Origin of the sequence: Nocardia amikacinitolerans NBRC 108937 (assembly GCF_001612615.1) — a bacterium.
In the GTDB taxonomy this organism is placed as follows: Bacteria; Actinomycetota; Actinomycetes; order Mycobacteriales; family Mycobacteriaceae; genus Nocardia; species Nocardia amikacinitolerans.
Genome location: NZ_BDAU01000007.1, coordinates 57,119 through 172,109, shown reverse-complemented (window position 1 = coordinate 172,109; position 114,991 = coordinate 57,119). Strand labels below are relative to the sequence as shown.

Sequence of the window (114,991 nt, the reverse complement as noted above, 5' to 3'; positions counted from 1 at the left end):
CGTCTTCACAACGATTCGGCACCGTATGCCCGGCGCACTCGGCCGGTCAGACACGGATTTCGCGCCGAGGGCCGCGGCGAAACCCGTGCGCCGAGCGGACGGCGAGCGCACAGATTCGTCGGCTCGATCGCCGCGCCGCGACAGATTTTTCGACGGGGTGCTGCCGCGTGCCCGGCAGCTGGAACTTTGCGCGGCACGATGGCGGCGCCATGCGAAAGGCCCGCGCGGGATCGCCATCGAGGCGGTCCCGCGCGGGCCTTCGTCTTCGACTACTCCGAGTCCGAGGATTCCTCGGGAAGCTCCACCACGGTGGTGGTCTTCGCCGCGCCCGCGGGCTGAAGCAGCTTCTCCAACGCGGTGTCGGAGATCCTGCGGAACGCCCGGCGCGGCCGCGACTGTTCCAGCGTGGCCACCTCGAGCGAGTTCACACCGAGCGCTCGCTTCTCCTTGTCGGCGCCCTCCGGAATCCCGGCCTGCAGCGCCTTGACCGCGACGTCGATCGCGGCGGCCAGGTCGAGACCCGGCTTGTAGGACCCCTTCAGCGCGGAGACGATGGGCTCGGTCGTGCCGCCCATCACCACGAACTCGCGCTCGTCCACGATCGAGCCGTCGAAGGTGATCCGGTACAGCACCGACTGCGGCGCCTGCTCCGGATACCCGACCTCGGCCACGCAGAGCTCCACCTCGTACGGCTTGAGCTGATCGGTGAAGATCGTGCCGAGCGCTTGGGCGTATGCGTTGGCCAGCGCCCTGCCCGTCACGTCCCGCCGGTCGAACTGGTAGCCACGCAGGTCGGCCTGCAGGATGCCGCCGCGGCGCAGGTTCTCGAACTCGTTGTACTTGCCGACGGCCGCGAACCCGACGCGGTCGTACAGCTCACTCACCTTGTGCAGCGTCGCGGAGGGATTCTCCGCCACGAACAGCACACCCTTGTCGTACGCCAGAACGATGACACTGCGACCACGAGCGATGCCTTTGCGCGCGAGCTCGGTCTTGTCGCGCATGATCTGCTCGGCCGACGCGTAGTACGGCAGTGTCATGCGTTGGCGCTCCCTTCCTGTGCCGCCGCGCGGTCGGCGACGATGCCGCGGGCGATCTCCTCGACACGCTCCTCGGGCACCTCGACGGCACCGTCCTCATCGATGGTGATGATCGTCGGGTAGATGCCGCGCGCCAGATCCGGTCCACCGGTCGCGGTGTCGTCGTCGGAGGCGTCGAACAGCGCCTCGACCGCGATGCGCAACGCCCGGTTCGCGTCGATTCCCTTGGCGTACAGCTTCTTCAGCGACGTCTTGGCGAACATCGAACCGGAACCGACTGCGGTGTAACCGAATCGCTCCTCGCTGCGCCCGCCGACCACGTCGTAGGACACGATGCGGCCGACCCGGTCCTGATCGGTGGCCTGCTGGTCGTACCCGACCAGCACCGGCACCACCGCCAGACCCTGCAGCGCGGCGGGGAGGTTGTCGCGCACCATCTTCGACAGTTTGTTGGCCTTGCCGTCGAAGGTGAGCGGAACGCCTTCGATCTTCTCGTAGTACTCCAGCTCCACCGCGAAAAGGCGGACCATCTCGACGGCCATGCCCGCGGTGCCCGCGATGCCCGCCGCCGAGAAGGTGTCGGTGATGTACACCTTCTCCATGTCCCTGCTCGCCACCAGGTTTCCCTGGGTGGCGCGCCGGTCGCCCGCGATCAGCACGCCACCGCGGTAGGTCACCGCGACGATGGTGGTGCCGTGCGGGGCGACGTCCTTCGCGACGGCGCCACCGGAGTGTCCGGTGGCGCCATCGATCGCGGCGAATCTGTTGCCCGGCAACAGCTCCGGTGCGTGTGCGCGCAGATGTTCGGTGAACGAGGAGAGGGCGTACCCCGGGTGGAGACGCATGGGGTCACCTGCTGTCACTGGCCGCCCTTCTGCACATAGGCGCGGACGAAGTCTTCCGCGTTCTCCTCGAGCACGTCATCGATCTCGTCGAGCAGGTCGTCGGTATCCTCCGCCAGCTTCTCGCGGCGCTCCTGACCGGCGGCGTCGACGCCGTCGGGACCCTCGTCCTCGTCGCCGCCCCCGGTGCGCTTGGTCTGCTCTTGTGCCATGGCAGCCGACCTCCTCTGTCCTCATCATGAACGGACCCAAAGTATGAGCACGGTTCCGATCATGAGCAATGTGCGTGCTCGTACAACAACACTACCCAGCCGAACCGACACGATGTCGGATCTGTGCCCAATTCGCCGCGCGGACAGCGCCCGATTCGCGACCTGGCGGGCGCCGTCAGGTGGTGAGTTGCTGGACCAGCTCGGCGGCGGTGTCCACGCCGTCGAGCAGCTTGCCGACATGCGATTTGGTGCCGCGGCGCGGTTCGAGGGTCGGGATGCGCACCAGCGAATCGCCGCCCAGATCGAAGATCACCGAGTCCCAGCTCGCGGCGGCGATATCAGCACCGAACCGGCGCAGGCATTCGCCGCGGAAGTAGGCGCGGGTATCGGTGGGCGGCTTGGTCATCGCGTCGAGCACCTGCTGCTCGGAGACCAGCCGCTTCATCGAGCCGCGCGCCACAAGGCGGTTGTACAGGCCCTTGTCCAGGCGCACGTCGGAGTACTGCAGGTCCATCAGGTGCAGCTTCGGCGCGGCCCAGCTCAGGCCCTCCCGCTGGCGCATGCCCTCGAGCAGCCGCAGCTTGGCGGGCCAGTCGAGCAGGTTCGCGCATTCCATCGGGTCGCGCTCGAGCAGGTCCAGGACCATCGCCCAGTTGTCCAGGATGTCCTGCACGCGGGCGTCCTCGTTGCCCTCGCGGTCCATGAACTTGGCGACCCGCTCGTGGTAGAGCCGCTGCAGCGCCAGGCCGGTCAGCTCGCGGCCGTCGGCGAGCGCGACGGTGGCGCGCAGGCTCGGGTCGTGGCTGATCTGGTGCACGGCGGTGACCGGGCGGGCCAGTTGCAGGTCGGACAGGTCCTCGCCCGCCTCGATCAGGTCGAGCACCAGCGCGGTGGTGCCGACCTTGAGGTAGGTCGACATCTCGGCCAGGTTCGCGTCGCCGATGATGACGTGCAGCCTGCGGTACTTGTCGGCGTCGGCGTGCGGCTCGTCGCGGGTGTTGATGATGCCGCGCTTGAGGGTGGTCTCCAGGCCGACCTCGACCTCGATGTAGTCCGAGCGCTGGGACAGCTGGAACCCGGCGTGGTCGCCGGACTGGCCGATGCCGACCCGGCCGGAACCGCAGATCACCTGGCGGGAGACGAAGAAGGGCGTCAGCCCGACGATGATCTGGTTGAACGGGGTGTCCCGGTTCATCAGGTAGTTCTCGTGGGTGCCGTACGAGGCGCCCTTGCCGTCGACGTTGTTCTTGTACAGCTGCAGCCGCGGTGCGCCGGGCACGCTGGAGGCGTGCCGTGCGGCGGCCTCCATCACCCGCTCGCCCGCCTTGTCCCAGATCACCGCGTCCATCGGGTCGGTGACCTCGGGCGCGGAGTACTCCGGGTGCGCGTGGTCGACGTAGAGGCGCGCGCCGTTGGTGAGGATCATGTTCGCCGCGCCGACCTCGTCGGCGTCGATCACCGGCGCCGGTCCGTTCATCCGGCTCAGGTCGAAACCGCGCGCGTCGCGCAGCGGCGACTCCACCTCGTAGTCCCAGCGCGTCCGCTTGGCCCGCGGCACGCCTTCGGCCGCCGCGTAGGCGAGGACCGCCTGGGTAGAGGTGAGGATCGGGTTGGCCGACGGCTCGGTGGGGGTGGAAATGCCGTATTCGACCTCGATACCGATGATGCGCTGCATACCTCGAGCCTAGGCGACACCGGCCAATGTCATACCGAGGGTGGTACTTCCGGAGGATCACGCTCCCCGCTCCGGGGCCGGATAGTCGACGCATGACCGAATCCATCGCCGAAACCGGGGCGCAAGCCGCCGAACGGGCCCGTACCGAGCGGCCGGAACGGCCCGCGCGGGTCGTCGCGCTCGACGTGCTGCGCGGCATCGCGATCCTCGGCACGCTCGGCACCAATATCTGGATCCTGACCAACCCCGAGGGCCTGATCGGCTACATCGACGAATTGGGCGCGGCGACCGACGGCGGCTGGATGTGGACCGAGCGGGTACTGCAACAGCTGGCGCAGGGCAAGTTCCTCGGCCTGCTGACCATCATGTTCGGCATCGGCCTCGCCATCCAGCAGGCCTCCGCCGTGCGGCGCGGCCGCGCGTGGCCGGGCAATTATCCGTGGCGGGCCGGGCTGCTGTTCCTGGACGGCCTGCTCAACTTCGTGTTGGTCGCCGAGTTCGACGTGCTGATGGGCTACGCGGTGACCGGGTTGGTCGTCGCCTTCGTGCTCGCCACCGGCGAGCGCGCGCAACGCCGCTGGCTGACGATCGCGGCGTCCGTCCACCTGGCGATGCTGACGCTCATCGCACTCGCGATGGCCTTCGCGCCGCAGCAGGATTCGGCGCCGCGTGCGCCGCTGGACCCGAATCCCTATGCGGACGGCTCGTTCTGGGACCTGGTCGTGTTCCGCTTGGACAACGCGCTCGCGTTCCGCCTCGAGGCCGTCTTCGTCTTCGCCATGTCGGTCGCGCTGTTCCTCGCGGGCGCCCGGCTCTACCGCGCGGGCCTGTTCGGTCCGGAGGGCGCGCGAATCCGCAAGCGGCTCATGGTGATCGGCGCGATCGCCGCGCCGATCGACTTTCTCGTCGGCGTGTTCGTCGGCGGTGATCTGGTGTTGCTGACCCGCTACGGCAGCGCGCCGTTCGTCGCCTTCGGCATCCTCGCGCTTGTCGCCGAGTTCTACCTGCGCCGTCCGCGGCTCGGTTTCGCGGGCCGACGACTCACCGAGGTCGGCCGGACCGCGCTGTCCTGCTACATCCTGCAGAACCTGGTGGCCTCTGCGCTGTGCTACGGCTGGGGTCTCGGCCTGGCCGCGCGGGTCTCCCCCGACGCGCGCGTCCCGTTCACCATCGCGATCTACCTGGTTGTCTCGGTGATCATCGTGACGGCCGCGCACCTGTGGCTGCGGCGCTTCGAGCGCGGGCCGGTCGAATGGGCGTGGCACGCGTCCTACCGGGTGCTGGCCCGCGAGCGCTGACCGGCGCGGCCAGTTCGGCGCCATCGCACAGAACCGCGGCGGCGAACACGAGTAGTAAGCTACTCGTGTTCGCCGCCGCTTCTCGTCCCATGCTGAAACGACACCTTTCCGCACTATCGACGAGGGGAATCGTCCATGAAGGCCGCGGTGCGCCGTGTCTGGCTGCCGTTCAACGAACCGTTGGAGGGCCGGGTGCCCTGGATGTACCTGGATTCCGAAGGCTTCGTGAGCACCGGTGTCGGCAACAAGCTCGACGTCACCGCACGGGTGCGCGCCGCTCCCACTCCGGCCGAACGGGCCGCCTCGCTCATCGCCGCCCGCAGGCTGCCGTGGCGTTACCCCGACGGCTCGCCCGCCACCGACGCGGAGATCAACGCGGCCTGGGACGCGGTGAAGAGCCGGATGGATCTCGTCGCGGGCGGCTACCGCCGTTTCGCCGACGTCACCGAGCTGCGGCTGACCGACGAGCACATCGACCGCCTCGTCTTCGCCAGGCTGGACGAGCTGGAGACGCTGCTGCGCGGCCGGATGGTGCGGCACGGCTCCGGCGCGGTGGTGATGCCGTTCGCCGCCTTCGACTCCTGGCCCGCCGACGCGCAACTCGGCGCGCTCAGCATGTGCTGGGCCATGGGTCCGAAGTTCAGCTTCCCCGCCTTCCAGGACGCGGCCTTCGCGCGCGACTGGTTGCGGTGCGCCGCCGCCTGCCGGGTCAATCCCGAGATCGGCACCGTGATCCGACGCAACGATCGCGATCAGGACTTGTTCCGCAACGCTTTTCGGGTGGAGGCCGAGGGCCTCGATCCGGAGGTGCTGCTGTTCCGACTTCCTGAACTACCGTTGGGCGAGTGAGTTTCGCCGAGCGCTATCCGCTGCTGCACACCCCCGCCCGCTGGGAGTGGGGCGGCCTGGACGTCCGCTTCTCCACCGAGCTGCCTGCCGACGAGCTGGTGACCAACGTGCACGTGGTGTGTTTCGTCGGCGAGCGGATCGTGCTGTGTCGCGACGACCGCGACTTCTGGCTGCTGCCCGGCGGGACAAGGGAGGCGGGCGAATCGGTGGACGAGCGTCTACGGCGCCTATCTGCCTGAACTGCTCACGCTGGCAAGGGAAGTGCACCGGCCCACCGCGCGCTAGAGTTTGGTCCGGTGCACAAATCGGGACGGCACAGTCTTGTCCTTTGCCCCTGGCGACGGGTCCGCGTGATGCGCTGAGCTTGAACGGACGACGAGGTCGACGCCACCGCCGGTGACGCGGAGTCGCCTCGACCATGCTCCAGCAGAAGGTTTCGGTCTTGGTTTCCTCCACGACTCCGGCGGTCGACCGGGTGCGCCCGGACACCCTGTGCGCGGCGTTCCAGGCGAACGCGGCCCGCCACGCCGACGCGGTCGCGCTGCGCACCCTCGGCGGCGGGCAGACGATCACCTGGCGCGAGTACGGCGCGCGGGTCCGCGCCATCGCGACGGGCCTTGCCGCGCTCGGTGTGCGCCCCGGCGACACCGTCGCGCTGATGCTGACCAACCGGCCGGAGTTCCACCTGTGCGACACCGCCGTGCTGCACGCGGGCGCCACGCCCTTCTCGGTCTACAACACCAATCCGGTCGAGCTGCTGGCCTACCAGTTCGGCAACGCGAGGAATCGGGCCGTCGTCTGCGAAAGCCAATTCGCGCCAAGGATTCTGGAAGCGGTCGCGGCGGCGTCCGAGCGGGGACATCGCGTCGAGCACGTGATCGTGGTGGACGACGCACCCGCGGGCACCGTGGCGCTCACCGCGATCGAATCCGCCTCGGCGCCGGAGGGTTTCGATTTCGAGGCGACATGGCGCGCGGTGCGTCCCGACGACCTGCTCACCATCGTCTACACCTCAGGAACCACCGGCCCGCCGAAGGGCGTCGAGCTCACGCACACCAATTTCCTGGAGAACGCGCGCGTCATCGACCAATTCGGCGGCGGAGGTCCGGACGACCGGGTCATCTCGTACCTGCCCGACGCGCACGCGGCCAACCGCTGGTTCGCGCACTACCTGACCATGCTCGAAGGCGGGCAGATCACCACCGTCCCGGACGTCAAACAGGTGGCCGCGGCGATGACCGAGGTACACCCGACGGTATTCCTCGGCGTTCCGCGCGTGTGGGTGAAAGTCAAAGGGGCGCTGGAGGAACGGTTCGCCGCCGAGCCGCCACCGCGCCGCGCGCTTGCCCGATGGGCGGTCGGCGTCGGCCGCGATCGTGCGCGCGCCGCGTCGGACGGACGCGCACTCGGAGTCACCGGCCGCGTCCAGCACGCCGTCGCCGAGCGCTTGATCCTCCGTCCGCTGCGCGCCAAGCTCGGCCTGGACCGAGTGCGCGTCGCGGTGACGGGATCGGTCGCCATCCCGCCGGACGTGCACGAGTTCTTCCTCGGCCTCGGCCTCCCGTTGTGCGAGGGGTACGGCATGACCGAGTGCACCGCGGGCGCGACGCTGAACGGGCCGGCGCGGATCAAGATCGGCACGGTCGGCACGCCGCTGCCCGGCGCCGAGGTCCGCCTCGCGGCGGACGGCGAGGTGCTGATCCGGGGAAAGATGGTGATGCGCGGGTACCGCGACGACCCGGTCAAGACCGCCGAGACGGTCGACGCCGACGGCTGGCTGCACACCGGCGACATCGGCTCCTTCGACGCCGACGGCTACCTGTCGATCGTGGACCGTAAGAAGGAGCTCATCATCAACGCCGCGGGCAAGAACATGTCCCCGGCCAACATCGAGAACACGATCACCGAGAACTGCCCGCTGGCGGGCACGGTCGTGGTGATCGGCGAACAGCGCCCGTACAACACCGCGCTGATCTGTCTCGACCCCGATCTGGCCGCCGCTTTCGGCAAGCGGAACGGTCTCGCGGCGACCTCGATCACCGACCTCGCCGCAAGCCGCGAGGTACTCGCCGAGATCGAGCGCGGGGTGAGGGCGGCGAACGGCAAACTCTCCCGCGTCGAGCAGATCAAGAAGTATCGGGTGCTCGGCGAGGTGTGGGAGCCGGGCGGCGACTGCCTGACGGCCACCGGCAAACTTCGACGCGCGCCGATCGCGACCCGCTACACCGATACCATCGAGGCCCTGTACTCGGCGTGAGCCGGGGCGGAGGACGGCACTGAGGCACACGGAGGCGCCGATGACCGATCAGGGCGAAACTCCCGGTGACGGCCAGCGATCCGCGCGGATCGACGGCCTGCACCGCAGCGCGGCCGCGCTGCTCGAGGGGTTCTACGGCACGCTGCCGCCCTACGCGCAGCTGCCCTTCTCGCTGGTCGAAACCGATTTCGCCCGCGGCGCGAAGCTCAACGTCGATCTGTTCTTCCAGTACCTGCGCCGCGGCGTCGAGCCGTCCGAGGCCGACACCAGGGAGCTGGTGGACCTGGCGATGGACCGGCTGCGCGACGGCACGCCGCTGGCCGAGGTGCTGGAGCGGTATCGGCTGGGCGCGGCCTTCCTCTGGGACCGGCTGCGCGATTCGGCGGGCGCCGACGATGCCCTGTTGCTGGACGCCTCCCCCGCGCTGCTGAAATACATCACGCTGGTCAGCTCGCGTATCGCGACGGCGGCCATCCAGCGCGCCCACGATCCGCGCTGGGAGTTGCTGGAGCGCCGCCGCGGTATCGCCGAGGCGCTGCTGGCCGGGCGCGATCCGGTGGAGTGGGCCGACGACCCGGTCATCCCGGTGGCCGACGCCTTCCTGGTCGCGGTGTTCCGGCTGTGCGGCAGCGGCGGTGGTCCCGCGGCGGCCCTGCGGCATCGGGTCGAGGCCATCCCCGGCGTCTTCCTGCGTTTGGACACCGGCGGCTGGACCGCGCTGGTCCCCTTGGCCTCCGGCGACGACGGTTCGGCCGCGCTGGCCGGATTGACCGCGCGCCTTCCCGCGTACGCGCCCGGCCGGGTTCCCCCGTACTGGGTGGGCGTGGGAGCGGCCTCGACCAGGGCCGAAGTCCCCGCGCTCGCCGCCGAGGCGCGCGTGCTCGCCGAGCTCGGACGATGCCTCGCGCGGCGCGAGATCGTCTGTCGCCGAACGGATCTGCACTTCGAATACACCGTGGCGGTGAGCGACGCGGCCCGGCCGGGACTTGCCGCCCTGCTCGCACCGCTGGACGCCCAGCCGATGCTGGCCGAGACACTGGAGACGTTCGTCGACACCGGCTTCAATCAGCTCGCCACGGCGCGGCAGCTGATGGTGCACCGCAACACGGTGACCTATCGCCTCTCGCGCGTGCACGAACTCACCGGGCTGGATCCGCACCGCCCCGCCGACGCCATGACGCTGTCCGCGGCGCGGCTGGCCAGACGGCTCGAAGCCGCCTCGTTCGCGCCCTAGGACCCGGTTCCACCGCTTTGGTCGGGCGCACAAATCGCCGGCTCGCGGTCTTGGGAACTGCCGGTGGTGCGGCACCGGGACCGTGCGGTCTGCTGTATCGGACAGCGAGGTCCCCGGGTGCCGCCGGACTCGGCACCGCGAGCAGAGAGTTCAGGTACTTGACGATTTCGAGCCGGGCGCGGTTCCGCCGCCGTGCCGCCACGGTCGCCCTCGCGGCGATCACCGCCCTCGGGCCGACCGTTCAGCTCGCGCCCGGTGCGAGCGCCGTCCCCGCCGCAGGCCCGGTACCGTCCGCGCCCGCCGATTTCGGCCTGCCCGCGGGCTATACGCCGACGCCGGAACGGTACGGCATCGAATATCAACTGGGACAGATCATTCCGCTCTCGGACGGCACGCAGTTGCAGGCCGAGGTGCGGTATCCGACCGACCCGGCGACCGGGCGACGGGCCGAGGGCGAGTTCCCCGTCGTCGTCAACTTCACGACCTACGGCGCGCTGTCCAGTGCGCTGACCGCCGCGGTCACCGGCGTCATCGATCAGCTGCGCATTCCGCTGCCCGACCATTTGCGCGACGCGCGCCGCATCATCAACCAGGCCACCAGCGCCCAGGACATGCTGGTGCGGCGCGGCTACATCGAGGTGATCGCCGACGTGCGCGGCACCGGCGGGTCCACCGGCGCCTGGAATCCGGCGTCCAAACAGGACGGCATGGACGGCGCGCAGGTGGTGGACTGGGCGGCCCGGCTGCCGGGTTCCAGCGGCAAGGTCGGCATGTACGGGTACTCGTTCCCTGCGCTGTCGGCCATGCGGACCGCCGAATCCGTCGGTCCCGGTTCGCCGTTGAAGGCGATCGTGCCGATGGCCATGCCCAACAACATCTTCAACGAGGTGCTCGGCCACGACGGGTTGATGAGCCCGCTGCTGCTCACCGTCATCTCGGTGATGGTGCCGTACCTGAGTCTCATCGGCCCGTTCATGACCGCGGTGGTGACACCGCAGACCTTCGTGCGGGCGCTCGGCGATCACCTCGCGGCACTGGTGTCGACCGACAGCACCCTCGTCAAGTTGGTGGAGGCGTACGCGGGCGGCCCGCTGGCCTACGACGGCGCGTGGTGGCAGGAGCGCCGGTTCGAGACCGAACTGAAAGCGTTGGTGGACAACGACATCGCCATGTACCAGGTCGGCGGCCTGTGGGATCTGTACCAGGAAGGGCCGTGGCGCAACTACTCCCAGTTGCAGAACCTGGCGGCCGGGCGCGACCAGTTCGCGCCGATGGCGCCGGGACAGCCGACCGACGGGCGGTTCCAGCTGCTGATGGGCCCCTGGTACCACGTCGGCCTCGGCTTCGGGCCCGGCTCGCGGCTGGACACCGACATGATCACGCTGGCCTGGTTCGACCGCTTCCTCAAGGGCATCGACAACGGCGTCGACGAGACCGAGCGCACGCTGCACGTCATCGACGCGAACAACAATGCCGTCGCGACCTCGCGATACCCGTTCGAGCATGCCGAGATTCAGCGCCGCTACTTCGACGGCGACCGACTCGTGGCCGAGCAGCCCACGATCGCGGACGCCGCCGACCAGCTCGACTACACCGGCTTGGACAACATCTGCAACCGGCAGACCCTGGGCCAGTACTCCGGCGGGCTGCTCGACTTCGTCTTCCGGATCTTCAACGCCTACAACCCGTGTACCGAATGGGTGCAGGGCCCGACCGCGGGGCGCGTGTACGCGATGGATCCGGTGACCGAACCGACGGTGCTGGCGGGCCCGAGCAGTCTCACCCTGTTCGCCTCGTCGACCAGTACCGACGCGGCCTTCCAGGTGTGGCTCGACGATGTGGCGCCGGACGGCACCTCGGTGAACATCACCGGCGGCTCGCAGCTGGCCAGCATGCGCGTCCTCGACGAGGCGAAGACCTGGCGGGCGGCGGACGGCGCCGTCTACGGGCCCGAGCACGTGGTGCGCAAGGAGGCCGAGCGACTGCTCGTCCCCGGCGAGGTGACCCGGATGGAGATCAAACTGCGCCCGGCGTTCCATCGGCTCGAGCCGGGACACGCGCTGCGCGTGCGGATCACCAGCGGCACCTTCCCCTCCACGATCCCGGTGCCCACCGATCTACCCCGGCTGATCGGCTCGTCGCAGCGCATCCACCGGGACGCGAACGGGCCGTCCAGCCTGGTCGTCCCGCTGGCGCCCGCCGGCGCGTTCGACTAGATCGACCCGCGAACGCCGCGCCGGGTTCCTGGCGAACCGGCGCGGCGTTCGAGCTGTGACCCCGCGACCGATCGTGGGTGAATTCCTGGATCACCTGACCGAAACGCTCACCGCCGCCGTGCGACCCGGATAGTCTCGGCGATGGATCCGAAACCCGGATCCATGCGTCACCTGCCGGGAGCGTCCGATGGAGAAGGCTCTGGTCACCGAAACGCCCGACGAATCCGACCGGCGGGCAACGGCTTTGCTGCGGCCCGGGATTCTCGCCTTCGGCGGCGCGATCCGCCCGACCGCGCTGCACGCCCACCACACCGTCCAAGTGCTCGCCGCCCGCACGCCGATCACGGTGATGGACGCGGGCGGGGTGCGCCACCGCGGCACCACGATCATCGTGCCCGCCGACGCGCCGCACCGGATCGAGACCGTCGCCGAAGGCGCCGCGCTCTACCTCGATCCAGAGACCGCGGCGGGCGCCGCCGCCGATCGTCGCGCGCACGCGGGCGGCTGGGCCGACGATCAGCAGGCGCTGCCCGCGACGCTCGCCGGTGCGCCGATCGCCGAGCAGGTCGCCGCCATCGTGCGCGAATTGCGCGGCGCCCCAACGGCTGCCAACGGTGCGCAGCGGCACGGAGCGGTGACCGAGGCACTGCGGCTGCTGCCGAGCCTGGTCCCGGATCATTCGATCCGCGGTTCCGACGTGGCGAAGCGGGTCGGGCTCTCCCCCGCCCGGCTCTCGCACCTGTTCGCCGAGCAGGTCGGAATGCCGTTGCGTCCCTACATGCTGTGGTTGCGGCTGCGGGTGGCGATCGGCCGGTTCCGTTCCGGCGACGACCTCGCCGCCGCCGCGCACGCCGCCGGTTTCGACGACAGCACCCAGCTCACTCGCACCTGTCGTCGCACCTTCGGACTGACGCCCGCCGCCCTGCACCGCGCCGAACAGTGGGATCTCGGCGACGGAGCCTGACCCGACGGCGCCAGGTACGCTCGATCCCATGTTCTCGCGGGTTCAGCTGACGGCGTTCGCGGTATTCACCTGCCTGGCGTCCGCGTTCGCGCTGCTGGCCACGCCCCTGCCCGAGCACGCCTCGCTGGCCGCGCTCGGCGTGCTCGCCGCCGCGGTGTTCGCGATGGTGGCACTCCGCGGCGCGGCGGTCGCGCCGGTCGTCGTCCCGCGCTGCGGACCGCCGCCGTCCGCGCAGCGCCGCAGGCGCGGTTCGTATCTGCGCCAGAGCAATCCCGACACGGCGGGCCGTCCGCGGCCGCGAGCTCCGGGACCGGTCACGGGCTGATCGACGGCCCGCGCCACGGCGCGGGTGTGGTCGGCCCTTCGCCGTGACCACCTCCCGTTTCCGTGCGTGCGCGCACGTCTCACCGAATCAGGTGTTCCCCCATGCTCGATGTCGTCTACTACCCTGTCTCCGCCGTGCTCTGGCTCTGGCACACCGCGTTCGCCGCACTGCTCGGGCCCGGCAGCGGTCTGGCCTGGGTGCTGGCCGTGGTGTTCCTCGTCGCCACCCTCCGCGCGGCCATGTATCCCCTCTTCCTGAAACAGGTCCGAACTCAGGCCGTCGTAAAGCGCCTGCAACCCGAGATCGAGGCGCTGCGCAAGCGCTATCCCGACGACCGGCCACGACAGGTCGCCGAAATCCAGAAACTGCAACGGCAACACGGTGTGAGTGTGCTGGCGGGCTGCCTTCCGATGCTCGGCCAGGGGCTGGTGTTCCTCGCGCTGTTCCACGTGCTGCGGTCGTTCGACCGCACCGGCACGCTGGGCCATCTGCCCTTCCAGGCGACGCCGACGCCGATGACGCCCGAACAGAACGCGCAGACACCGAACTACGTCTTCGACGCCGCCGACGTGCAGTCGTTCCTGCAGGCCAAGCTCTTCGGGGCACCGCTGTCGGCCATCCTGGCCGGGCAACCGAGCGTTTCGATCGGCGCGGTCGCCGGCACCCTGATGGTGCTGGCGGCCCTCGCGACGCATTTCACGGCGCGGGCCTCGATCGCCCGCCAGGACCCGGCCGCGGCGCAGATCCCGATGCTGAACACGTTGACGCTGTGGGTATTTCCCCTGGGCGTGCTGATCGGCGGCGCGGTGCTTCCTGTCGTGATCCTGTTGTACTGGGTGTCGAACAACGCGTGGACGCTGGCCCAGCAGTACTTCACCTACCGGTGGATCGACGCCGAAAGCCCGTCCGCCGCAATGGCCTCGGCTACGTCCGAGACGAAGAACGCCCCACGGCCGGGCGCGAAACCGAAGCCAGGCGCGAAGCCGGTGCAGACGGCGAAACCGCAGCCCGGCGGGGCATTGAAATCACGCCGCGGCCGCCGCTGACCCACGATCAGCCGACAGGACCGGCCTGCAGGTAGTACTTGGCGGCGATGCTCCGGAGCACCTGCCGGATACCGATCGGCGCCCAGCCCGCGGACCGGTCCTCCAGCACCACCGGATCCGTGAGTTCGAGGGTGCGGCCCCGCGCCTCGAGCTGGAAACCGCCCGCGGCGACGACGTTCTTCACCCACTCCGCGTCGCGACCGTAGGTCAGCGCGATGCGGTAGACGCCGTCGTCCTCGAACACCCACACCGGAGTTCGATAGGCGCGCCCGGATTTTCGCCCCTTGTGCACGACGACGCCGAACGGCGGCACCGTGCCCGCGATCAGTCCGGCCATCGGATTGGTCACGTGCCGGTTGAATCTCGCCACTGCGCGCGGAAGCACCATCGGACGGTCCTCTCTCCAGGTCGCGTGCACCACTCAGGCTACCCTCGAGCGGTGTCAGCGCAGCCGAACGAGGTGATCGCGGTCTACGACCGGCAGGGGCGAGAGGTCGGCGCGGCCGATCGGGCCGAGGTCTATCGCGAGGGGCTGTGGCACGCCAGTTCGGGGGTGTTGGTGCGGTCGATGGACGGCGAGCGGGTCTACGTGCACCGCCGCACCGACACGAAGATGGTGTTCGCCGGAATGCACGACTGCCTCGCGGGCGGTGTCGTCGCGCCGGGTGAGGATCCGGCGCGGACCGCGATCCGGGAACTCGCCGAAGAGCTCGGCATCGTGCTCGGCCCGGACGCGACGCCGCCGCTGCCGATGGCGAGCGCGTCGTGGGACGGGGAATGGGAGGGCAGGCCGATGCGCTGCCATCTGTTCGCCTACGAGCTGCGTTACGACGGACCCATCCGTCATCAGCCCGAGGAGATCGCCGAGGGCTGGTGGTGGACCGACGCGGAATTGCGCGCCCACCTCGCCGACCCGGACTGGCCGTTCGTGCCGGACACCCGGGTGCTTGTCGGCGATCTCCTGGCCTGATTCGTTTACGCCGCGCTGCCGCTGCCCAGGGCCAAGAAGGTCTGGAAGATGTTGGCGACGACTTCGAGCAGCTCCATGAAAGGCATCCTTCGTGTTGTTCATCGAATGAAGGGGCCAGCATCACGGACCCGGGTGTCCGGGAGGTTACCCCGACGTGACGGGCTCGGAGGGAAAACCTCGCCGTGCGACACTCGCCTCGGTCAGCTCGACGAGGCGCCGGTGCTGGCCCAGGACAGGAACGCGCCGGGGTTACGCGTCTGCAGCAGCACCCGCCCCGGTCCGACGAAGTCGAAGACGAATCCCTCGCCCGACTTCAGCGACTGGATGGAGCGGCCGGAGACGGCGCGGCGGATGGTGAAGTTCATGGCCAGGTCGTAGGCGACCACGTGCCCGGTGTCGATGGTGATCGGTTCGCCGGGCTGCAGGTCGATCACGTCGATCGCGCCGAAGACGCCGACCACGATCTCGCCGTCGCCGTGCGCGCGCAGACCGAAACCGCCCTCGCCGCCGAACAGGTTCGCGAAGCCGCCCCACTTGCTCTCCACCTGCACGCCGTGCGAGTTGGCGATCCAGCCGCCGCGGCTGATGAAGAACGGCCGGTCCGGGGTGATCTGCAGGTTCAGCATGTCGCCGGGCAGCGCGGGCGCGACGTCGACCCAGCCGCCCTGCTGCGGGGCGGTGAAGGTGGAGACGAAGAACGACTCCCCGGCGAGTACCGAGCGCTTGAGACCGGCCAAGATGCCGCCCTCGGCCTTGGCCTGCAACGTGATTCCCGCCGAATGGGCGACCATGGCGCCGCTCTCGACCCGCATCGGCTCGCCACCCGCGAGGAAGCACCGCGCGACGGTGGAGGCGGGGTTGTGGCGCAGTTGAACCTTCATAGTGCCGACCCTACCGCCTGCGCGCGGCGGTAGGGATCGACGAATACCGCCCGGGGAGTCCGGTTTTCGCGCGCCGGTTCAGCCGAGGGTGCGCAGGGCGTCCTCGGTGCGGGCGACCACCGCGCCGCCGTTCGCCGTCAGCACGATGGGACGCTGGATCAGCTGCGGGTTGGCGGCCAGCGCCTCGATCCACCGGTCGCGGTCGGCGGGCGTGCGGCCCCAGCCGGCCATGCCGAGGTCCTTGGCGATCTGCTCGCCGGTGCGGGTGATGTCCCACGGTTGCGCGTCGAGCCGTCGCAACACCTCGCGCAACTCGTCCGCGGTCGGCGGGTCGTCCAGGTAGCGGCGCACGGAGTAGGCAACGCCCGTCTCGTCGAGGTGCGCCGTCGCGGTGCGGCTCTTCGAGCACCGCGGGTTGTGCCAGATCTCGGTTTGCCCTGATGTCATGCCTTCAGATAACCACGCCGCGCTACAGGTGCATCAAGTCCGGCCAGGTCTCGGCCCACGGATGGCGCGACCCGGTGCACGCCCACACGGTGACGTCCTGGGTGTTGCCGGGAAAGCCGAGCCTGCTGTCCACCTTGCCGACTGGTTCCACGCTGTCGAAGTTCCAGCGCAGGAAGCTCTCGGGCACGCCGACCGCGAGCACGGTGCCCGTCCGCTCGTCCGGCCTGCCGAAGTAGCCGTAGCCGCGGCTCGGGCTGTAGATCGGCGGCAGTTCGTCGCGCGCGAACTGATCGAGTGCGCTGGCCTGCCAGTAGGTGTCGGTGAGCACGACGGTGGTCGCGCGTTCGGCCGGGGCGAGCGCGGCGTAGGCCTCGGTGACGGCGGCGGTCAGCTCGGGCCAGCCGAATTCGCCGTAGACGCCGATGTTGATCGCGGCCTCGGCGTCGTCGGCGGGTGGCGCGATGTGGTCGGGGTGCTGCCACGGCGTCGACCACAGGACGAGAGCCGTGGAACACAGCACCACCGCCACCCCGCCCGCGGCGGCCAGCCTGCGCGGCGACGGGCGCAGTCCGGCGGTCAGGTCGACCAACCCGACCGCGCCCGCGGCGAGCACCACCGCGTACATGCCCGCCATGTAGTAGATGCGCCCGCCCATCACCAGGAAGATCGCGACCAGCACAAGCAGCGTCGCGCCGAGGAAGCGATACGGGCGCAGCGCGGGATTGCGCAGCAGCGCCCACACGCCGTACACCAGCACGACCGCGCCGAGCAGACCCGCGGTGAGCAGCGCGAGCGGCACGAACATCAGTCGCCCGCCGAGAACGCCCTGCTCGCCGCTGATCACCTCCCCCATGCGCAGCTGCGGCCAGCCGTTGCCCGCCTGCCAGATCAGCGTCGGCACCGTGGCCAGCACGACGATCGCACCGCCGAGCCACAGCAGCGGTCGCCGCACCAGCTCGCGCGGACCGAGGGCCAGCGACGTCACCGCGATCGCGATCCAGAAGAACGGGATCAGCCACTTCACCTGCATGTCCACCGCCGTCACGACCGCGGCGCACAGCAGAAGTGCGTCGCGGCGGGTGCGCACCCAGCGCACCACGAGCCAGGTGACGATCACCCACAGCACGGTGTCGATCGCGTTGGTGGTGAGCATTTTGCCCTGCAACAGCAGGAACGGCGAGGTCGCGTAGGCGATGGCCGCGAGCAACTGGGCGCGGCGTTCGCCGCCGAATTCCCTGGCGAGCAGCGCGGTGAGCACCACGGCCAGCGTGGTCAGCGCGACCGAGGGCAGCCGGAGCGCGAAGAACGAGCCGGGGGCGAGGGTGTCCATCAGCCGAGCCAGCATCGGAAGCACCGGACCCTGATCGGCGTAGCCGAAGGACGGGTGGCGCCCCGCGGCGAGGAAGTACAACTCGTCGCCGAAGTAGTCGTAGCGGCTCGCCGAGAACAGCAACACCGCAAGGGAAATGCCCGCGACGACGGCGATGCCCGTGGACGCCACCGGAGGACGATCCGCCTCCGCGAGGTTCCGCTGCTGACGCTCCACCGTTTCGATCACGCCGCTCCTCGACGATTCGGACTCCGACCGGGTCGAATCTAACGGGAAACACCCGCTCGCCCATCCACCCTCGGGGCGAGTCGAGATCAACATTTCGGCGTAGTCCACGGCGAATCGGCATGAGCCGGACAGCAGGGCTCAGACCGCGGCTGTCACCTGCGCTGACTTGCGGCGGCGCGCGAGGAGGTAGGCCGCGGCGGCGGCCGGGATGTTCATCAGCACGCCGTACACCGCGCCCGGCACGGCCATCGTGTCGTTGTGCAACACGGAGACCGCCACGGCGATGGCGATCGCGCCGTTGTGGATGCCGATCTCCATCGCCGAGGCGACGGCCTGGTCCTCCTCCACGCCGAACAGCCGCGGCGCCAGGTACCCGACCGTCAGGCTGAGCACCGCGAACACCAGGCACAGCGCGGCCAGCTCGCCGAGATGCTCGGTGAGCGTCTCGAAGTTCTTCGCCACGGCGGCCGCGACCACCAGCGCGAGCACCACGATCGACAGCACCTTGACCGCCCCGCGCATCCGCCGTGCCCAGTCGGTGAATCGCCGGTGCACCCACATCCCGACCGCGACCGGCACCAGCACGATCGCGAAGACCTGCGCGAATTTGTCCGGCCGCAACCCGATCGACCCCTCGCCGTCCAGGAACACCGCGTAGGACAGCGCGACGACCAGCGGCATGGTGAACACCGCCAGCACCGAATTCACCGCCGTGAGCGCGATGTTCAGCGCGACGTGCCCACCGGCGATGTGGCTGAACAGGTTCGCCGACGGTCCGCCTGGCGAGGCGGCGAGCAACATCATCCCCACCGCGAGCGCGCCTTCCACGCCGAACAGCAGGATGAGCCCGAAGCACGCGGCGGGCAGCAGCACCATCTGGCAGACCAGCGCGATCGCCGCCGCGGCGGGATAGCGCAGCACCCTGGCGAAATCGTCGACGGTGAGGGTCAGGCCGAGCCCGAACATCACCAAGGCCAGCGCCAGCGGCAGGAAAACGGCGAAAGCCGTTGAACCCATGCGGATCTCCTCTCGAACCGTCATCCACCGGAGTCGACCGTATCGGTGGAAAGGCACGGGAGGAAAGCCCGCGCGGCGAAAGTCTCACCCGCGTGACGAGCGGCGCTACCCCGGGTGTTGGGTCTTGCGGAATTGGACTGCCCACCAGACTTCCAGCGCCGTGTGCGCGGCGCGCAGGTCCGCGCCGGTGAGTTCCTCGAAGCGGCTCAGTCGATAGCGAACGGTGTTGGGGTGCACCACGAGTCGCTCGGCGGTGGCCTCGACGCGCAGGCCGGTGTCGAGGTAGGACTCGACGGTGTCGATGATCGTGCGCGCGGATTCGCCGCCGCCGAGGGACGCCAGGTAGCGCCGGACGAGTTCCGCGCCGAGATCGGTGTCGGCGGCGATCGCGGGCAGCACGCCGACGCTGTCCAGGTCGACGGTTCCGGTGCGGCCGAACATTTGCGCCGTCGTCAGCACTCGACCGGCCAAACGGAACGAGCGCGCCAAGTCCTCGAGCCGGGTCGGCGGACCGAGCCCGACGACGCCGCCCACCACCGGGCTTCTGGACTTTTCCACAAACCCGGCGATGTCGCCGTCGACCGTGGTCACGAACCCCCTCGTGGGGAGCGACGGGGCGGAATCGAGCGGTGTTTCCGCTCTGGCGCGGTACGCGCGGTACTCGGCTTCGGGATCGACGCCGAGTTGCTGCGCGCGGATTCGCAGGTCCCCTGGACCGAGGGTGCCGAGGAGCGCGGCCCTGGTGAACTCGGCGCGGAACTGTTCGTCGTGCCGTGCCGCGGCGATCTCCACGTCGCGGTGCCCGCCGCTGTACGGGACGACGGCGGCGTCGACGAGGTCGAGCAGCGCGGGGGTCAAGCGCAGCAGCGTGCGATCCGCGACGCCGGTCACGGCGGCCGCATCGGTCAGCTCGGCGAAGATCTCGCGGACCGCGATGCGCCATCCGTTCTGGATGTCGGCCAGCGAAATACCTTGGCGGGCACGGGTTTCGCCGAACTCACGCACCGCGGCGAGATCCCCCGAGGTGAGCGGATGGCCGTCGTGCAGCGCGTCGAGCAGGCGGACGACGACCGAGGAGGTGGACGCGGCGATGGTCGCGGCGGGCAGCGACGCGTAGGCCGCCATCTCCGCCCTTGCTCGCGCGACGACGCGGTCGACGAGTTCGGGCGCGCGCTGCCGCACGCGCGCGACCACCAAGCGTTCGGCGGAGGTCGGGCGGCTGCTCATGGTGGAGCGAGCCTACGGGCGGGCGTTTGGAGAAAGCAACAAGCCGGCGACCGATAGTTCGACACGCTTTCCATGGCGCAGATCACACTCCCCGCCGAATACTCGTCGAGACCGACCACCGCCGTTCGACGAGGAATCGACGATGTATCTGACTCAGGGCCTGCACCGCGCCGCCCAGCACAATCCCGACGGCCTGATGACCATCTGCGGTTCCCGCACCCGAACCAACCGGGAGGTGCTCGACCGGGTTGCCCGACTGGCGGGCGCGCTGCGCGGTCTGGGCGTCGGCGCGGGTGACCGGGTGGCGATGCTGTCGTTGAATTCCGACCGCTACCACGAGTACCTGCTCGCGGTGCCGTGGGCGGACGCCGTCCTCAACCCGGTGAACATCCGGTGGAGTCCCGCCGAAATCGCCTACTCCCTCGCCGATTCCGATAGCCGGGTGCTCTTCGTCGACGACGCGTTCGCCCCGATGGTTCCGGCGCTGCGGGCGCAGTATCCCGAACTCCGCGCGGTGATCCACTGTGGCGACGGCCCGACTCCCGAAGGCGCGCTCGACTACGAACGGATCCTCGCGGACGCCGCACCGATCCCGGACGCGCGCCGCGGCGGCGACGCGCCCGCGGGCATCTTCTACACCGGCGGCACCACCGGATTCCCCAAGGGCGTGGTGCTCAGCCACGCCAATCTGCTGACCTCCGCGCTCGGCGGCGTCGCCACCGGGTATCTGATGGCTCCCGGCGCGGTCTTCCTGCACGCGGCGCCGATGTTCCACCTCGCCGATCTGGCCGGGTGGCAGGGCGTGCTGATGCTGGGCGGCACCCACGTGATGATCCCGGCGTTCGACCCGGTGGCAACCCTGACCGCGATTCAGCAGCACAAGGTGAGTTCTTCCGTACTGGTGCCGGTGATGATCCAGATGCTCGTCGACCATCCGCGCGCGGCCGAGTTCGACCTGTCCAGCGTCGAACACATCATGTACGGCGCGTCGCCGATCTCGCAGGCGGTGCTCGAGCGCGCGATGGCCGCCTTCGGCAACGCCGGTTTCGCCCAGGCCTACGGCATGACCGAAGTCGCGCCGATCGCCACCTTGCTCGGTCCGGCGGATCACCTGGCCGGTCGGTTGCGCTCGGCGGGACGGGCCGCGCCGCACAGCGAGATCCGGATCGTGGATGCCGACGGCGCGGAGGTGCCGCGCGGCACCGTCGGCGAGGTGACGGTGCGCGGCGGCCACGTGATGCTCGGCTACTGGAACAAGCCCGCCGAGACCGCGGAGGCCGTGCGGGACGGCTGGATGCACACCGGCGACGGCGGCTACATGGACGAGGACGGCTACGTCTACATCGTGGACCGGATCAAGGACATGATCGTCTCCGGCGGGGAGAACGTGTACTCCGCCGAGGTGGAGAACGCCGTCGCCGCGCACCCGGCGGTCGCCGCGGTGGCGGTCATCGGCGTGCCGGACGCCGAATGGGGCGAGCGGGTACACGCGGTCATCGTCTGCAAGCCGGGACAGCAGGTGACTACGGAGGAGATCCGCGGCCACGCCAAGGAGCTGATCGCCGGGTACAAGGCGCCGCGCAGTATCGAGATCGTGGACGCGCTGCCGGTGTCGGGCGCCGGGAAGATCCTCAAACGCGATCTGCGGCAGAAGTATTGGGACGCCGACGCGCGACAGGTCAACTGAGCGCTTCGCTCAGATCGGGGCGTCGCGCCACCAGCGGTCGATTCCCGCTCACACAGTCGAAGGGCCGAGCCACCAAGGCGGCTCGGCCCTTCGACGCGGCGGTTCGCTCAGCTCGCGCTGCCCGAACCGAGCAGCTGCTGGATGGTCTTGATCAGAACTTCGGCCAGGAAATCCGACGCAGATCCGGACATGGGGTGCTCCTCATCTCGATGCGGCGCGCACGGTCGGCGCTCCGTTAATCTGAAGCATGAATGATTCAGATGCTTGCCGGAGGCGTTTTCGGTCCACAAAGTACCGGCGAGGTGCGGCGCGGATACCGAAACAGGGCCTCTAGCTGGCGTTAGATTCCCAGACAAGCGTCCAGTGGGTTGCGTCACATTCCACTGAGTGGGATGCGGAGCCCGGTGGCCAGACACGGCGAGGGCCGCGCCACCCATCGGAGACGCGGCCCACACCGAACTCACACCTACAGGTACTGACCCGTATTCGACTCCGTGTCGATCGCACGGCTGGCACTGGCGTTCTTGCCCGTGCATCCAGCGCAGCCGGATGTAGACGATGCGCTCGCCCGAACACGGCGAGGGCCGCGCCACCCATCGGAGACGCGGCCCACACCGAACTCACACCTACAGGTACTGACCCGTATTCGACTCCGTGTCGATCGCACGGCTGGCGCTGGCGTTCTTGCCCGTCACCAGGGTGCGGATGTACACGATGCGCTCGCCCTTCTTACCCGAGATGCGGGCCCAGTCATCGGGATTCGTGGTGTTGGGCAGGTCCTCGTTCTCGGAGAACTCGTCCACGATCGAATCGTAGAGATGCTGGATGCGCAGACCCGGGTTGCCGGTGTCGAGCACCGCCTTGATGGCGTACTTCTTGGAGCGGTCCACGATGTTCTGGATCATGGCGCCGGAGTTGAAGTCCTTGAAGTACAGGACTTCCTTGTCACCGTTGGCGTAGGTGACCTCCAGGAAGCGGTTGTCCTCGCTCTCGGCGTACATCCGGTCGACGACCCGTTCGATCATCGCGCGGATGCAGGCGCCCTTGTCGCCGCCGAACTCCTCGAGATCGTCGGCGTGCAGCGGCAACTCCTCGGTCAGGTACTTGGAGAAGATGTCCTGCGCCGATTCGGCGTCCGGCCGCTCGATCTTGATCTTGACGTCCAGGCGGCCCGGCCGCAGGATCGCGGGGTCGATCATGTCCTCGCGGTTGGAGGCGCCGATGACGATGACGTTCTCCAGGCCCTCGACACCGTCGATCTCCGAAAGCAGCTGCGGCACAACGGTTGTCTCCACATCGGAGGAGACACCCGAGCCGCGGGTGCGGAAGATCGAGTCCATCTCGTCGAAGAACACGATCACCGGCGTGCCCTCGGAGGCCTTCTCGCGCGCCCGCTGGAAGATGATCCGGATGTGGCGCTCGGTCTCGCCGACGAACTTGTTGAGCAGCTCGGGACCCTTGATGTTCAGGAAGAACGACTTGGCTTCCTTGGCGTCCTCACCGCGCGCCTCGGCGATCTTCTTGGCCAGCGAGTTGGCCACCGCCTTGGCGATCAGCGTCTTACCGCAACCGGGCGGACCGTAGAGCAGCACGCCCTTGGGCGGGCGCAGCGCGTACTCCCGGAACAGATCCTTGTGCAGGAACGGCAATTCCACCGCGTCGCGGATCTGCTCGATCTGGCGTCCGAGACCACCGATGTCGTTGTAGTCGACGTCCGGGACTTCCTCGAGCACGAGGTCTTCCACCTCGGCCTTGGGGATCCGCTCGAAGGCGAAGCCCGCCTTGGTGTCGACCAGCAGGGAATCACCGGGCCGCAGCTTGCGAATGGGCGCATCGGGATCGTCGAGATCGTCGACCTCGGCCACCTTGGCCAGCGGACCCGCCAGCCAGACCACCCGCTCCTCGTCGGCGTGGCCGACGACCAGCGCGCGGCGACCGTCGTCGAGGATCTCGCGCAAGGTGCCGATCTCACCGACCGAATCGAACGAGCTCGCCTCGACCACCGTCAGCGCCTCGTTGAGACGCACGGTCTGGCCGTACTCGAGGGTCGAGGTGTCGATGTTCGGTGAACACGTCAACCGCATCTTGCGACCCGAAGTGAACACGTCGACCGTCTGATCGTCGTACACGCCGATCAGAACGCCGTATCCGCTCGGCGGCTGACCCAGCCGATCGACCTCCTCGCGCAGCGCGACCAGTTGCTGGCGCGCCTCCTTGAGTGTGTCCATCAGCTTCGTGTTGCGAATGGTCAGCGAATCGATGCGGGCTTCCAATTCCCGTGTGCGATCCGGCGAATCGGCGAGTTGCCTTCGGAGTGCAGCCGCCTCGGCGCGTATCGCCTCGAGCTCTCTCCAGGCCGCCGAATCCGAATTCTCGATGGGGCTCATGTGCTGCTCCTCCCAGTCCCGGTCTATCAACGCTACCGGGCGCGAACCGTTCTCGCTTTCCGACATGGTTTCGTCGTGATCACATCTGCGCTGCGATCGGCGGCCGAGCAACCATGTTAGCCTGCCCTAACCCGACAAGGCGCGAGGTTCCTCGACGCCCAAGCCGAAAGGTTGCTAGAGAATGCTCCTTCCCGCCAAGACCCTGCGTGTTTCCGTGGCTACCGCCGCGGCGGCCCTCGCCGTTACGGTCGGGCTGACCGCCTGCGGCTCGGACGACTCGTCCGACACCGCCGCGACCACCACCTCGGCGGTGGCCACCACCGCGGCCGCGACCACCGGCGCCGCGGGCGGCCACGACCACGCGGGCGCGGACGCGCCCAAGGCCGAGGAACTGCAGGCCACCCTGGCGCTGGTCGCCGACCCGAGCAAGCCGACGGCCGAGAAGACCGCGGTCATCGTGGACGGCGAGAAGCGCACCGCCAACATCGACCAGATGAACCAGCTGCTCGCGGGCTACGGCCAGCTCACCTTCGCGGTGACCGACGTCAAGACCGAGGGCGAGACCGCGACCGCGCAGGTCGTCATCACCTCGCCGCACGGCTCGGCCCCCGCGATGCCGATGACCTGGCAGCACGTCGACGGCAAGTGGAAGCTCTCGGACGCCACCGCCTGCACCCTGCTCGGCTTCGCGCAGGCGCCCTGCACGCCCTGACCGTACCGCCGCCTTCACTCCGGCCGTACGCGGTCCTTCGATGGACCGCGTACGGCAGCGCGGGCGTCGCGACGCCTCAGCCCTTCGAGGGGCGGCGTTGCGGCTTGGGGGTGACCACTCCCTCGGCCAGCCTGCGCGCGCTCACCAGGAACGCCGTGTGGCCCTGCATGCGGTGTTCGGGGCGCACGGCGAGGCCGACGACGTGCCAGCCGCGGACCATCGACTCCCAGGACCGCGGCTCGGTCCAGCATTCCTGCTCGCGTAGCGCCTCGACCACCTTGGACAACTGGGTGACGGTCGCGACGTAGACGATGAGGACGCCGCCGGGCACCAGCGCCTTGGACACCGCGGGCAGCGCGTCCCACGGCGCCAGCATGTCGAGCACCACCCGGTCCACCGGGTCGCCGGTGTAGTCGGCGACGTCGCCGACGGTGAGACTCCAGTTAGCTGGACGTTCGCCGAAGAACCGTTCGACATTGCGGACGGCGTGCTCGGCGTGGTCATCGCGGATCTCGTAGGACACGACTTCGCCCTCCGGGCCAACCGCGCGCAACAGCGAACACGTCAGCGCGCCGGAGCCAGCGCCTGCCTCCAGAACGCGCGCGCCGGGGAACACATCGCCCTCGTGCACGATCTGCGCGGCGTCCTTCGGGTAGATCACGGCGGCGCCTCGCGGCATGGACAGCACGTAGTCGACGAGCAGCGGCCGCAGCGCGAGGTACGGGGTGCCGTTGGTGGAGTGCACGAGGCTGCCTTCGTCGGCGCCGATCAGATCGTCGTGCTTGATCCCGCCCCGGTGGGTGTGGAACTCCTTGCCCGGCTCCAAGATCACCGTGTAGAGGCGTCCCTTGGCATCGGTCAGCTGCACCCGGTCCCCGGTGGTGAATGGCCCGGTCCGTCTGGCCGTCATGAATCTCCGTTCGCTGCTCGTCGTCGCGCTGTCGTCGCGGTTCGGCACCGGCGTGTCGGTGCCGCCGGATAGCCTGCCAGGTATGCCAGCGCCCGTGTCCACGCCCCCTGCCGACGCCGCCTCCGCCGGGCCGCCCGCGCCCGCCGAAGCACGCCGCAGGCCCGCGCTGTCGCCTTCGCGGGCAATGGATTTCAAGCAGTGCCCGCTGAAGTACCGCTTCCGTGCGATCGACCGGATCCCGGAGCCGCCCTCGCGCCACGCGGTGCGCGGCACGGTGGTGCACGCGGTGCTGGAGGACCTGTACGGACTGCCCGCGGCGGAGCGCGGACCCGAGCGGGCCGACGCGCTGGTGGAGCCGGCCTGGGCGCGGGTGCTCGCGGCGCAGCCGGAGGTGGCGGAGCCGATCGAGGCCGACGGGCTCGGGCCGTTCCTCGACGAGGTCCGCGCGCTGGTCGAGAGCTACTACCAGCTGGAGGACCCGACCCGGTTCGAGCCGGAGTCGCGCGAGGCGCGGGTGGAGGTCGAACTGGACGACGGGGTGCTGCTGCGCGGATACGTCGACCGGATCGACGTGGCCCCGACCGGTGAGCTGCGGGTGGTCGACTACAAGACCGGCCGCGCGCCCGGTCTCGCGCAGGAGACCAAGGCGCTGTTCCAGCTGAAGTTCTACGCGCTGGTGGTGCTGCGCACCCGCGGCGTGCTGCCCGCCCAGCTGCGCCTGATCTACCTGGCCGACCGGCAGATCCTCACCTACGCGCCCGACGCCGAGGAGCTGGGCCGCTTCGAGCGCACCCTGTCCGCGCTGTGGACGGCCGTGCGCGAGGCAGGCCGCACCGGGGAGTTCCCGCCGACCACCAGCTGGCTGTGCGACTACTGCGACTACAAACCGCTGTGCCCGGAGTTCGGCGGCACCCCGCCGCCGTACCCCGGCTGGCCGGAGAACGACGGCGAGTCGCCGGACGAGACGCTGGCCGAGGCCGTCGCCGACTGACAGTGCGGCCGGAGACCGCGCGCCCCGATCCGGACCACCGTCGGACGCGGAATCGCTTGCGGCACCGCGTTTCCGAGCACGCCGGTGGCGCGGGGTCGGCGTCCAGCCGTCAGAAGGCGCGGCAGGAGCGGATGTCGGTGGCCAGGATGGCCTTGGCGCCGAGGTCGGCCAGCTCGTCCATCACCGCGTTGCCCTTGCCGCGCGGCACCAGCGCCCGCACCGCGACCCAGTCGGCGTCGGCGAGCGGGGAGACGGTCGGCGATTCCAGGCCCGGCGTGATCCGCACGGCCTGCTCGAGCAGCTCCTTCGGGCAGTCGTAGTCCAGCATCAGGTACTGCTGAGCGAACACCACGCCCTGGACACGGGCGATGAGCTGGTTGCGGGCCCGATCGTTCTGGTCCGAGCCGACCGCCTCGATGAGCACGCCCTCCGAATCGCAGAGGGTCTCGCCAAAGGCGACCAGGTTGTGCTGGCGCAGCGTGCGCCCCGAGCCGACCACGTCGGCGATGGCGTCGGCGACGCCGAGCTGGATCGAGATCTCCACCGCGCCGTCGAGGCGGATCACCTCGGCCTCGATGCCGCGACGCCGCAGATCCGCGAGCACCAGGTTCGGGTAGGAGGTGGCGATGCGCTTGTCGTGCAGGTCCTCGACCTTCCACTCCCGGCCCGCGGGGGCGGCGTAGCGGAAGGTCGAGCGGCCGAAACCGAGCGCCAGCCGCTCCTGCACCGGCGCGCCGGAGTCCAACGCGAGATCGCGGCCGGTGATGCCGAGGTCGAGTTCACCGGAACCGACGTAGACCGCGATGTCCTTGGGACGCAGGAAGTAGAACTCGACCTGGTTCGCGGGATCGAGGACGCTCAGGTCGCGGGAATCGGTGCGCTTGCGGTATCCGGCCTCGGCCAGGATGGAGGTCGCGGATTCGGACAGGGCGCCTTTGTTGGGGACTGCGACGCGCAGCATGGGGTGGGCTTCCTTTCGGTGTTCGACTTGGCCTGAGCGGGGGCCCTCCGTGGTCACGCTCCGCTACCGCCTCCGGGCCTGACCCGCTCCGGCGGGGAACGAAACTACGGAATGGACGCGACCGTCACAGATGTCGGTACACGTCGTCGAGCTTCAGTCCCCGGCCCACCATGAGCACCTGGACCCAGTAGAGCAGCTGCGAGATCTCCTCGGCCAGCGATTCGTCGCTCTCGTGTTCGGCGGCGAGCCAGACCTCGCCAGCCTCCTCGAGCACCTTCTTACCCTGGGCATGCACACCGGCGTCCAGCGCGGCCACGGTGCCGGAACCCTCGGGGCGGGTGATGGCACGATCCTGCAGCTCGGCGAACAGGGTTTCGAAAGTCTTCACGGCTGGTCATTCTCTCAGACGCGCGTTCCCAGCTACCGCCCCGGTCCACCACGGGACCGGGACGGCCCGCGCGCTCATCGCGCGGACGCTGGGCCTCATCGCGCGGACGCGGAGCTCAGCGCGGCCGGTCGACGCCGGTCACTCCCCCGACGCCAACAGCTCCGCCAGTTCGCGCACCGCCTCGCGCAGGTGATCGGCGAACGCGTACATCTGGTCGGCCACCGCCTTCGGAGTGGCCAGGTAGAGGTTCCAGCGGTCGGGCAGCAGCACGTAGGCGACGCCGATGCAGCGCGGGCTCGTCGAGCCGAAGCCGAAGTACTGGATGTTGACCGAGGGCGCGGAGCTGGTGCTGAGGTAGTCGTCGCGCATGATCGTCCAGCCGGGGCTGGTGTAGAGCGGAATCGGTTCGGTGACACCGAGTTCCGCGCCGCGGCGGCGCTGGATCCACTCCAGCTCCCACAGGTGCTGTTCCGGCGCTTCACCGGCCTGGCACTGCTTGGCCCGTTCGACGTGCTTGGCCGCGGCGGTGCGCGCGGCCGCGAGCCGGGCGGCGGTGTCGGCGGCCGGATCCTGCATGGTGTCGACGAAGGCGATCATCTCCGGGGTCACCACCCGCATGGCCTCGGTGCGGCCGTTGCGGTACTGGCGGGTCGCGATGGATTCGTAGGTGGCGCCGGTGATGCCCTTGCTTCGCCGGTGCGCGAGCTGGTAGCTCAACTGGGCGAAGGCGTCCGGCGAGATGCCGAGCTGCTTGGCCCGCGCAGTGCCGAAGTCCTCGAAAGAGACCGTCTGCGTGGCGTTTTCGGCCGCGTAGCCGGCGAAGGCCGCGCCCGCCGCCGCGATGTCGGTGCGCAGGGCGGCGTCGAGGGTGAACTCGATCGGCTCCACGGCGGGCAGCCCCTGCGCCTTGGCGCCCGAGCGCCGCGCGTGTTCGGCGGCGGGCGTCTCCAGCAGCGCGTCCACGAACGACAGGATGGTGGTGCCGTCCAGTCCGCAGTGCTCGACGTTGATGCCCGCCTGGCCGTCGCCGAAGACGATGAACGAGACCGCCTTGTCGAACCAGCGATTGGCGCTGTCGCCGTGCAGCAGCTGGTCGCAGGCGTGCAGGGCGTCGCGGGGGGTGAAGTCCTCCAGGCACAGACAGAACAGAGCCGTTTCGATGGTGTCGAGCGCCGCGACGTTGGCGGGTTCGGCGCGCAGCGCGGCCCGGCTCGCCGCCCATTCGGCGCGCGCCTTGGTGGTGAGGTGCCCGACGGCGGTGTCGGTGCGCGCCGAGCGCGATCCGGCCTTGAGCACCGCGCGCAGACCGTCGGCGAGATCGTCGAGGGAGTACGGCGCGCCGCCCGTGCCGATCACGTCCATCCGGAACATGCTGCCGCGGTAGAACACCACGATGTGCCGCTCCTGCGAGGGGCCTGGCCACTCGGGGCTGTACGGCACCCGCACCGTGTCCTGCTGTTCGCCGGGAATCCTGGTCTCGGAGAACAGGTACTTGTTCTGCCACATGGACAGTTGCTGCCCGCGCTGGGTGACCGGCGGGATGGCTTCCTCGTCGAGGGCCAGCTTGTAGTCCACGGCCGCCGAGACGATGGCCGCCGCGCGCTCGACCTGATCGGCCGCGGTGGACGCGGCCAGCGGCGTGTCGTCGCGGAAGAGGAAGAAGAAGTTGGCGTTCAACGCGATTCGATCACGTCGGCCGAGGTAGCGCGACGGCCAGAACAGGTCGAGCCAGCTGCCCACACCGGGGGTGGCGTCGTACTCCGCCAGTGCCGCGTGCAGTGTCCGGCCGGGACCGTCCGGCCGGAGCAGGTCGGCGACCGCCGCCTCGGTGGTGGCGAGTTCGTCGTCGCTGAGCAGCGGGGTGCACCATTCCAGGAACCTGGCGCAGCTGTCCTCCAGTGTCGGCAGCGGTACCCGGGGCAGGTGGTCTTCGGCGGCGAAGGTGCGGTCGGTCAAGTCGGAGTCCTCGGGGTTCGGGTGCGGTGGGTGAGACGCGCACGGCGAGACAGCGTCCGTGCGTGCGGGGGTGGAGTGCGTCGCTCCACTACAGATCCTCGGCGACGATGCCGAGTTTCGACAAGAGGCTGCCGGTGTTTTCGGGCGAAACCTTCAGGCGCGGCCCTTGGGACCGGGCCGCGACAGGTAGAGATGCGCGTACAGCCAGCCGTCGGCTTCCCGGTCTCTGGTGTCGATTCCCCTGTCGGACAGCGTGTTCAGCACGCGTTGTTGTTCGTCGGCGGAGGCGAACCTGCGCTGCTGGAACAGACCGGGCGCCCGCTCCGTGCGGTAGCCGAGCGCGGCGAGTTCCTCGGCCATCGGATCGAAGTCGAACATGCGCAGCACGAAGTGCGCCATCCACGGCCTGCGCCGCGGGTGCGCGGTGGCGATCCGCAGCAGAGTCTTCTCGGTGACGTACCCGATGCAGCCGGTCGACAGCACGATGTCGGCGGCGGCGAGCACCTCGCGCTGTCCGTCGGTGGGATCGGCGGATTCGAGGTCGGCGTGCACGGTGTCGTGCAGCAATCCCGCGGCCAGCGCGTAGTCGAGCGCAGGGCGGGCGGCGTCGATGCCCACGAAGCGCACGTCGTGGTAATGATCGTGCTCGGCGAGGCGGGCGCGATCGCGGGCGATCAGGCCGTCGCGGTCGGCGTCCGCGGCGTCGCGGTAGTGCGCGGCGAGCTCGCCGATGCCGGTGTCGAAGCGCAGCAGCGCCGCGGTCACGCCGTAGGAGCAGCCGATGTCCAGCACGGTCGGCGCCGCGACGCGGGCGGAGGCGCGATACTCCCGGATCTGCTGCTCGAAGAACGGCTTCGCCAGTTCGGGTATGCGGTAGTCCAGCTCGGACATCCGTGCGTAGTACTCGCGAGGATCGGGACGGTCGTAGATGTCGTCGAAGGAGGCTTTCCCGGTCGTGTCTAGGGGTACTGGCACGTGTGTTCCTCTCGGGTCGAGCTGGGCTCAGTCGAGTAGTCGGTCGCCGCGAACCAGGCGGTCCTCGGCGACGTGTTCGGGCAAAACGCGACCGAACAGCTGGCGGGTCCGCTCCACGGTGCCGATGACACCCGGCCGGTCGGTATAGGCGAAGATCGCCGAATGTCGTTGCCTGCCACCGGAAACCGGCGACACGCGGTGCAGCGAGAAGCGTCCTTGGAACAGTTGCAGGTCGCCGGGGCGCAGCTCGAGCTTACGGATCAGGCGCTCGCCGGACCCGGTCAGCACGTCGCGCACGTCGGCGAGGTTCTCGGCGTGCGGCGAGCGGATGCCTGGGCAGTACTCGAAGACCCCGCCCACTTCGGGCAGCTGGGTGAGCATGCTGACGGTGAACTCGTTGGTGTCGAAGTGCCACGGGTGCGACATGCCGGGGGCGACCACGTTCAGGCACAGCCCGGCCAGCGGGTCGGCGTATTCGTGCAACTCGGGCAGATCGAAGCAGTCCGCGACGAAGCGCTGGAACGCGGCACTGGTATAGAGCCGGTGGATCAGCGTGTCGGCGGGGATGCGGTCGCGCGGCACGAAGGCGTTGCCGCGTTCCAGCACGATGCGGCCCGGATGATCCTGGGGCAGTTCGGTATCCAGCGGGATGTTGTAGGCGTTGACCCGCTCGACCTCGTAGTGCGCGTGCGGCGCCATGTCTTCGCCCTGCGCGCGCAGCGTCTCGACGAGCTCGGGCCGGATGAACTCGCGCAGCACCGTGCAGCCGCTCTCGGCCAGGTCGGCCCGCGCCGCGTCGACCGCCGTCCGCCATCCCGCCGAGTCCGGCGATTCGAGCGGATACCTTGCGGTGTCGACGATTTCGTCCAACACACCCGTCGCAGCCATGGCGTCATTTTGGTGCAGCGCCCGACGACACGCCCGGGGATTCGGAAAAGTTGCCGGTGAGTGCGGTCACACTTACTATCTGCGCGCATTTGCGTTGCAGCACAGTAACTCCCGCGCGTTTTCAGGTGCTCGGAACACCATTGGACCGACCAGTCTTGTGCCGGACGACAACCCGAAAATGTGAAGGGGCGTCAGGTGCGGAGAGTCTGTTCCAGGTCGGTCAGGGTGAGGCCGACCAACGTGTCGCGGAAGACGAGGCCGGGGGCGCGCGAGACCGGGATCTCACAGGGGACGACGAGGACCGCACAGCCCGCGGCCGCGGCGGCACGGGTGCCGGTCGGCGAATCCTCGATCGCCACGCAGTCGCGCGGGTGCACGCCGAGCAGGTCGGCGGCGCGCAGGTAGACGTCCGGCTCGGGTTTGCCCTCGGGCACCTCGTCGCCACAGACGGAGACGTCGAAGAAGTCACGGCCGAGGGTGTCCAGACCGTATTCGGTCAGCGAGCGCTTGGTGTTGGTGACGAGCGCCGAGGCCAGGCCCGCGTCGCGGACCAAGCCGAGCGCGTCCTTGGCGCCGGGCCGCCACGGGATGGGGCCGGTCATCAACTCGGTGACGCGCTGCTCCAGGAAGCCCGCGGCGTCGCGCAGTGCCTCCGGCGTCGGATCGAGTCCGAGGCCGTTGAACAGGATGCGCAGGGCGTTCGGGCCGGACGCGCCGATGAGCGCGTGCCGGATCTCGTCGGTCATCGCGCTGCCGAGTCGCACCGCGAGCTCGCGAACGGCCATGTCCCAGAGCTTCTCCGAGTCCAGCAGCGTCCCGTCCATGTCCCACAGCACCGCGGCGAGTCGCGCTGTCACGTGCGGTATGTCTCCTCGTGTTCCCCGGCTCATACGCCGGAACCGGTGATGACCATCCGGCCGCCGTCCTGGCGGACCTGGATCCAGCGGTTCTCCCGGTCCACCGCGCCGTTGGTCTTCACGTAGGTCAGGGAGACGGTCGCGCCGTCGTTGCCTCGCGGCGTGATGCCGTTGACCTGGACTGAGCGGATGGTGGACCAGAACGAGGCGTAGGAGTTGTAGCCGCCGGTCTGGGCCTGGTAGCCGGGCGAGAGCTGCGACCACGCGCCGGACACGTTGCCGGGCAGCATGCCGTAGTAGCCCTGGATGAACTGGGCGACCCGGTCCGGTGTCGGCGGCCCGAACGGCGTCGTGGTGATCGTGGTCGTCGGCGGCCGCGTTGTACTGCTCGGGCTGGTCGACGGCGCGGCGCTGCTGGATGGCGTGGCGGGCACGATCGTCGGGGTCTCGGTGTTCTGCGGTGCGGCGGTGGGCACCTGGGCCTGGGGCTCCTCGGTTTGATCCCCGCCGGTGCCGGGCGGCGGCTGCAGCGCCTCGCTCGTCCCCGGCTGCGGGGCTGCGGTCTGGCCGTCCGATCCGCCTCGGTCCCCGCCGGAGGACAGCGCGAACGCCACCACAACGACCAGCACGACCACCGCGGCGGCGGCCAGCACGGCGAGGGTCTGTTTGTTCGGCCCGGCGCCGCCACCGGTCGCGCCGGGCAGCGTGCCGCCGCCGGACGGTCCCGCCGTGCCCGGCCTCGGCGGCGAAGGCGGCGCGGCGGCGAGCGCCGCGCTCGGCACGAATTCGGTGGCGTCGGAAGCGTTCCCGGTGCTCGCGGTGGCGGCGGACGTAGCGAGCACGGTGGTCGCGTCGGCCCCTGGCGCCGGCAGCACCTTGGTCACCACCGGTGCGGCCGCCAGTGCCGGAACCCGGCCCGCCGCAACGGCTTCCAGCGCCTCCTTCGCCTCGCGCATGCTCGGGCGCGCGTCGATGCTCGCGGCGAGGAGGTGCATCAGCACCGGCGCGAGCCCGTCGGCGCGACGCGGCTCGGGCACCTCGGCGCGTGCGACGGCGTGCAGCACCGCGAGCGCGTTGTCGCCCTCGCCGAACGGCGGCGCGCCCTCCACCGCGGCGTACAGCGTGGAGCCGAGCGCGAACACGTCGGACGCCGGTTCCGGGTTCTCGCCGCGCGCCACCTCCGGCGCGAGATAGGCGGGGGTGCCCGCGAGGAATCCGGTAGCGGTGACGGTCACGTCGCCGACCGCGCGGGAGATGCCGAAGTCGGTGATCTTCACGGTGCCGTCGTCGGCGACGAGCAGGTTGGCCGGTTTCACATCGCGGTGCATGATGCCCGCGTCGTGCGCGGCGGCCAGCGCGGCGGCGGCCTGCGCGCCGATCTTGGCCACCTCGATCGGCGACAGGGTGCGATGCCCGGACAGCTTGGCCGCCAGGCTCGGCGCGTTCATGTACTCCATGACGAGCCACGGCTGGCCGTCCTCTTCGGCGACGTCGAAGACGGTGATCGCGTTCGGGTGGTGCAGCCGCGCGGCGATCCGCCCCTCGCGCATCGCGCGCAGTTTCGACTCCAGCGCCTGCTCCTTGGAGAGCCCTGGGCCGAGCAGCAGCTGTTTCACCGCCACGGTGCGGCGCAGTCGCACGTCGGTCGCCCGCCACACCACACCCATCGCGCCGGTGCCGATCGGATCCGTCAGCCGATACCGTCCAGCGATCAACCGGTCCGCCGTCATGTGGTCGTGCCCCTCCTGCTGTGCGCCGAGCCGTCGAGCACTCCGGCGCGCCCAGCGGGTTTCCGGCGAAATCCCTACGCGCCGAAGTGCTTCGCACCCGTCAGCAGCGAGACGAACGGCATCCGCCGACTGCTCCGGATGCAGTTGCAACTCTTCGACAATGGCATACCCATCCGACAGACTCCAGCCGCCTCGACGTGATGGCGCGGACCGGACGGTCGAATACCCGGACAGCCTCGAACCTTAAAGCGTACCCGCCGGTACCGGGTATTCGCGCCGCAGCCGTTCGGTGGTCGGCCACTTCCCGCCGATCCGCAGGTCAGCGGCAGGAATCGCGGGCCGAGCCTGCCCACGAGCACCTTCCCACAGCCGGTGAGCACCATCACATCGCTCAGGTCACGAGGGCGCCGCCCCCAGCGGAAACGGCGGCGCCGACATCCTCGCCGGACGGATCAGGCGTTGAAGTATTTCGCCTCGGGGTGCAGCAGGACGAAGGCGTCGGTGGACTGCTCGGGGTGCAGCTGGAGTTCCTCGGAGAGCACGACGCCGATGCGGTCGGCCTCGAGCAGGTCGACGAGCTTGGCGCGGTCCTCGAGGTCGGGGCAGGCGCCGTAGCCGAAGGAGTAGCGCGCGCCGCGGTAGCCGAGCTTGAAGTAGTCCTGCACGTCCTCGGGGTCGGATTCGGCCACCGAATGCCCTTCCAGGACCAGTTCTTCGCGGACGCGGCGGTGCCAGTACTCGGCGAGCGCCTCGGTGAGCTGGACGCCGATGCCGTGCACCTCGAGGTAGTCGCGGTAGTTGTCGGCGGCGAACAGTTCGTTGGCGAAGTCGGCGATGGGCTGGCCCATGGTCACCAACTGGAACGGCAGCACGTCGACCTGGCCGGTCTCGCGGGCCTTGGCCCGCGAGCGGATGAAGTCGGCGATGCACAGGAACCGGTCGCGCTGCTGGCGCGGGAAGGTGAACCGATACCGTTCCGACGCGTCCGGCTCGGGCTCGGTCAGCACGACGACCTCGTCGCCCTCCGACACCGCGGGGAAGTAGCCGTAGACCACCGCCGCGTGCTGCAGCACGCCCTCGGTGGAGAGCCGATCCAGCCAGGCCCGCAGCCGGGGTCGGCCTTCGGTTTCCACCAGTTCCTCGTAGGAGGGTCCGTCACCGCCGCGCTGGCCGCGCAGACCCCACTGACCCAAGAACAGCGCCCGCTCGTCGAGCAGACCCGAGTAGTCGTGCAACGACAGGCCTTTGATCACCCGCGTGCCCCAGAACGGCGGCACCGGCACCGGCAGATCGGCGGCGACGTCGGAGCGCTCGGGCACCACCACGGGAGTCTCGGCGGCCTTGCGCTGGGCGGCGATCCGCTTGGACCGTTCGTGGCGGGCCTTGCGTTCGGCGGCCTTCTCGCGTTCGGCCACGGCCTCGGGGCTGTCGGGGTCCGGGCCGCCGCCGCGCTTGCGGGTCATGATGTCGTCCATCAGCCGCAGGCCCTCGAACGCGTCGCGGGCGTAGTGCACGTCGCCCTCGTAGACCTCGGTCAGGTCGTTCTCGACGTAGGCGCGGGTCAGCGCGGCCCCGCCCAACAGCACCGGGAACTGCTCGGCCACACCGCGGGCGTTGAGCTCCTCGAGGTTCTCCTTCATCACCACGGTCGACTTCACCAGCAGCCCCGACATGCCGATCACATCGGCCTTCTTGTCCACCGCGGCATCGAGGATGGTCGCGATCGGCTGCTTGATGCCGAGGTTGACCACCTCGTAGCCGTTGTTGGACAGGATGATGTCGACCAGGTTCTTGCCGATGTCGTGCACATCGCCTTTCACGGTGGCCAGCACGATCCGGCCCTTGCCGGAGTCGTCGGTGGCCTCCATGTGCGGCTCCAGGTAGGCGACCGCGGCCTTCATCACCTCCGCGGACTGCAATACGAACGGCAGCTGCATCTGACCGGAGCCGAACAGCTCGCCGACGGTCTTCATCCCCGCGAGCAGCGTCTCGTTGATGATCCGCAGCGGCGGCACCTCGGTCATCGCCGCGTCCAGGTCGGCCTCCATGCCCGCCTTCTCGCCGTCGACGATGCGCCGCTCGAGCCGCTCGAACAGCGGCAACGCCGCCAGCTCCTCGGCGCGCGACGCCTTCGACGACGACGCCGAGACACCCTCGAACAACTCCATCAACTTCTGCAACGGGTCGTAGTCTTCGGTGCGCCGGTCGTAGACCAGGTCCAGCGCGGTCTCGCGCTGCTCGTCCGGGATCCGGCTCATCGGCAGGATCTTGGAGGCGTGCACGATCGCCGAATCCAGCCCCGCCTGCACGCACTCGTGCATGAACACCGAGTTCAGCACCTGCCGCGCGGCCGCGTTCAAACCGAAGGAGATATTCGACAGACCCAGGGTCGTCTGCACCCGCGGGTGACGGCGCTTGAGTTCCCGGATGGCCTCGATGGTCTCCAGGCCGTCACGGCGGGACTCCTCCTGACCGGTGCCCAGGGTGAAGGTCAGGGTGTCGATGATGATGTCGGACTCGGCCAGACCCCAGTTGCCGGTGATGTCGGCGATCAGACGCTCGGCGATCTCCACCTTCTTCTCGGCGGTGCGAGCTTGGCCTTCCTCGTCGATGGTCAGCGCGACCACCGCGGCGCCGTGCTCGGCGACCAACCGCATGGTCTGTTGGAACCGGGACTCCGGTCCGTCACCGTCCTCGTAGTTCACCGAGTTCACCGCGCAGCGGCCGCCCAAGTGCTCGAGCCCGGCTTGCAGCACCGGGGTCTCGGTGGAGTCCAGCATGATCGGCAGGGTCGATGCGGTCGCCAGGCGCGAGGCCAGCGCCTCCATGTCCTTGCTTCCGTCGCGGCCGACATAGTCGACGCACAGATCCAGCATGTGCGCGCCGTCCCGCGTCTGGTCCTTGGCGATGTCGAGGCACTTCTGCCAGTCCTCGGCCAGCATCGCCTCGCGGAAAGCCTTGGAACCGTTGGCATTCGTGCGCTCGCCGATCATCATCACCGAAGCGTCCTGCTCGAACGGCACCGCGGTGTACATGCTCGACACGCTCGGCTCGTGCACCGGCGAGCGGCGCTGCGCGATCGGCGCCAGCGTCGGCTCGACCTCGCGCACCGCCTCGCGCATCTGACGGATGTGCTCGGGCGTGGTGCCGCAGCACCCGCCGACCAGCGCCAACCCGAACTCGCTGACGAACTGGCGCATGGAAACGGCCAGTTCCTCCGGCGTCAACGGGTACTCGGCGCCCTTGGCGCCGAGCACCGGCAGACCCGCGTTCGGCATCACCGACACCGGCACCCGCGAGTGCCGCGACAGATGCCGCAGGTGTTCGCTCATCTCGTCCGGGCCGGTCGCGCAGTTCAACCCGATCATGTCGATGCCGAGCGGCTCGATCGCGGTCAACGCCGCGCCGATCTCACTGCCGACCAGCATCGTGCCGGTCGTCTCCACCGTCACGTGGGTGATGATCGGAATCCGGCGGCCCGCCCGCTCCATCGCCCGCTTGCTGCCCGTCACCGCCGCCTTGACCTGCAACAGGTCCTGGCAGGTCTCGATCAGGATCGCGTCCGCGCCGCCCTCCAGCATGCCGAGCGCGGCCTCGACGTACGCGTCGCGCAACACCGTGTACGGCGCGTGCCCCAGCGTCGGCAACTTCGTGCCAGGGCCCATCGAGCCGAGCACGTACCGCGGCGTGCCGTCCTCGCTCGGCCCCATCTCGTCGGCCACTTCACGCGCCAGACGGGTGCCACGCTCGGACAGATCGCGAATCCGATCCGCGATGTCGTAATCGGCCAGGTTCGGCAGGTTGCAGCCGAAGGTGTTGGTCTCGACCGCGTCCGCGCCCGCCTCGAAGTACGCCCGATGGATGGCGCGCAGCACGTCGGGCCGGGTCTCGTTGAGGATCTCGTTACAGCCTTCGAGCCCACGGAAATCGTCCAGCGTCAGATCCGCCGCCTGCAACATCGTGCCCATCGCGCCGTCACCGATGACGACACGCCGGGCGAGCGTGTCGAGAAGCGTGGTATCGAACCCGGCGGAATTGGACACAGACATGGGTACAAGCGTAAAGGCCGGGTACGACCGCCAACCAACAGCCTGCGGATGGCCCTGGTGAGCGTGTGCCGCGCCACATTCGGCCGAGGGGCGTCCACCGGTCGACGGCGAGCCTCACGACGAGTCGGCGACCCTGGCGCGAACAACACCGGCATCGGCCCACCACCCCACTGGCGCGCAAGCGACACCGACGCGCCGTCCCCACCCGCCCGACCACCTCGAGGGCGAGTCTTACGAGCCCGTTCGCGGCCCGTCTCGCGGCCGAGACCGCGTGGCGCATGCGACGCAGTCGCGAGACGCGCGGTCTCGGACGCGAGACACCAGGGGGCCGCGAACACGCGCGCGCCAGCGCGCAATAGATACAGCACCGGGCGAGCGCACACCGTAGGCTGACCGGGTGAACCCCAGTGAAACTTCCGATTCGGAACTGCCGACGTTGCGGGATCCGGTGCTGGTTGCCGCCTTCGAGGGCTGGAACGACGCCGGTGACGCGGCGAGCGGCGCCGTGGAGCATCTGGAACTGATCTGGGACGCCGAGCCGCTGGCCGAACTCGATTCCGAGGACTACTACGACTATCAGGTGAATCGGCCGACGGTGCGTCAGGTCGACGGCGTGACCAGGGAAATCCAGTGGCCCGCCACCATGCTCTCGGTGTGTTCCCCGCCGGGCAGCGACCGGGATGTGGTGTTGCTGCGCGGGATCGAGCCGAACATGCGGTGGCGCAGCTTCTGCGCGGACCTGCTCGAGTTCATCGAACAGTTGGGCGTGCAGACCGTGGTGATTCTCGGCGCGCTGCTCGCCGACACCCCGCACACCAGGCCCGTCCCGGTCACCGGTTCCGCCTACAGCAAGGAAGCGGCCGAGCGTTTCAGCTTGGAACAGACCCGCTACGAGGGCCCGACCGGCATCACCGGCGTGCTGCAGGACCAGTGCGTCAAGGCCGGGGTGCCTGCCGTGTCGTTCTGGGCGGCGGTTCCGCACTACGTGTCGCAGCCGCCGAATCCCAAGGCGACGATCGCGTTGCTACATCGGGTCGAGGACGTGCTCGACATCGAGGTGCCGCTCGGCGAGTTGCCCAAGCAGGCCGAGGAGTGGGAGGCCGCGGTCAACGAGATGACGGTGGGCGACGAGGAGATCACCGAGTACGTGCGTTCGCTGGAAGAGCGCGGTGACGCGGCGGTCGATCTGAACGACGCGATGGCCAAGATCGATGGCGACGCGATCGCCGCGGAGTTCGAAAAGTACTTGCGCAGAAGGGGTCCCGGTAGTTTCGGGTTGTGATCGACTGCCCCGCGGCGCGATTCCGCGACGGCTCTTTCTCCTGTGGAGCAGTACGACAGCCCGCGAGCGAGCAGAACAACAGCTCGGTCCCCCGTGCGAGCAACACCGTCAGGTGTTGCTCGCATCCTTCGGTTCCGGGGTGGTCACGAGACGGTCGGTGGCGGGGCAGCGACGCTCGTCGCCCGCACCTCCTCGACGGTCCAGACCTGGGCCGCCGCGTCCTGGGCCAGCTTCGCGATCAGAATGTCGCGCGGAATCGTCTGGCCGGCAAAGTGATCGAGTGACGGCACCACCACGTGGTGCGCGTCGGCGCGCTTGAGTTCCTGCGTCAGTTCCGCGAACGCCGTGCCGTCACCCGCTGTCGATTCATGGAATGTTGCGGCGAAGCAAAGCCCTTCGGCTTGGGCGAGCGTGCTCATCGCCCGCTCGAGCTCTTCGCTGTGGCCGTCGGCCAGATCGTCACGCAAGTATCCATAGATCAACGCTTCCACCCGAACCTCCGTTGGATTGGGCCGCTGTTCTCTTGTTTGGATCTTCCCGTGCAGGGTACTGCCGGTGGGGCGGTCTCGGCCTTGCATCTGTACTTACAGACGCAAATCCGGCAATCCGACCGCTCCCTCCTCAGGATCGCTGACGCCAAACTGCGAATGCAGGTGTCAACCCAGTGACATCTAGATGCCCTATCCGGGCCACCGCGCGTTAACTGGTGCGATACTACAACCGTGGCCGCTGGAGACGATCGACCCGTCTGGGCTGTCCGGATGCGTTCCGAGCGCGATGCGAGGGGGTGGTCACAGGCCGACGCAGTCCGCGTGATGCGTGCGAAGTCTTCGCACAATCTGCCGACCGACAGCACGCTGCTACGCAATTGGCGGCGTTGGGAGTCGGGCGAGTCGCGACCCGACGACTTCTACGCGCCCATCATCGCCGCCGCGTTCGATACCGTCACGGCGGCGTTCTTTCCCAAGGCCAGACCGAACCGGGACGACGAACTGCTCTCGGCCACCGGGATGGACACGCTCGAGTTCATCGGCAGGCTGCGCATGTCCGACGTCTCCGCCGCGACGCTGGACGCCGTTCGGATCACCGCCGAGCGCCTGTGCTGCGAGTATTCCTACGCCGATCCGCACGAACTGCACGCCGAGGGCACGTCCTGGCTGCGCCGCATCACCTCGCTGCTGGACGGGCGGCTGACGCTGGCCCAGCACCGGGAGATCCTGGTGCTCGCCGGTTGGGTCGCGCTGCTGGTCGGCTGCGTGGACTACGACCTCGGCCGCCGCACCTCGGCGGAGGCGACCCGGCGCGCAGCGTGGTCGCTCGGCAATGAGGCCGGGCATCGCGAGATCACCGGCTGGGCCGCCGAAATGGCGGCGTGGTTCGCGCTCACCCAAGGTAACTACCGGGGCGCTGTGGAAGCGGTGGACGGCGCGTTGGAGGACAGCCGCGAGTTCGGCGTCGGCGTGCAACTCGCCGCGCAACGCGCCAAAGCGTGGGCGCGGCTTGGCGATCGGGGCGAGGTGGAGCGGGCGCTCGGCATCGGCCGGGCGATCCTGGAGCGACTCGACCATCCGGCGAACCTGGACAACCACTTCGTGGTCGATCCGCAGAAGTTCGACTTCTACGCGATGGACTGCTGCCGCGTCGCGGGCGAGGATCGGCTCGCGGAATCCTTTGCCCGCGAGGTCATCCGGAACTCCACCCGCGCCGACGGCACCCTGCGCAATCCGATGCGCGTCGCCGAGGCGCACTTGACGCTGGCCGTCGTCGCCGTGCGCAACCGCGACCTGGAACTCGCCGTGGCCGAGGGCATGCGCGCCTTCTCGGGCAAACGCCGCTCGCTGCCCTCGCTGATGTGGATCGCGGGCGAGGTGGCGCGCGAGATCATCGAACGCTACCCGGGCGATCCGCGCACCCGCTGCTACCTCGAGCAGCTGCGCGCCCTGTCCACCGAGTGAGCGGTCCCCGGCGGACGGCGGGCGAACGGCAGCGCGGCGGACCCAGCCACGCCGAACAGGGGTCGGTCTTGCCGGCGGCGACCGGCCCGCTACTACCCTGTTCCCGGTGACCGACTCCGACGACGGCCCGCCCCACGGCGATCAGCCCGGCTCAGCCCCCCTGGGTGACCAGCCTGGCCCCGCCGTGCACGGTAACCAATCCGGCACCGCCGTGCGCGGTGGTGAGGCCAGCGCGGGCCTCGGCGACAAACCCGCCTCGGCTGGTCTGGGTAACCAGCCTGACCCAGCCGTGCTCGGCACCGAGCCAGGCACTGCCGCCGCGGGTTATCAGTCCGGCTCGGTTGTCCAGGGTAACCAGCCAGGCTCCGCCGCGCGCGGTGACGAGCCCGGTTCAACCGTGCTCCGTAACCAGCCCGGCACAGCCGCGCTCGGCGGAAAGCCCCGCACGGCCGCGGCCGGTGACCAGCCCGGCACAACCGCGCTCGGCACCGAGCCCAGCACAGCCATTGCCGGTAACCCCAACACAGCCGCGTTCGGCGCGGAGCCCAGCGCAGCCACGCTCGGTAACCAGTCCGGCACAACCGTCCTCGACGCTGAGGCCGACACAGGTGCCCTCGGTAGCCAGTCCGGCTCAGCTGACCTGGGTGACCAACCACGCTCCGCCGTGCACGGTGCTGAGGCCGACACCTCAGCGCGTGGCAGCGCGCCGCAGCGCCGCAGCGATCGACGTCCGCATCGGACGGAGATCGCGGAACCCGCATGCGGCACCGGGATTCGGCACACAGCCACCGTGCGCGACCAGCTCGGCTCGGCTGAACTGGCTGACCAACCAAGCTTCGCCGTGCACGCTGCCGAGTCCGGCACCGCCGCCGTCCGCGACCAGTCCAGCTCGGCTGAACTGGCTGACCAGCTAAGCACGTCCGTGCTGTGGGACGAGCGGCTGCGGCTGTTCTCTTTCGCGACCGCGGAGAAGCGGGCCGAATATCTCTGGGTGCTGCGGGCGTTCGACAGTGCGCGCGCGGCGTACGTGGTGCTGCTGCACGCCGACGACGTGGCGGACTGGATTCGCCGCAACGGCGGGCGGGCGCGGGTCGCGGAGAGCGGACCTTCGCCGGACGCGGACGAAAGCGGTTCGGGCGAACCGCAGCCCGGCCTTTTCCGGCGCGCCGACGCCGCGCCGCTGAGCGCCGCGGAGATCGGACCGCTGCTCGACCAGTTGCACCAGTGGGGCGTGCTGGAGCGCAGTTACGACGGCACCAGGGCGGCGACGCTGGCCGAATACCGCAACCGGCATTACGTCTACCAGTTCTCCCAGGCCGGGTTCCAGGCCTATCGCGCGGTGGCGGGCGTGCTGGAGGCGCGACTGGACGAGGCGTCGCTGTCCCGGCTTGTGCTGCCCGAACTGCTCGCCGACCTGCACACCCTCGCCGAGGCGAACCGGGCGGGCGACGCCGAGCGCGTCTACCGCACGCTGCGCAGGCTGGACGCGGCGCTGTCCGACATGGCCGCGCGCGCCGCGCACTTCTACCTGTCGCTCGGCGATCTGGTGCGCACCACCGAGATCACCCCGGAATCGTTTCTCGCGCACAAGGACGCGCTGCTCGCGCACATGCGCGAGTTCAGCATGGATCTGGCGCGTTTCGTGCCGCGGCTGTCCGCCGCCATCGGCGAGATCGAGGAGACCGGCGTCGACGAGCTCATCGTCCGCGCCGCGAGCTGCGACGAACGGGTGCTGCTGAGCGCCGCCGAACGCGAGGCGGACTGGCGCGCACGCTGGCACGGTCTGCGTACCTGGTTCGTCACCTCGGGCGGCGAAGGCGAGTCCACCGAGGCGGACCGGCTGCGCGAGGCAACCATGAGCGCGATCGCGGCCGTGCTGTCGCTGCTGCGGCGGGTCACCGAGACGCGCCGCGGCGGGGTGAGCCGGGAATCGGCGCTGCGTCACCTGGCGGGCTGGTTCACCGCCGCGCCGACCGCGGACAGCGCGCACGCGCTCTTCGACGCGGTATTCGGGCTCGGCAGGCCGCGCCACCTGGCCATGGAACATCCCGACGCCGACATCGTGCCCGCGACGCGGTCCTGGTGGGAGGCGCCGCCGCTGGAGATCTCGCGCACACTGGCCGAAACCGGACGACCGCCCTCGGCGGGCGCGCCGGGCCGAATCCAGCGCAACGACGCGGGGATTCGCCGTTTGCGCGAGGCCCAGCTCGCCGCGCAGCGGGCCAGGGCGGAGGCGGCGCAGTCGTTGGCGGCCGCGGATGTCCACGAGCGGGTGCTCGACGAGCGCGAGACCGAGGTGCTGCTGCGACTGCTCGACGCCGCCTCGACAGCCTGGGTGCCGGTAAGCGGCCGGGTCGCGGGGACCACCGGGTCCGACAGCGGCGTGACGCTCACGGTCTCCGAACACCCGGAACCGACCGTGGTGCGGACCTCGCGCGGCCTGCTGCACCTGAACAACCGCAAGCTCGACGTCCGCGCGACCAAGTCCCGCGGCGGGCATCCGGGGCGCGGCAAGGACACTGCCGTATCGGACGCCGAAACCACAGGGGGCGCGGCATGATTCACGCGCGCCGCATCGACGCGTTGGCACTGGACAACTATCAGCGCGCCGCCAGGGTGATCCTCGCCAACCACCTGGTGACCCGCACCTATCCCGATCGGATCGCGCTGCCGCTGATCCGCCGGTGGGCCACCGAGCTGCGCGAGGACCTAGCCGAACTCTTCGGCTACCGGCTCGAGGTCACCGAGACCACCGCGCGCGTCTACCCGGTCATCGACCGGCTGGACGGCGGCAAACCCGCGCGCACGGTCAACGACCGCGTCTTCGACCGCCGCCGCTACGCCTACCTCGCGCTGGCGCTCGCGGCGCTCGGCCGCGCGGGCGATCAGATCACGCTCTCCGAACTGGCCGATCAGGTCGCGGCGTACACGGCGCGGATCGACGGGCTCGAGCTCGCCCCGGATCGCGCGGCGGACCGCGACGCGTTCGTCGACGCGGTCGGCTGGCTGGCCGCGCGCGGCGCGCTGGCCCTCGCCGACGGTGACGCGGGCGGCTGGGCGGCCGATCCCGAGGCGGGCGAGGCGCTCTACGACATCGACCGGCCGGTGGTCTTCGCGCTGTTTCGCCCGCCGCGGGCGCTCCAGCATCTGCACAGCGTGCGCGGGCTGCTCGCCGAGGATCCCGCCGTCACCGCGGGTCAGCCCGCCGCGCAGTCCGGCGAGCTCGCCCGGCGGGTGCGCCGTGCGCTGGTAGAGCGACCGGTGGTGTACGCCGAGGATCTGGCTCCCGAGGAGCGTCCGGTGCTTGCGCAGGAGCGCACGGTCGCCGATGTCGAGTTGTTCACCGGTCTGCGCGCCGAACGCAGGGCCGAGGGCGTCGCGCTCATCGACACCTCCGGTCGGCTGTCCGATGTGCGCTTTCCAGGCACCGGCACGCTCGCCCAGGTGGCGCTGCTGCTGGTCGGCGAGATCGCGGACGTCGTCCTCGACATCGACCATCCGCTCCCCCGCCGCCCACGCCGGGTCGAGCCGGGCGAGACGCTGGCCGACGAGCTGGACGACGCCATCCCCGAATCGACGCTGTTCGCCCCGATGGCCGATCTTCCGTTCGAAACCGAAGCGGGCGAAGCGGATTCGACGATGGACGAGGTCGAACCCGAGGCGACCTACCCGTACGTCTCGGCCGACTGGGTGCGCGACACCGTGCGTGCGCTCACCGACCGCTACGGCGTCACCTTCGCCGCGCAATGGCAGGCCGACGTGCCAGGGCTCACCGCGCAGGTCACCGCGCTGCTCGCGCGGCTTCGCCTGATCCAGGTGGTCGAGGACGGACTGCTCGTGCTGCCCGCGCTGGCCCGCTACCGCGGCGCGGTGGTCACCGTGCGCACCAAGCGGGCCGCGGAACTGTTCGTCACCGCCGCCGACACGGTCGGGGCCGCAAGCACCGGTACGGAAGGGATCTGAACATGTCGGTCATCCACGGCGGAGTGCGTTTCATCCCGACCCGCGCCGGAATCGTCAACCTGTGGGACTACCGGGACCAGGAATTCTGCTTCGCCGACGGCAGGCTGGTGCTGCGCGGACCCAACGGGTCGGGCAAGACCAAGGCGCTCGAGGTGCTGTTCCCCTTCGTGCTGGACGGCCGCATCGAGCCGCGCAGGCTCAACCCGTTCGCGGGCGAAGAGCGCACGATGAAATCGAATCTGCTGTATCGCAAGCAGGAATCGGCCTACTCCTATGTCTGGATGGAGTTCGCGCGCGGCAAATGGGACGACCCCGAGGTGGTCACCGTCGGCATCGGCATGCGCGCGACCCGCTCCTCGGACAAGGTCACGCGCTGGTATTTCGTCGCCGACGGCCGGGTGGGTGTGGACTTCTCGCTGATCGGGCCCGACGATCGCCCGTTCACCCGCAAGCAGCTGGCCGAACAGATCGGCACCGACTCCATCGTGGACCGGCCGGTCGAGTACCGGGCCGCCATCGACGCCCGCATGTTCGGGCTCGGCCAGCAGCGCTACGACCAGCTCATCAATCTCATTCTGACGCTGCGCCGTCCGCAGCTGGCCAAGAACCTGGACCCGCGCGGACTGTCCCAGGCGCTCACCGACGGCCTGCGCCCGCTGGACGAACAGCTGATCCTGGACGCGGCGCGCTCTTTCAGCGATATGGAGGAGGTCGGCCGCACGCTCGAGGGCCTGGTGCACGCCGACACCGCCACCCGCGCGTTCGTCGGCGTGTACCGGAAATACCTCGCGGTACAGGCGAAGACCGATGTCGACCAGGTGCGCGCCAGGCTGGACGCGGTCACCCACGCCAGCACCGCCCTGTTCGCCGCGACCGCGCTGCGCGAGCGCCGCGAGGCCGAGCGCACCGCGGCGGAGGCCCGCGCCGACGACGCCGACCGCGCCTACGAGCAGGCCCTCACCGATCGCGAGACCCTGCAACGCTCCAGCGCCTACGAGGGCAAACAGCAGCTCGACGACCTCGCCGACGCGGTGCGCAGGCTGGAGACCTCGGCGGCGGTGCACCGCGACAAGGCGCTCAAGGCGCGTCAGACCCTGGATCAGCGGGCCGAGGAGGCCGAGCGGGCGCGCGCCGCGGTCCAGCGGGCCGCCGCCGCGCTGTCCCGCGGCGAGGACGAGTTGCGCGCCGCCGCCGAGGAGGCGGGCATCGCGTGGACCGCGCTGTCGGACGACGCCCGCGGCGATCAGCTCACCGCGACCGTGCGGGCGCGGGCCGAGGAGCGCGACGCCGACGTGCGCGCGGTGCGTAAAGCGTTGGTGCTCATGGACTCCGCCGCCGCCGAGCGGACCAGGGCGGAACGACTTGCCGAGCGCGCGGTCCAAGCGCGCGAGGCTGCCGCCGCCGAGGTGGCACACGCCGAGGCCGCGGTGACCTTGGCTCGCACCGAGGCCGCGGCGGCACTGCGCGCCTGGTGGGACGCGCACCGCGACTGTTACCTCCCGCTCGGCGGCGGTCTGTTCGACGCCCTCGACGCGGCGCTGGCGAAGGTCGGATCGGATGACGCGGCTGGCGTGGCGGAGGTGCTTGCCGAACGCGCCGAACCGCTGCTCGACGAGTTGCGCGACCGTCGGGTGGCGGCCAAGGCGCGCGCCGCGGCGGCGACCGAACAGATCGCCGAGCTCACCGCCGAGCGCGACCGGGTCGGCGCGCAGCGCGACGACGCGCCGCGAAACCCCATGGCGCGCAGCGAGGACCGGTCGAGTCGTCCCGGCGCCCCGCTGTGGCGGTTGGTCCGCTTCGCCGACGGCGTGTCGCCAGAGACCGCCGCGGGCATCGAGGCCGCGCTGCACGCCGCCGGTCTGCTGGACGCGTGGGTCTGCGCGGAGGACGAACAGCCCGAGGACTATTGCGATCAGTTCCTCGTCCCCCTGCCAGCGCAGCAGCGGCCCGCCGGGCGCACCCTCGCGGACGTGCTCGTGGTGGAGGACGACACCGACGGCCTGACCGTCCCGCGGCAGGTCGTCGCCGACGTGCTTGCCTCGATCGCCCTGCTCGACGACCTCGACGGCGCCGCGGGCGTGGCGATCAGCGGCGCGGGCGGGTTCCGGCAGGGCGTGCAGGTGGGCAGGCATCACAAGACCGACGCCGAGTTCATCGGCGCGACGGCGCGAGCCCGCCGCCGGGAGCTTCGGCTCGCCGAGTTGGCGAACGCGCTGGACGCGGCCGCCGAGGCGCAGCGCGTCGCGCGGGAGGAAGCGGACGCGGCGCACACGGAACTGGCCCGAATCACGGCCGCCGCCAAGGCTCTTCCGCGCCCGGCCGCGGTCACGGCCGCGCTGCGCGCGGTGTCGGAGAACGCGGGCGTCATGCGTTCCCGCTCGGAGGCCGCCGCGCAGGCCGAGAAGGATTTGGACCATGCGGTCACCGAGGTCGCGGCCATCGAGAAGAAGCTGCGGGCAGCCGCCGTCGCGCACCGCGCGCCGCGCGACCCGCGCGAACTGGACGCGCTCGCCGCCGCCATCCGGCATTTCGAGAACACCGGCACCGGGCTGCTCCGGCTGCGCGCCGACCACGAGCGCGAGCGCGAACGCGAACGCGAGAGCGCCGACCGGCACGACGAGGCGCGCGACCTCGCCGAGGCGTTCGCCGAGGAGGCCGAGGCCGCCCAGGCCGGCTACCAGGAGCAGCTGCGCAAACTGGAGACGCTGCGCGAGGCGCTCGGCGCCGGCGCGGCCGACATCGACCGCGAACTAGAGCAGGCCAGGCAGCGCATCGAGGCGACGAGGGCCGAACAGAAGGCCGCGCGCAAGGCCGCCAACGCGGCCATCGAGGCGGTCGGCGACGCGGAAGCCGCCTACCGCACCGCGCACGAATCGCTGGGCACCGCGCTCACCGAGGTGCTCGCCGATGTGAAAAGCCTTGCCCCGTACGCCCAGCCGGATCTGCTGTCGCTGCTCGGCGCCGCGCCCGAGTGCCGGTGGCCGAGCAGCGACGCGGCGTGGTCGACGCCAGAACAGCTGCTCTATCGCATCACCCAGGCGGGTCCGGAATCCGAACCGCGGGTGCTGCCCGACGAAGTGGCCGAGCTCTTCGAAAGCCTCGCCTCGGCAACCGCGTCGGTGCGCGCGGGCGAGGCGGCGCGCAAGTCCACCCGCAGCGCGGTGACCTCGGCGCTTCAGGAGTTCGACGCCGCGCTGGCCGCCTCGGGCCGCGACTACCGCTTGCAGTGGGACGCGGCCGACGGGTTGACCGTGGTGCAAGTGCAGGACGAGCACGGCGTCGCCGCGCTAGCCGACTTCGCCGGACGCATCGACCAGGCCCGGCACGACCAGGAACTGCTGCTCACCGACGCCGAGCGCCGCATCCTGGAGGACGCGCTGCTCACCGGGCTCGCCCAGCAGATCCACGAACGCACCAGCGACGCACGCGAACTCATCGCCAAGATGGGCGCGGAGATGAAGCAGCGGCGGATGTCCTCGGGCAACACCATCGGCGTGCACTGGGTGCTCGCCGACAATCTCTCCGACGCCGCGCGGGCGATGTGCAAGCTCCTCGACCGCGACGCCACCACCCTGAGTTCCGACGATCTCGCCGCGATCCGCGCCCACTTCGCCGCCGAGATTCGCGCCGCGCGCGCCGCGCACCCGGAACGCTCCTACCCCGAGATCCTCGCCGCCACCCTCGATTACCGCACGTGGCGGGTGTTCTCGTTCACGCTGATCTCCGGCGACGGCAGCGAGGACAAGCTCACCGTCGCCAGGCACAGCGCGCTGTCCGGCGGCGAGCAGTCGGTGTCGCTGCACCTGCCGTTGTTCGCGGCGGCGCACGTCATGCTCGACTCCGCCGATCCGCAGGCGCCGCGCCTGCTGGCGTTGGACGAGGCGTTCGCGGGCGTCGACGACAACGGCCGCAGCGAATTGCTCGGCCTGAGCGTGCAATTCGACCTCGACCTGTTCATGACCGGCTACGACCTGTGGATCACCTACCCGCACGTGCCGGGCTGCGCGCACTACGACCTGGCGCATTCCACCGCCGAGAACACGGTGAGCGCGACGCTGCTGGTGTGGGACAGCGGCGACCTGCTCGCCGAACACGACGGCAGCGACCTGACCACCGCGCTCGGCTCACCCAACCGCCGCCGGGTGCCCACCACCATCGAGGGCGGGCTGACCCTCGACGACATGCCGGGCGCACCCGCGCCCGTCGGCTGAAACGGATCGCAGTGATTTCTGTTCCACCCCGCTCCACCGCCGCGTCCGCGCCGCGCCGGGTCGCCGCGGCGACCCTGGTCGGCACCACGCTCGAGTGGTACGACTTCATGCTGTACGGCACGGCGTCGGCGTTGATCTTCGGCAAGCAGTTCTTTCCGTCGCTGAGCCCGGCCGCGGGCACCCTCGCGGCATTCAGCACGTTCGCCGTCGGTTTCGGCGCGCGACCCATCGGCGGATTGCTGTTCGGGCACTTCGGCGACCGGTTCGGGCGGCGCACCACGCTGGTGGTTTCGCTGATCCTGATGGGCGTGAGTTCGACGCTGATCGGGCTGCTGCCCACCTACGCGAGCATCGGCTTCTGGGCGCCGGTGCTGCTGGTCGTCTTGCGGCTGGCGCAGGGTGTCGGTCTCGGCGGTGAGGGCGCGGGCGCGACCGTGCTGTCCATCGAGCACGCGCCGCCGGGGCGGCTCAACCGGTATGCGAGTTTCCCGCAGATGGGAACGCCCGCGGGGTTGATTTTGGCCAACGCGATGTTCCTCGGTACGAGTGCGCTGCTTCCGGATTCGGCCTTCCTGTCCTGGGGATGGCGGATTCCGTTCCTGCTCAGCGTGATTCTCGTGGTGGTCGGGCTGGTGGTGCGGCTGCGGATCACCGAATCCGAGGAGTACGCGGGGCTGGTGCGGCGCGGCGAGGTGTCGGCGTTTCCGCTGCGCGACGCGCTGCGGGTCGGGTTGCCGCGGCTGACGCTGATCCTGCTGGCGGCGGTGGCGACCTCGGCCGTGGTGTACATCTTCATGGTCTTCACGCTCACCTACGGCACCAAGACGCTCGGGTTCAGCAGGGACTTTCTGCTGACGGGCGTCATCGTGGCCGCGGTCGTCTGGTGCGCCACCATGCCGCTGTGGGGCGCGCTCGGCGATCGGGTCGGCACCGCGCGGGTCTTCCTCGCGGGCACCGCGGCGCTGCTGGCGTGGTGCGCGGTCTACTTCCCGCTGCTGAACACCGGCGATCGGGTCGTGGTGTTTCTCGCGCTGCTCGGGATGGGCGTTGTCCTGCCGATCAGCCACAGCGTGGGCGGCATCATCATCGCCGACCTGTTCCCCGCCGCGGTGCGGTACTCGGGAACATCGCTGATCGTTCAGATCTCCGTGATTCTCGGCGGCGGGCTCGCGCCGCTGATCGCTACGGCGCTGTGGACCGCGGGTGCCGGTTCCGGTGCGGTCGCCTGGTATGTCGTCGCGGTCTGCGCGATCAGCCTGACCTGCACGTTTGTCCTGTTCTGGGTGTTGCCGCGGCGCGCGAGCCACGCAGGAGCTCGACCGGCGTCGGCCGAACCCGAGGCCGAGCCCGCGCCGGTGCGCTGACCACCGGTATACGGCTCGCGTGTCGGCGGCCCAGCCGGATCGGAGTTACCGTGAAGTGCTCAGGACCGCACGGCGATGCGACGGAGGACCCGGACATGCACATGACCTACGACCCGGCCGCCGACGCCGCCTACTTCACCATCGCCGACGAAGTGGCCCCCGGCGAGGCGACCCGCCAGATCGTCACCCCGGTCGAGGGCGGAACCGTGGTGCTGGACTTCAGCGCGTCCGGCACCCTCCTCGGCTTCGAGGTCCTCGGCGCCCAACGCATCGTGCCGACCGAAGTCCTCGGCCGGGCACCCACACCACCGACCCACTCTTGAGGTGACCCGCTGGGACCTTCCGAGCGCGCGCGCAGCGGTGCGCACCGAAGGAGCGGGGCTCGCACGCATCTCGCCGTGCACCAGCAGCGCAGTCCGGGTGACCGGCTCGAAACCCTCTCGGAGCGCGCCAAGAGCGCACTCCTGAGGCCACCGAACCCGGGCCCGCATCGTCCCGTTCCGGCGCTCGCCCGCGTTCCGACCTCTGCCCGACGTCCGGGGCGCGCCTCTCCTAGCGCTCGCTGGCGTCCGTGGCGCAACGCCTAGGCCCGCCGACATCCGTGGCGCGGCGCCGCTTAGCGCTCGCTGGCGTCCGCGCGGGGCGGCGGGCAGGCGCCGCCGGGGACGGTGGCGACTTCGAAGTGCCACCATTCGTTCGCGTAGGTCTGGCAGATGCCCCAGCGGTTCCCGTTCTGTGCGAGCCACTGCGCACCCTCCTGCGGGCCGACGTCGACGGCGCGGCCCGCGACGTGGGTCGACTCCTCGGGTGGCAGCACCCAGCGGCGCGCCTCCTCGGGGCTGCCGTAGGTGGCGATGCCGTCCTCCCACATGGCCTGTTGCTCGGCGTAGCTGCGGTGGCCCGAGTTGATCCACAGCGGAACGTCTTCGGCGTGCGCCGCGTTCTCGGCGAGGGTGTACGCCACCGCGAGCACCGGATCGAGTCCCTCGGTGCCCGCGGCCGAACCGACGACCTCCCATTGTCCGGTCGGCGCGGCCAGCGCCTGCGGTGCGGCGGCGCCCCCGATCGCGGCCGCCGCCAGGACGCCGACCGCCATCCGCTTCCCGATACCCTCGCTCGTCAGCATGGGCGCCATAGTAACGGCGGCCCACTCCCCGGTCTCCCGGCCCGAACCGCTCGGGGGATCGACACCACACCCGGCGCCGATTGTGGCGCAGCACTTTCGACACCGGTCCCGTCCGGCGCACGACACCACATCGTTCCAGCCGGTCTCCCTCTTGGCACACCGTGGGGTTCGGCAACCCCCAGTCGGCCACTGACACCCGCGCAGCGGCCGGTTCCCGCGAACCGACGGAGAGAAGTGGTTGCCCGACAAGGATATTCGGCCACGCGTTTCTCTTCCGTCGAAACCACTTCTCTCCGCTCGGCAGTGCGGCGGCGGGTTGCACGGGGCGGCCGGGCCGATACTGGACGGTCCTTTCGAGCGCACCCGCGGAGCAGCGCCGATGCCACGTCGGCATACCCACAGGAAATCAGCACTCGATGCCAACTTTCGGCTCACACCAGCGATTTCGTGTGTATTACCTGTGGAGAGAAGACCGGCTAGCAAACACTCAGCCCTACGAATCCACAGGCGTGTGGATAACCAGCCGTGATAGCTAACGGCTACATCCCGGCCCCAGATCGACCCATCCGATCCCCAAACCGCTTGCCTGCCAACCCCACTATCCACAGGAAAGACCGCTGTCCACATAGTTATCCAGTGCTGTGGATCACACTCGGGCGGGCACTGCTACCAATCCCCTACTGCGCCCGGACGACACGCACCAACTCGCCGTCGACGTACTCCAGCCGGACACGGTCGCCCACACCGACCGGAACGTCGGCCTCCACCAGGACATCTCGCACCGCGACACGTTCACAGGTCTCGGTGATCACTTCGCCGAAGCCGCCGTCGGAATCCGGAATCCAGGTCTGCACGATCGCCCACATCGGACCGACCTTACGCGCCGGATGGGCAAGAGCGATTTGTCCGAATCATCCGCGCCTCGAGCCCTTTTCGCACCCCCGAGACGAAGAAGCGCCGAGGCCGGCGAACGGCCTCGGCGCAGCGACCAACCGGTCGGCTTTCGGGCTAGATCGGCTCGCCCCGCTGAATCGCTTCGGCGGCTTGACGATTGCGACCGATCCTCGCACCGATCTCCACCCCGTACTCCCGCGCGTAGGCGAGCGCGGCGCGGATCTTCCGTGACTGCAGATCGGATTGCCCGCTCAGCACGGTGATCCGTTGCTCGACCGGCCCCTCCAGCTCGAGCAGCCGGGCGACAACCTCCCAGATCTCCGGTCCGGCGGCCAGTGCGGCGCGCCGGTCGTGGATCGGCCCACGGAACACGATCCCCGGGTGCTCCAACTGGTCGACCCCCTCCCGGATCAACCTGTTCAGCAGTGCGGTCGAACTGGTTCCCTCCTGCGCGGCGCGCGCGACAAGCCGTCGCCCGGCCGATTCCGAGACGCGAAACGACGTACTCATTGCCCTCCTCGACTCGAAATTTCTTCGACCTACCCCGCTAAGGGTGCCTCGGGAGGGCGGCGATGCCACACCGGTGATCATGGTGACATCGCCATGTCCGCACGGCGCGCGACGCGGTCCGCCGACCGCCGCGCACCGCCGGTGAGCAGGCGAAACCGCGCGTGTCAGACCCGTTCTTTGGACCGGGTGCGCACCCGCAGCGCGATGGGCTTCTGGGTCTCGGCGAAGAAGTCGTTGCCCTTGTCGTCGACGACGATGAACGCGGGGAAGTCCTCGACCTCGATCTTCCAGACGGCCTCCATACCCAACTCGGGGTATTCCAGCACCTCGACCGACTTGATGCAGTCCAGCGCGAGCCGGGCCGCGGGACCGCCGATCGAACCGAGGTAGAAGCCGCCGTGCTCCTTGCACGCCTTGGTCACCTGCGCCGAACGGTTGCCCTTGGCCAGCATGACGAACGAACCGCCCGCGGCCTGGAACTGGTCGACATACGAGTCCATCCGGCCCGCGGTGGTCGGGCCGAAGGAGCCGGAGGCGTAGCCATCCGGGGTCTTGGCGGGTCCCGCGTAGTACACGGCCATGTCGCGCAGGTACTCGGGCATCGGCTCGCCCGCGTCCAACCGCTCCTTGATCTTCGCGTGCGCGATGTCGCGGGCGACGACCAGCGGGCCGGTCAGCGAAAGCCGGGTCTTCACAGGGTATTTCGACAGTTCCGCGCGAATCTCCGACATCGGCCGGTTCAGGTCGATCTTCACCACGTCGCCGCCGAGGATCTCGTCGGTCTGCTCGGGCAGGTACTGCGCGGGCTCGCGCTCGAGCTGCTCCAGGAACACGCCCTCCGGGGTGATCTTGGCCAGCGCCTGGCGGTCGGCCGAGCAGGACACCGCGATCGCGACCGGGCAGCTTGCGCCGTGCCTCGGCAGGCGCACCACGCGCACGTCGTGGCAGAAGTACTTGCCGCCGAACTGGGCGCCGATCCCGAATTCCTGGGTGAGCTTGAAGACCTCTTCCTCGAGCTCCAGGTCGCGGAAGGCGTGCGCGGCCAGCGAGCCCTCGGTGGGCAGGTTGTCCAGGTAGTGCGCCGAGGCGTATTTGGCGGTCTTGAGCGCGAATTCGGCGCTGGTGCCGCCGATCACGACCGCGAGGTGGTAGGGCGGGCAGGCCGCGGTGCCCAGCGAGCGGATCTTCTCGTCGAGGAACTCCAGCATCCGCGTGGGGTTCAGGATGGCCTTGGTCTCCTGGTAGAGGAAAGACTTGTTGGCCGAACCGCCGCCCTTGGCCATGAACAGGAACTTGTAGGACGGGTGCGCGGGATCGCCCTGGGTGGAGTACAACTCGATCTGCGCGGGCAGGTTCGAGCCGGTGTTCTTCTCGTCCCACATGGTGATGGGGGCCAGCTGCGAGTAGCGCAGGTTCAGCTTGGTGTAGGCGTCGTACACGCCGCGGCTGATCCATTCGGCGTCGTCCACGCCGGTCAGCACGCCCTCGGACTTCTTGCCCATCACGATCGCGGTGCCGGTGTCCTGACACATCGGCAGGATGCCGCCCGCGGAGATGTTGACGTTCTTGAGCAGGTCCAGCGCGACGAAGCGGTCGTTGCCCGAGGACTCCGGGTCGTCGATGATCTTGCGCAGCTGGCCGAGGTGCGCGGGGCGCAGGTAGTGGCTGATGTCGTGCATCGCCTCGGTGGTCAGCAGGCGCAGCACCTCGGGGTCGACCTGCAGGAACGTGCGTCCGTTGTGCTCGAAGGTGCTGACGCCCTCGGTGGTCAGCAGCCGGTACGGCGTGTCGTCGGCGCCGGTCGGCAGCAGATCTGAATAGCGGAACTCCGGGGCGGTCACGGATCGCACTCCTTCGGGTGAGGCTGGGGCTCGAGCGGACCAGCGGCCACAGGCGGCCTGAGCCGGGCTGGTCACAAGCACAGGGAGCCTATCCAGCGGCCAACGAGCGGCCGAGGGTTAGGCAAACCTAATTGTGCTGGCGGACACAGCGACCCACGCTCGTCTCCTCGGCGCCGGTACGCGAGCCCACCGGCCGCAAATTGGTAAGCAGCACAAAAGGTTGCACGTTCAACCCCGGGGGTGCTACCTGTCAGATCCGACGATTTGTCGCGCTCGACACGACCACAGCGAGGCAATGTAGATGACACGTCAGAGTTTGGAGGCTGTCGTGACCGATCCGCAGTGGCTCGACGATGTGGAAATGCGAGCCTGGCTGGGATTCGTGCGCACGCGCGACCTCATCGCGGCCGCCGTGGGGCGCGACTCGTCGCGGGAGTCGAACCTCACCTACGTCGAGTACTCGGTGCTCGCCAACCTCGCGGGCTCCGACGACCACCGGCTCACCTTCGCCGATCTGGCCGAGGCGCTGGAGTGGTCGCAGAGCAGGCTCTCCCACCAGATCACCCGGATGGAGAAGCGCGGGCTCGTGGTGCGCGAGCCGATTCCCGACGACGCCCGCCGCACCGCCGCGCGACTCACCCCGCGCGGCGCCGACGTGCTCGGCACCGCCGCGCCCGCGCACGTGCGCAGCGTGCGCAGGCACATGATCAACGCGCTGGACCGCGAGCAGCTCAGCGCGCTGGCCGACATCTACGACACGCTGCTCGCGCACCACCGGCGGCAACCGCCGAGCTGAGCGGCCGAGGACCAGCACCTCGCCCGCGCTCGTCCCCGGCGCGCGGCTCGCTCACGCCGTGGCGGGCACCACCTTCGCCGTCGAACGCGCGGAAACACCGAGCGCCCGTTGGAAACCGTCGGGCACCACAAGATCGCCACGGTCCAAGTCGGTGACCGCCGTCTTGCGCAGGCCAAGCAGCGCGGAGTCGATGCCGCCGCGCAGGATGTCGAGCACGTTCTCCACGCCCGCCTGCCCGTTGGCGGCGAGGCCCCACAGGTAGGCGCGGCCGATCATCACCGCGCGTGCGCCGAGCGCCACCGCCTTGACCACGTCGCTGCCGCGCCGGATGCCGCCGTCGAGCACGACTTCGATCTGGCCGCCGACGGCGTCCGCGATGACCGGCAGCGCGCGAATGGCGGCCGGGGTGCCGTCCAGGTTGTTGCCGCCGTGGTTGGAGACCGAGATGGCGGCGACGCCCACGTCGACCGCGCGCCGCGCGTCGTCGACCCGCATCACGCCCTTGAGCATCACCGGGCCGTCCCACTGCTCGACGATCCAGCGCACGTCGTCCCAGTCCGGCGCGGGCGTGCCCATCCACTCGCCATAGGCGCCGAAGAAGCCGGGCGCCGGGGCGTCGCCCACCGCCATGTTGGGCGCGGTCAGATCGGGAATGTGCCCGGAACGGACGTAGGTAGCCAGCCAGCGCGGCCGGGCAAGGGTCTGCGGCGCGAACTTCAGCATCGTGCGCAGATCCAGCTTCTCCGGAATCACCGGGCTGCCCCAGTCGCGGCCGTGCGAGAACGACCAGTCCAGCGTCAGGATGAGCCCGACCGCGCCCGCGGCCTTGGCCCGCGCCATGCGCTGCAGGATCTCGTCCTTGCCGCCGCACCAGTAGAGCTGGAAGAAGGTGGCCGGGTTCGCCGCGATCACTTCCTCGATCGGCTTGCTGGCGAACGAGCTGAGTCCCATGGCGATACCGCGCGCGGCGGCGGCACGCGCCACGGCCACCTCACCGTCGGGGTGCACGGCCTGCACGCCGGTCGGCGAGATCAGCACCGGCATCGACAGCTGCTGGCCGAGCACCGACGTCGACTGGTCGCGCTCGCCGATCGGACCGGCGCAGTGCGGCGCGAAACCGAGTTCGGTGAAGACCTTCTGGTTCTCGTCGATGGTCTGGCCGCGCTCGGAACCGGCGATCAGCGCGCCGTACACCGATTTCGGCAGCCGCTTCTTCGCGCGACGCTGCGCCTCGGCGACGGTTTCGAACCAGGGATTCATGAGCAAAGTCCTTTCGGGGCGGCCACCGGCCACCAGTGCCGGGTTCTCTCGATCAGGTCGTCGGTCAGCTGGGCGAGCAGTGCGCGCCCCTCCTCGGCATGCGCGCCCGCGGGATCGCCGAGCACGCCGTTCGGACTCACCGCGCGCACTCCCCCGGCGCGCAGCAGCGGAAGCAACTCGGCGAGCGAGCGGGTGTCGCCCTTCTCCGCGCGGTCCGCCCGCACCGCGTCGGGGCGCAGCGCAAGCTGCAGCGCGGTCTCGGCGCGGCCCGCGTGCAGACCGCCCCGATAACTGGGCAGATGAACCCGGACGTCACGCGATTCGCGGCGCAGCAGGTCCTCGGCGCGGCGCAGCGGTTCCAGGTTGCCGCCGTGTCCGCTCACCACGAGGACGCGGTCGAAGGTGTCGGTGGCCGAGCGGCACAGCTCCACGATCAGCAGCTCCAGCGCGGCCTGCCCGATGGACAGGGTGCCCGCGAAACCCGCGTGCTCGCCGCTGGATCCGTACGGAATCGCGGGCGCCACAAGCACATCCGCGCGCACCGCGGCCAACCGCGCGCAGAGCGCGGCGGCGATGTCGGTGTCGGTGGACAGCGGCAGGTGCGGCCCGTGCTGCTCGGTCGCGCCCACCGGCACGGCGAGGATCGCGCCGGCGGCGGCGCGTTCGCCCACCTCCGGCCATGTGAGATCCGCCATGGTGCCCATGTCGGCGAGATTAACGTCACACGCTGACAAAATCAATACTTTCAGTGACTGACAAAATTCGACCCGCAGCGGACATAATGACTGCGTGACGACGCGGACCACCCGGGGCCGACCCCGCGGCACCACCAAGCGCGAGCTCGAGGTCATCGCCATGCGCCTGTTCACCGAGCAGGGCTTCGATGACACCACCGTCGATCAGATCGCCGCCGCCGCTGGCATCAGCGGACGCACCTTCTTCCGCTACTTCCCCACCAAGGCCGAGGTGCTCTGGCACCAGTTCGACGACGAGGTCGCCGCGCTGCGCGCGGACTTCGCGACGGTGCCCGACGACGTGCCGATGATGACCGCCGTGCGCCGAGTCGTGGTGAACGCCAACCGATATCGCGCCGAGGACGTGCCCGAGTTGCGCAATCGGATGCACCTGGTGGCCACCGTGCCCGCGCTCGCCGCCACCGCGGGCGCGCACTACGACGCCTGGGAGCGGGCGGTGAGCGCCTTCGCCGGGCGACGACTCGGCGAACCCGAGGACGCGCTGATCCCGATGGCCGTCGGCCGCACCACCCTCGCGGCGGCGCGCGCGGCGTTCGACGCCTGGTTGCGCCGGGCGGACGCCGATCTCACCGTGTACCTGGACGAGGCCCTGCTCGCACTGGAACGCGGATTCGTGACGCGCACGTGAATTGCGCACGAGCAACCCGTAGGTTTCGGCGGCGATCGGGATGGGGTATGACTAGGCTCGGACTCGGCCACGGCCGAGCGCACGACGATTACCGACCTACCCGTCGAAAGGGGCTGGAATTTCCATGTCCGAGGTGTCCATGAGCCTTTCGGCGGATTCGCTGGCCGCGGGACCGGTCGACAACCTGCTTCCGCAGCTGGTCGAGCACCTGCGCCAGAACCGCACCGCGCTGCGCGAGGAATGGGCGCGCCGCATCACCGACGCCCAGCTGCTGACCGCGATGACCCCGGAGGAGATCTTCTCCGAGGCCACCTCCATCTACGACAACTACGTCGAGGTGCTCGAGACCGGTAGCGTCGAAGCGCTGCAGGCCTACGCGCGCGACCTGTCCGAGCGCATCATCCCGAGAGGAGTCGAGACCGACGAGGTCCTCGGCATCGTCCTCTTGCTGCGAGATGTGCTGGCGCGCTCGCTGTTCGAGAAATACCAGTCCAACTTCGACCTGCTCAACCACGCGCTCGACGCCTACGAACCGGCCGCCAACCGCATCGCGAGCACCGTGGCCATCTCGTTCGTGCAGGAGCGCGAGCGCGTCATCCGCCAGCAGCAGGAAGCCATCCGGGAACTCTCCACCCCGGTGCTCCAGGTGCGCGAGCAGCTGCTGATCCTGCCGATCATCGGCGTGCTGGACAGCCAACGCGCCCGCCAGCTCACCGAACAGCTGCTACGCGCCATCCGGCACAACCGCGCCAAGGTCGTCGTCATCGACATCACCGGTGTGCCGACGATCGACTCCACCGTCGCCAACCACCTGGTCCAGACCGTCGACGCCTCCGGCCTGATGGGCGCCAGCGTGATCATCACCGGCCTGTCCTCGGAGATCGCGCTCACCCTGGTCACCATCGGCCTCGACCTGTCGAAGATGAACGCGGTCGGCGACCTCCAGGGCGGTATCGAGGAGGCCGAACGCCTGCTCGGCTACGAGGTGACCCGGGTGACCGATCGGGTCTCCGAACGCGACGGACGCTGATCGAGCTCCTCCGATGCCGGTACCGATTCTCAAGCAGGGCACCTATCTCATCGCGTCGGTTCAGTCCGCACTGACCGACGCCGACACCGAGCGCCTGCAGGACGACCTGATGAAACAGGTCAGCAGATACCGAGCGCACGGCATCATCGTCGACGTGACGGCGATCGACGTGATGGACTCCTTCGCCGCGAGATCGCTGCGCACCATCGCGCACATGACGCAGTTGCGCGGGGCGGAGACCGTCATCGTCGGACTGCAACCCGAGGTCGCGTTCGCCATGGTGCAGCTCGGACTCACCTTCGAGGACATGCACACCGCCCTCGACCTCGAAGAAGGGCTGGCATGGCTGGACCGAAAGTCTTCCGTACGCCGCCAGCGAGACGGTCGTGACAGTGGCCGCTGAGAACGTGGTGATCGCGGTCAAGCTGTCCAGCGACATCGTGACAGCACGACAAGCAGGACGGGAATTGGCAGCGAAGCTCGGCTTCTCCCTGACCGACTGCACCATGATCTCTACGGCCATCTCCGAAATCGCCCGCAACATCACCAGTTACGCGGGCACCGGTGAAATCCACCTCTCCGTCGACGATCGCGAGGGCCGCCAGGCTCTCGTGGTCCAGGCGCGCGACCAAGGGCCGGGCATCCGCGACATTCCTCGCGCGCTGGAGGACGGCTATTCGACCGGCCGCGGTCTCGGCCTCGGATTACCCGGCGCGCGACGGCTGATGGATCGGCTCACGATCGACTCCGCGCCCGGTCGCGGCACGTTGGTGGAAATGTGGAAGTGGGTACCCAACGGTGCATGAAGACGGGTTCATCGGCCGAATCGAGTGGGCGGTGGCCGGTCGCGCCTTACCCGGCCAGCACATCTCGGGTGATCGCTGTGTCGTCCTGGACGCGGGCGGCGGCACGGTGCTGTTCGCGGTGCTCGACGGGCTCGGCCACGGCGCCGCCGCCGCGGACGCGGCCGACCGCGCCGCCCAGGTGCTCGCCGAGAATCGTTCCGAGCCACTGGACGTGCTGATGGTGCTGTGTCATCGGGCCATGGCCGACACCCGCGGCGCTGCGGTGTCGCTGGCGCTGTTCGACGACACCGACATCATCCGCTGGCTCGGCGTCGGCAATGTCGATTGCCGGGTGCTCTCCGCGAGCCCGGCCGGGCTTGCCGTGCGCGCCGCGGTCCTGCTGACCGGAGGGATCGTGGGCTATCGGTTACCGCAGAACCTGCAACCGCAGACCGTGCAGGTGCGCGCGGGCGACCTGCTGCTGATGACCACCGACGGCATCGTCACCGAATCCGCCGAGGGCATCGACCTTTCCAGGTCCACGGCGGAGATCACCTCCGAGATCCTGTCCCGGCACGCCAAGGACACCGACGACGCTTTGGTGCTGGCCGCCCGGCACCGCGGCGGGACGACGAACGGGGCGTCATGACCGATGCAGCGGGGTGCGCACGAGGCGGAGCCGTGATCGGCGGTCGCCGATGAGCACCGTGCTCGCCGAATTCCTGGACGCCTACGCCGACGCGCTGCGCCGCCACTTGGCCGCCCCGAGTCAGGACAGCCTGTCCGAGGGCTACGACCTCGGCAGGCGCGCGCTGGTCGAGAGCATCAGCCTGCTCGACCTCACCGAGAACCACTTCCGGCTGGCCACCGAGGCCGAACTGACCGAACGCGAGACCGGCACCGCGGCCGAGTCGCGAATCGACACCGCGGCGGAGTCGCCGATCGGCACCGCGGCGGAGCCGCGGATCGACACCGCGGCCGAACCGCGAATCGACACCGCGGCGGATTCGCCGATCGGCACCACGGCCGAGCCGCGAATCGCCGAGACCGCACTCGAATTCCTGCTGCAAACCCTCGCCGCGCTGGACATCGCCACCCGCGGCTACCTCGACGGCACTCGCCGCTACGAGCAACAGCGTTCGCGCGCCGACGATCTCGCGGGCCGCGATGCCTTCCGCACCGCGCTCGTCGAATCGCTGCAGGACGGATTCTTCGTCGCCGACGCGCGCGGCACCATCGTCGAGGTCAACTCCGCCTTCGGCGCGCTCACCGGCTACGGTCCCGCCGACGTGCCCTACCCGGTGCCACACCCGTGGTCGCTGCCCGCCGGACCGCGCTATCCCGATCTGGGCACCGAGGCACTGCGTTTCGTGCTGCCGATCCGGCACCGCGACGGGCGGCAGCTGTGGCTGGCGGTGAGCACCAGCGCGCTGGTCAAGCCGGAGAACAACGAGCTGATCTACGTCGGCACCATCCGCGACGTCACCGCAGAGCACGACGCGCAGGCCCGCGACCAGGCCGCCTCCCGGCTGGCCACCGCGGTGGGCGCGGCGACCAGCGTTGTCGAGGTGCTCGCGGTCGGCCTCGACGAACTGCGGCGCACGGTCGGCGCCGAGTCGGCGGTCGTCACCGTGTGGCCGAGCCGCAATGCCGATCCCGAGGTCTACGTCTCGGGGTCCGTCGAGCAGCCGAGCGATACGGGAGTCGAGACCGACCCCGCCGCGCTCGACCACTCCGCGCGCGCCCTGCTCGAACGCGCCAGGCGCAGGCCGCCGCGCAGCCTGTTCGCGATTCCGGAAGGTGCGGAGAGCTCCGAGGGGATCGTCGCCCCGCTCGGCGAAACCGGCGACGCCGCACTGTGGTTGCGCTTCGCCGCGCCGCGCGCGATCAGCGCCGCGGACTGGACGCTGTTCTCGCTGCTGATCGGGCACCTGAGCCTCGCGGTACAGCGGGCACGCAACTTCGATCAGGCCCGCGCCACCTCGCTCACCTTGCAGCGCGCCATGCTCGGTCCCATCGAACTGCCGCCGCGATTCTCGGTGCACTACGAACCGGCATTGCCGCCGCTGGAGATCGGCGGCGACTGGTACGACGTGGTGCCGCTGCGCGACGGAACCATCGGCGTCGTGGTCGGCGACTGCGTCGGCCGAGGCCTGTCGGCGGCCGTGGTGATGGGCCAATTGCGTTCGGCGGGAAGGGCTTTGCTGCTACGCGGGGCAGGACCGGCGCAGCTGCTCGCCGAACTCGACACGGTGGCGAGCCGGATTCCCGGCGCGATGTGCACCACGGTGTGCGCGGCCGTGCTCGATCCGGTGCGCGGATTGGTCCGCTACAGCAGCGCGGGCCACATGCCGCCGATCCTCGCCGACGTCGACAAGCCGGGCAGGATGCTGGAGGGCGGTCGCTCGGTGCCCCTGGCCACCTTCGACATGCCGCGCCGCCCCGAGGCCACCACCGCGCTGACGCCCGGCTCGACGCTGGTGCTGTTCACCGATGGGCTGGTCGAGCAGCGCGGCGTCGACATCGACGACGGTTTCGCCAAGATCGCGGCCGTGCTGGCCGACACCGCGGGCAAGCTGCCGCGCGAGGTGGCCGACGCGGTGCTCTCCCGGTTGCGTCCGGCCGCCGGCTACGACGACGACGTCGCGATGGTGGTGTACCGCCAGCCGCCCGCGCCGCTGCGTTTGGACGTGCCCGCCGACGCCGACGAACTCTCCGGCATGCGCCGCAGGCTCAAGGCCTGGTTCGCCGCCGCGGCCGTGCCGCACGATCTGGCCTCCGACCTGGTCGCCGCGGCGAACGAGGCGTGCAGCAACAGCATCGAGCACGCCTACCGCAACGGCGCGGCCGAGACCGAACGGGTCCTGTTGAGCGCGGAATGCGACACCGAGCGGGTGGTCATCGAGGTCACCGACACCGGAAGCTGGAAGCCGCGCTCCGCCGATCCCGGCCACCGCGGCCGCGGCATCGACATGATGCGCGCGCTCACCGAGGAATTGGAGATCGACCACGACGGACCCGGCACCCGCGTCCGCATGTCCATCACCCTGCCCGCGATCAAATCGCCCGTGGCGAACCCGCTGCGCGGCGCCAACCGCCGCATCGCGGGGTGACGCGCCCGGCGCTGCGCCGCGACGGTCATCGCGGCGTGCCCGAGTGCCCGGAAGCCGGTGTGGTGAGACCGAATTGCGCGCACACCATGAGCGCGACCTCGACGTCGAGCCGGTTGGTGCCCAGCGAATGACCTAGCAGCTCTTCGGCTTTGCGGATCCGGTAGTGCACGGTGTTCTTGTGGACGTGCATGCGGGCGGCCGCGTCGGTGAGGCTTCCGCGCGCGTCCAGGTACACCTGGGCGGTCTCGCGCAGCCGGGCCGTCGATTCGTCGTCGCGCATCAGATCGCCGAGCACCCGCCGCGCCCACACCCGCACGTCCGAAAGACTGTCCTTCAGCAGACCTGCCAAGGCGACCTGCGGATACAAGGTGAGCTGGCGCGTCTTTGCGGCGGCGACCGCCACGCCGCGCGCGCATTGCGCGTCGTGGAACGTCTGCCGGAACCCGGCCAGCCCGGCTCCGCGATCGCCGACCGCCATCCGCAGCGACGGTTGCTTGCGCAGCTCGGTGTCGAGCACGGCCGGGTCGAGCGACGGCTTGCCCGTCGAGGAGATCCAAGCCCAGCAATTGTGTTCGTCGACGAGGATGGTCAGCGGCTGCTTGCCGGTCGCGGCGGCGAGCATGCCAACGCCGGTGCGCAGCAGGTCGTAGGAGGCCGAGGAGCCGGGCGGTGTCCAGATGACCGCCGCCAGGTGCCAGCCGCGCAGCGAGGTCCCCAGCATCTGCTCCGCCGAAGCCAGATCCAGGTCCTCCCCCTCGAGGACCGCTCTGACCTGCGCGGCGCGCGTCGCGTCCGTGCGGGCGTCCCAGCGGCGCCGCTCGTTCTCGTAGATGTCGATGACGCCCTCGATCACCCCGTCGATGTAGCGGTTGATCCGTTCCGCGATCCGGCTGGTGGTCGCCAGCGCCAGCTCGGCCGAGGGGTCGAGGCTGCGCAGCACGGTGATCGCCGTCTGGGCGAACATGTGCTCACCGAGGCGGTACGCGCGCAGCAGCGCCTCCAACGACATCCCGTGCTGGGCGAAACGGCGGGCGTATTCGGCGGCGGCGGGCGGCACGGTGAGGTCGTCGAACGAGATGCCGAGCGTCAGCAGGTCGAGGATCGCGGCGAGGTTCGCGGCCGTGCTGGCTTCCATCAGCCTGCGCACCTCGTCGTCGTGCCGGAACTCCTCGATCATGTCGGCGAACATCGCGGTCATGTCCGCGAGCAGCCGAGGAAGGTCGGCTTTGATGCGGTCGGCCACCGCCCGGACCGCCACCTCGACGTCGTCGTTCCCGCCCGCGTGCGCGCCGCCACTCGGTTCGCGGTGCGCCTCGCCCCCGCCTCTCGGTCGGCCATCAGGTTCGCTCATTTGGTCCGGGACGATACGCCAGGTCAGCGGCCTCGGCGGGCGCTTACGCCAACCTTTTGTGCCACCGGCACAACACGCGCCGGAAACTCTGGGACGCGGGCCCGTAGCTCCGCCTCCGCCCGCTACCTACCGTGGAAATGTAATCCACGTCACGTACGCATTCGATGGTGAGGAAATGGTGCAGAAGGTAGCCGAAATACCCCAGGTTCGGGCGCTCTGGAATCCGACGGGACCGTGCCTCGCCGACGATCGCGAAGAACTCGACAACGAGAATTTCGCGCGCCGCGTCCGGGCCGCGGCGACCATTCTGCATGGGCACGGAGTGCGGCGCGGCGATGTTGTCGCGGTGATGCTGTCGAATCGTCTGGAATTGGTGATCATCCTTTTCGCGGCCTGGCGTCTCGGCGCCGCGGTCACGCCGATCAAGCCGGATTCGACGTTCGACGAAGCGCGCTATCAGATTTCCGATTGCGCCGCGAAAGTCGTGATCACCGAAGACGGACGCGCCCTCGACACGCTGGACGTGGCCGAGGTGGCGGGCCCCGCCGTCGCGATCGACGCGCCGGTGCCCGCGGTGCCGATCGAGGACGACGCCACCGCCCTGATCATCTACACCAGCGGCACCACGGGACAGCCGAAGGGCGTCGTGCTCGACCACGCCAACATCGCCGCGATGTGCGCCATGCTCATCGAGACGCTCCGCCTCGACGAGCACGATCACAGCCTGCTGATCCTGCCGCTGTTCCACGTCAACGGGATCGTGGTCAGCGTCCTGTCGCCGCTGCTGGCAGGCGGCAGGGCCACCATCGCCGGACGGTTCTCGGCGTCCACCTTCTTCGACGTGGTCGAGCGCGTTCGCCCGACGTACTTCTCCGCCGTGCCCGCTATTTACGCCATGCTGGTGGCCCAGGCCGCGGAGCGGACTCCGGACACCTCGTCGTTGCGGCTCGTCGTGTGCGGCGCGGCGCCGATGCCCGCCGAACTCATCGCCCGCTTCGAATCCCGTTTCGGCGTACCGATCGTCGAGGGTTACGGGCTTTCCGAGGGCACCTGCGCGTCGACGGTGAACCCGCCGCGCGGGCCGAGGAAGCCGGGCACGGTCGGGGTGCCGCTGCCCGGTCAGACGGTGGCGATCATGGATGTCGACGGCAATCTTCTCGACGCGGGCGCGACCGGCGAAGTGGTGATCAAGGGCGCGAACGTGATGCGCGGGTATCTCGGCAGGCCCGAAGCGACCGCGCGGACCATCGTCGACGGCTGGCTGCACACCGGCGACGTCGGCTACTTCGACGGGGACGGCTACCTCGTCCTGGTCGATCGCATCAAGGACATGATCATCCGCGGCGGCGAGAACATCTATCCCAAGGAGATCGAGAACGTCCTGCATGCCCACCCGGATGTGCTGGAGGCGGCCGTGATCGGCGCGCCGCACGAGGTGCTCGGCGAGGTGCCGGTCGCGCACGTGGTCGCCATGCCTGGCGCGGAGCCGACCGCGGCGAGCTTGCTCGAACATTGCGGCGTTTCGCTGGCCCGCGTCAAACTCCCGGTCGCCATTCATCTCACGGAAGAGCTGCCCAGAAATCCGGTGGGCAAGATCGACAAGAGAAAACTGCGCGCGCTGACAGCGCCTGCCCGATCCGCGGAGTAATTCGGCTCCCCAATAGCGAACCGGCTGCCGTCCGAACCTATCGATGAGCGAACGGACGTCGATGCCGCGCACCCGAAACGATCTCGAGAAAGGCTCGAACAATGGGATTCAAAACGGGCGATTTCCCACCCGTCGACGTGGACACATTCCTCGACCAGCCGCTACCCGAGCGCGTCCGAGCCCTGGCACTGCACTGGGTGAATTACGGCTTCGGCAGCCCGCGAATGATTCACACCATCTATATCGTGAAACTCCTCGTGCTCTACACCCTCGGCGGCGTCGCGCTGGCCACCTGGACCTCCGACGTCGGCCCGTTCTGGGCGGTGGGCGAATGGTGGAACGAACCGATCGTCTACCAGAAGCTGGTGCTCTGGACCGTCCTGCTCGAGGCCATCGGCCTGGCCGGATCCTGGGGTCCGCTCGCGGGCAAGTTCAAACCGATGACCGGCGGCATCCTGTTCTGGGCCCGGCCGGGCACGATTCGGCTGCGGCCGTGGCGGCACGTGCCGTTCACGAACGGCGACACCCGCACGATCGTCGACGTCGTCCTCTACCTGTCGTTCCTCGGCACACTGCTGCTGGCGATCGTGCTGCCGGGCGTCCCGAGCGCGTCGCTTAGCGCGGCACTGCCCGACAACACCTCGGGTCTGGTGAATCCGGCACTGCTGATCGCGCCGATCGTGCTGTATGTGCTGTGCGGTCTGCGGGACAAGACGATCTTCCTCGCGGCGCGCGGTGAGCAGTACCTGCCCGCGCTGGTCTTCTTCGCGGCGCTGCCGTTCGTCGACATGATCATCGCGGCGAAGCTGCTGATCTGCGCCGTGTGGATCGGCGCTGGTGTGTCCAAGTTCGGCGACCACTTCTCGAATGTCGTTCCGCCGATGGTGTCCAACAGCCCCAGCATGCCGTTCCGGTGGCTCAAGCGCCTGCACTACCGCGACTTCCCGCGCGATCTGCGCCCGTCCAAGGTCGCCTCGTTCCTGGCGCACGTCGGCGGGACCACGGTCGAGATCATCACGCCGTTGGTGTTGCTGTTCTCGACCAACCACTGGCTGACGTTGGCGGGCGTGGTGATGATGGTGGTGTTCCACTTGTTCATCACCTCCACCTTCCCGCTGGCGGTGCCGCTGGAGTGGAACATCCTGTTCGCCTACCTGACGGTGTTCCTGTTCCTCGGGTTCCCCGCGGCGGGCGGCTACGCGGTGACCGACATGTCCTCGCCGTGGCTGACCCTCGGCATCGCCGCCGCGCTGGTGTTCTTCCCGGTCCTCGGCAACCTGCGCCCGGATCTGGTGTCGTTCCTGCCGTCGATGCGGCAGTACGCGGGCAACTGGGCCTCGGCGCTGTGGGCTTTCGCGCCCGGCGCGGAGGAGAAGCTGAACACCATGCCGCACCGGCCCGCCAAGAACCAGGTCGACCAATTGCAGGCCATGGGCTACCCGAAGGCTATCGCCGAGATCACCATGCAGCAGACCATCGCGTGGCGGTCGATGCACAGCCAGGGTCGCGGCCTGTTCTCGTTGCTGTACAAGCACATTCCCGATCTCGACCGGTGGACGGTGCGCGAGGCCGAGTTCGGCTGCAATTCGCTGATCGGCTTCAACTTCGGCGACGGGCACCTGCACAACATCGATCTGATCGACGCGGTGCAGTCGCGCGTCGGGTTCGCGCCGGGTGAGTGGATCATCGTGTGGGTGGAGTCCCAGCCGATGCACCGCGGCACCCAGCGGTACCAGGTCATCGACGCGGCGCTCGGCGTCGTGGAGCGCGGAGAATGGCGGGTGCGCGACGCCGTGCGGGCGCAGCCGTGGCTGCCCGACGGTCCGATCGCGCACGAGGTGACCTGGCGACGGGCGGGTTACGAGGTGCCTGCGCTCCCCGTCGAGCCCGCACCCGAACCCGCGCCGCAGCGCGTCGGCTGACCCTGACCACCGGAACGGAGAGCGATATGAGCACAGCGGTTGTGGTCGGCAGCGGCCCGAACGGTCTCGCGGCGGCGATCGTCCTTGCCAGGGCGGGACTTCAGGTCACCGTGCTGGAAGCCGCCGACGAGATCGGCGGCGGCACGCGGACAAGGGAAGCGATCGTCCCCGGCCTGCTGCACGACCAGTGCTCGGCCATCCACCCGATGGTCGTCGGCTCTCCGTTCCTTCGGTCGGTCGACCTCGAACGCTACGGATTGACCTGGGCTTGGCCGGACATCGACTGCGTCCATCCGCTCGACGACGGCAGCGCGGGCGTGCTGCACCGCTCGGTCGCCGACACGGCCGCCGGTCTCGGCGCCGACGGCCGCGCGTGGCGGCTGCTGTTCGAACGCCCCGTCGCCCGCTACGACCGGATGAGCACCGACATCATGCGGCCGCTGCTGCGCGTGCCCCGCCATCCGTTCAGCTTGGCGCGCTTCGGAATTCCCGCGCTGGCCTCGGCCGACCTGCTCGCGGCGGCCTTGCGCACCCCGCAGGCGCGCGGTCTGTTCGGCGGCGTCGCCGCGCATGCCTTCCATCCGCTGAACCGGCCGCTCAGCGCCAGCATCGGCCTCGGCATCCTGACCGCGGGCCACACCTACGGCTGGGCCGTCGCCGCGGGCGGTTCGCAGCGCATCACCGACGCGATGGCGGCGCTGCTCGGCGACCTCGGCGGCAAGATCGAGACCGGCACACCGGTGCGTTCCCGGACCGACCTGCCCGCGGCGGAAGTCGTGCTGTGGGATCTGGCGCCGACCGCCGTCGCGGAGATCCTCGGCGACCGGCTTCCCGCGCGAATCGGCAAAGCCTTCCGTCGTTTTCGCTACGGACCCGGCGCGTTCAAGGTCGACTTCGCGGTCCAGGACGGAATTCCGTGGACCGCGCGAGCCGCCCGCCGGGCCGGCACCGTGCACCTCGGCGGCACGTACGCGGAGGTCGCCGCGACCGAGCGCGACATCCACGCCGGACGCATGCCCGAGCGGCCGTTCGTGCTGGTGGGTCAGCAGTATCTGGCGGATCCGGGGCGCTCGGTCGGCGACGTCCACCCGATCTGGGCGTACGCGCACGTCCCGCACGGCTACACCGGCGACGCCACCGAGGCGATAATCGCCCAGATCGAACGCTTCGCCCCCGGTTTCCGTGACCGCGTCCTCGGCGTCGACGTGCGCACCACGACGGATTTCGCCGCCCACAACCCGAACTACGTCGGCGGCAACATCATGACCGGTGCCAAGGACATCCCCCAGCTCGTCTTCGGCCCGCGAAAGACCTTGCAGCCCTACGACCTCGGCCTGCCCGGCCACTATCTCTGTTCCGCCGCCACCCCGCCCGGCCCCGGCGCGCACGGCATGTGCGGCGCCAACGCCGCCGACCGCGCCCTGCGCCGCCTCCGCTGATCGCGACGCCGGTGCGGGGGTCTCGGAAGCGGGTGGGGCGAATGCCTACCGCCCGTTCGTGAACCGGCTTCGGGAAGGTCGTAGACGGACGTTTGTGAGCGGCGGGCGCGGGTATCTGACCGACGTCGAATTCGGTTGGGAGCGAGGTATTCCATGAGCAACTCGGCATCGGAGAGCAGACCGGGCGCCAAGAAGTCCGGCGACAGCTATGACGACATCGAACCCTGGTTCGACAAGCTGGCCGCCCTCGACGCCGACGACCCGCAGCGCCGCGCGCTGCGGGAGGAGATCGTGCACCGGTGTCTGCCGCTGGCGGGCAATATCGCCCGCCGCTTCGCCAACCGCGGCCAGGATCTCGACGACCTCCAGCAGATCGCGATGCTCGGCCTGGTGCAAGCGGTGGACCGCTTCGACGTCTCCCAGGGCAAGCCGTTCCTCGCCTTCGCCGTGCCCACGATCATGGGCGAGGTGCGCCGCCACTTCCGGGACCACACCTGGGCCGTCCGGGTGCCGCGCGGCATCAAGGAACTGCACCAGCGCCTCGGGCCCGCCACCGACGCGCTGACCCACCGGCTCGGGCGCATGCCCACCGCGCGCGAGCTGGCCGCCGAACTCGGCGTCGAACTGACCGAGGTCACCCAGGCGCTCGTCGCACGCAACGCCTACACCGCCGACTCGCTCGACACTCCCGAACGCGGCGAGGAGGAAGGCGGGACGTCGTCCATCCGGGAAACCCTCGGCGCCGTCGAACCGTGCTATCGCCTGCTCGAGGACGCGATGGCGGTGCGGCCGCTGATCGCCGCGCTGCCCGAGCGCGAACGTCGAGTGCTGATCATGCGGTTCTACGAGAACCGGACCCAGGCCGAGATCGGACGTCTGATCGGCTGCTCGCAGATGCAGGTCTCCAGGATCCTCGCCACCACCCTCGACAGCCTGCGCGAACAGGCACTCGCCGAGCCGCCCGCCCGCGCGAGCACCGCGGCCTGAGTCGGGGCGGCTCCGCCGAGTTCACGCACGCGGAAACTCCGCTGCACCAAGGGCTTCGGCCCGCGACGCTCATCGGGGCAGCGGCAGCTCGAAGACCGCACGCGCCTTGCCGGGGCCCTTGAAGTCGGAGACGACCGAGACGCCGTCGATGGTCCGGTCGCCGGGCACGTTCCGGAATCCGAGCGCTTCCCAGGTGCGGTGGGCCGCGTGATTGCCCGGCATCGAGGTCAGGTAGATCCGGTGGCAGCCCATCGTCTCCGCGGTGTCGCGCAGGTGGTCCATCAGGGCGCGCGTGACGCCCCTGCGGCGGAAATCGGGATGGACCATCAAGTCCTGCGCGTACACGTCGGCCGGTTCGTCCTGACTGCGGAACGCGACGAGCGCGCCCGCGATCCGGCCGTCGACGATCGCCACCGGGCAGGTCGAGGAGAACAGGTTCGCGTAGAGCCAGTAGTCGGAGTAGGTGCGCGCGGTGATGTAGGGCATCCCCAGCTCCATCAGCGCGATCACCTCGGGAATCGCGCGCTGGCGCAACGGCTCGATGATCATCCGACCAGTCTGCCCCGCTCGACCCCGGCCGAAGTCGCGAACGGCTCGGCAGCGGGTCCCCGCCCCACGGATTTCCGGCCTTCTAGCTGCCGCGGTGTCACGGTGACCAACACCACGTGGACTGGGTCTCGAAGGGGTGGGTAGTCCCTCAATCCCAGGACCAGTGAGAGGAGGGCCATGAAGATCATCGTCCTGTTGCTGCTGGCTCCGTTCCTGTGGCCTTTCTACCTCGTCGTCTGGTGCTTCCAGAACCCGGACAAGACCAAACAAGCTTTCGGCAGGGTGCGGGAATCGATGCGTCGGCATCCCGGCGCGTGGACATGGGCGGTCGCGGCACTCGGCCTGCTCATCGGCATCGGCAACCTCTTCGACGCCGAGCCCGGCGGCGCCGCCGCGGGCTTCGCGATCGTCGCGGGCTGCATGGGCGTGCTGTGGAAATTGCGCCGCAACACCGCCGCCGAGATCGCCGCCGCCCTCTCCGCCCGCGCCGACGCCCAGCACCTCGCGTATCTCCGCGGCGACGAATGGGGCACCTACGGAACCAGAAACCGACCGGCTCTCTGACCGAACCACGAGTTAGCGTGGCGGAGTGGAACTGCGACAGTTGCGGTATTTCCTCGCGGTCGACGAGGAGCGGAACCTCACCCGCGCGGCGGAGGCGATCGGTATCCGACCGACATCGTTGAGTCAGCAGATCATCGCGCTCGAACGTGAGCTCGGCACGGCGTTGTTCGTGCGGAGCGCCGCCGGAATGACGCCGACTCGGGCGGGCGCCCGGCTCGCCGAACATGCTCGTGCCGTGCTGGATTCGGCACGCAGAGCACGAGAGTCCGTGCGGGAGGAGCGGATTCCGCGGGTCGCCGTGACGCCCGGTGCGCCGCCGTGGTCGGCCTCGGCGTTGTGGCGCGGGGTCGGCGAGCCGACCCTGGAGTTCCTCGACACGCAGACCGCCGAACAGCTCTCCGGCCTGCGAGAAGGTTCGCTCGACATGGGAGTTCTGCTCTTGCCCGCGGACCTGTCCGGGCTGGACCATGTCGTGATCGCCGAGGCGGAGTTGGGTGTAGTCGTTTCCGCCGATCATCGGCTTGCCCAGCGCAACGCGGTGCGGTGGGCCGATCTGGACGGCAGCGCGCTGTTGTGGTTCGCGCGATCGGCGGCGCCGGGCTATCACGACTCGATCCGAGACTCGTGGATTCGAGCGGGCTGGCGGCCAACGGCGATCCGAACGAGCGCGCCGCGACGGGCGCTGTTCGCGGCCGAACTCGCGCACGGCGGGGATGTCGTCGCGGTGCGACCGGCCTGGAATGTGCGGCCGGGCGACGGGTTGGTCTGGCTGCCTTTCGCCGCCGACGCGCCGTCCATCCGCTACGCGCTGGCATGGAATCCGGCCGATTCAGCGGCCACGCGACGCCACCGGATGGTCGCCGACCTGGTGCGTGCGGAACGGCCGCACGCCCCTGCGGTGCTACCTCGTGGACAGCGCGACCCGGCGTCGGTTTCGCTGGAAGCCGATCGGGTCGCGCCTCGGTAGGTCTGCGGCCGAAGCTCGTCGAGAGGCACGCACATGGCGCTGACCGCATGGGGATTCATCTACACCGCGGCAGGAAGCGATCCCGGAAACGAAACCGTCGTGGAAACCGGCGCTTGCCGCTCGGTGTTCGTCGGCGTCGGTCACCCGGAGCAGGCCATCGACGTGGCCCGCCGCCTGGTCGACGGCGGCGCCCAGCTCATCGAACTGTGCGGCGGATTCGGTCCGGTATGGACGGCCCGGGTGATCGAGGCAGTGCACGGCGCTGTCCCGGTGGGCGCGGTGGGTTACGGCGCCGAAGCCGTCGACCAAGTGCACGCGATCTTCTCGTGACGGAGTGTCGATGCCGGTGGTAGACCGGAGACCGTGCGGTTGCTGATCATCTCCGACACCCACATCCCGAAACGCGCGCGCGACCTGCCGGAAGCCGTCTGGCGGGCGGTGGACGCCGCCGACGTGGTCGTGCACGCGGGTGACTGGGTCGAGGTGGCGCTGCTGGACCGGCTCGAAGCGCGGAGCAAACGACTCATCGGCGTCTACGGCAACAACGACGGTCCCGAGCTGCGCGCCCGCCTGCCCGAGATCGCCCGCGCCGACCTCGACGGCCTGCGGCTGGCGGTCGTGCACGAGACCGGCCAGGCCACCGGCCGCGAGCAACGCTGCGCCCGCGACTTCCCCGACACCGACGTCCTGGTGTTCGGCCACAGCCACATCCCCTGGGACACCGTCACCGCCACCGGCCTCCGCCTGCTCAACCCCGGCTCCCCCACCGACAAACGCCGCCAGCCCCATCACACCTACCTGACGGCCACCGTCACCTCGGGCCGACTCACCGAAGTCGAACTGCACACGATTCCGCCCGCGCGCCGCACTTAGCCAATCGGCGAGTTCCGGGGCTGGGAGCCGGGCCGACGCCGTCAAGGCTGCCGACTAGAACGGCGGCCGCACGACCAGCGACGCGCCTGTGACGAACCGCCGCCCAACGGATAGGCGACAGAGCGCGCATCGGTTTTCGACTACGCCCTCGTGTCCGAGGGCCGGTATCCGGTCCACGGCCGATACTGATCGCATGACCTCCGCGCTCGTGGATCCGGAATCGCTGCCTGTCGAGGTGCGGCCGTACCTGGAAGCGCTCGTGCGGCGCACCCGAGCGGTCTGCGGATCGCACCTCGTCAGCGTGTTCGCGGTCGGGTCTCTCGCGCTCGCGGACTATCGGCACGGGCGCAGCGACGTCGATGTGACGGTCGTGGTCGGCCCGGCCCTTCCCCGGCGGTCGGTGCGCGAGATGGTGGAAGTGCTCGCTCATCCCACGCTGCCCTGTCCCGCCGTCGGGCTGGAGTTGGTGATGTACGACGCCGAGTTCGCCAAGCGGCCGTCCGTCGCGGCGGGGTACTTGCTGAACCTGAACACCGGTCCGCTGTTGCCGAGCCGCGCCGACTTCGATCCGAAGCTGTCCCCGGCGTTCTGGTACGTCATCGATCGCTCCATCGCCCACCAGTCCGGTCGGCTCCTCTACGGAAGTCCGGTACGCCAGGTCGTCGCGGCACCACATGACCGGGACCTCTACGCCGCGATCCTGGCCTCGGTCCGCGCGCACGCGAACGGCGCGGGTCACCTGAGCGACAACCAGGTCCTCAACGGCTGCCGTTCGGTCGCGTTCTGCCGCACCGGCCGCTGGCTGGCGAAACGGCAGGCGGCGCGGCTGATAGCGCGGACCGAGGAAGCGTTCCGCCCGCTCATCGAAGACGCGCTGCACAGTTTCCAGCGGCCGCGCTCCGCGGCGATCCCGCTGCCCGCCGCCGATGTGCACACCTTCCTGTCCTGGGTCGCCGACCGCGTCGAAACCGAGGCGATCGCCCGCTGAGACATCCCGGCGCCCAAGGCAATTCAACCGGTGTGGGCCGTCTCGTCGCGCGACCACGCGTCGGTCTGGGTGAGCCAGAACAAATAGGCAAGCGCGGGTAGCACGGTGACCGCGGCGAGCGCGACGACAACCAGCAGCGCGACGAGAGTCGACCGCGCCCCCGCCGCGTCGGCGATGAGCATCTCGTCGACGAGCATCCACGGTGTCTGCGCGACCGCCCACCCGATGACGATCGCCGCGACCGCCACCAGCGCCGCCACCCGCGCCCACCCGAACCGGCGGCGGTACACCAGAACCAGCGTGCTCACCCCGGCGGCGGCCGACACCACGATCAACGGCAATGCCCGGCCGAGCAGGCCGTCACCGAGAGTGGGCGCGTCACGGCGGATCGGTGCGATCGCCGCGATGGCGAGCGCACCGGTGACCACGCCGACGGCGAGAGTCCGTGGCCGCAGGTATTCGGCGAGTGCGGGATCGCCGGAACGCGCGGCGTCGGCGGTGAGGAAGACCCCGGCCAGGAAGGAACACGTGCCCACGGCCAGAATGCCCCCGATGAACGAGGTCGGGTTCACCCACGACCCCACCCGGTCACCGTATCCCTCGGCGGGCACCCGTCCCGAGGCGATAGCGCCGACGACCGTGCCGAAGAAGAACGGCGTGATCAGTGACGCCCCCGCGAACAACGCACCGAACAGCCGAGCCTGGGCGATCGTCGCCGAGTACTTGCGGAACGCGAAGTCGGCTCCGCGCAACACGATTCCGAGCAGGGCCAGACTCATCGGAACGAACAGCGTGGTCATGATGGCGGCGAACGCCGAGGGGTAGGCGGTCCACAGGAACACCAGGATGTAGATCAGCCACACGTGGTTGGCCTCCCACACCGGCCCGATGCTGTGATCGATCAGCACGCGCAACCGGCCGCCGCGCCGCGCTCCGCCCGCGGTGAGATCCCAGAATCCGGAGCCGAAGTCCGCGCCGCCGAACAGCCCGTACAGCACCACGCCGGTGAACATCGCCGTGGCGACCACTTCCGACAGGTCCATCGGTCATCCCCTTTCGCGGATGGCGCGCTGCGCCTCGTCGACGGGACCGGCGCCCGGGCCGTACGGGCTGGCGATGGACTCGGCCCCCGCGCGCCAGCGGCGGGTCATCGAGCGCAGGACGACGATCGCGCCCACGGTCATCCCGAGGTAGACCAGCAGCACGCCGGTGTAGCTCCACCACAGGCCGGTGCTCGTGCTCGCCGCGTCGGCGGTGCGCAGCACCCGCCACACCGTCCACGGCTGGCGGCCGACTTCGGTGGCGACCCAACCGCATTCCAGCGCGAGCACCGCCAAGGGCCCGGCAGCGACGGCAACGCGCAGGAACCAGCGGTTGGCCAGCGGATCGCGGCGCAGCCACCGCGCCAACCAGAACCCGATCACCAGCAGCGCGAGCAGGGTGCCGATGCCGACCATGGTCTGGAAGGCGAGGTGGGTGATGTTGACCGGCGGCCGATCCTCCGGTGGCACGGTGTCGAGTCCGGGGATCGGCGCGGTCAACGAGTTGCGGGCGATGATCGAGCCGAGCCGCGGGATCTCGAGCGCTCCCACGACCTTTCCGTCGATGAGCAGTCCGCCCATCCGCAGCGGCGCGGGACCTTCGGTGTGGGTGGCCAATTCGAACGCCGCCAGTTTCGCCGGTTGCGTGTCGTGCACCCGCATCCCGAGCAGATGCCCGATGAGCGGTTGCGCGATCGCGGCGACGGTGGCGAAGACGAACGGCACGGTGAAACCCAGCCGGTGGTGCTCGTCGCGGCGACCGCGCAACAGTCCCGCGGCGTAGACGCCCGACACCACGAAGCCGACCACCATGAACGCGCCGACCCACATGTGCGCGAACTGCAAGAAGGCGGCGTCGTTGAACATTGCCCGCCACGGGTCGACATCGGTGACCTCGCCGTCGACCAGCCGGAACCCGGTCGGATTGTTCATCCACGCGTTGACGCTCACCACGCAGAAGGTTCCGACCACGCCGGCCACCGCCATCGGGACGAGCATCGCGAGATGGCGCCGCGGCGGCATCCGTCCCCACCCGTAGAGGTAGATGCCGAGGAAGATGGCCTCGATGAAGAACGAGAGCCCTTCGAAGGCGAACGGCAGGCCGAGCACGTCACCGTAGCGTCCCATCAAACCCGGCCACAGCAGCCCCATCTCGAAACTGAGCACCGTCCCCGAGACCGCGCCGATGGCGAACAGGATCGCCGACACCGTCGCCCATCGCTTCGCCAAGCCGAGGGCGACCGGATCGGCACGGACGATGCCGCGGCGATGCACGACATAGATCATCGCGGGAAACGCGACGCCGAAGCAGGCCAGCACGATGTGCCAGCCGAGCGAGAACGCCATCTGCTGGCGCGCGGGCAGCAAACCGGGCGGCCCCTCGGTCGACGCCAGGTAGAGCTCGGCGAACGCGCTGGACACCATCACAGCCCCTTCCGACGTGCACGGTCTGTCGCGAGTTGTCGGGCGTCTGTTCGATCGGCCAAATCTACCGGTCAACGGCTGGCGTACGGTCGCGATCCGAGCAAACGAAACGGCGGGTCGCGGCGAAGTGCTCCGACGTCGAGGACACCGTCGCCTGGCCCGGCATAGACTGCGACTACCCACCTGTCGGCAATGTTCTGGCAATCCAGCGAGGACGTTTCCGGGGGTCGGTCGTCGACATGCTTCCGCCGTTCGAAACGAAGGGCGCACAGTGCCGCGCTACGTCAGTTCCGGCCGGGTCCCCGGCGGCGCACAGCGGGTGCCGCTATGAGCACGCCGCGAACCGCACTCGTCGTCGGCGCAGGCATCGCCGGGCTCAATGTGGCCCACCAGCTGGCGCACCACGGCGTAGACGTGACGGTGGTGGAAGCCGAGCGCGTCGGCGCGGGCGCCTCGCACGGCAACGCCGGATGGGTGAATCCCGCGCAAACCGGCCCCTTCCCGGAGCCCGGACTGATGCGCGACGGACTCAGGCATCTGCGCTCGCCCGAGTCGGCCTCCCGCATCGCCGCACGCGACTATCCTGGGCTGCTGCCCTGGCTACTGTCCTTGGCCCGTCACTCCACCGCCCGCCACTACCAGCGCGGCGTACTGGCTCTGGCCGAGTTGGGCAAACGGTGCTTCCCGCTGCTGGACGAGCTCGCCGACGAAGGCGTCGAATTCCGGCGCGTCGACGCGGGGTTGCTGGCCGTGGCGCGCGAGGCCGATGCCGTGCGGGCGTTCCGCCGCGCCCGCGAACCGTTCCGGGCCGCCGGTTTCTCGGTGCCGGAGACCATCTTGGACGCCGACTCGCTCCACGAGCGGGAACCCGCCCTGTCGACGCTGGCCCGCTACGGCGTCGAACTGCGCGATCACGTTCAGATCGATCCTGGCGCGTTCGTCGCCGCTCTCGCCGCGCATGTCCGCGGCATCGGGGTGCGCATCGAGGAAGGAGTCACCGCCACCCGCTTGGCTACCCGCACCGCGGTCGCGACCAGCGCGGGCCTGCACCACGCCGATGTGGTGATCGTCGCGACCGGAGCCAGTACCGCCCTGATCGGCAGGCGATTCCCCGTCATCGGCGGTCGCGGCTACAGCTTCGACGTCCCCGCCACCACCGCGCTGCGCCGATCGGTGCTGTTGCTGGACGACCACATCGCCTGCGCTCCGCTCGGCGACCGGCTGCGCATCGCCTCGGGCATGGACTTCGGGCCCTCGGCGAGATTGAGCGCACGGCGTCTCGACCCCATCGCCCGCTGCGCGTCGGTCATGCTGGACGGGATCGATTGGACCGACCGGCAACGCGAGTGGAGCGGGCAACGACCACTGACACCGGACGGGCTGCCCATCATCGACCGACTGCCCGGCCACGCCGAAACCTACCTCGTCACAGGGTTTTCCATGCTCGGAATGACACTGGCCGCGCCCGCCGCCGAAGCCCTCACGCGCTACGTCCTCGACGGCGTCCGTCCGCCGGTTCTGACACCGTTTCGCGCCGACCGATTCCGGCGGCGCTGACCGTCCTTCTCGCCCGGAGGTACGCATGGCCGTCTCCACCGAAGCCAAGCAAGTGCACGACAGCGCCACCGTCATCGACCTGCACGCCGACACCCCGAAACTGATATCCCGCGGCTACGACTTCGCCGTTCGGCACCGACCGCGCTGGCCGATCAGCCGCTACGTCGGACACGTCGACCTGCCCCGCATGCGCGAGGGCGGTCTGGCCGCGCAATGGTTCGGCATGTGGACGGCCCCCTACCCGCGCCGCGGCACCGCCGCCGACATCCACCGCCAACTCGACGCGCTCGACGACACCGCGCGCGCCCATCCCGACCGGTTCCGGCTGGCGACCACCGGCGACGACATCCGCCGAGCGCGCGCCGAAGGAGTCAGCGTCGGGCTGCGCGGCATCGAGGGCGGCCAAGCGCTCGAAGGCGACCTCGGCAACCTCGTCGCCTTCGCACGGCGCGGCGTGCGCTACCTGGGCTTGCTGCACTTCAGTCGCAGCGAGATCGGTTGTCCCGCAATGGGTATCGGACGCAGCAAGGAAGAAGGGTTGACCGGCTTCGGGTGCGAGGTCGTCGATGCGTGCGCCGAGCTCGGCATGCTGGTCGACCTCGCCCACATCAACCGCCCCGGTTTCTTCGATGCCATCGCCCGCGCCCGCGGACCGGTCATCGTCTCGCACACCGGCGTGGCAGGCGTCCGGCCCATGTGGCGCAACATCGACGACGAACAGATCCGCGCCATCGCCGACACCGGCGGCGTCGTCGGGGTCATCTTCTCCCCCGCCTACCTCGGCGGCGAACTCGACGCCGTCGTCGATCACCTGCTGCACATCATCGATGTCGGCGGCCGCGAGACCGTCGCGCTCGGCTCGGACTGGGACGGATTCATCAGACCCGCGCGCGGACTGGAAAGCCCCGCCCAGCTACCGCTGCTCACCGACGCGCTGCTGCGCCGCGGCCTCAGCGCCGAGACCATCCACCTGCTGCTCGGCGGCAACGCGCTGCGCGTGCTCGACGCCATCTCCCCCAGCCGCTGACGCCCGAAATCCGTTCGCCTACCGCTCGATTCCCGCCGCGACAGGTGGTGCGGTTCCGGTGAGGCCGGTGAGGGATCGCGGTAGCGGGCCTCGGTGGAGGACGCCGAGGCGTTGGGTGGCGCGGGTGAGGGCGACGTAGAGTTCGGCAGCGCCGCGGGGGCCGTCGGCGAGGATTCGTTCCGGTTCCACGACGAGGACGGCGTCGAATTCCAGTCCTTTCGTCTCCGAGGCGGGCACCGTTCCCGGCACGCCGGGCGGCCCGATCACGATGCTCGTGCCTTCGCGACCGGCTTCGTCGCGGACGAATTCCTCGATGGCACTGGGCAGTTCGTCCGCGGTGACCTGCCGGCGCCAGGGCTGGACGCCGCAGGAGCGGACCGACTCCGGCGGCTCGACCCCCGGTGCGAACTCGGCGAGCACCGCGGCGGCGACGGCCATGATCTCCGCCGGGGTGCGGTAGTTCACCGACAGCGACCGGTAGACCCACCGGCCCGGCACGTACGGCTCCAGCATCGCGTCCCACGAGGTCGCTCCGGCGGCCGACCGGCGTTGGGCGAGATCGCCGACCACCGTGAAGGATCGGCCGGGACAGCGCCGCATCAGCACCCGCCAGTCCATTTCGGACAGCTCTTGGGCCTCGTCGACCACGATGTGCCGGTACGTCCACTCCCGGTCCGCCGCAGCGCGTTCGGCGACTTCACGGGTGTCGCGTTCGAGGAATCGCTCCGCGAGATCCTCGGCGTAGAGCATGTCCTGGGCGAACAGGTGGTCCTCGTCGTCCATCGAGTCCTCGCGGCCGACCAGGAGGTCGAGCACACCCGCGGCGTACGCGGCCTCGTCCTCGCGTTCCCGGTCGGCGTCACCGTCCGCCGACTTGTCGCGACCGAGCAGGTCGACGAGTTCGTCGAGCAGCGGCACGTCCGACACCGTCCAGACGTCGCCCTCGGCCCGCCACAGCGACTGGTCGGCGCCCGCCGCACGCAACCGCTCCGGGGACGAATACAGCTCTGCCAGTAGTGTTTCCGGCGTCAGAATCGGCCAGAGTTCGTCGAGCGCCGCGGTGAACTTCTCGTCCTCCGCGAGTTCCGCGAGCAGGTCCGCCCGCAGCTGCTCCCATGCCTCGCGGTCGTCGCGGGTCAACCAGCCCCGGCCGATCCTGGTGATCGCCCGCTCGGTGAGGACGTACGTGACGATCTCGCCGAACACCGCACGAGCCTCGTTGTGCGGCAGTCCACTCGCGCGCGCCTCCTCCCTTGCCCACTCCGCGGTCGGCGCGTCGATCCGCACCGTGACGTCCTTCAATTCGATCGACACCGGATGCTCCGGCAGCCGCTGGCGATCGGCGACCGCCGCCGCGAGCACGTCCAGGATCTTCAGCGAGCCCTTGAGCCGCGCGGCTTCCGGTGCGTCCTCGGCGGTGACGTGCAGACCCGGCACGAGATCGCCGGTGGTCGTGAAGACCACGTTGGATTCGCCGAGCGACGGCAAGACCCGGCCGATGTGAGTCAGGAACGCCGGATTGGGCCCGACCACGAGCACACCGTGCCGCTCCATCCGCTCGCGCTGGGTGTAGAGCAGATAGGCGACGCGGTGCAGCGCCACGACCGTCTTGCCGGTGCCCGGCCCGCCCTCGATCACCAGCACGCCCGGGTGATCGAGCCGGATGATCCGATCCTGTTCGGCCTGGATCGTCGCCACGATGTCGCGCATCCCCGCACCGCGCGGCGCGTCGACCGCCGCGAGCAGGGCCGCGTCGCCGCGCTCGCCACCGTGGGGGCGACCGAGCACCTCGTCGGTGAAGTCGACCAATCGCCTTCCGCGCGTGTGGAATTGGCGGCGGCGGCGCATGTTCTCCGGATGCGCGGCGGTGGCGGTGTAGAACGCGCTCGACGCGGGCGCTCGCCAGTCGAGCAACAGCGGTTCGAACTCGTTCGCCTCGTCGAACAGCCCGATCCGGCCGATGTAGAGACGTTCGCCCGACACGGAGTCCAACCGGCCGAAGCACAGCCCGTTGTCGGCCACGTCGAGCCGCCGCATCTCTCTACCCAGCGCGCGCACCTCGAAATCCCGTTCCATCGGTGACACACCGTTTCCCCGCAACGCCGCGCTGTAGCGGCCCTTCACTCGCGCGCGCTCGGCGTCGAGCCGCGCGTAGAGCCCGTCCAGATAGCTCCGCTCGGACCGCACTTCGTCTTCGTACCGCTGGGTTGACACTTGCCCCTCGCTTTCCCTGGCTCGACGATCCCTCGGATTCACGCGGAAGCCGGCCTCCTCTCTCGATCGAGCGCGTCGACCAGCAGTCGCGCGGCGACCGCAGCCCCGTCGGTGCGGACCTCGGCGGCCACCGAGGTCGCTCGCGCTCGGGTCTCGGGGCTCAGGGCCGTCGCGAGCGCGGCCGACAGGGACTCGGCGGTCGGCGCCGGACCGTCGTGCGCCGCGCCGATGCCGAGCTGCGCCACCCGCCCCGCCCAGTACGGCTGGTCCGCCGCCTGGGGCACCACGACCTGCGGCGCACCGGCACCGGCGGCCGTCGTCGTGGTACCCGCGCCGCCGTGGTGCACGACCGCGGCGACCCGGGCGAACAACGCCTGGTGGTTGACCTCGCCGACGGCGAAGCAGTCGTCGCGGTCATCGATCAGGGCCAGGTCCGCCCAGCCGCGGGCGACGACCGCGCGACGGCCGTGCGCGCGGACCGCCGCGAGGGTCACCTCGGCGACGTCCTTCGACGCGTGCATGGGCATGCTGCCGAACCCCACGTACACCGGCGGCGCGCCGGAGTCCAGGAAGGCCAGCAGGTCGTCGGCGAGCGGGCGGTCGTCGGGCAGCACCCACGCGCCGGTCTGCACGACGTCGAGGTCGGTCGGCTGCCACGGGTCGAGGGTCGGGTCCGTCGCCAGCCACGGCCGCTCGCCGATGACGTAGTCGCGGACGTTGTCCACCGGCGGCAGACCGATCGAGGCCCGGTTGGTGTTGAGCGCCGCACCGAAGAGCTCGTCGATGGTCTGGGCGTCCAGATCCCACAGCACTCGGTTGTCGGTCACCTCCGGTGGAAGCGGCCGACCCCGATACGCCAGCGGTGGGCGGTGCGGCGATGGCAGCGTGAGCTGCTGGAAGGTCACGGACACGCTCCGGATGCCGAGCTTCTCGGCCACCGACAGCGCACCGGCCGCGGCGGGCAACATGCCGGTGGCCACCAGTGCGTCGCATCCCTCGGCCGCCGCGGTGACCGCCTCGAACTGGCTCGCGATCACCTCGGCCGCGCGCTCGGACAGGTTCGGCGACGCGGGCGCCTCGGTCGTCATCGCCCGCGCCGACCGGCCGACCGGCACCACCGGCACGCCGACACCGGCCAGCCGCCGCGCGAAGTCCTCGTCCGGCGGCGCGCACACCCGCACCCCCGCGCCGAGTTCCCGCAACCGCACCGCGAGTCCCACCAGCGGTTCGACATCCCCACGCGACCCGAACGTCGACAACACGACACGCACTTCGCAACACCCCATTTCCGCAGGTTCCGGCTTCGGCGGGCAATTGTGCGTGACGAACGGGGCCTTGCCGCAAGCCCCCCTGTGCGCTATATGTTGAAGGTGGAAAGGAGCGGGGGACGCTTTCCATTCATCGTCCGACGCGGTCGGGCAACCTCCTCGAGCGCTCCGAACGGGCGCTGATCTCTGTTTTCGCCCAGGTCATTTCCGCCAGAAGAAGTGGTGCACGATCCCGCTCGGGCGCGGGACCCGCTCCAGGTGGAAACGGTCGGCGAGTTCGTCGGGACTCGTCCACAGTCGTTCGCCGCGACCGAGTTCGACCGGTGCGACGGCGAAGTGCATCCTGTCGATCAGGTCGGCGTCGAGGAACTCCCGGATCGTGGCGACCCCGCCGCCGATCCGCACGTCCTTGCCCTCGGCGGCCTCGAACGCCCGCGCCAGCGCGTCCTTCGGAGTCGCATCCAGGAAGTGGAATGTTGTTTCCCCCAGCGTGATCGAGGGTCGCTCGTAGTGGGTGAGGACGAAAACCGGTGTGCGGAAAGGAGGTTCGTCACCCCACCAGCCCTGCCAGTCGTAGTTCTCCCACGGTCCACGGTGCGGACCGAACTTGTTGCGCCCCATGATCTCGGCGCCGATGTTGTGGCGGTAGTCGCGAGTGATGTAGTCGTCGAGGCCGTAGGTTCCACCCGGCTCGGTCCTGGTCGGCCAGTGCGCGGTGGCGCCCGCCCAGGAGAAGAACGCACTCGGATCGGCGTGTCCGAACGGGCGCTCGAAGCTCTGCCCCTCACCGGAACCGTATCCGTCGGCGGACACCATGAAGTTCTGCACGCGAACCGACTGTGTCATCGGAACTCCCTTTCTGGTTGCAAGATGCAATCGGTTAGGAACCTAACCTAGACTGATCCCGTGTCGCAACCAGTTGCCCATGACAAGCTGCCGGTGTCCCCGGGCAAGTCCGGCTGTCCGATCAACATGACGGTCGAGCTGCTCGGCGACCGGTGGAGTTTGATCGTCTTGCGCGACATCATGTTCGGCGGCAACACCCACTTCCGGGAGCTGCTCACCGCGTCCATCGAGGGCATCGCCTCGAACATCCTCGCCAACCGCCTCGCCAAACTCGTCGACGCGGGACTGCTCACCCGCCACGACGACCCGAGCCACCGCCAGAAGGTCGACTACCGCCTCACCGAGGCGGCGATCCAACTCGTCCCCGTCATGGCACAGCTCGGCGCGTGGGGCGCACGCTGGCTGGACACGACGCCGGAATTGACCGTGCGAGCCGAGCTGCTGGCCGCGGGCGGCCCTCCCCTCTGGGAACGCTTCATGGCCGAACTGCGCGCCACCCACCTCGACGGAGCGCCGACGCCCGCCGACGGGGTGCTCGCGGAACTGACCGCCGCCTACCTCGAAGCGGCCGCCGAATCCGGTTGACAGGCCTCGGAGACGTTGAGCCGCCGGTGTTTTCGGCGGCCTTCAGCGCCGCGGCTTGCCCCACCATCAGGGCATGTTGGTCGGACGCGCATGCGCCTGGGAGCCGGCCGGATCGCTGTCGTCGCGCGGATCTCAATCGATGAACGCCTGCGGCCGCTCCGGCGTGTATTCGCCGCGCCGAAAGCGCTCCAACCCCTGTTCGGTCCCCAGTTCGGAGCGAAGGCTCGGATTGCGCACGTAGAACACGAACAGGTGATAGACCCTGGTCGGGTCGGTCTCGAGGTCCTTGTGACCGATGTCGATGGTTCCGTAGCCGGTGTCCGCATCGCCGGTGACGAGCGTGGTCACGTTGGTTCCGCTGCCGAACTTGAATCCTTCGCGACGGCTGCGGCCGCCGACCGCCGAAATATCCTGCCAGGCAATCTCGGTCGGGCCATTGCCGTACTCAATCGTGATGCGATGGGGCGTGAGCAGGATGCCGACATCGTCGATGGCCTTGCGCGGTTTGTATGTGCCGAGGCCGAGGAGGATCGCGAACAGAGCGGGCAGGGAAATCAGGAAGAAGTACGCGGCTCCCATCGACCATTCGTCGTCCAACGAGGCGATGAATTGCCACAGTCCGGCCCCGATCAAGGCCACGCCGATCGCGATCGATACCACGCTGCCGGTCGAGGAAGGGCGCGGCACCGGCAGCACGAGCGCGGAACCGGTGTCCGTGGCACGAATCTCAGCGGCCACCGGAGCCTTTCTGGGGAGTTCCGACCATGCCCAGGCGGTGAAGGTGGCGGCCGTGGGGCCCAACAGCACCAGCCCGAGAAGTACGTCCAACAACGATTCCTGACCTGTCACGACTATCCAAGCCAGGACCAGAACCGGCGGCCACAAGGCCAACGCCACCGCGAATGGCAGCACCAGATAGCGAAACGCGCCGAACGCCTTGCGTTCCCAATCCGCCGGCAGCGGCAAGGTGGACGTACTCCGATATCTACCCACGACACCCCTCCTGCGATCCTGCACGCCTACGCGGTCGCGGATCTGATCCCCGGCCTACCCGATCTGGTTCTGCTGACGCTCAACGAAACAAGCACTACGCAAATCTCAGTGTTTCGTCTTCTGAGTTGGACGCGGCGTCGACCCGTTCGGTTCCCTCGAATGTCGGCCGGCGCCGACGATTTCCGCCGGGCTCAGGAGGTCGCGCGCAGGGATTCCGCGAGCACGCCGGCGAAGAAGCGGCTCAATGCCTTGTCGGACACCGGGTTCCAGCCCGGCGCGACGTGCTTCATGTAGCGCTCCAGGTAGACGACCTGTTTGCCGGCCAGGACCAGGTTGCGCGGGATCGTCATGCCGTGTTCGTCGGCGAGCGCGCGCAGTTCGGCGCCGACGTCACCGAGCCGCAGCGTGCCGACCGGTGCGTCGGCGTGCATGGCGGCCGCGCGGATTCGGTCGGCCAACTGGTCGACCGGCGCGGAGGGGCTGAGCACACCAAGGCGCACCAGCGCGCGGGCCGCCGCGGTGAAATCGCCAAGGACCAGCAGCGCGGCGATGCAGTGTTTGAGCTGTAGCCGCGTCGGCTCGTCGAGCTCGCCGACGATGCCGAAATCGATCAGCACGACCCAGCCGTCCCGGTCGATCAGGATGTTGCCCGCGTGCAGATCCCCGTGGAAGAAGCCACCTTTGAGCGCGGTGTGAAACAGCGAGAGAGTCAGCCTGCTCATGATCGACTCGCCGTCGAACGCCTCAGAGTCCGCGGGCGCGGACTCGATGATCGTCGTCCCCTCGACCAATTCCATGGTGAGCACCGAGCGCGACGACCACTCCGGATGGACCTCGGGCACCCGAACCTGCCCGGTGAAACCGGCGGCCGACAGTTCCGCGGCCCACCGCCGCATCGCGTCCGCCTCCGCCGTGAGATCCAGTTCCCTGGGCAGCCGCGTGGTGAATTCCTCGATGACGCCGGACAGGTTCCACCGGCGTCCCTCGGCGGTCCAGCCGAGTACGACACCCGCGCAGCGCAGCAGCATCACGTCGGCGGCGACGGTGTGCTCGATGCCCGGCCGGACCACCTTCACCGCGACGCGATGACCGGAGCTGGTCACCGCGCGGTGCACCTGCGCGATGGAACCGGATGCCAGTGGCTCGTCGTCGAATTCGACGAACAATCGGCCGACCTCGACGCCCAGGCTCGCCTCGATTCGCCGTCGGATCAGCGCCGCGTCCACCGGCGCGACCCGTTCGAGCAGCGGAGCGAACTCCCGCGCGGCCGCCGCCCCGAAAACGCTCGGCGAGGACGCGACGAACTGCCCGAACTTCACGAAGATCGGCCCGAGCGCGACGAACGCGCCGGGCAACTCCGCGACCAGCGCCGACCGGCGGCCGGTGCACCGCCGCACCAGATCGCGCGTCAGCACGGGCGCGAGCACCCGGACGATGACCAGAACGCGGGCGGCGCCACGCGCGACCGCCGTTATCCGAGTGAACACCACGAGCCCCTTTCCGAAACTATCGCTCCGCCAATGCTTCCGCGACCGTCGCCCGCGCGGCACCGATAGCAGGGACGAGCGCGCCGACCAGACAGATCCCCACCGCCGAGACGGCCGTCAGCACGGCGACCGAAACATAGGATTCGCTCACCGACCGCAGCTCGAGCAGGGGCGCGTCCACAGCGGTCACCTTAGCCTTCCCACCTCGCGCACGGGTTCAACCGAACGGCGGCCGCTCGTCGATTCGCGTCGACATCCGCCTCGCCGACCGCCATGCCCGCGCGACGAGATCATGGTCCTCCTCGGTGAGCAGATCCCATCAGCCGCAACATCACCCCGACGAGCGGGCGCGATCGGATGGTCGGCCCACCGGCCTGCCAGACGTCGAGCGCTGTCCCGAGACCGGCGAGGCGCCGCGCGATCGAGAACGCGAGACGGCGCTCCTGGACACCCGTCGTCGATGCGAGCCCTCGGCCGTTGTCGTTCGCCGACGACGCGTCAGGTACCGACGAGATGCAGACAGAACGACACCGGCGGCTCCTTGTGCTCCACCCTCGCCGTCCACTCGTACCTGCCCGCGTCGGTGCAGACGCTGTAATCGTGGCGCTCTACGCGGGTGTTCACCTGGTACGCCTCCGGTGTCGAACACGGCACCTTACGAAGCCGATACAGTTGCGAACCCTGGTTCTTCGCTGGGTCGTTGAAGCAGTCACCGACCTGTGCGTTCAGGTGGGTGCAGACGTAAAAGTCCTTGCCCCTCCCGCCGGATGCCCAGCTGAACGGGTGGCCGGGGCACTGCGCGGTCGAGGCTGTGCGCACGACGACCAGCGCGGCCTCGGGGTCATCGCAACCGCGGCGCTCCAAATCCCACGATTGGTTCCCTCGCGTGAAATAGCCACAGTCGCCGACCTTCATCGACTCGGATTTCGTCTCGCCGCACCCGGACATCGCCAGCGCGGCGGCGGCGAGGACGGCGACGGTTCGCGCGCCGCGCGAGCGAAGCACCCGGGAGGCCTTGATGGTTCGGAGTCGGTGCGACACGAAGCCCACACTTCCACACCGACTGAGGCGCGACGAAACACCGCAGTTCGATCACGGTGGCGCCATGGGCTGGCCGACACAGAGTGGAAGGTCGCATCCCGCAACATGATCGGCGAAACATTCAGTCCGATGTCCTCGATTGCCGCGTGATAGCGTGGCCGCTACCGCCCAATGGTGCCGCGGGTAGGAGGGGAATCATCGATGGACAACAAACTCGACCAGACGATCGCCGATCTAGGGCGATACGCGGAATCGCTCGAGAACACCGCGAAGAAGTACGACGACCTGCAGCGGTCCATGGCCGCGCTGTCGGTGACCGAATCGACAGGCGACGGCCGCATCAGCGTGACGGTCGACAGCAACGGAGTGCCCACCGCCATCGACTTGGCGGCAAGCACTCGAGGGATGGATCCGGCGGCGATGTCGGCTGGGATCATGTCGTGCCTGCATCGCGCGCAGGCGAAGCTTCGTGGCCGTGTTACGGATTTGGTCCACGATCTGGTGGGTAACGACGCGCCTGCGGCGGACATGGTCGGTCGTTACGCGGAGCGCTTCCCTGATCCCGAACCTGCCGATGCCGCAACGACATCGCCTACTCCAGGCTCGCCGCCTACGTACGCGCCTCCGCAGTCGACCTACTCATCGCCGCCCGCCCCGCCTTCGCCGTCGGCGTACGCACCGCCGTCCGCCCCGCCGCCTTCCTATTCCTCGACTCCCACAATGGACTCCGCTCCGCCGCCGAGCCGCAAACCGAACCGCGATCAAGTCGTCACCCCGGATGAACCCGACGAGGACGACGAGTACTACAACCGGAAGTCGTGGCTGATCTGACATGGGAGAGCCCGCAGAGTTTTCGATCGACCCGGAAGAAGTTCGCGCTCACGCGGACACAATGACCGAACTGCTGTCGAAGATGACCATGGCGCTGGAAGCCGCGACCTATCTCGGCTCGGCGGACGACGGTTTCGGCGCCATACCACGCCCGTTCGTGCAGTGGATCTACGACGACGATCACCGCACCACGATCGCCGCCATTCGCAAACTGGCGGAATCGGTCTCGGTACTTCCTGGCAATCTCCAGACCGTTGCCACCACGGTCGAGGACTTGGACAAGAAGTTCAGCAAGAGCTTGTCCGACCTGAAAACCGAAATCGCGGAATCGAACGGGGGGTAGCGATGTCTGGTTTCGACGATCCGCAGGCGCCGAGCAACAACACCATGCTCGACGACAAGGCGGATTCCAACAAAGCCTACAACCAAGAGGATGTCTCGTTTCTCTCGAATGTCGGCCTCAACGGTGACAGCAAAACGGGTACACCCGGAATTCTGAAGGGCACCATCGCAGGCGACGCCTGGGACGTCTACGGGAACTTCGCCTCCGGCCAGGTCGATGCCGCCATGCTGGGCATGCTCGGACTCGCGGGCACCGCCATGGAAGTGGCATACAAGGTCATGGACCCGTTCGCCTTCCTCGGAAGCCAGGTCGCGAAGTGGATGCTCGACCACATCGAGTTCATGCGCAAGGGCCTGGATGAATTGGCCGGAAACCCGGAGATTGTCGAGGCGTACGCGAAGTCGTGGACGAAGATCTCCACCGAGTTGTCCGGCGTCGGCACCACATGGAAAGGCAGCGTCGAGCAAGATATCGACGATTGGCAAGGCGCCGCGGGTGAGAAGTACCGCCGAACCGCCGCCAGTCTGATCGATCAGATCAATGCCGCCAGCGGGATGGCCGCCGCGCTCGGCAAATCCATGGAGTCGGTCTCGAAGGCCGTCGACGTAGTACGCACGTTGGTGCGCGATCTGATCGCCAATCTGCTGGGCGCGATGATCGGTTGGACGATCGAACTGATCGCGACGGGCGGCACCGCCGCCGCCCACGTCGTTCCCGCCGCCCTGCGGCGCATCGCACGCGACAGCCTCACCTTCGCGGACATGCTGGCCGACCTGAAGAAGATCTTCACCGACGTCAAGACGTTGATGGAACCGATCGGCAAGGTGGGTGCGATCCTGACCGGCGGTTCGGGTCTGGACACACAACAACCCCAGCCTGCGTGAGTTCGCTCGGCACGAGCCCCGTCGCACTTCGAAAATGCACGGCCGCAACCATGTGGCGGCCGTGCTCGTCGGGATGCGGCGAGCTGGCAGGGTCGTGCGGCCGTGTCGGGGCTCGTCGCTAATCTCGCTGGCATGGTCAGCCCCGATACGGCAGTACGTCGCCTGCTGCTCGAGATAGGAAAACTGCTACAGCCGTATGGGTTTCACGGCGCCGAGCCCACCTGGACCCGAGTCGCGCCGGGCGGAGTCGCTTCCGTCGGCCGCACCCGCGTCTCCCGCACATGGACCGACGGACAGCAGGTTCTCGGATTCGGCTTGACCATGAACGCCACGCCCACCGCCTGGTGGGAGTACTGCAACTGGCGCAACGCCCGACTTGGCCTACCGCCCGTCCCCGTGGAAGCGGCCACCGGTCCCGACCTGATCGGCACCGAATCCCTACCCGGCGAACTGACCGAGTCGTGGACCCTGCGCCTCGACCCGGACCGAAGCGGCCGCCAGGCGCTGCGATCCGACATCGACACCATCCGCGCCGAACTCCCCCGCCGGGTCCACGCCTACGCGCGCAGAGCATTACGCCTGCTGGAACCGGACAGCTACCTCGACGAACTGCTGGCCAGACCCGACCGGCAGACACCGGACTGGGCGGCAATCGTCGTCCTGCTCACCGACCACGGACCGGGACCGCGACTCGACGACGCCATCCGCCAACTCCGCCAGTGCGTCTCGGACCATGGCGGGGCGACCTACGTGGAGGACGTCATCGCCTACGCGCGAACCCGCGTCGACCAGCGGCCGGTCGCCTAGCGGACGCGGGCGGCAGGTCCGGACCCTAGGACGCTTCCGGCGGTTGATAAGTGACCTTTCGCGCGACGGCTTCGTCGACCTGTTCCGGCGTCAGCAACGTCACGGTGTGCGAGATCGCCGCGCCGGAGGCCGCGGTGCGGATGGCGAGCGCGGCGGCCGAAACCTCGTCCGGGGCGTCACCGATCACGAACAGATCGTCCTCGCCGAAAGCGAAATAGCAGGCCTCCACATGGCCGCCCACGCTCTCGACCATTTCCGTGATGGCCGCCCGGCGGGCGGTGCCGCCCTGCGCGAGCAGGCCGCGTGCCCCATCCTCGGAGTAGCTGACCCGCCACAGGTACTTCGGCATTTCGTGTCGCCTCCTTCTCGCGGAACGATCTCGGGCAGACCCGACCCTACGGTCTCACCCCGCACCCGGCGGGCATGCGCGAACACCGTCGCAGCAATGATGCGGCAACGTGACAGTGGCGATATTGCGTTGCGCCCCACCGTCAGCGTTCGAATCCGGCGGCTTGTGTGGCTTCGTCGGCCACCCGGACGCCGTAGTGGTAGGCGAGTCTTCCGCCGAGCCAGCCGGAAACCCCCAGAGCGGCCACGCTCACCACCGACAGCACCAGCGGACCGGCGGGCACAGCTCCCGCCGGATCGGATCCTCGCCACAGGAAGCCGACCGCGAACGCGACCGTCACGGCGAGGTTCAGACCCATGTGCACCAAGCCCGTGCGGAACGCGGCGGTGCCGGTCGGAATCGCCAGCAGATCGAGCAAGCCGATCGTGGCGGCGGCCAAGGCGCCGAGCACGCCGATGGCGATCAGCCAGCGTGCTCCCTCGGCGAGGAAGTCGGGGTCGTCGACGACGTGGGAGCCGATGTCGAAGATCAGGCTCGCCACCCACGCCCCGATGGGGACCGTGACGAGAATCGGATGGAACGGGTGCCCGTACGGCCCCGCGAGGACCGCGCTGACAGGTTGCTTGGCCTGTTGCGAATCACCGCGCACGACAACCTCCCACACCGTTGTAGTTCGACCGACCGCACATCAGCACCGATCGCCGCGTGCCCGGGTACCACCCGGCTGCACACCGGTTCTTTTCGCCGGTGTGCAGCACTGGGCGGATGCGTCACCGGTTCGGCCCTCCATCAGGATCGAGAACGTCGGCCGAAGTCCAGCCCGACAGCGCACCCGCTATCGGCTTACCCACTCTCGGGAGAAAACGCATCGGATGCCGAACCCACCCCATCGCTCGTACGCGAAGCCACCGGTTTGCCGTGCCGCAGCGCCAAGCAGGCGTTGCGTGACGCCCACACGGTCGGTCGCGCACTCGGGGGCGTGCGGGCATTCGACAGAGTGGGCGCGGGAAGTTTGCCCTCGGTCATCAGTGCTACTCGGTAACTGCGATTTGCCGAGCGTTTCAGGGAGCGATCTACCGCAGCCGTCGCTCCGACCGAATCGAGAACCACAAACCACGCCGCATCGTCGGGGCCGTCGAAGGAGAACAATCATGGCTGGTCTAGTGCGCCAGAGTTTCGAATCCCCCGAGGAGACCCGTCCTTTCGAGCAGAACAAAGGAAGGGTCGATCTCGTCAACATGGACCGAGGGCCGGTGGGCCGGGCGATCTTCGAGCCAGGGTGGCGGTGGTCGGAGCACGTCAAGCCGATAGCCCAGACCGACAGTTGCCAGTCAGCTCACATCGGCTACTGCCTCTCAGGTCGCATGGTGGTGGCCATGGACAGCGGGGAGCAGCAGGAATACGGCCCCGGCGACTTCATGATCGTCCCGCCCGGCCACGACGCGTGGACCGTGGGCGACGAACCATGCGTCATGCTCGACTGGCAAGGCTTCGCCGACTACGCGAAGCGGCCCTAGCGACGAGCCGGAACGTCAGCAGGTCACGTCCACCTGGGCGGCCCTGTCGAACGACACATGCACATGGTCGTAGTGATTGGCGGTCGGGCTTCCGCGGTTCTCCATGTACGACCACCCGTTGCCGTCGTTGTACCGCTGCCGCCAGATCACGTAGTTCACACCGAAACGCTGCCGGTTTGCCAGCACGAATTCGGCGATCGCGTCGCCGTGCGCGAAATCGGATGTCATCAAATCGAGCGCGAGGCCCGCACCATGGTCGCCGTCGTAACGGCCGACAGCGCCGCCCACCTCGGCGACGCCGAACGTCTTCTTGAGCAGGTGGCCCACCTGCGCCACATGCGGCCGCGTGCCGGAGAGTTCCGTCGAACACGGAATGGGGGGAGGCAGGTGCTGTATGGCCACCTTTTCCACCAGGAGCGGCGGCTCGATCGCCATCGCCGCAGGTGCGAGCAGAGCTGTCGGTGGCGCGGTGGTCGTGGCCGATTCGGATTCGACGGCGGACGAGGACGACGTTTCGACGGCGGCGGCAGGCTGAGCGACCGAGCTCAGCTGGATCGCCACTCCCAGCACAGCGGCGACAGTCGCCACACTGCCGCACACAGCCGGAGGAGTGAGTTTCCAAGCTGCGGTCTGTTTTCGATGTTGACCAGGCATGATGTCGATCACCGGCTAGCGTGTCGGGGACAAGATCACCGATAGATTACGAAACGGTCGCGGAAAAGTCACGTCGTGTCGATACCGACTGGACGTCGCGGGCACGTCCCCGTGGGCTCACGCGGAGCGAATCAAGCTGGCGCCGAGCCGTTTACGCGGCGAGTTCGCGCCGCCGGATCTGGCAGCACTCCGCGACCGATCAGCCGTAGCACCGCTGCTGTAGGGTCGACTCGTACGAAAGCGCCCGCGGTACACCCACCGAGCGGCGCGAACCGTCGGAATCTGCCGGACGATGCGGCAGGATCGGGCGGTTCATGGCAGATTGTTTTGCGTGACCAACACTTCCGGAGACGCGTATCCCATGGCGGACACGATGACCACCTCCGTCGCAGTGCGTGACGGTGCGACCGTGCTCACGGTGGCCGGCGAGGTCGATCTTGCGACCGCGCCCGCACTGGAGACCGCGATCGAGGGCATCCTGGCGAGCAAACCGACGGCATTGATCATCGACCTGACCGCGGTCAGCTTCCTCGCCTCCGCGGGGATGGCGGCGCTGGTCGCGGCGCATCAGCGGGCCGGGGAGGCGACGACCATCGCGGTAGTCGCCGACGGACCTGCCACCAGCCGTCAGCTCAAGATGACCAGCCTGGATCAGGTCTTCGCGCTGCACTCGACGCTCGAAGCGGCGCTGGCCTCGCTGCGACCCAACTGAGCCAGCCGCGCCGCAGCCGAACCGCGACTCGACCGAGCGGCGACTCGACCAGACCCGAACACGACGACGTCCCGGCAGCACGCCGGGACGTCGTCGTTTCGTTTCAGACCAGCTCGCGCAGCTGCTCGATCAGCTTGACCCGCTCGGCGGGCGTCGCGGCCATCGGCACCACGTTCAGCGCGGTGACGCCGGCCTCCCGGAAGGCGGCGACGCGCTCCTTGACGAAACCGGCCGGGCCGACCAGCGAGATGTCGCGGACCAGCTCGTCCGGCACCACCTTGGCCGCCTCTTCCTTCCGGCCCGCCAGGTACAGCTCCTGGATGCGGTCCGCCTCGGCGCCGTAGCCGTACTTGGTGGCGAGGGTGTGGTAGAAGTTCTTGCCCTTGGCGCCCATGCCGCCGATGTAGAGCGCCAGGTGCGGCTTGACGAACTCCAGCAGCGGAGTCACGTTCTCGCCGATGGCCAGCGCCGGACCGGCGAACACCTCCAGCTCACCGAGGGCCGGATCGCGCTTGGCCAGACCCGCGTCCAGCGACGCGCCCCAGACGTCCTTGGCCCGCTCCGGCAGGAAGAAGATCGGCTGCCAGCCCTCGGCGATCTCGGCGGCCAGCTCGACGTTCTTCGGGCCGAGCGCCGCGAGCAGCACCGGAATGCGTTCGCGCACCGGGTGATTGATCAGCTTGAGCGGCTTGCCGAGACCGGTGCCCTCGCCCTCGGGCAGCGGGATCCGGTAGTGCTTGCCCTGGTATTCGAGCCGCTCCCGCCGCCACACCTTGCGGCAGATCTCCACCAGTTCCCTGGTGCGCCCGATCGGCGCGTCGTAGGGCACGCCGTGGAAGCCCTCGATCACCTGCGGACCGGACGCGCCGAGGCCGAGCAGGAACCGGCCCTCGGAGACGAAGTCCAGGCCCGCGGCGGTCATCGCCGTGAGGCTCGGGGTGCGGGTGTAGATCTGCAGGATGCCGGAGGCCAACTGCACCCGTTCGGTCTTGGCGGCCAGGTATCCCAGCGCGCTGACCGCGTCGAAGGAGTACGCCTCGGGCACGAAGACCGTGTCGAGTCCGGCCCGTTCCAGGTCGGCCACTTCCGCCGCCGCTTCCTTGAAACCGCCCGAGTAGTTGATGCCCAATCCGATCCGCATGTGCTCAACATAACCGCGGGTATGCGCGGGCCGCGCACCGGCCGTCCGACGCGGCGGTCCGGCCAGGATGCGCGCGGTGGCAAGCGGTAGCGTGATCACTAGTTCACGCCGACGAAGAACGAAAGGCCACCCGTGTCGCAGCCGAGCACGTCGTCCCAGGAAACCGCGTCTTCCTTCGGTGAGGTCACCCTCGCGCGGTACCTGACCGATCTGGCCGCCAAGATCCCGGCGCCGGGTGGCGGCGCGGTGGCCGCGCTGCACGCCGCGCAGGGCGCCGCGCTCGTCGCCATGGTCGCCCGCTACACGACACGCGCGAAGGACGCCGAACACAAGCCGATCGTGGACCGCGTCATCGATGCCGCCGACGCCGCCCGTGATCGCGCGCTGGCCCTCGCCGACGCCGACGCGGCCGCGTTCACCGCCGTCGGCAACGCGTACAAGCTGCCGAAGGGCACCGACGAGGAGACCGCCGCACGCACCGAGGCGATCAACGCCGCGCTGGTGGAGGCCGCGCGAGTGCCCGCAGCGGTGGTGGACGAGGCCGACGAGGTGCTGTCCCTTGCCGCGGAGCTGCTGGGGATCGGCAACCCGAACGTCGTCACCGACATCGGCGCCGCCGCCGATGCCGCCCGCGCCGCCGCCACCAGCTCGCAGCTCAACATCGAGATCAACGTGGCCTCGCTGCCCGCCGCGCTCGGCGACAAGTTCGCGCCCGCGTTGCTGCGCATCGAGGGAATCATCGCGCGCGCCGACGCGCTGCACGCCGAGGTCGTGCACGCCCTCCGCAGCTGAATCGCCATCGGCGACACGCCGATAGGTAGACACGCCGAGAACTTTCCGGTGTGGCGGCCCTGACCAGCGGCGTGTCGGCGGATGCGCGAACCTTCGTACCGAAGGGTCTCCCCGCTGACCATGGCCGGATCTACGGTTGATGGTCATGAGCGACGCTCCCCCGTCCTCCGCGACGCCCGGCGATCCGGCGCTACAGGTACGCGAGCGACGCGCGCAAGCTTGGAGCAACTTCCGTGCCGCGCGCATCGCGCTCGCGGATCTGCGCATCCGCACCAATGTGCGGGGCAGGCCCGCGTGGCTCGGCCGGTTGCCCGGCGGGCCGTACGAGCGCGCGGAACGGCGGCTCGACCGGCTCCGTCGCGACCTCGGCAAGCACGGCGTCGGCGCGGACGAGCACTCGTGGGGCGTGCTCTCGGGCGGGGAGACCACCACGCTGAGCGGCGTGGTCGGTATCGAGGCGACGATCGCCGCCGTCGCGCCGCGTTTCGCGATGATCGCACCGCAGTGGGTTCGGCAGTTGCGCTCCCTCGCGCGTGACTGCCCCTACGTGCGCGAGCAGGCCGCCGAGGGCGACCGCACCTGCGTCGACGAACTCACCTATCGGCTGACGGAGGCCGTGCGACTCGCGCCGTCCGAGGCGGCGCGGCAGCGGCTCGTCGATCACCTGCCCGGCGAACTGCGCCCGATCCCTTCCGATGTCATGCTGTTGCGCCGCAGCGGGTCGGGGCCGATCGAGATCGCGTTCGAAATCCACACCAGCACAATCGAACTCGACGGCATCACGGTCACGCCCGCACTGCGCGGCATGGGCCTCGGCACCGCGGGCCTCGTGCACCTGTGCCGCACGGCCGACGCGCACCGCCTGCACATCACCGGTCAACTGCTGCCCACCTTTCGCGACGACGAGGCCGCGATCGCCGCCCTGGCCCGCTGGTGCCGCGCGCACGGTTTCACGGTGCAGGAACGGCTGGGCGGGCGCATGTCCCGGCCGCCCGCCACGCCCAAGCCGGAATCCCGGCCGATCCGTCCACTGGGCGGCGCGCCGCCGACCTGATGGGCGCTGTCGGACAGGGTCCGTAGTCTGCCCGCGCATGGCCGGAGTGAATGCGGGGTACCCGTGGCCGGTCCGTCAGCGAACGAACGAGGAGGTCGCGGTGGCGGCGTTCACCGAGGAAGAGATCACCTATCTGCGCGCCCAGCCGCTGGCGAGGCTGGCGACGGTGGATCCGGACGGACAACCCGACGTGGTGCCGGTCGCGATCGAGTTCGAGAATCCCGGCCTGTGGATCTGCGGCGCGGGCGAGCAGGTGCTGCGTACCCGCAAGGTGCGCAATGTGCTGGCCGGGAATCGCAAGGTGTCCCTGGTCGTCGACGACCTGGTGTCCATCGATCCGTTCGTCGCGCGCGGCATCCGGATCTATGGGACGGCGGGCGACCCGGTCGAGCGGATCGGCATGGTCGGTCCCGGCTTCTACCTGCCGGTCTCACCCACGGTGTCGTGGAGCTGGAATCTCGCGGGCGAGCCCGCGGGCCAGGAGTGGTACGCGACGAGGAAGACGGTGCACTGCGGCTGAGCGAGAAGGCCTTTCGCACCGCACCTTGCGGAAGCATTAAAAACCGACCGGTTTCATGGTTATTCCCCCGGAATCATGCCTCACATGTTCGGCAAGCCGGGTTGATCATGAAGGCGTAGAATGGTTTTCCGCATACCACACCATCTCCGAAGGGGTGGAGCCATGAGGAGCGTACTTCGCCACCTGTTCCTCGCGGTCGTGGTCGTCGCTCTGGCCGCGTTCGGCTCCGGTGCGGCGGCGGCGACACTGATCGGGCCGTCGTCCGCCGACCGGATCACGGCGATCACACCGGCCGCCGGACAGGAAGTCGGCATCGCGCACCCGGTCACCATCCAGTTCGCGGCGCCCGTCGCGGATCGCGCTCGCGCCGAGCGCTTGGTGAGCATCAGCTCGGCCGACCCGCTCCTCGGCACGTTCGCTTGGACGAACGACCGCGAGCTCACCTGGACGCCGACGGGCTTCCTGCCCGCGCGCTCCGACATCACCGTGCGCTTCGGCAACACCCGCACCGAATTCCGCACCAACGAAGGCGTTTACGCCGAGGCCGACATGTCGGCGCACACGTTCACCGTGAGCATCGGCGGCCAAGTCGTACGGAGCATGCCCGCGTCCATGGGCAAGCCGGGATTCGAAACACCAACGGGCACTTACCCGGTGCTGGAGAAGTTCCGCTCGGTGGTCTTCGACTCCCGCACCATCGGCATCCCGCTGAGTTCGCCGGAGGGCTACCTGATCAATGGCGAATACGCCGAACGCCTCACGTGGGGCGGTGTTTTCGTGCACTCGGCGCCGTGGTCGGTGGACTCCCAGGGCTATGCCAACGTCAGCCACGGCTGCATCAATCTCGGACCGGACGACGCCGCTTGGTATTACGAGACGGTCGGCATCGGCGACCCGGTCGACATTCATTGGTGAGGCCGCGTTCGGCGGCCTTCTCCCCTCGCGACGCGCCCCGGACGTTTCGCGGAAGCCGGTTCCCTGGCAGTATCGTGCCGGGGAGCTGGTTTCGATGTGGGATGCACCCGACGGCGTGACCTGATGAAGGCGGGGAGATGGAACGACCGGACATGACGACACGACCCGGACAGGGCATGATGCCGCGGCCCGCCGCACCCGGGACGCCGCCGTGGCCCGGTGAACGGAACTATCAGGGCGAACCCGGCTATCGCGGCGAATGGGCGGACTGGGTACCGCGCAGACCGTACGACTCGGCGCCCGAGCCCGAGTGGGAACCGGAGGCCGAATTCGTCCCGGAGCCAGCGCATTTCCCCGAGGAAGACGTCTTCGCGCGGATGATCGACCGGTCCCCCAAACGCCCGCCCATCCGGCGCTGGGCCCCGGCACTCGTCGCTTCCGTTGCCGCACTGGCCATGACGGCCGCGGCGTTCCTGTACTTCCGCGGCGATCCCGCACCGCAGCCCACCTCCGCCAACGGCCCCGTCCCGACGGCCGAGCCGGTGGCTCCCGCCACCCGGTGCCCCGCGGAGCGCGTCGGCAACAAGATCCAGGGAAACGGCGACGGCGGCACCGATTCCGGACCGGACGCGATCTTCGCCTTCCAGTACGCGTACTACGTGACGCGTTCCGCCGAACAGGCGCGCGCCGTGGTCGCGCCGAACGCCTCGGTTCCGACGGTGGACGCCATCCAGCACGGCATCGACAGCATTCCCGCGGGCACCACGCACTGCGTCGCGATTTCGCCGGGAGCCTTCGCGGGCCAGTACCGCGTGGTGATCACCGAGAACCGGCCGGGCCGCGACCCGATGACCTACAACGCCCAGCTGGTCAGCGTGGCGCGGACGGGCGACCGCACCCTGATCACGGGCATCGCCGCCGCGGGCTGAACCGAAGTACCCCTCGCCCCTGCCCGAACCGCGACAACTCCCGCCGCACTGCGGCGATCTCACCGCGGCCCTACTCGACCGCGGCGCGTCTCATCTCGCTCAGCCGCGCAGCTTCTCGGCCGCCGCGACCACGTGCCGCATGAGCAGCGCGGTGGTCACTGGGCCGACGCCGCCGGGGACGGGGCTGAGTCCGGCGGCCTTGCCGCGCACCGAGTCCGCGTCCACGTCGCCCACGATGCCGCCGTCGGGCGCCTCGTTGGTGCCCACATCGATGACGATCGCGCCCTCGCGCACGTGCTTGCCGGTGACCAGCCCGATCCGGCCCGCGGCGGCGACCACCACGTCGGCGGTCGCGGTCACGGCCGCGAGGTCGGCCGTGCGCGAATGGCAGACGGTGACGGTGGCGTCCTCGGCGAGCAGCAGTTGCGCGAGCGGCTTGCCGACGATGTTCGAGCGACCGACCACCGCGACCAGCTTGCCGCGCAGCGGGATCTCGTGGTGCTTCAGCAGTTCCACCACGGCCTCGGAGGTGGCGGGCACGAAACCGTCCAGGCCCGCGGCGAGCAGGCCGAGCGAGAGCGGGCTGACACCGTCGACGTCCTTGTCGGCGGAGATCGCCGAGCTCACATCGTCCAGCGAGACACCGGCGGGCAGCGGGGTCTGCAACATGATCGCGTCGTAGGAGGTGTCGGCGCTGCGCGCGGTGAGCTCCTCGCGAATCCGCTCCGCGGTGGCGTCGGCGCCCAGATCGATACGCTCGCAGGCGATTCCGAGCCGCTCGGCGGCCTTGCGCAGCGAGTTGACATACCAGGCGCTGGCCGGATCGTCGTTGGCAACGACCAGGGCGAGCCGCGGGGCGTGCATACCAGCGGCGAGCGCGGCGGTGCGCTCCTTGGTGTCGGCGTTGATGGCGGCGGCGAGTTCCTTGCCGGTCAGCGAAAGGGTGTCCACGGGGTGACAGCTTAGTGGGCGCGGCCGCACGCATTCCGTCAGCAACCCGCGCACGGCCGAGTCGAGCTCGGACGGCGGCCGGGTCACGCGAATCGACCGGGCGATTCGGCCACGCAATTACCGGGCTCGGCCGGGGTCCGGTCGTATCGTGGGGACTGCTCTGCCCACGGCCCAACTGCCAGCTGACGTACCGAAAACCCCGTTTCACGCGTGGAAAGGTGTCGACTGTAGTGAAGATCTCGAGGCATTGGAGAATCCTGGTCGCGACGTCGTTCGCGGCCTTCACCCTCACCGGCCTGGCGGGCGCGCCCGCCCAGGCGTCCCCCGAAACCGACGCTCTCTACAACTCCGCCCAGCGCCATTTCGTCGACGGCGACGAGGGCGCGGGCCTCGCGGATCTGCGGGCGCTGCTCGGCGCCGATCCCGGTGACACCGAAGCACTTTCGCTGAAGGCGATCTGGTCGCACTACGCCAACGATCTGCCCGCCCTGGCCGACGCCATGGCGCGGCTACAGATCGCCGATCCCGAGCTGGCCGCGGGCACCGGCCACGTCCTCCACGCGATCGGCGCCGCGGTCGGCACACTTCCGAATCCGCTGCCAGCGCTGGTCGGCCCGCAGACCGGGATCGTCGTGCTCGGTTACGGTCTGCTGCCCGACGGCGCGCTGCGCCCCGAGTTGGTGAACCGGTTGACCGCGGCGTGGATCCAGGCCGTCGCGTCGCCGTTCTCGCCGATCGTGGTGACCGGAGGCAATCCGCAGAACGGGATCACCGAGGCCGAGGCCATGCGCAACTGGCTTGTCGAGCGCGGCATCCCGGCCTCGCGGGTACACGTGGAGAACCGCGCGTCTTCGACGGTGCAGAACGCGCTGTACGGCACCCAGCTGCTGCGCGCGGTCGGCGCCACCAGCGCGGTCGTGGTGACCTCCCCCAACCACATTCGCCGCGCGGTCGCGGACTTCATCGTCGCGGGCACCCACGTCGTAGGCGCGATGACGTCGCTCGAGCAGCTGGTCTCCCAGCTTCCCCCGCCCGCCCGCCACGCCCAGCGCGGCATCTACCTCGACGCAACCCGCACCTTCCAGCTGGCCACCTCCCGCTAGGCCACGCGCGTCCCGGCGGCCCGATCGAGACGTCCTCGGTCGGGCCGCAGCGCGTCCGTCGCTGCCCCGCGTGGCGCGTTCATCGCTTCCCCACCCGCGCCGGTCTCCGCCCGCAGCGTGGCGACCCGCACCGCTGCGCATCAGCGGGGCGCGGTGCGGCGGGTTGCCGGACTGATGGTCGCCGAATATCCGTTGGCCGCGGCCGGGAACGCTGGTGCAGGATGTCCCGGTGTCTGGAGTGGAGGTCGCCGAGGTGGCGGCGCGGTTGCGGGCGGCGGGGTGCGTCTTCGCCGAGGAGGAGGCGCGGCTGTTGATCGATGCCGCGGCCGAGACCGGCGGTAATCTGAACGGCCTTGTGGCGGAACGGGTGTCCGGAACGCCGCTGGAGTATCTGCTGGGCTGGGCGGAGTTCCGCGGGTTGCGGATCGCGGTCGGGCCTGGGGTGTTCGTGCCGCGGCAGCGCACGGTCTTCCTGGTCGAGGAGGCACTCGCGCTCGCGGGCGCGCTCGAGTCGACGCCCGTGGTGGTCGACCTGTGCTGCGGCTCCGGCGCCCTGGGTGCCGCGTTGGCGACCGCGCTGCGCGCCGAAGGGCGGACCGTCGCACTCTCGGCCGCCGATATCGAACCCGCCGCGGTCGAGTGCGCCCGCCGCAATCTCGACCCGCTCGGCGCGAGCGTCTACCAGGGCGACCTGTTCGCCCCGCTCCCGGACGACCTGCGCGGCCGGGTCGACGTCCTGCTCGCCAACACCCCGTACGTGCCCTCGGATCACATCGCGGACATGCCCCCGGAAGCGCGCGACCACGAGCCGCGCACGGCCCTCGACGGCGGCGCCGACGGTCTGGACGTCTTCCGGCGCGTCGTGGCCGACGCCCCCGAATGGCTGGCACCCGGCGGGCACCTGCTCGTCGAATCGAGCCCGGAGCAGGCGGTCGTCGCCGCGAAGATCCTGACCGATCGCGGCCTCCTCGCCCGCGTCGCGGAGTCCGAGGAGCACTACGCCACCGTGGTCATCGGCACTCGTCCCTGAGCGCCAGGCTCGGCGCAAGCGCGCAAGACCGCGCGTCACCCGTGGCGCAAGCGCGCAAGACCGCGCCTCACTCTTGGCACGACACGAAGGCCCGCGCGTCACTCCTGGCACGACACGAACGCCCGCGCGTCACCCCCGGCACGACACGAACGCCCGCGCGTCACCCCCGGCACGACACGAACGCCCGCGCGTCACCCCCGGCACGACACGAACGCCCGCGCGTCACCCCCGGCACGACACGAACGCCCGCGCATCACCCCCGGCACGAACACGGACGACCGCGCGTCCCCCTGGAACGCGCGGTCGTTCGGTCGTCCTCGCCTACTTCTTGCGCCCGGTGAATTCGTCCATCGAGTGGTAGACGCCGACGGTGTCGAGGAACAAGTCGCGCAGTTTGAGCGGCAGGATGCCGGAAAGCGCCCGGTTGAGTCGGGAGGTCCATGGCAGCACGACCAGCGCGTTGCCCTGCTTCATCTCCTTCCAGGAGGTGTCGACGACCGCGTCCTGCTCGAGGATCGGGGTGAGCCAGAAACCCTTGGCGCCGTCGAACATTCCGGTGTCGATGTAGGTCGGGCACACGGTGGTGACCTTGACGTGGTCGTGGCCCGCCTGCTCGAGCTCCAGGCGCACCGAGTCGGACCAGCCGAGGGCCGCCCACTTGGACGCGGCGTAGACGGACATGCGCGGATTGGCCACCAGACCGGCGGAGGAGGCGATGTTCAGCACCCGCGCCTGGCCGGTTCCGCGCACCATGGCTGGCAGGAATTCGAGGGTGATGTACATCGGCGCCAGCGAGTTGATCGCCATCGTCTTGTCGATGTCGGCGCGGTTCTCGGTCTCCCAGAAGTAGGTGTTGCCGCGCACGATGCCCGCGTTGTTCACCAGGATGTCGATGTCGCCGACCGTTTCGCGGACCGCGGTGGCGGTCTCGGCGATGGCGTCCCGGTCCGACACGTCGACCACGTAGTGGTGGATCTCCGAGCCGCGGCCGGAGAGTTCCGCCGCGGTGCCCTTCAGCGCGACCTCGTTGATGTCCCACAGCACCACCGCGGTGGCGCCTTCGCGCACCGCGCGCTCGGCGAACAACTTGCCGAGCCCCATGGCGGCACCCGTGACCAGGACCTTCTTGCCCGCGACCGTGTCCAGCTTCATCCGTTCCCTATCCCTGCGTTCGTTTCCGGCGACGCCACATGCGACGACGACTGCTTCTCGGTGCCGCTCGCTCCCGACCCGGCGCCTCCTGACCCGCGCTACTTCTGGCGCAGCGTCTTCATGACGTTGAAGTAGAGCGTCATGGCCTTGGCCCACAGCTCCTCCGACATCCCGGGCAGCGGCGCGATCGGCAGCACGCGCTGGACCGCGATGGTCTGGGTGTCGATGTACTTGAGCAGGCCTTCGGGACCGTGCCGCCGTCCGGTGCCGGAGATGCCGAGTCCGCCGGACGGCGCGTCGGCGCTGCCCCACGCGGCGATGAAGCCCTCGTTGACGTTCACCGATCCGGCGTCGATGCGGGCGGCCACCGCGCGGCCGCGCGCCGCGTCCTTGGTCCACACGCTGGCGTTGAGGCCGTAGGCGGTGTCGTTGGCCGCCTCGATGGCCTCCTCGTCGCTGCCGACGCGGTAGACCGAGACCACCGGGCCGAAGGTCTCCTCGCGGTAGACCGTCATGCCGGGCCGCACGCCGGCGAGCACGGTCGGCTCGTAGAAGAACGGGCCGAGATCGGGTCGCGCGCGACCGCCCGCGAGCACTGTCGCGCCCTTGGCCACCGCGTCGTCGACGTGCGCGCGCACGGTGTCCAGCTGACGCTGGAAGGTCAGCGAACCCATGTCGCTGTCGTAGTTCAGCTCCGCGCCAAGCTCGATCGAGCGCACGTTGGCGACGAATTCGGTGACGAACCGGTCGTAGACCGCCTCGTGCACGTAGATGCGCTCCATGGATTCGCACAGTTGTCCCGCCGAGGAGAAGCAGGCGCGGACGGCGACCTTGGCGGCGCGCGAGACGTCGGCGTCGGCCAGCACCAGCAGCGGGTTCTTGCCGCCCAGCTCCAGCGAGTAGCCGATCAGCCGCTCACCCGCCTGCTGCGCGATGGTGCGGCCGGTGGCGCTGGAGCCGGTGTAGTCGACGTAGTCGGCGCGCGCGATGACCTCGCCGCCGATCACCGAGCCGCGGCCGAGCACCGCCTGCCACAGGCCGCGCGGCAGTCCGGCGCGCACGGCGGCGTCGATGGCCCACAGCGCGGTCAGTGCCGTCTGGTTGTCGGGCCGCGCGACAACGGCGTTGCCCGCGACGAGGGCGGGCAGCGCGTCGGAGGCGGCCAGGGCCAGCGGGTAGTTCCACGGCGAGATCACCGCGACGACGCCCTTGGGACGGTTCCGCACGTCGACCTGGGTGAGGACGGGCAGCACGCCGCGCGGCTTGCGGGTCGCCAGCAGTTTCTCGGCGACCGAGGCGTAGTACCTGGCGTTCACCGCGACGTCGCCGACCTCGTCGAAGGCGTGCGCGCGGGACTTGCCGGTCTCGGTCTGCACGATGTCGAGGATCGCGTCCTGCTCGGCGAGCACGATGTCGTGAAAGCGGCGCAGCACGGCGGCCCGCTCGCGCACCGGACGCGCGGCCCATTCGCGCTGCGCGGCCCGCGCGGTGGCGAAGGCGCGCTCGATGTCGTCGGTGGAGGACTGCGGCAGCTCGGTGACGAACCGCCCGGTCGCGGGCGCGAAGACCTCGACCGCGGGGGCGCCGCCCGCGACGGCGTGCTCGAGCAGCGGCCGCACCAGGTCGGCGGGCAGTGCGGCCGGGTCGGCCAGCTTCGGGGCGGTCGTCATTGTCGGCCCTCTCGTGGGACGGAGTCGGATGCGCGCGTCCAGAGCATTTACTGAACAGTGGTGTTAGATTAATCCTTGTGACGTGTCCCGTGTCAAGCTCTCCGTTGTGCAGCACAGACATGCCCGACATCCGGTTGTGAGGCCTCACCGTGCCGACTGACGCGCCGACCCGCCGTGGCCGCCCGCCGCAGACCAGGGAGCAAGCCGAGGAGGTCAAGGCCAGGATCGTGCTCGCGACCGCGGAAGTGTTCACCCGCAACGGCTCTCGCGGCCTGAGCGTCGCGCAGATCATCGAGCAGGCCGGATTGGCGCGACCGACGTTCTACCGATACTTCGGCAACGCCGCCGAACCGCTGCACGTCTTGCTGACCGCGTCCAACGAGGGCCTGGTCGGCGGGATCCGCGCCGCGCTCACCGGCACCGACGAGCCCGTCGAACTCGGCATCCGGCTCATCGACGCCTACCTGGACTGGGCCCGCGGCCACGGCCCGATGTTGCGCCCGCTGTTCGCCGAACTGCACGATCCGGCCTCGCCGGTCTCCGCCTATCGCGAGCGCGCCCTCGACGACATCCGCGCGACCGTCCGCGAGACGTTCACCGAGCTGGGCAGGCCGGTCCCGTCGCCGCTCGACCTGGACGCCGCGCTGCACGTCTGCGAATACGTCGTCTATCGCATCTCCTCGGGCACCGCGCCGGGCGCCGAACCGGACGCGGAGACGGTCGACGCCGCGCGGCTCACCATGATCCGTGTCCTGCTGACCACCCTCGGCACCCGCGCCGACATCGAGTACGCACTCGACATCCCGAACCTCTTCCCCGAAGCGCCGACGCCTCCCTGAAACAAGAAATCGACCCCGCCGAGGCCGATTCGGGCATGAGAGGATCGAGGGATGGTCGCCGATTCCGACGAATCCTTCGCCCGAATGCGCAACTGGCGTGGCCTGGCCCCCGCCGAGCGAATCGCCACGCGCAGAACACAACTCGTCGAGGCCGCCACCGAGCTGATGGCCACCGTCGGCGCCTCGGAGATCTCGATGCGGGGGGTGTGCAGACAGGCCGGGCTGACCGAGCGCTACTTCTACGAGAGCTTTCCGAACCTGGACGCGCTGCTCACCACCGTGCTGGAGACCGTGGTCGTCGGGGCCCGCGACCACCTGCTCGACGCGCTGACCGAGGCGCCGATCGAGCGCGAGGCGATGTTCCGCCACGTCGTCGCGGCCTTCACCGACTATCTGACCGAAGATCGGCGCCGCGGCCGGATCATGTTCGTGGAATCGCAGGCCACCCCGGTGCTCACCCAGCGCGGCGACGAACTCGTCGAACTGTTCACCGCGCCCATCGCCATGACCATCGGCGCGGGCGACTACCGCGAACCAGGGCCGGACCACCTGGACAGCGTGCTCAACGCGAACGCGATCTTCGGCGCGCTCGCCTACCTGTACCGGCCGTGGCTGGACGGCACGATCGAGGTCCCGCGCGAACGGTTCGACGAGCACGCCGCCCGCCTGCTCACCGCCATCGCGCCGGTCAGGTCTTCGGACGCCTGATCGGCACGGTCCGCCGCGGTCCACGCACGGCTGGAGCGAACGCGGCGGTGCGCACGTCGAGCACAACGTGACCGAGGGATGCGGACGTAAGCCCTAGTCCGCGAGCACCGGGTCCCGCCGCTCAGCGCGCTCGAATCGCATGGCGCCATCGGTGATCGCGCCGTGGCGCAACGTGATCAGGTCGCGGACGTAGTTCATGCGCAGCGCCCACGGCGCGCGATCGCCCTGCATCGGGAACATGGTCGCGGCGCGCAGGACATAGCCGGGCATGAAGTTGGTGAACAGCGGCGCCTTGCCGACCGAGGGATCGCGCACCGGCATGCAGCGGGCGTAGCCGTGCGCGTCCATGTGCCGCAGCAGCCGAACCACGTACTCGCTGACCAGATCCGCCTTGAGGGTCCACGACGCGTTGGTGTAGCCGATCACGAAGGCGAAGTTCGGCACCTCCGACAGCATCATCGCCTTGTAGGCCAGATGATCGGCCATCGAGACCGGCGTACCGTCCACGACGAGCTCCATGCCGCCGAAGGCGAGCAGGTTCAAACCCGTTGCTGTGACGACGATGTCGGCGTCGAGGTGCTTCCCGGAGGTCAGCGCGAGCCCGCGCTCGGTGAAGGACTCGATGCGATCGGTGACGATGTCGAGTCGCCCCTTGCGGATGGCGCGGAAGAAATCGCCGTTGGGCGCGAGGCACAGGCGCTGATCCCACGGGTTGTACTTCGGCGTGAAGTGGGTGTCGATGTCGAAGCCCGGGGGAAGCCAGCGCTGCTGCCACTGCTTGATCCGCGCCCGCATCCGATCCGGGTAGCGCTGGCTCAGCTGGTAGATCGCGGTCGCGATGGCCACGTTCTTCGCGCGCGCCACCGCGTAGGCCGCCTTGGCGGGCAACCACTTTCGCGCCCGGTGGGCAAGATCGTCGCGTTCCGGCGCGGAGATGATGTAGCTGGGCGAGCGCTGCAGCATGGTGACGTGCGCGCCCTGCTCGGTCAGCGCGGGGCCGAGCGTCACCGCGGTGGCGCCGCTGCCGATGAGCACGACGTGCTTGTCCGCCACGTCCAGCTCGTCCGGCCAGTGCTGCGGATGAATGATCGGACCGGCGAAGCGCTCGGTGCCCGCGAAGTCCGGCGTGTAGCCCTCGTCGTAGCGGTAGTAACCCGAGCAGCACCACAGGAAATCGGTGGTCAGCGTGACCACTTCGCCGGTGTCGGTGCGTTCGGCGCGCACGGTCCACCGATTGTCGGCCGAGGACCACTCGGCGCGCACGACGCGGTGGTGGTAACGGATGTGTTCGTCGATGCCGTACTCGCGCGCGGTATCGCGCAGATAGTCCAGAATCGTGTGGCCGTCGGCGATCGCCTTCTCTTCCGGCCAGGGACGGAAACGGTAGCCGAGGGTGTACATGTCCGAGTCGGAGCGAATTCCGGGATAGCGGAACAGATCCCAGGTGCCGCCGAGGGCCGCGCGGCTTTCTAGGACGGCGAACCGACGCCCGGGAAACGCCTGCCGCACGTGATACGCCGCACCGATACCGGACAGCCCGGCCCCGACGATGAGTACATCGACGTGCTCGGTCTCGGTCGTCATCACACAGCTCCTCCGGTCTCCTGCGGACGGGTGCGGCGCCGCATCCGCGATACCTCGAGGGTAGTCGGCGCCACCCGGCGCATCGGTCGCCGGTTCCTCCCGCACAACCGCGGGCACCACCGAGTGAAGTCACTCACACGGGACCGCGCACCGCCCGCGCACCGACCCGTCCAGCTATTCCGAACCATGGTTAGCGAATTGTTCGCCGTCACAACGGACCCGCGCCGTGCCGCCACCCGGCCCGCTCGCGCGGCATGCCCGGAAAACTGGTGTCAGAACGGCGCAGCGCCGCCTACCGGCCACCATAGCGAGCTGCCATAGCCGGGCGATGACCAGTTAGTGACACTGCACGAAACAGGTACTTCGAACGGCCAACTGTCCCAGAAGGATTCCCGTTTTCGGGCCTATCCATTTCTAGTTACTCTCCGGTAGTGTTCCGACGCACCGACGATCAGAGAAGATCCGGAACCGTATCTGTCAACGATTCCCAGGAGCTCACGTGTCGAATTCTCGCTTCGAATCCATCGGCGCATATCTGCCCTCGAAAGTCGTCACCACCGAGGAGCTGATCGCGCGGCTGAAAGTGCCGCCGTCGTTCGATCTCGAGCGAATCACAGGAATCAAGGAACGCCGGGTGCACGATACGCGTCCGGAAAGTTACGAGGATTCCTTCGCGCTCGCCATCAAGGCCGCCGAGGACTGTCTGTCCAGGTCACGGTATGCCCCCGCCGATCTCGACGTGATCATCTCCAGTTCGATCACCCGCAGCAAGCACGGCACCCGGGTGTACATGGAGCCGTCTTTCGCCTCCTCGATCGCCAAGCACGTCGGCGCTCGAAAGGCGATCACTTTCGATATTTCCAACGCGTGCGCCGGAATGCTCTCCGGCACCTACATCCTGGATCGGATGATCCGCGCGGGCATCGTCCGAAACGGCATGGTGGTCAGCGGTGAGGCAATTACGCCGATCTCCGAAACCGCGGTCGAAGAGATTTCCGAAAAATACGATCTCCAGTTCGCCTCGCTGTCGGTCGGCGACTCGGGATGCGCGCTCGTGCTGGACGAGGCGGTCGACGACGCCGACAAGATCCACTACATCGAGATGATGACGGCCTCGGAGCACTCGCACCTGTGCCTCGGCATGCCAAGCGGCCGGACCCCAGGCGTCGCGCTCTACACCGACAACCGCAAGATGCACAACGAGGCCCGGTTCATGCTCTGGCCGAACACCCAGGGCAGCTACCTGGAGAAGCAGGGCAGGACCTTCGCCGACGAGCAGTTCGACTACATCATCCACCACCAGTTCGGCGCCGCGGCGGTCCCGTACGCCAACGCCATCGCCGCGCGCGAGCTCGGCACGCCGATGCCGCCGGACCTCAATGTCATCCACAAGTACGGAAACACCTCCACCACTTCGCATTTCATCGTGCTGCACGATCAGCTCAGCGATCAGAACATCCCGGCGGGATCGAAATTGCTGATGATTCCTGCCGCATCGGGCGTCGTGACCGGCTTCCTGTCCACCACCATCTCCTCCCTGAAGGTCTGAGGTATCGACATGGGCGTGCGTATCAAGTCCACCGGAGTCAGCCGGACGGGCGACACCCACAGCATCATCGCGCACAGCGGTCGGGCCGCGCGGCGCGCGATGGAGCGGGCGGGCATCCGGCCCGAGCAGGTCGGCGTGCTGATCAACGCGGGCGTGCACCGCGATTCGAACATCGTGGAGCCGGCGGTGTCCGCGCTGATCCAGAAGTCGGCAGGCATCGGCCTGGAGTACGAGAAGGACGATCCGACCTCGTTCTCCTTCGATCTGATGAACGGCGCGGTCGGCGTGCTCAACGCCGTGCAGGTGGCCACCTCGATCCTGGAGACCGGCAGCGCCGAACACGTGCTCATCGTCTCCGGCGACACCCACCCGTCGCTGACCCGCGCGGTAGCCGACGACGAATTCCCTTACGCCACAGCGGGTGCCGCGCTGTTGCTGGAGCGCACCGACGAGCCAGAGGGCTTCGGCCGCGTGCACACCGCGACCGCCGAGGGCACCCCGGCCGTCGAGGCCTACGTCGACACCGCCACCATGGGCACCGTCGGCCGCGGCCTGATGACCGTCGAGCGCGAGCCCGGCTTCGAGGATCGCCTGCTCGAGGTCGCGCTGGAGACCGCGCGCGCGGCGCTCGCCGAGGCCGGTGACGCCGACCTGTCGGGCACGGTGCTCATCGCCTCCACGCCGAGCGCGGAATTCCCGCTGCGGCTTGCGGATTCGCTCGGCATCGCCCGTGACTCGGTGCGGGTGCCCGACCTGTCCTACGGCGACCCGCACACCGCCGCGCTGCCGCTGGCCTACGACCGCGCCGTGGCGCAGGAGACGCTCGGCTCGCACACGCGGGTGCTGTTCGTCGCGGCGGGTGCGGGTCCGTCGGCGGCGGCGGTGCTGTACCAGCTGCCCGTCCTCGTCGGGGCCCCCGCGTGACCGAAGGGACCTACTGGCAGGCCATCGACCGGTTCCGTGCGTTCGCGCGCACGGAGCCGGACCGCCAAGCGGTGATCTACCCCGAGGGGAAGAATCCCGATGGCCTGCCGGCCTATCGGCACATCGGCTATCGCGAACTCGACGAATGGTCGGACGCGATCGCCGAGCGACTCATCGCCTCGGGCGTCGGCACCGGCACTCGCACCATCGTGCTCGTGCTGCCGAGCCCCGAGCTCTACGCGATCATGTTCGCGCTGTTGAAGATCGGCGCCGCGCCCGTGGTCATCGACCCGGGCATGGGCGTACGCAAGATGCTGCGCTGCCTGCGCGCGGTGGACGCCGAGGCGTTCATCGGCATCCCGCAGGCGCACGCGCTGCGCGTCCTGTTCCGCCACAGCTTCCGCACTGTGCGCACCGCGGTCACCGTCGGCAAGCAGTGGTTCTGGCGCGGCGAGCGGTTGGCGGACTGGGGCCGCCGTCCGCGGGGTCCGCTGCCGCAGCGCACGCCTGCCGACCCGGAGAGCCTGCTGCTCATCGCCTTCACCACCGGAAGTACCGGCCCGGCCAAGGCGGTTCAGCTCACCCACGGCAACCTCGCCGCCATGGTGGAGCAGGTGGACACCGCGCGCGACCACGTCCCGCCGGACACCTCGCTGATCACGCTGCCGCTGGTCGGCGTGCTCGATCTGCTGCTCGGTGCGCGCTGCGTGCTGCCGCCGCTCATTCCAAGCAAGGTCGGTTCGACCGATCCGGCGCACGTGGTCGACGCCATCGCCACCTTCGGGGTGCGGACCATGTTCGCCTCGCCCGCGGTGCTGATTCCGCTGCTGCGCCACCTGGAGCAGCACCCGACGGCGCTGCCCACCCTCGGCAGCATCTACTCCGGCGGCGCTCCGGTGCCGGACTGGTGCATCGCCGGTCTGCGCGAGGTGCTCGCCGAGGACGTGCGGATCTTCGCTGGCTACGGCTCCACCGAGGCGCTGCCGATGTCGACCATCGAGTCACGGGAACTGCTCGGCGGTTTGGTGACCAGGGCGCACCAGGGCGATGGCACCTGTATCGGGCGACCGTCGGACCGGGTCGAGGCGCGCGTTGTCGCCATCACCGACGCGCCGATCCCCACGTGGGCGCACGCCGAGGAGCTGGCTGGCGAGCTCGAGAACACCGGTGGCGTAGGCGAACTCGTCGTCTCGGGCCCGAACGTCAGCACCAAGTACTACTGGCCCGAGGAGGCGAACCGGCAGGGCAAGATCGTCGACGGCGCACGGATCTGGCACCGCACCGGCGACCTGGCCTGGATCGATGAACACGGCCGGATCTGGTTCTGCGGGCGCAAGAGTCAGCGGGTGGTCACCGCCGACGGACCGATGTTCACCGTGCAGGTCGAGCAGATCTTCAACACGGTGCCCGGCGTGGCACGCACGGCGCTGGTCGGCGTCGGTGCACGCGGTGCGCAGCGTCCGGTGCTGTGCGTCGAGCTGAAGCCGGGCGCGGACCGCACCGCCGTCGAGCTGAAATTGCGGACCCGCGCCACCGAATTCGAACTCACCAAGCCGATCTCCGATGTGCTGGTGCATCCGAAGTTCCCGGTGGACATACGGCACAACGCCAAGATCGGCCGCGAACAGCTCGCCGTGTGGGCGGCCAAGCAGCTGAAAGCCGAGGCGCGGCGATGAGAACGACCGCGCTGCGGGCGATTCCGATCCTCGGCTGGCTCTACCTGGCGGCAGGCATTGTCGCGGCGCGCACCGGACAGGCGCCGCGCAACCGGTGGCTGCGGGCCGCGTGGTGGATCGACGCGTTTCTCAGCGTGGTGGTGCACGCGGCGCAGATTCCCGTCGCGCTGCGCGCCACCCGCGGCACCGGACATTCCCGGTGGAAGACCGCGGTGCTGACCCAGATCTTCGGCCTGACCTGGTACGGCGCGAGCCTGGGCGCCGGGGCGGGCGACGAACTACCCAGCGATCATCGAGAGGACGAGCGATGAAGATTCTCGTGACCGGGGCGTCGGGCTTCCTCGGCGGCGCACTCGTGCGGCGGCTGGTGGCCGACGGAGCGCACGACGTACGAATCCTGGTGCGGCGCACCAGCAATCTGACCGATCTCGGCGACGCGCGAGACCGTGTCGAGATCGTCTACGGCGATCTCACCGACGCGCCGTCGCTGGTCGAGGCGACCGGCGGCATCGACGCGGTCGTGCACAGCGCGGCGCGCGTCGACGAACGCGGCACCCGCGAGCAGTTCTGGGAGGAGAACGTCCGCGCCACCCAGCGGCTGCTCGACGCGGCCAAGCGCGGCGGGGCGTCGCGGTTCGTGTTCATCTCCAGCCCCAGCGCGATGATGGACTACCACGGCGGCGATCTGCTCGACGTCGACGAGTCACTCCCCTACCCGCGCAGGTACTTGAATCTCTACTCCGAGACCAAGGCCGCGGCCGAACGTGCCGTACTCGCCGCGAACGCACCGGGTTTCACCACCTGCGCGCTGCGACCCAGGGCGATCTGGGGCGCGGGCGACCGGTCGGGCCCGATCGTGCGGCTGCTCGGCCGCACCGCCGAAGGCAGGCTGCCCGATCTGTCGTTCGGGCGCGAGGTGTACGCCTCGCTGTGCCACGTCGACAACATCGTCGAGGCCGTCGTGCTGGCGCTCGCCACCGAGAACGTCGGCGGCAAGCCGTATTTCATCGCCGACGCCGAGAAGACGAACGTATGGCAGTTCCTCGGGCAGGTCGCCACCGAGCTCGGCTACCAGCCGCCGACCAGGCAGCCGAACCGCCGGGTGCTCGACGCGGTGGTCGCCGTGATCGAGGCCGTCTGGCGGATTCCCGCGGTGTCCACTCGCTGGTCGCCACCGCTGTCCCGCTACGCGGTGGCGCTGATGACGCGCTCGGCGACCTACGACACCGGCGCGGCCACCCGCGATTTCGGCTACCGCCCGATCGTGGATCGGGCGACGGGGCTGGCGAGCTTCCTCGCCTGGCTCGACACTCAGGGGGGCGTCCGCGAACTGACAAGACACCTGCGCTGACCCCGCGATCCCGGAGGCAATCATGAGCAGCGACACCACCTTTCGCCGTCCCATCACCCCGACCGAGCGGCTGTACTTCGCCACGAGGGAACTGGCTCCGCCGTTCCTGATGCAGCTGGCGGTGCACGGGCAGGGCACGCTGGACCCCGCCGACCTGCAGCGCGCTGTCGACG

Annotated in this window: 106 protein-coding genes (1 of these 106 only partly in view); 60 read left to right on the top strand and 46 right to left on the bottom strand. The window is 69.4% G+C overall.

Annotated features, from left to right (window positions below):
• Positions 1–269: 269 nt before the first annotated feature.
• The 4 genes from prcA to dop form a co-directional block, all read right to left on the bottom strand.
• The gene (prcA, locus tag NAM01S_RS07190) at positions 270–1,040 is read right to left on the bottom strand and encodes a proteasome subunit alpha (RefSeq protein WP_067781205.1); all 771 of its coding nucleotides are present in this window, start codon (positions 1,038–1,040) and stop codon (positions 270–272) included.
• Complete coding sequence (prcB, locus tag NAM01S_RS07185) at positions 1,037–1,885, bottom strand: proteasome subunit beta (RefSeq protein ID WP_067781202.1); 849 nt, start codon at positions 1,883–1,885, stop codon at positions 1,037–1,039. The genes prcA and prcB overlap by 4 nt, the downstream gene beginning before the upstream one ends.
• Positions 1,886–1,899: 14 nt before the next feature.
• Positions 1,900–2,094, bottom strand: a complete 195-nt coding sequence (locus NAM01S_RS07180; protein WP_067781199.1) for a ubiquitin-like protein Pup — start codon at positions 2,092–2,094, stop codon at positions 1,900–1,902.
• A gap of 175 nt (positions 2,095–2,269) precedes the next feature.
• The gene (dop, locus tag NAM01S_RS07175) at positions 2,270–3,769 is read right to left on the bottom strand and encodes a depupylase/deamidase Dop (protein ID WP_067781196.1); all 1,500 of its coding nucleotides are present in this window, start codon (positions 3,767–3,769) and stop codon (positions 2,270–2,272) included.
• A 92-nt stretch (positions 3,770–3,861) separates the two neighbouring features.
• On the opposite strand from dop, the gene NAM01S_RS07170 reads away from it, so the two are divergent.
• The 9 genes from NAM01S_RS07170 (at position 3,862) to yidC (ending at position 13,958) form a co-directional block, all read left to right on the top strand.
• Positions 3,862–5,067, top strand: a complete 1,206-nt coding sequence (locus tag NAM01S_RS07170; RefSeq protein ID WP_084482573.1) for a DUF418 domain-containing protein — start codon at positions 3,862–3,864, stop codon at positions 5,065–5,067.
• Between the two features lie 135 nt (positions 5,068–5,202).
• A complete protein-coding gene (locus NAM01S_RS07165; protein WP_067781193.1) occupies positions 5,203–5,916 on the top strand; it encodes a hypothetical protein in 714 nt (237 codons plus the stop codon).
• Positions 5,913–6,155, top strand: coding sequence for an NUDIX hydrolase (locus NAM01S_RS07160; RefSeq protein ID WP_218018350.1), 243 nt, complete (start codon positions 5,913–5,915; stop codon positions 6,153–6,155). Before NAM01S_RS07165 ends, NAM01S_RS07160 begins: the two co-directional genes overlap by 4 nt.
• A gap of 203 nt (positions 6,156–6,358) precedes the next feature.
• Positions 6,359–8,173 (top strand): AMP-dependent synthetase/ligase, encoded by a 1,815-nt coding sequence (locus NAM01S_RS07155; RefSeq protein ID WP_253783720.1) that lies wholly within the window; start codon positions 6,359–6,361, stop codon positions 8,171–8,173.
• Positions 8,174–8,213: 40 nt separating this feature from the next.
• Entirely contained in the window at positions 8,214–9,407 is a 1,194-nt protein-coding gene (locus NAM01S_RS07150) for a PucR family transcriptional regulator (RefSeq protein WP_067781190.1), read from the top strand.
• Positions 9,408–9,565: 158 nt separating this feature from the next.
• Complete coding sequence (locus tag NAM01S_RS07145) at positions 9,566–11,623, top strand: CocE/NonD family hydrolase (protein ID WP_067781187.1); 2,058 nt, start codon at positions 9,566–9,568, stop codon at positions 11,621–11,623.
• A gap of 187 nt (positions 11,624–11,810) precedes the next feature.
• A complete protein-coding gene (locus NAM01S_RS07140; RefSeq protein ID WP_067781184.1) occupies positions 11,811–12,587 on the top strand; it encodes a helix-turn-helix transcriptional regulator in 777 nt (258 codons plus the stop codon).
• Positions 12,588–12,615: 28 nt separating this feature from the next.
• The gene (locus tag NAM01S_RS07135) at positions 12,616–12,912 is read left to right on the top strand and encodes a DUF6412 domain-containing protein (RefSeq protein ID WP_067781181.1); all 297 of its coding nucleotides are present in this window, start codon (positions 12,616–12,618) and stop codon (positions 12,910–12,912) included.
• A 101-nt stretch (positions 12,913–13,013) separates the two neighbouring features.
• Positions 13,014–13,958 carry a membrane protein insertase YidC gene (yidC, locus tag NAM01S_RS07130; protein WP_067781179.1) on the top strand — a complete coding sequence of 315 codons (945 nt, stop codon included), beginning with the start codon at positions 13,014–13,016 and terminating at the stop codon, positions 13,956–13,958.
• Positions 13,959–13,965: 7 nt separating this feature from the next.
• On the opposite strand, the gene NAM01S_RS07125 is transcribed toward yidC, so the two are convergent.
• Positions 13,966–14,346 (bottom strand): nitroreductase family deazaflavin-dependent oxidoreductase, encoded by a 381-nt coding sequence (locus NAM01S_RS07125; protein WP_067781318.1) that lies wholly within the window; start codon positions 14,344–14,346, stop codon positions 13,966–13,968.
• 51 nt (positions 14,347–14,397) lie between these two features.
• On the opposite strand from NAM01S_RS07125, the gene NAM01S_RS07120 reads away from it, so the two are divergent.
• Positions 14,398–14,928, top strand: coding sequence for an NUDIX hydrolase (locus NAM01S_RS07120; RefSeq protein WP_067781176.1), 531 nt, complete (start codon positions 14,398–14,400; stop codon positions 14,926–14,928).
• A 200-nt stretch (positions 14,929–15,128) separates the two neighbouring features.
• On the opposite strand, the gene NAM01S_RS07115 is transcribed toward NAM01S_RS07120, so the two are convergent.
• The 5 genes from NAM01S_RS07115 to NAM01S_RS36410 all read right to left on the bottom strand — a co-directional run bounded on the left by NAM01S_RS07115 (position 15,129) and on the right by NAM01S_RS36410 (position 20,058).
• Positions 15,129–15,809, bottom strand: a complete 681-nt coding sequence (locus NAM01S_RS07115; protein ID WP_067781173.1) for a TIGR00266 family protein — start codon at positions 15,807–15,809, stop codon at positions 15,129–15,131.
• 78 nt (positions 15,810–15,887) lie between these two features.
• Positions 15,888–16,256, bottom strand: a complete 369-nt coding sequence (locus NAM01S_RS07110; protein WP_067781171.1) for an arsenate reductase family protein — start codon at positions 16,254–16,256, stop codon at positions 15,888–15,890.
• Between the two features lie 22 nt (positions 16,257–16,278).
• Entirely contained in the window at positions 16,279–17,814 is a 1,536-nt protein-coding gene (locus tag NAM01S_RS07105) for a glycosyltransferase family 39 protein (protein ID WP_253798210.1), read from the bottom strand.
• A gap of 138 nt (positions 17,815–17,952) precedes the next feature.
• Positions 17,953–18,831 carry a bile acid:sodium symporter family protein gene (locus NAM01S_RS07100; RefSeq protein WP_067781168.1) on the bottom strand — a complete coding sequence of 293 codons (879 nt, stop codon included), beginning with the start codon at positions 18,829–18,831 and terminating at the stop codon, positions 17,953–17,955.
• A gap of 105 nt (positions 18,832–18,936) precedes the next feature.
• On the bottom strand, positions 18,937–20,058 hold the full coding sequence (locus NAM01S_RS36410) for a PucR family transcriptional regulator (RefSeq protein WP_067781165.1): 1,122 nt from the start codon (positions 20,056–20,058) through the stop codon (positions 18,937–18,939).
• Positions 20,059–20,200: 142 nt separating this feature from the next.
• Here NAM01S_RS36410 and NAM01S_RS07090 point away from each other — a divergent pair, with 142 nt between their 5' ends.
• Positions 20,201–21,745: an acyl-CoA synthetase gene (locus tag NAM01S_RS07090; protein WP_067781162.1), complete on the top strand. Its 1,545-nt coding sequence runs from the start codon at positions 20,201–20,203 to the stop codon at positions 21,743–21,745.
• A gap of 626 nt (positions 21,746–22,371) precedes the next feature.
• On the opposite strand, the gene arc is transcribed toward NAM01S_RS07090, so the two are convergent.
• Positions 22,372–24,132, bottom strand: a complete 1,761-nt coding sequence (gene arc / locus NAM01S_RS07085; RefSeq protein ID WP_067781312.1) for a proteasome ATPase — start codon at positions 24,130–24,132, stop codon at positions 22,372–22,374.
• 181 nt (positions 24,133–24,313) lie between these two features.
• On the opposite strand from arc, the gene NAM01S_RS07080 reads away from it, so the two are divergent.
• Complete coding sequence (locus NAM01S_RS07080) at positions 24,314–24,844, top strand: WKL family lipoprotein (RefSeq protein WP_067781159.1); 531 nt, start codon at positions 24,314–24,316, stop codon at positions 24,842–24,844.
• A 76-nt stretch (positions 24,845–24,920) separates the two neighbouring features.
• Here NAM01S_RS07080 and NAM01S_RS07075 read toward each other — a convergent pair whose 3' ends face one another.
• On the bottom strand, positions 24,921–25,754 hold the full coding sequence (locus NAM01S_RS07075) for a tRNA (adenine-N1)-methyltransferase (RefSeq protein ID WP_067781156.1): 834 nt from the start codon (positions 25,752–25,754) through the stop codon (positions 24,921–24,923).
• 82 nt (positions 25,755–25,836) lie between these two features.
• Here NAM01S_RS07075 and NAM01S_RS07070 point away from each other — a divergent pair, with 82 nt between their 5' ends.
• The gene (locus NAM01S_RS07070) at positions 25,837–26,745 is read left to right on the top strand and encodes a RecB family exonuclease (protein ID WP_067781309.1); all 909 of its coding nucleotides are present in this window, start codon (positions 25,837–25,839) and stop codon (positions 26,743–26,745) included.
• Between the two features lie 109 nt (positions 26,746–26,854).
• Here NAM01S_RS07070 and hisG read toward each other — a convergent pair whose 3' ends face one another.
• The 8 genes from hisG to metH form a co-directional block, all read right to left on the bottom strand.
• On the bottom strand, positions 26,855–27,706 hold the full coding sequence (gene hisG, locus NAM01S_RS07065) for an ATP phosphoribosyltransferase (protein WP_067781152.1): 852 nt from the start codon (positions 27,704–27,706) through the stop codon (positions 26,855–26,857).
• Positions 27,707–27,830: 124 nt separating this feature from the next.
• Positions 27,831–28,094 (bottom strand): phosphoribosyl-ATP diphosphatase, encoded by a 264-nt coding sequence (locus NAM01S_RS07060; protein ID WP_067781149.1) that lies wholly within the window; start codon positions 28,092–28,094, stop codon positions 27,831–27,833.
• A gap of 138 nt (positions 28,095–28,232) precedes the next feature.
• On the bottom strand, positions 28,233–30,050 hold the full coding sequence (locus tag NAM01S_RS07055; protein WP_067781146.1) for a choline/carnitine O-acyltransferase: 1,818 nt from the start codon (positions 30,048–30,050) through the stop codon (positions 28,233–28,235).
• Between the two features lie 153 nt (positions 30,051–30,203).
• Positions 30,204–31,025 carry a class I SAM-dependent methyltransferase gene (locus tag NAM01S_RS07050; RefSeq protein ID WP_067781143.1) on the bottom strand — a complete coding sequence of 274 codons (822 nt, stop codon included), beginning with the start codon at positions 31,023–31,025 and terminating at the stop codon, positions 30,204–30,206.
• Between the two features lie 27 nt (positions 31,026–31,052).
• Positions 31,053–31,913, bottom strand: coding sequence for a HalD/BesD family halogenase (locus NAM01S_RS07045; protein WP_067781141.1), 861 nt, complete (start codon positions 31,911–31,913; stop codon positions 31,053–31,055).
• Positions 31,914–32,104: 191 nt separating this feature from the next.
• Entirely contained in the window at positions 32,105–32,770 is a 666-nt protein-coding gene (locus tag NAM01S_RS07040) for an HAD family hydrolase (RefSeq protein ID WP_255284293.1), read from the bottom strand.
• A gap of 29 nt (positions 32,771–32,799) precedes the next feature.
• Positions 32,800–34,500 (bottom strand): serine/threonine-protein kinase, encoded by a 1,701-nt coding sequence (locus NAM01S_RS07035; protein WP_067781135.1) that lies wholly within the window; start codon positions 34,498–34,500, stop codon positions 32,800–32,802.
• Positions 34,501–34,952: 452 nt separating this feature from the next.
• Complete coding sequence (gene metH, locus NAM01S_RS07025; protein ID WP_067781130.1) at positions 34,953–38,549, bottom strand: methionine synthase; 3,597 nt, start codon at positions 38,547–38,549, stop codon at positions 34,953–34,955.
• A gap of 397 nt (positions 38,550–38,946) precedes the next feature.
• Between metH and NAM01S_RS07020 the strand changes: the two genes are divergently transcribed.
• Positions 38,947–39,831 carry a PAC2 family protein gene (locus tag NAM01S_RS07020; RefSeq protein WP_067781127.1) on the top strand — a complete coding sequence of 295 codons (885 nt, stop codon included), beginning with the start codon at positions 38,947–38,949 and terminating at the stop codon, positions 39,829–39,831.
• A gap of 143 nt (positions 39,832–39,974) precedes the next feature.
• Here the strand turns inward: NAM01S_RS07020 and NAM01S_RS07015 are convergent, their stop codons facing one another.
• Entirely contained in the window at positions 39,975–40,322 is a 348-nt protein-coding gene (locus tag NAM01S_RS07015; RefSeq protein ID WP_067781124.1) for a hypothetical protein, read from the bottom strand.
• A 324-nt stretch (positions 40,323–40,646) separates the two neighbouring features.
• Between NAM01S_RS07015 and NAM01S_RS07010 the strand changes: the two genes are divergently transcribed.
• From NAM01S_RS07010 to NAM01S_RS06985, 6 genes are all read left to right on the top strand, one after another.
• On the top strand, positions 40,647–41,786 hold the full coding sequence (locus NAM01S_RS07010) for an NsdA family TPR-like regulatory protein (protein WP_067781307.1): 1,140 nt from the start codon (positions 40,647–40,649) through the stop codon (positions 41,784–41,786).
• Between the two features lie 940 nt (positions 41,787–42,726).
• Positions 42,727–44,346 carry a TIGR02677 family protein gene (locus NAM01S_RS07005; RefSeq protein WP_084482591.1) on the top strand — a complete coding sequence of 540 codons (1,620 nt, stop codon included), beginning with the start codon at positions 42,727–42,729 and terminating at the stop codon, positions 44,344–44,346.
• A complete protein-coding gene (locus NAM01S_RS07000; RefSeq protein WP_067781304.1) occupies positions 44,346–45,749 on the top strand; it encodes a TIGR02678 family protein in 1,404 nt (467 codons plus the stop codon). The genes NAM01S_RS07005 and NAM01S_RS07000 overlap by 1 nt, the downstream gene beginning before the upstream one ends.
• Before the next feature lie 2 nt (positions 45,750–45,751).
• Positions 45,752–49,960: a TIGR02680 family protein gene (locus tag NAM01S_RS06995; protein ID WP_067781121.1), complete on the top strand. Its 4,209-nt coding sequence runs from the start codon at positions 45,752–45,754 to the stop codon at positions 49,958–49,960.
• Between the two features lie 11 nt (positions 49,961–49,971).
• A complete protein-coding gene (locus tag NAM01S_RS06990; protein WP_067781118.1) occupies positions 49,972–51,324 on the top strand; it encodes an MFS transporter in 1,353 nt (450 codons plus the stop codon).
• Positions 51,325–51,374: 50 nt separating this feature from the next.
• Positions 51,375–51,647 carry a DUF2283 domain-containing protein gene (locus NAM01S_RS06985; RefSeq protein WP_218018348.1) on the top strand — a complete coding sequence of 91 codons (273 nt, stop codon included), beginning with the start codon at positions 51,375–51,377 and terminating at the stop codon, positions 51,645–51,647.
• 293 nt (positions 51,648–51,940) lie between these two features.
• Here the strand turns inward: NAM01S_RS06985 and NAM01S_RS06980 are convergent, their stop codons facing one another.
• The 4 genes from NAM01S_RS06980 to NAM01S_RS06965 all read right to left on the bottom strand — a co-directional run bounded on the left by NAM01S_RS06980 (position 51,941) and on the right by NAM01S_RS06965 (position 55,695).
• Positions 51,941–52,450 (bottom strand): M15 family metallopeptidase, encoded by a 510-nt coding sequence (locus NAM01S_RS06980; RefSeq protein WP_084482589.1) that lies wholly within the window; start codon positions 52,448–52,450, stop codon positions 51,941–51,943.
• 677 nt (positions 52,451–53,127) lie between these two features.
• Entirely contained in the window at positions 53,128–53,316 is a 189-nt protein-coding gene (locus NAM01S_RS06975; protein WP_067781115.1) for a hypothetical protein, read from the bottom strand.
• 142 nt (positions 53,317–53,458) lie between these two features.
• Positions 53,459–53,854, bottom strand: coding sequence for a hypothetical protein (locus NAM01S_RS06970; RefSeq protein ID WP_067781112.1), 396 nt, complete (start codon positions 53,852–53,854; stop codon positions 53,459–53,461).
• A gap of 164 nt (positions 53,855–54,018) precedes the next feature.
• Positions 54,019–55,695 (bottom strand): fumarate hydratase, encoded by a 1,677-nt coding sequence (locus tag NAM01S_RS06965; RefSeq protein ID WP_067781295.1) that lies wholly within the window; start codon positions 55,693–55,695, stop codon positions 54,019–54,021.
• A gap of 328 nt (positions 55,696–56,023) precedes the next feature.
• Here NAM01S_RS06965 and NAM01S_RS06960 point away from each other — a divergent pair, with 328 nt between their 5' ends.
• Positions 56,024–56,491, top strand: a complete 468-nt coding sequence (locus NAM01S_RS06960) for a MarR family winged helix-turn-helix transcriptional regulator (RefSeq protein WP_084482587.1) — start codon at positions 56,024–56,026, stop codon at positions 56,489–56,491.
• Positions 56,492–56,542: 51 nt separating this feature from the next.
• Here NAM01S_RS06960 and mftD read toward each other — a convergent pair whose 3' ends face one another.
• Both mftD and mftE read right to left on the bottom strand, forming a co-directional pair.
• Positions 56,543–57,751 carry a pre-mycofactocin synthase MftD gene (gene mftD, locus NAM01S_RS06955; protein WP_067781106.1) on the bottom strand — a complete coding sequence of 403 codons (1,209 nt, stop codon included), beginning with the start codon at positions 57,749–57,751 and terminating at the stop codon, positions 56,543–56,545.
• A complete protein-coding gene (gene mftE, locus NAM01S_RS06950) occupies positions 57,748–58,455 on the bottom strand; it encodes a mycofactocin biosynthesis peptidyl-dipeptidase MftE (protein ID WP_067781103.1) in 708 nt (235 codons plus the stop codon). Before mftE ends, mftD begins: the two co-directional genes overlap by 4 nt.
• A gap of 85 nt (positions 58,456–58,540) precedes the next feature.
• Here mftE and mftR point away from each other — a divergent pair, with 85 nt between their 5' ends.
• The 6 genes from mftR to NAM01S_RS06920 all read left to right on the top strand — a co-directional run bounded on the left by mftR (position 58,541) and on the right by NAM01S_RS06920 (position 64,062).
• Positions 58,541–59,134 carry a mycofactocin system transcriptional regulator MftR gene (gene mftR, locus NAM01S_RS06945; RefSeq protein WP_067781100.1) on the top strand — a complete coding sequence of 198 codons (594 nt, stop codon included), beginning with the start codon at positions 58,541–58,543 and terminating at the stop codon, positions 59,132–59,134.
• Between the two features lie 124 nt (positions 59,135–59,258).
• Positions 59,259–60,164, top strand: coding sequence for an STAS domain-containing protein (locus NAM01S_RS06940; protein WP_067781098.1), 906 nt, complete (start codon positions 59,259–59,261; stop codon positions 60,162–60,164).
• A gap of 13 nt (positions 60,165–60,177) precedes the next feature.
• A complete protein-coding gene (locus tag NAM01S_RS06935) occupies positions 60,178–60,567 on the top strand; it encodes an STAS domain-containing protein (protein WP_067781095.1) in 390 nt (129 codons plus the stop codon).
• Positions 60,557–60,970: an anti-sigma regulatory factor gene (locus tag NAM01S_RS06930; RefSeq protein ID WP_067781092.1), complete on the top strand. Its 414-nt coding sequence runs from the start codon at positions 60,557–60,559 to the stop codon at positions 60,968–60,970. Before NAM01S_RS06935 ends, NAM01S_RS06930 begins: the two co-directional genes overlap by 11 nt.
• Positions 60,963–61,598, top strand: a complete 636-nt coding sequence (locus tag NAM01S_RS06925) for a SpoIIE family protein phosphatase (RefSeq protein WP_067781089.1) — start codon at positions 60,963–60,965, stop codon at positions 61,596–61,598. Before NAM01S_RS06930 ends, NAM01S_RS06925 begins: the two co-directional genes overlap by 8 nt.
• 49 nt (positions 61,599–61,647) lie before the next feature.
• The gene (locus NAM01S_RS06920) at positions 61,648–64,062 is read left to right on the top strand and encodes a SpoIIE family protein phosphatase (protein ID WP_253798212.1); all 2,415 of its coding nucleotides are present in this window, start codon (positions 61,648–61,650) and stop codon (positions 64,060–64,062) included.
• A 25-nt stretch (positions 64,063–64,087) separates the two neighbouring features.
• On the opposite strand, the gene NAM01S_RS06915 is transcribed toward NAM01S_RS06920, so the two are convergent.
• On the bottom strand, positions 64,088–65,413 hold the full coding sequence (locus NAM01S_RS06915; RefSeq protein WP_084482567.1) for a PucR family transcriptional regulator: 1,326 nt from the start codon (positions 65,411–65,413) through the stop codon (positions 64,088–64,090).
• A gap of 175 nt (positions 65,414–65,588) precedes the next feature.
• On the opposite strand from NAM01S_RS06915, the gene NAM01S_RS06910 reads away from it, so the two are divergent.
• The 4 genes from NAM01S_RS06910 (at position 65,589) to NAM01S_RS06895 (ending at position 71,409) form a co-directional block, all read left to right on the top strand.
• Positions 65,589–67,061 carry a class I adenylate-forming enzyme family protein gene (locus tag NAM01S_RS06910; protein ID WP_067781087.1) on the top strand — a complete coding sequence of 491 codons (1,473 nt, stop codon included), beginning with the start codon at positions 65,589–65,591 and terminating at the stop codon, positions 67,059–67,061.
• A gap of 101 nt (positions 67,062–67,162) precedes the next feature.
• On the top strand, positions 67,163–68,983 hold the full coding sequence (locus NAM01S_RS06905; RefSeq protein WP_084482565.1) for a DUF3556 domain-containing protein: 1,821 nt from the start codon (positions 67,163–67,165) through the stop codon (positions 68,981–68,983).
• Between the two features lie 26 nt (positions 68,984–69,009).
• Positions 69,010–70,422, top strand: coding sequence for a phytoene desaturase family protein (locus NAM01S_RS06900; protein WP_067781084.1), 1,413 nt, complete (start codon positions 69,010–69,012; stop codon positions 70,420–70,422).
• 153 nt (positions 70,423–70,575) lie between these two features.
• Positions 70,576–71,409 carry an RNA polymerase sigma factor SigF gene (locus NAM01S_RS06895; protein ID WP_067781081.1) on the top strand — a complete coding sequence of 278 codons (834 nt, stop codon included), beginning with the start codon at positions 70,576–70,578 and terminating at the stop codon, positions 71,407–71,409.
• Positions 71,410–71,478: 69 nt separating this feature from the next.
• Here the strand turns inward: NAM01S_RS06895 and NAM01S_RS06890 are convergent, their stop codons facing one another.
• Positions 71,479–71,958: a GNAT family N-acetyltransferase gene (locus tag NAM01S_RS06890; protein ID WP_067781078.1), complete on the bottom strand. Its 480-nt coding sequence runs from the start codon at positions 71,956–71,958 to the stop codon at positions 71,479–71,481.
• A 177-nt stretch (positions 71,959–72,135) separates the two neighbouring features.
• Here NAM01S_RS06890 and NAM01S_RS06885 point away from each other — a divergent pair, with 177 nt between their 5' ends.
• The 5 genes from NAM01S_RS06885 (at position 72,136) to NAM01S_RS06865 (ending at position 75,350) form a co-directional block, all read left to right on the top strand.
• On the top strand, positions 72,136–72,522 hold the full coding sequence (locus NAM01S_RS06885; protein ID WP_067781075.1) for a hypothetical protein: 387 nt from the start codon (positions 72,136–72,138) through the stop codon (positions 72,520–72,522).
• A gap of 25 nt (positions 72,523–72,547) precedes the next feature.
• On the top strand, positions 72,548–73,489 hold the full coding sequence (locus tag NAM01S_RS06880) for a LysR family transcriptional regulator (protein WP_067781072.1): 942 nt from the start codon (positions 72,548–72,550) through the stop codon (positions 73,487–73,489).
• Positions 73,490–73,522: 33 nt separating this feature from the next.
• Complete coding sequence (locus NAM01S_RS06875; protein WP_067781069.1) at positions 73,523–73,819, top strand: DUF6506 family protein; 297 nt, start codon at positions 73,523–73,525, stop codon at positions 73,817–73,819.
• A 33-nt stretch (positions 73,820–73,852) separates the two neighbouring features.
• A complete protein-coding gene (locus NAM01S_RS06870; protein WP_067781066.1) occupies positions 73,853–74,362 on the top strand; it encodes a metallophosphoesterase family protein in 510 nt (169 codons plus the stop codon).
• 193 nt (positions 74,363–74,555) lie between these two features.
• Positions 74,556–75,350 (top strand): aminoglycoside adenylyltransferase domain-containing protein, encoded by a 795-nt coding sequence (locus NAM01S_RS06865; RefSeq protein ID WP_067781064.1) that lies wholly within the window; start codon positions 74,556–74,558, stop codon positions 75,348–75,350.
• A gap of 23 nt (positions 75,351–75,373) precedes the next feature.
• Here NAM01S_RS06865 and NAM01S_RS06860 read toward each other — a convergent pair whose 3' ends face one another.
• Both NAM01S_RS06860 and NAM01S_RS06855 read right to left on the bottom strand, forming a co-directional pair.
• Complete coding sequence (locus NAM01S_RS06860; RefSeq protein WP_067781061.1) at positions 75,374–76,393, bottom strand: cytochrome d ubiquinol oxidase subunit II; 1,020 nt, start codon at positions 76,391–76,393, stop codon at positions 75,374–75,376.
• Positions 76,394–76,396: 3 nt separating this feature from the next.
• Positions 76,397–77,815, bottom strand: coding sequence for a cytochrome ubiquinol oxidase subunit I (locus tag NAM01S_RS06855; RefSeq protein ID WP_067781058.1), 1,419 nt, complete (start codon positions 77,813–77,815; stop codon positions 76,397–76,399).
• 327 nt (positions 77,816–78,142) lie between these two features.
• Here NAM01S_RS06855 and NAM01S_RS06850 point away from each other — a divergent pair, with 327 nt between their 5' ends.
• Complete coding sequence (locus NAM01S_RS06850; RefSeq protein ID WP_067781054.1) at positions 78,143–79,372, top strand: NAD(P)/FAD-dependent oxidoreductase; 1,230 nt, start codon at positions 78,143–78,145, stop codon at positions 79,370–79,372.
• A gap of 25 nt (positions 79,373–79,397) precedes the next feature.
• Complete coding sequence (locus NAM01S_RS06845; RefSeq protein ID WP_067781051.1) at positions 79,398–80,399, top strand: dipeptidase; 1,002 nt, start codon at positions 79,398–79,400, stop codon at positions 80,397–80,399.
• An 18-nt stretch (positions 80,400–80,417) separates the two neighbouring features.
• Here NAM01S_RS06845 and helR read toward each other — a convergent pair whose 3' ends face one another.
• The 3 genes from helR to NAM01S_RS06830 all read right to left on the bottom strand — a co-directional run bounded on the left by helR (position 80,418) and on the right by NAM01S_RS06830 (position 84,727).
• Complete coding sequence (helR, locus tag NAM01S_RS06840; protein ID WP_174554779.1) at positions 80,418–82,613, bottom strand: RNA polymerase recycling motor ATPase HelR; 2,196 nt, start codon at positions 82,611–82,613, stop codon at positions 80,418–80,420.
• A 38-nt stretch (positions 82,614–82,651) separates the two neighbouring features.
• Positions 82,652–83,884, bottom strand: a complete 1,233-nt coding sequence (locus tag NAM01S_RS06835; protein ID WP_174554778.1) for a glycosyltransferase — start codon at positions 83,882–83,884, stop codon at positions 82,652–82,654.
• A gap of 198 nt (positions 83,885–84,082) precedes the next feature.
• A complete protein-coding gene (locus tag NAM01S_RS06830; RefSeq protein ID WP_067781048.1) occupies positions 84,083–84,727 on the bottom strand; it encodes a dihydrofolate reductase family protein in 645 nt (214 codons plus the stop codon).
• Between the two features lie 60 nt (positions 84,728–84,787).
• Here NAM01S_RS06830 and NAM01S_RS06825 point away from each other — a divergent pair, with 60 nt between their 5' ends.
• On the top strand, positions 84,788–85,312 hold the full coding sequence (locus NAM01S_RS06825) for a winged helix-turn-helix transcriptional regulator (RefSeq protein ID WP_253798214.1): 525 nt from the start codon (positions 84,788–84,790) through the stop codon (positions 85,310–85,312).
• 132 nt (positions 85,313–85,444) lie between these two features.
• Here the strand turns inward: NAM01S_RS06825 and NAM01S_RS06820 are convergent, their stop codons facing one another.
• From NAM01S_RS06820 to NAM01S_RS06810, 4 genes are all read right to left on the bottom strand, one after another.
• Positions 85,445–86,305, bottom strand: coding sequence for a hypothetical protein (locus NAM01S_RS06820; RefSeq protein ID WP_157107625.1), 861 nt, complete (start codon positions 86,303–86,305; stop codon positions 85,445–85,447).
• A gap of 191 nt (positions 86,306–86,496) precedes the next feature.
• Positions 86,497–87,792 (bottom strand): ABC1 kinase family protein, encoded by a 1,296-nt coding sequence (locus NAM01S_RS06815; RefSeq protein WP_169810815.1) that lies wholly within the window; start codon positions 87,790–87,792, stop codon positions 86,497–86,499.
• 19 nt (positions 87,793–87,811) lie between these two features.
• Positions 87,812–87,973 carry a hypothetical protein gene (locus NAM01S_RS34790; RefSeq protein ID WP_157107624.1) on the bottom strand — a complete coding sequence of 54 codons (162 nt, stop codon included), beginning with the start codon at positions 87,971–87,973 and terminating at the stop codon, positions 87,812–87,814.
• Between the two features lie 317 nt (positions 87,974–88,290).
• Positions 88,291–88,833 carry an LppU/SCO3897 family protein gene (locus NAM01S_RS06810; RefSeq protein WP_157107623.1) on the bottom strand — a complete coding sequence of 181 codons (543 nt, stop codon included), beginning with the start codon at positions 88,831–88,833 and terminating at the stop codon, positions 88,291–88,293.
• Between the two features lie 201 nt (positions 88,834–89,034).
• Between NAM01S_RS06810 and NAM01S_RS06805 the strand changes: the two genes are divergently transcribed.
• From NAM01S_RS06805 to NAM01S_RS06790, 4 genes are all read left to right on the top strand, one after another.
• Entirely contained in the window at positions 89,035–89,664 is a 630-nt protein-coding gene (locus NAM01S_RS06805) for a YbaB/EbfC family nucleoid-associated protein (protein ID WP_067781033.1), read from the top strand.
• A gap of 61 nt (positions 89,665–89,725) precedes the next feature.
• Positions 89,726–90,007: a hypothetical protein gene (locus tag NAM01S_RS06800; RefSeq protein WP_067781031.1), complete on the top strand. Its 282-nt coding sequence runs from the start codon at positions 89,726–89,728 to the stop codon at positions 90,005–90,007.
• Between the two features lie 2 nt (positions 90,008–90,009).
• On the top strand, positions 90,010–90,891 hold the full coding sequence (locus NAM01S_RS06795) for a hypothetical protein (RefSeq protein ID WP_067781028.1): 882 nt from the start codon (positions 90,010–90,012) through the stop codon (positions 90,889–90,891).
• Between the two features lie 132 nt (positions 90,892–91,023).
• Complete coding sequence (locus NAM01S_RS06790; RefSeq protein ID WP_067781025.1) at positions 91,024–91,698, top strand: hypothetical protein; 675 nt, start codon at positions 91,024–91,026, stop codon at positions 91,696–91,698.
• 25 nt (positions 91,699–91,723) lie between these two features.
• Here NAM01S_RS06790 and NAM01S_RS06785 read toward each other — a convergent pair whose 3' ends face one another.
• Both NAM01S_RS06785 and NAM01S_RS06780 read right to left on the bottom strand, forming a co-directional pair.
• Positions 91,724–92,047 (bottom strand): GYD domain-containing protein, encoded by a 324-nt coding sequence (locus NAM01S_RS06785; protein ID WP_067781022.1) that lies wholly within the window; start codon positions 92,045–92,047, stop codon positions 91,724–91,726.
• Between the two features lie 142 nt (positions 92,048–92,189).
• Entirely contained in the window at positions 92,190–92,696 is a 507-nt protein-coding gene (locus tag NAM01S_RS06780; RefSeq protein WP_253798216.1) for a DUF2231 domain-containing protein, read from the bottom strand.
• Positions 92,697–93,198: 502 nt separating this feature from the next.
• On the opposite strand from NAM01S_RS06780, the gene NAM01S_RS06775 reads away from it, so the two are divergent.
• Positions 93,199–93,564, top strand: a complete 366-nt coding sequence (locus tag NAM01S_RS06775; RefSeq protein ID WP_067781016.1) for a cupin domain-containing protein — start codon at positions 93,199–93,201, stop codon at positions 93,562–93,564.
• A 15-nt stretch (positions 93,565–93,579) separates the two neighbouring features.
• Here NAM01S_RS06775 and NAM01S_RS37040 read toward each other — a convergent pair whose 3' ends face one another.
• Entirely contained in the window at positions 93,580–94,230 is a 651-nt protein-coding gene (locus NAM01S_RS37040; RefSeq protein WP_307188660.1) for a VldE C-terminal domain-containing protein, read from the bottom strand.
• Positions 94,231–94,591: 361 nt separating this feature from the next.
• Between NAM01S_RS37040 and NAM01S_RS06765 the strand changes: the two genes are divergently transcribed.
• Positions 94,592–94,930: an STAS domain-containing protein gene (locus NAM01S_RS06765; protein WP_067781278.1), complete on the top strand. Its 339-nt coding sequence runs from the start codon at positions 94,592–94,594 to the stop codon at positions 94,928–94,930.
• Between the two features lie 103 nt (positions 94,931–95,033).
• On the opposite strand, the gene NAM01S_RS06760 is transcribed toward NAM01S_RS06765, so the two are convergent.
• Positions 95,034–96,071 carry an LLM class F420-dependent oxidoreductase gene (locus NAM01S_RS06760; protein WP_067781275.1) on the bottom strand — a complete coding sequence of 346 codons (1,038 nt, stop codon included), beginning with the start codon at positions 96,069–96,071 and terminating at the stop codon, positions 95,034–95,036.
• A 132-nt stretch (positions 96,072–96,203) separates the two neighbouring features.
• On the opposite strand from NAM01S_RS06760, the gene NAM01S_RS06755 reads away from it, so the two are divergent.
• From NAM01S_RS06755 to NAM01S_RS06735, 5 genes are all read left to right on the top strand, one after another.
• The gene (locus NAM01S_RS06755) at positions 96,204–96,863 is read left to right on the top strand and encodes a cyclodeaminase/cyclohydrolase family protein (RefSeq protein ID WP_084482558.1); all 660 of its coding nucleotides are present in this window, start codon (positions 96,204–96,206) and stop codon (positions 96,861–96,863) included.
• Positions 96,864–97,008: 145 nt separating this feature from the next.
• On the top strand, positions 97,009–97,917 hold the full coding sequence (locus NAM01S_RS06750) for an N-acetyltransferase (protein WP_157107622.1): 909 nt from the start codon (positions 97,009–97,011) through the stop codon (positions 97,915–97,917).
• Between the two features lie 37 nt (positions 97,918–97,954).
• Positions 97,955–98,437, top strand: coding sequence for a PPOX class F420-dependent oxidoreductase (locus NAM01S_RS06745; RefSeq protein ID WP_084482557.1), 483 nt, complete (start codon positions 97,955–97,957; stop codon positions 98,435–98,437).
• A 162-nt stretch (positions 98,438–98,599) separates the two neighbouring features.
• A complete protein-coding gene (locus tag NAM01S_RS06740; protein WP_067781009.1) occupies positions 98,600–99,352 on the top strand; it encodes a L,D-transpeptidase in 753 nt (250 codons plus the stop codon).
• A 152-nt stretch (positions 99,353–99,504) separates the two neighbouring features.
• Positions 99,505–100,281, top strand: coding sequence for a DUF8176 domain-containing protein (locus NAM01S_RS06735; protein ID WP_143861365.1), 777 nt, complete (start codon positions 99,505–99,507; stop codon positions 100,279–100,281).
• A 99-nt stretch (positions 100,282–100,380) separates the two neighbouring features.
• On the opposite strand, the gene NAM01S_RS06730 is transcribed toward NAM01S_RS06735, so the two are convergent.
• Complete coding sequence (locus NAM01S_RS06730) at positions 100,381–101,232, bottom strand: bifunctional 5,10-methylenetetrahydrofolate dehydrogenase/5,10-methenyltetrahydrofolate cyclohydrolase (protein ID WP_067781268.1); 852 nt, start codon at positions 101,230–101,232, stop codon at positions 100,381–100,383.
• Between the two features lie 230 nt (positions 101,233–101,462).
• Here NAM01S_RS06730 and NAM01S_RS06725 point away from each other — a divergent pair, with 230 nt between their 5' ends.
• Complete coding sequence (locus NAM01S_RS06725) at positions 101,463–102,335, top strand: YdcF family protein (protein ID WP_067781003.1); 873 nt, start codon at positions 101,463–101,465, stop codon at positions 102,333–102,335.
• Between the two features lie 229 nt (positions 102,336–102,564).
• On the top strand, positions 102,565–103,365 hold the full coding sequence (locus tag NAM01S_RS06720) for a putative protein N(5)-glutamine methyltransferase (protein WP_067781265.1): 801 nt from the start codon (positions 102,565–102,567) through the stop codon (positions 103,363–103,365).
• 321 nt (positions 103,366–103,686) lie between these two features.
• On the opposite strand, the gene NAM01S_RS06715 is transcribed toward NAM01S_RS06720, so the two are convergent.
• Positions 103,687–104,517: an SDR family oxidoreductase gene (locus tag NAM01S_RS06715; protein ID WP_067781000.1), complete on the bottom strand. Its 831-nt coding sequence runs from the start codon at positions 104,515–104,517 to the stop codon at positions 103,687–103,689.
• Between the two features lie 98 nt (positions 104,518–104,615).
• Positions 104,616–106,187, bottom strand: coding sequence for a succinic semialdehyde dehydrogenase (locus NAM01S_RS06710; protein ID WP_067780997.1), 1,572 nt, complete (start codon positions 106,185–106,187; stop codon positions 104,616–104,618).
• A gap of 149 nt (positions 106,188–106,336) precedes the next feature.
• Here NAM01S_RS06710 and NAM01S_RS06705 point away from each other — a divergent pair, with 149 nt between their 5' ends.
• Together NAM01S_RS06705 and NAM01S_RS06700 are read left to right on the top strand one after the other, a co-directional pair.
• Positions 106,337–107,026 carry a TetR/AcrR family transcriptional regulator gene (locus NAM01S_RS06705; protein ID WP_067780994.1) on the top strand — a complete coding sequence of 230 codons (690 nt, stop codon included), beginning with the start codon at positions 106,337–106,339 and terminating at the stop codon, positions 107,024–107,026.
• A 51-nt stretch (positions 107,027–107,077) separates the two neighbouring features.
• Entirely contained in the window at positions 107,078–107,734 is a 657-nt protein-coding gene (locus tag NAM01S_RS06700; protein WP_067780991.1) for a TetR/AcrR family transcriptional regulator, read from the top strand.
• 93 nt (positions 107,735–107,827) lie between these two features.
• Here the strand turns inward: NAM01S_RS06700 and NAM01S_RS06695 are convergent, their stop codons facing one another.
• Positions 107,828–109,318 (bottom strand): flavin-containing monooxygenase, encoded by a 1,491-nt coding sequence (locus tag NAM01S_RS06695; RefSeq protein WP_067780988.1) that lies wholly within the window; start codon positions 109,316–109,318, stop codon positions 107,828–107,830.
• A 499-nt stretch (positions 109,319–109,817) separates the two neighbouring features.
• Here NAM01S_RS06695 and NAM01S_RS06690 point away from each other — a divergent pair, with 499 nt between their 5' ends.
• The 6 genes in view from NAM01S_RS06690 to NAM01S_RS06665 are tightly spaced (at most 22 nt apart) and all read left to right on the top strand, a layout consistent with a single transcriptional unit that may run on beyond the window.
• On the top strand, positions 109,818–110,867 hold the full coding sequence (locus tag NAM01S_RS06690) for a 3-oxoacyl-ACP synthase III family protein (RefSeq protein ID WP_067780985.1): 1,050 nt from the start codon (positions 109,818–109,820) through the stop codon (positions 110,865–110,867).
• A gap of 9 nt (positions 110,868–110,876) precedes the next feature.
• Positions 110,877–111,791: a 3-oxoacyl-[acyl-carrier-protein] synthase III C-terminal domain-containing protein gene (locus NAM01S_RS06685; protein ID WP_067780982.1), complete on the top strand. Its 915-nt coding sequence runs from the start codon at positions 110,877–110,879 to the stop codon at positions 111,789–111,791.
• The gene (locus NAM01S_RS06680; protein ID WP_067780980.1) at positions 111,788–113,467 is read left to right on the top strand and encodes a fatty acid CoA ligase family protein; all 1,680 of its coding nucleotides are present in this window, start codon (positions 111,788–111,790) and stop codon (positions 113,465–113,467) included. Before NAM01S_RS06685 ends, NAM01S_RS06680 begins: the two co-directional genes overlap by 4 nt.
• Complete coding sequence (locus NAM01S_RS06675; protein WP_253798218.1) at positions 113,464–113,778, top strand: hypothetical protein; 315 nt, start codon at positions 113,464–113,466, stop codon at positions 113,776–113,778. Before NAM01S_RS06680 ends, NAM01S_RS06675 begins: the two co-directional genes overlap by 4 nt.
• Entirely contained in the window at positions 113,775–114,818 is a 1,044-nt protein-coding gene (locus tag NAM01S_RS06670; protein ID WP_067780977.1) for an NAD-dependent epimerase/dehydratase family protein, read from the top strand. The genes NAM01S_RS06675 and NAM01S_RS06670 overlap by 4 nt, the downstream gene beginning before the upstream one ends.
• A gap of 22 nt (positions 114,819–114,840) precedes the next feature.
• Positions 114,841–114,991 carry the start of a peptide synthetase gene (locus NAM01S_RS06665; protein WP_067780974.1) on the top strand. Its footprint extends 1,043 nt past the window's final position, so the window shows 151 of its 1,194 coding nt (coding positions 1–151); the start codon lies at positions 114,841–114,843; its stop codon lies off the right edge, out of view.

Excerpts from the sequence above, each read along its gene's own strand:
- NAM01S_RS06795 (WP_067781028.1), top strand. The coding sequence starts at position 90,010 with ATGTCTGGTTTCGACGATCCGCAGGCGCCGAGCAACAACACCATGCTC.
- NAM01S_RS06760 (WP_067781275.1), bottom strand. The coding sequence starts at position 96,071 with ATGCGGATCGGATTGGGCATCAACTACTCGGGCGGTTTCAAGGAAGCG.
- NAM01S_RS07010 (WP_067781307.1), top strand. The coding sequence starts at position 40,647 with ATGCGTGCGAAGTCTTCGCACAATCTGCCGACCGACAGCACGCTGCTA.
- NAM01S_RS06905 (WP_084482565.1), top strand. The coding sequence starts at position 67,163 with ATGGGATTCAAAACGGGCGATTTCCCACCCGTCGACGTGGACACATTC.
- NAM01S_RS06920 (WP_253798212.1), top strand. The coding sequence starts at position 61,648 with ATGAGCACCGTGCTCGCCGAATTCCTGGACGCCTACGCCGACGCGCTG.
- NAM01S_RS06935 (WP_067781095.1), top strand. The coding sequence starts at position 60,178 with ATGCCGGTACCGATTCTCAAGCAGGGCACCTATCTCATCGCGTCGGTT.
- NAM01S_RS06975 (WP_067781115.1), bottom strand. The coding sequence starts at position 53,316 with ATGTGGGCGATCGTGCAGACCTGGATTCCGGATTCCGACGGCGGCTTC.
- mftE (WP_067781103.1), bottom strand. The coding sequence starts at position 58,455 with ATGGGCACCATGGCGGATCTCACATGGCCGGAGGTGGGCGAACGCGCC.
- prcB (WP_067781202.1), bottom strand. The coding sequence starts at position 1,885 with ATGCGTCTCCACCCGGGGTACGCCCTCTCCTCGTTCACCGAACATCTG.
- NAM01S_RS07100 (WP_067781168.1), bottom strand. The coding sequence starts at position 18,831 with ATGGGTTCAACGGCTTTCGCCGTTTTCCTGCCGCTGGCGCTGGCCTTG.
- NAM01S_RS07080 (WP_067781159.1), top strand. The coding sequence starts at position 24,314 with ATGCTCCTTCCCGCCAAGACCCTGCGTGTTTCCGTGGCTACCGCCGCG.
- NAM01S_RS06860 (WP_067781061.1), bottom strand. The coding sequence starts at position 76,393 with ATGGACCTGTCGGAAGTGGTCGCCACGGCGATGTTCACCGGCGTGGTG.
- NAM01S_RS06700 (WP_067780991.1), top strand. The coding sequence starts at position 107,078 with ATGGTCGCCGATTCCGACGAATCCTTCGCCCGAATGCGCAACTGGCGT.
- NAM01S_RS06850 (WP_067781054.1), top strand. The coding sequence starts at position 78,143 with ATGAGCACGCCGCGAACCGCACTCGTCGTCGGCGCAGGCATCGCCGGG.
- NAM01S_RS07110 (WP_067781171.1), bottom strand. The coding sequence starts at position 16,256 with ATGACATCAGGGCAAACCGAGATCTGGCACAACCCGCGGTGCTCGAAG.
- NAM01S_RS07150 (WP_067781190.1), top strand. The coding sequence starts at position 8,214 with ATGACCGATCAGGGCGAAACTCCCGGTGACGGCCAGCGATCCGCGCGG.
- NAM01S_RS06895 (WP_067781081.1), top strand. The coding sequence starts at position 70,576 with ATGAGCAACTCGGCATCGGAGAGCAGACCGGGCGCCAAGAAGTCCGGC.
- NAM01S_RS06715 (WP_067781000.1), bottom strand. The coding sequence starts at position 104,517 with ATGAAGCTGGACACGGTCGCGGGCAAGAAGGTCCTGGTCACGGGTGCC.
- NAM01S_RS06785 (WP_067781022.1), bottom strand. The coding sequence starts at position 92,047 with ATGCCGAAGTACCTGTGGCGGGTCAGCTACTCCGAGGATGGGGCACGC.
- NAM01S_RS06710 (WP_067780997.1), bottom strand. The coding sequence starts at position 106,187 with ATGACGACCGCCCCGAAGCTGGCCGACCCGGCCGCACTGCCCGCCGAC.
- NAM01S_RS06740 (WP_067781009.1), top strand. The coding sequence starts at position 98,600 with ATGAGGAGCGTACTTCGCCACCTGTTCCTCGCGGTCGTGGTCGTCGCT.
- NAM01S_RS06775 (WP_067781016.1), top strand. The coding sequence starts at position 93,199 with ATGGCTGGTCTAGTGCGCCAGAGTTTCGAATCCCCCGAGGAGACCCGT.
- NAM01S_RS06865 (WP_067781064.1), top strand. The coding sequence starts at position 74,556 with ATGACCTCCGCGCTCGTGGATCCGGAATCGCTGCCTGTCGAGGTGCGG.
- NAM01S_RS06995 (WP_067781121.1), top strand. The coding sequence starts at position 45,752 with ATGTCGGTCATCCACGGCGGAGTGCGTTTCATCCCGACCCGCGCCGGA.
- NAM01S_RS06940 (WP_067781098.1), top strand. The coding sequence starts at position 59,259 with ATGTCCGAGGTGTCCATGAGCCTTTCGGCGGATTCGCTGGCCGCGGGA.
- NAM01S_RS06970 (WP_067781112.1), bottom strand. The coding sequence starts at position 53,854 with ATGAGTACGTCGTTTCGCGTCTCGGAATCGGCCGGGCGACGGCTTGTC.
- NAM01S_RS07090 (WP_067781162.1), top strand. The coding sequence starts at position 20,201 with ATGTATCTGACTCAGGGCCTGCACCGCGCCGCCCAGCACAATCCCGAC.
- NAM01S_RS06750 (WP_157107622.1), top strand. The coding sequence starts at position 97,009 with ATGAGCGACGCTCCCCCGTCCTCCGCGACGCCCGGCGATCCGGCGCTA.
- NAM01S_RS06805 (WP_067781033.1), top strand. The coding sequence starts at position 89,035 with ATGGACAACAAACTCGACCAGACGATCGCCGATCTAGGGCGATACGCG.
- NAM01S_RS06735 (WP_143861365.1), top strand. The coding sequence starts at position 99,505 with ATGACGACACGACCCGGACAGGGCATGATGCCGCGGCCCGCCGCACCC.
- NAM01S_RS06685 (WP_067780982.1), top strand. The coding sequence starts at position 110,877 with ATGGGCGTGCGTATCAAGTCCACCGGAGTCAGCCGGACGGGCGACACC.
- NAM01S_RS06745 (WP_084482557.1), top strand. The coding sequence starts at position 97,955 with ATGGCCGGAGTGAATGCGGGGTACCCGTGGCCGGTCCGTCAGCGAACG.
- NAM01S_RS07075 (WP_067781156.1), bottom strand. The coding sequence starts at position 25,754 with ATGACGGCCAGACGGACCGGGCCATTCACCACCGGGGACCGGGTGCAG.
- prcA (WP_067781205.1), bottom strand. The coding sequence starts at position 1,040 with ATGACACTGCCGTACTACGCGTCGGCCGAGCAGATCATGCGCGACAAG.
- NAM01S_RS07180 (WP_067781199.1), bottom strand. The coding sequence starts at position 2,094 with ATGGCACAAGAGCAGACCAAGCGCACCGGGGGCGGCGACGAGGACGAG.
- NAM01S_RS06915 (WP_084482567.1), bottom strand. The coding sequence starts at position 65,413 with ATGAGCGAACCTGATGGCCGACCGAGAGGCGGGGGCGAGGCGCACCGC.
- NAM01S_RS07070 (WP_067781309.1), top strand. The coding sequence starts at position 25,837 with ATGCCAGCGCCCGTGTCCACGCCCCCTGCCGACGCCGCCTCCGCCGGG.
- NAM01S_RS06980 (WP_084482589.1), bottom strand. The coding sequence starts at position 52,450 with ATGCTGACGAGCGAGGGTATCGGGAAGCGGATGGCGGTCGGCGTCCTG.
- NAM01S_RS06875 (WP_067781069.1), top strand. The coding sequence starts at position 73,523 with ATGGCGCTGACCGCATGGGGATTCATCTACACCGCGGCAGGAAGCGAT.
- arc (WP_067781312.1), bottom strand. The coding sequence starts at position 24,132 with ATGAGCCCCATCGAGAATTCGGATTCGGCGGCCTGGAGAGAGCTCGAG.
- NAM01S_RS06830 (WP_067781048.1), bottom strand. The coding sequence starts at position 84,727 with ATGACACAGTCGGTTCGCGTGCAGAACTTCATGGTGTCCGCCGACGGA.
- NAM01S_RS06855 (WP_067781058.1), bottom strand. The coding sequence starts at position 77,815 with ATGGTGTCCAGCGCGTTCGCCGAGCTCTACCTGGCGTCGACCGAGGGG.
- NAM01S_RS06675 (WP_253798218.1), top strand. The coding sequence starts at position 113,464 with ATGAGAACGACCGCGCTGCGGGCGATTCCGATCCTCGGCTGGCTCTAC.
- metH (WP_067781130.1), bottom strand. The coding sequence starts at position 38,549 with ATGTCTGTGTCCAATTCCGCCGGGTTCGATACCACGCTTCTCGACACG.
- NAM01S_RS06670 (WP_067780977.1), top strand. The coding sequence starts at position 113,775 with ATGAAGATTCTCGTGACCGGGGCGTCGGGCTTCCTCGGCGGCGCACTC.
- yidC (WP_067781179.1), top strand. The coding sequence starts at position 13,014 with ATGCTCGATGTCGTCTACTACCCTGTCTCCGCCGTGCTCTGGCTCTGG.
- hisG (WP_067781152.1), bottom strand. The coding sequence starts at position 27,706 with ATGCTGCGCGTCGCAGTCCCCAACAAAGGCGCCCTGTCCGAATCCGCG.
- NAM01S_RS07140 (WP_067781184.1), top strand. The coding sequence starts at position 11,811 with ATGGAGAAGGCTCTGGTCACCGAAACGCCCGACGAATCCGACCGGCGG.
- NAM01S_RS06800 (WP_067781031.1), top strand. The coding sequence starts at position 89,726 with ATGACCGAACTGCTGTCGAAGATGACCATGGCGCTGGAAGCCGCGACC.
- mftD (WP_067781106.1), bottom strand. The coding sequence starts at position 57,751 with ATGAATCCCTGGTTCGAAACCGTCGCCGAGGCGCAGCGTCGCGCGAAG.
- NAM01S_RS06890 (WP_067781078.1), bottom strand. The coding sequence starts at position 71,958 with ATGATCATCGAGCCGTTGCGCCAGCGCGCGATTCCCGAGGTGATCGCG.
- NAM01S_RS07170 (WP_084482573.1), top strand. The coding sequence starts at position 3,862 with ATGACCGAATCCATCGCCGAAACCGGGGCGCAAGCCGCCGAACGGGCC.
- NAM01S_RS07115 (WP_067781173.1), bottom strand. The coding sequence starts at position 15,809 with ATGAAGGTTCAACTGCGCCACAACCCCGCCTCCACCGTCGCGCGGTGC.
- NAM01S_RS07165 (WP_067781193.1), top strand. The coding sequence starts at position 5,203 with ATGAAGGCCGCGGTGCGCCGTGTCTGGCTGCCGTTCAACGAACCGTTG.
- NAM01S_RS06885 (WP_067781075.1), top strand. The coding sequence starts at position 72,136 with ATGAAGATCATCGTCCTGTTGCTGCTGGCTCCGTTCCTGTGGCCTTTC.
- NAM01S_RS07135 (WP_067781181.1), top strand. The coding sequence starts at position 12,616 with ATGTTCTCGCGGGTTCAGCTGACGGCGTTCGCGGTATTCACCTGCCTG.
- NAM01S_RS06695 (WP_067780988.1), bottom strand. The coding sequence starts at position 109,318 with ATGACGACCGAGACCGAGCACGTCGATGTACTCATCGTCGGGGCCGGG.
- dop (WP_067781196.1), bottom strand. The coding sequence starts at position 3,769 with ATGCAGCGCATCATCGGTATCGAGGTCGAATACGGCATTTCCACCCCC.
- NAM01S_RS07125 (WP_067781318.1), bottom strand. The coding sequence starts at position 14,346 with ATGGTGCTTCCGCGCGCAGTGGCGAGATTCAACCGGCACGTGACCAAT.
- NAM01S_RS07035 (WP_067781135.1), bottom strand. The coding sequence starts at position 34,500 with ATGACGGCGGACCGGTTGATCGCTGGACGGTATCGGCTGACGGATCCG.
- NAM01S_RS06790 (WP_067781025.1), top strand. The coding sequence starts at position 91,024 with ATGGTCAGCCCCGATACGGCAGTACGTCGCCTGCTGCTCGAGATAGGA.
- NAM01S_RS36410 (WP_067781165.1), bottom strand. The coding sequence starts at position 20,058 with ATGAGCAGCCGCCCGACCTCCGCCGAACGCTTGGTGGTCGCGCGCGTG.
- NAM01S_RS07045 (WP_067781141.1), bottom strand. The coding sequence starts at position 31,913 with ATGGCTGCGACGGGTGTGTTGGACGAAATCGTCGACACCGCAAGGTAT.
- NAM01S_RS06765 (WP_067781278.1), top strand. The coding sequence starts at position 94,592 with ATGACCACCTCCGTCGCAGTGCGTGACGGTGCGACCGTGCTCACGGTG.
- NAM01S_RS06845 (WP_067781051.1), top strand. The coding sequence starts at position 79,398 with ATGGCCGTCTCCACCGAAGCCAAGCAAGTGCACGACAGCGCCACCGTC.
- NAM01S_RS06900 (WP_067781084.1), top strand. The coding sequence starts at position 69,010 with ATGAGCACAGCGGTTGTGGTCGGCAGCGGCCCGAACGGTCTCGCGGCG.
- NAM01S_RS06910 (WP_067781087.1), top strand. The coding sequence starts at position 65,589 with ATGGTGCAGAAGGTAGCCGAAATACCCCAGGTTCGGGCGCTCTGGAAT.